Annotated in this window: 106 protein-coding genes (2 of these 106 running past the window's edge); 68 read left to right on the top strand and 38 right to left on the bottom strand. The window is 64.9% G+C overall.

Translation table 11 applies throughout. The annotated features are described in order from the left end of the window. A protein-coding gene (locus IB274_RS07375) for a type VI secretion protein (RefSeq protein ID WP_138214554.1) crosses the window boundary here: on the bottom strand, positions 1-285 show its 5' portion. It extends 171 nt beyond the left edge of the window; only the first 285 of its 456 coding nucleotides appear in the window; its start codon is at positions 283-285; its stop codon lies beyond the left edge, outside the window. A gap of 226 nt (positions 286-511) precedes the next feature. On the opposite strand from IB274_RS07375, the gene tssB reads away from it, so the two are divergent. The 11 genes from tssB (at position 512) to IB274_RS07320 (ending at position 13,276) form a co-directional block, all read left to right on the top strand. Beyond that, positions 512-1,084 (top strand): type VI secretion system contractile sheath small subunit, encoded by a 573-nt coding sequence (tssB, locus tag IB274_RS07370; RefSeq protein WP_026079019.1) that lies wholly within the window; start codon positions 512-514, stop codon positions 1,082-1,084. A gap of 24 nt (positions 1,085-1,108) precedes the next feature. Then, positions 1,109-2,596 (top strand): type VI secretion system contractile sheath large subunit, encoded by a 1,488-nt coding sequence (tssC, locus tag IB274_RS07365; RefSeq protein WP_192431360.1) that lies wholly within the window; start codon positions 1,109-1,111, stop codon positions 2,594-2,596. 70 nt (positions 2,597-2,666) lie between these two features. Next, complete coding sequence (locus IB274_RS07360) at positions 2,667-3,164, top strand: Hcp family type VI secretion system effector (protein ID WP_017518799.1); 498 nt, start codon at positions 2,667-2,669, stop codon at positions 3,162-3,164. 12 nt (positions 3,165-3,176) lie between these two features. After that, positions 3,177-3,605, top strand: a complete 429-nt coding sequence (tssE, locus tag IB274_RS07355; protein ID WP_192431359.1) for a type VI secretion system baseplate subunit TssE — start codon at positions 3,177-3,179, stop codon at positions 3,603-3,605. Next, positions 3,589-5,415 (top strand): type VI secretion system baseplate subunit TssF, encoded by a 1,827-nt coding sequence (tssF, locus tag IB274_RS07350; RefSeq protein WP_192431358.1) that lies wholly within the window; start codon positions 3,589-3,591, stop codon positions 5,413-5,415. The genes tssE and tssF overlap by 17 nt, the downstream gene beginning before the upstream one ends. Then, on the top strand, positions 5,379-6,392 hold the full coding sequence (gene tssG, locus IB274_RS07345) for a type VI secretion system baseplate subunit TssG (RefSeq protein ID WP_192431357.1): 1,014 nt from the start codon (positions 5,379-5,381) through the stop codon (positions 6,390-6,392). The genes tssF and tssG overlap by 37 nt, the downstream gene beginning before the upstream one ends. Beyond that, positions 6,392-8,941, top strand: coding sequence for a type VI secretion system ATPase TssH (gene tssH, locus IB274_RS07340; protein ID WP_192431356.1), 2,550 nt, complete (start codon positions 6,392-6,394; stop codon positions 8,939-8,941). Before tssG ends, tssH begins: the two co-directional genes overlap by 1 nt. A 56-nt stretch (positions 8,942-8,997) precedes the next feature. Further along, entirely contained in the window at positions 8,998-9,984 is a 987-nt protein-coding gene (locus IB274_RS07335; protein WP_192431355.1) for a LirA/MavJ family T4SS effector, read from the top strand. Between the two features lie 43 nt (positions 9,985-10,027). After that, the gene (locus tag IB274_RS07330) at positions 10,028-10,585 is read left to right on the top strand and encodes a hypothetical protein (RefSeq protein WP_192431354.1); all 558 of its coding nucleotides are present in this window, start codon (positions 10,028-10,030) and stop codon (positions 10,583-10,585) included. A 128-nt stretch (positions 10,586-10,713) separates the two neighbouring features. Further along, on the top strand, positions 10,714-12,720 hold the full coding sequence (gene tssI, locus IB274_RS07325; protein WP_192431353.1) for a type VI secretion system tip protein TssI/VgrG: 2,007 nt from the start codon (positions 10,714-10,716) through the stop codon (positions 12,718-12,720). Between the two features lie 10 nt (positions 12,721-12,730). Then, the gene (locus IB274_RS07320) at positions 12,731-13,276 is read left to right on the top strand and encodes a toxin-antitoxin system YwqK family antitoxin (RefSeq protein ID WP_192431352.1); all 546 of its coding nucleotides are present in this window, start codon (positions 12,731-12,733) and stop codon (positions 13,274-13,276) included. Between the two features lie 6 nt (positions 13,277-13,282). Here the strand turns inward: IB274_RS07320 and IB274_RS07315 are convergent, their stop codons facing one another. Next, positions 13,283-13,678, bottom strand: a complete 396-nt coding sequence (locus IB274_RS07315; protein ID WP_192431351.1) for a DUF4280 domain-containing protein — start codon at positions 13,676-13,678, stop codon at positions 13,283-13,285. Between the two features lie 337 nt (positions 13,679-14,015). After that, on the bottom strand, positions 14,016-15,386 hold the full coding sequence (locus IB274_RS07310) for a transposase (protein ID WP_192431350.1): 1,371 nt from the start codon (positions 15,384-15,386) through the stop codon (positions 14,016-14,018). Positions 15,387-15,464: 78 nt separating this feature from the next. On the opposite strand from IB274_RS07310, the gene arnT reads away from it, so the two are divergent. Further along, positions 15,465-16,904: a lipid IV(A) 4-amino-4-deoxy-L-arabinosyltransferase gene (arnT, locus tag IB274_RS07305; protein WP_192431482.1), complete on the top strand. Its 1,440-nt coding sequence runs from the start codon at positions 15,465-15,467 to the stop codon at positions 16,902-16,904. Between the two features lie 141 nt (positions 16,905-17,045). On the opposite strand, the gene dapA is transcribed toward arnT, so the two are convergent. Together dapA and epsC are read right to left on the bottom strand one after the other, a co-directional pair. Continuing rightward, positions 17,046-17,912: a 4-hydroxy-tetrahydrodipicolinate synthase gene (gene dapA, locus IB274_RS07300; protein ID WP_192431349.1), complete on the bottom strand. Its 867-nt coding sequence runs from the start codon at positions 17,910-17,912 to the stop codon at positions 17,046-17,048. Between the two features lie 341 nt (positions 17,913-18,253). Continuing rightward, a complete protein-coding gene (epsC, locus tag IB274_RS07295; RefSeq protein ID WP_192431348.1) occupies positions 18,254-19,207 on the bottom strand; it encodes a serine O-acetyltransferase EpsC in 954 nt (317 codons plus the stop codon). A gap of 379 nt (positions 19,208-19,586) precedes the next feature. Between epsC and ssuD the strand changes: the two genes are divergently transcribed. Next, the gene (gene ssuD, locus IB274_RS07290) at positions 19,587-20,729 is read left to right on the top strand and encodes an FMNH2-dependent alkanesulfonate monooxygenase (RefSeq protein ID WP_192431347.1); all 1,143 of its coding nucleotides are present in this window, start codon (positions 19,587-19,589) and stop codon (positions 20,727-20,729) included. Positions 20,730-20,840: 111 nt separating this feature from the next. Next, positions 20,841-21,059, top strand: a complete 219-nt coding sequence (locus tag IB274_RS07285; RefSeq protein ID WP_192431346.1) for a hypothetical protein — start codon at positions 20,841-20,843, stop codon at positions 21,057-21,059. Positions 21,060-21,068: 9 nt separating this feature from the next. On the opposite strand, the gene IB274_RS07280 is transcribed toward IB274_RS07285, so the two are convergent. Continuing rightward, positions 21,069-21,314, bottom strand: coding sequence for a hypothetical protein (locus tag IB274_RS07280; RefSeq protein WP_192431345.1), 246 nt, complete (start codon positions 21,312-21,314; stop codon positions 21,069-21,071). 93 nt (positions 21,315-21,407) lie between these two features. Further along, positions 21,408-21,647 (bottom strand): hypothetical protein, encoded by a 240-nt coding sequence (locus IB274_RS07275; protein WP_192431344.1) that lies wholly within the window; start codon positions 21,645-21,647, stop codon positions 21,408-21,410. A gap of 185 nt (positions 21,648-21,832) precedes the next feature. Between IB274_RS07275 and IB274_RS07270 the strand changes: the two genes are divergently transcribed. Next, entirely contained in the window at positions 21,833-22,093 is a 261-nt protein-coding gene (locus IB274_RS07270; protein ID WP_192431491.1) for a hypothetical protein, read from the top strand. Between the two features lie 6 nt (positions 22,094-22,099). Here IB274_RS07270 and IB274_RS07265 read toward each other — a convergent pair whose 3' ends face one another. Next, on the bottom strand, positions 22,100-22,387 hold the full coding sequence (locus tag IB274_RS07265; RefSeq protein WP_192431343.1) for a hypothetical protein: 288 nt from the start codon (positions 22,385-22,387) through the stop codon (positions 22,100-22,102). Between the two features lie 285 nt (positions 22,388-22,672). On the opposite strand from IB274_RS07265, the gene IB274_RS07260 reads away from it, so the two are divergent. Next, positions 22,673-22,840, top strand: a complete 168-nt coding sequence (locus tag IB274_RS07260; protein ID WP_192431342.1) for a general stress protein — start codon at positions 22,673-22,675, stop codon at positions 22,838-22,840. A gap of 125 nt (positions 22,841-22,965) precedes the next feature. Here IB274_RS07260 and IB274_RS07255 read toward each other — a convergent pair whose 3' ends face one another. From IB274_RS07255 to IB274_RS29925, 3 genes are all read right to left on the bottom strand, one after another. Next, complete coding sequence (locus IB274_RS07255) at positions 22,966-23,139, bottom strand: hypothetical protein (protein ID WP_192431341.1); 174 nt, start codon at positions 23,137-23,139, stop codon at positions 22,966-22,968. Between the two features lie 61 nt (positions 23,140-23,200). Then, positions 23,201-23,593, bottom strand: coding sequence for a response regulator (locus IB274_RS07250; RefSeq protein WP_192431340.1), 393 nt, complete (start codon positions 23,591-23,593; stop codon positions 23,201-23,203). Positions 23,594-23,977: 384 nt separating this feature from the next. After that, positions 23,978-26,527 (bottom strand): EAL domain-containing protein, encoded by a 2,550-nt coding sequence (locus IB274_RS29925; RefSeq protein ID WP_192431339.1) that lies wholly within the window; start codon positions 26,525-26,527, stop codon positions 23,978-23,980. A gap of 160 nt (positions 26,528-26,687) precedes the next feature. Here IB274_RS29925 and IB274_RS07240 point away from each other — a divergent pair, with 160 nt between their 5' ends. The 4 genes from IB274_RS07240 to IB274_RS07225 are packed head-to-tail and all read left to right on the top strand — an operon-like array spanning position 26,688 to position 31,043. Then, positions 26,688-27,194: a (2Fe-2S)-binding protein gene (locus IB274_RS07240; protein ID WP_192431338.1), complete on the top strand. Its 507-nt coding sequence runs from the start codon at positions 26,688-26,690 to the stop codon at positions 27,192-27,194. Beyond that, the gene (locus IB274_RS07235; protein ID WP_192431337.1) at positions 27,191-28,177 is read left to right on the top strand and encodes an FAD binding domain-containing protein; all 987 of its coding nucleotides are present in this window, start codon (positions 27,191-27,193) and stop codon (positions 28,175-28,177) included. Before IB274_RS07240 ends, IB274_RS07235 begins: the two co-directional genes overlap by 4 nt. Beyond that, entirely contained in the window at positions 28,174-30,381 is a 2,208-nt protein-coding gene (locus tag IB274_RS07230) for a xanthine dehydrogenase family protein molybdopterin-binding subunit (protein WP_192431336.1), read from the top strand. The genes IB274_RS07235 and IB274_RS07230 overlap by 4 nt, the downstream gene beginning before the upstream one ends. A gap of 20 nt (positions 30,382-30,401) precedes the next feature. Next, positions 30,402-31,043, top strand: coding sequence for a phosphoribosyltransferase (locus IB274_RS07225; protein WP_192431335.1), 642 nt, complete (start codon positions 30,402-30,404; stop codon positions 31,041-31,043). 58 nt (positions 31,044-31,101) lie between these two features. Here IB274_RS07225 and IB274_RS07220 read toward each other — a convergent pair whose 3' ends face one another. Further along, the gene (locus IB274_RS07220) at positions 31,102-32,142 is read right to left on the bottom strand and encodes a LacI family DNA-binding transcriptional regulator (RefSeq protein WP_192431334.1); all 1,041 of its coding nucleotides are present in this window, start codon (positions 32,140-32,142) and stop codon (positions 31,102-31,104) included. Positions 32,143-32,374: 232 nt separating this feature from the next. On the opposite strand from IB274_RS07220, the gene IB274_RS07215 reads away from it, so the two are divergent. The 7 genes from IB274_RS07215 (at position 32,375) to IB274_RS07185 (ending at position 40,957) form a co-directional block, all read left to right on the top strand. Continuing rightward, entirely contained in the window at positions 32,375-34,633 is a 2,259-nt protein-coding gene (locus tag IB274_RS07215; RefSeq protein WP_192431333.1) for a TonB-dependent receptor, read from the top strand. A gap of 100 nt (positions 34,634-34,733) precedes the next feature. Further along, positions 34,734-36,056, top strand: a complete 1,323-nt coding sequence (locus tag IB274_RS07210; protein ID WP_192431332.1) for an LLM class flavin-dependent oxidoreductase — start codon at positions 34,734-34,736, stop codon at positions 36,054-36,056. Positions 36,057-36,103: 47 nt separating this feature from the next. Further along, entirely contained in the window at positions 36,104-37,147 is a 1,044-nt protein-coding gene (gene mgrA, locus IB274_RS07205) for an L-glyceraldehyde 3-phosphate reductase (RefSeq protein ID WP_192431331.1), read from the top strand. Next, positions 37,131-38,081, top strand: coding sequence for a sulfonate ABC transporter substrate-binding protein (locus IB274_RS07200; protein WP_225614710.1), 951 nt, complete (start codon positions 37,131-37,133; stop codon positions 38,079-38,081). Before mgrA ends, IB274_RS07200 begins: the two co-directional genes overlap by 17 nt. A 581-nt stretch (positions 38,082-38,662) precedes the next feature. Next, a complete protein-coding gene (locus tag IB274_RS07195) occupies positions 38,663-39,469 on the top strand; it encodes an ABC transporter substrate-binding protein (protein WP_192431329.1) in 807 nt (268 codons plus the stop codon). A gap of 80 nt (positions 39,470-39,549) precedes the next feature. Further along, a complete protein-coding gene (locus tag IB274_RS07190) occupies positions 39,550-40,263 on the top strand; it encodes an amino acid ABC transporter permease (protein ID WP_192431328.1) in 714 nt (237 codons plus the stop codon). A gap of 1 nt (position 40,264) precedes the next feature. Then, on the top strand, positions 40,265-40,957 hold the full coding sequence (locus IB274_RS07185) for an amino acid ABC transporter permease (RefSeq protein ID WP_192431327.1): 693 nt from the start codon (positions 40,265-40,267) through the stop codon (positions 40,955-40,957). Positions 40,958-40,960: 3 nt separating this feature from the next. Here IB274_RS07185 and IB274_RS07180 read toward each other — a convergent pair whose 3' ends face one another. Beyond that, positions 40,961-41,710 carry a DUF899 domain-containing protein gene (locus IB274_RS07180; RefSeq protein ID WP_192431326.1) on the bottom strand — a complete coding sequence of 250 codons (750 nt, stop codon included), beginning with the start codon at positions 41,708-41,710 and terminating at the stop codon, positions 40,961-40,963. Positions 41,711-41,805: 95 nt separating this feature from the next. On the opposite strand from IB274_RS07180, the gene IB274_RS07175 reads away from it, so the two are divergent. The 7 genes from IB274_RS07175 to IB274_RS07145 all read left to right on the top strand — a co-directional run bounded on the left by IB274_RS07175 (position 41,806) and on the right by IB274_RS07145 (position 49,597). Further along, the gene (locus IB274_RS07175; protein WP_192431325.1) at positions 41,806-43,002 is read left to right on the top strand and encodes a helix-turn-helix domain-containing protein; all 1,197 of its coding nucleotides are present in this window, start codon (positions 41,806-41,808) and stop codon (positions 43,000-43,002) included. Between the two features lie 41 nt (positions 43,003-43,043). After that, a complete protein-coding gene (locus IB274_RS07170) occupies positions 43,044-43,694 on the top strand; it encodes a PQQ-binding-like beta-propeller repeat protein (protein WP_192431324.1) in 651 nt (216 codons plus the stop codon). A gap of 65 nt (positions 43,695-43,759) precedes the next feature. Further along, entirely contained in the window at positions 43,760-44,209 is a 450-nt protein-coding gene (locus tag IB274_RS07165; RefSeq protein WP_192431323.1) for a methyltransferase family protein, read from the top strand. Positions 44,210-44,305: 96 nt separating this feature from the next. After that, positions 44,306-45,007, top strand: a complete 702-nt coding sequence (locus IB274_RS07160; protein WP_192431322.1) for a response regulator transcription factor — start codon at positions 44,306-44,308, stop codon at positions 45,005-45,007. Then, positions 45,007-46,383, top strand: coding sequence for a sensor histidine kinase (locus IB274_RS07155; RefSeq protein WP_192431321.1), 1,377 nt, complete (start codon positions 45,007-45,009; stop codon positions 46,381-46,383). Before IB274_RS07160 ends, IB274_RS07155 begins: the two co-directional genes overlap by 1 nt. A gap of 72 nt (positions 46,384-46,455) precedes the next feature. Beyond that, positions 46,456-48,690 (top strand): TonB-dependent siderophore receptor, encoded by a 2,235-nt coding sequence (locus tag IB274_RS07150; protein ID WP_192431320.1) that lies wholly within the window; start codon positions 46,456-46,458, stop codon positions 48,688-48,690. Positions 48,691-48,706: 16 nt separating this feature from the next. After that, a complete protein-coding gene (locus IB274_RS07145; RefSeq protein WP_192431319.1) occupies positions 48,707-49,597 on the top strand; it encodes an alpha/beta hydrolase in 891 nt (296 codons plus the stop codon). A 163-nt stretch (positions 49,598-49,760) separates the two neighbouring features. Here IB274_RS07145 and IB274_RS07140 read toward each other — a convergent pair whose 3' ends face one another. Beyond that, positions 49,761-50,657 carry a LysR family transcriptional regulator gene (locus IB274_RS07140; RefSeq protein WP_192431318.1) on the bottom strand — a complete coding sequence of 299 codons (897 nt, stop codon included), beginning with the start codon at positions 50,655-50,657 and terminating at the stop codon, positions 49,761-49,763. Between the two features lie 90 nt (positions 50,658-50,747). On the opposite strand from IB274_RS07140, the gene IB274_RS07135 reads away from it, so the two are divergent. Continuing rightward, positions 50,748-51,524, top strand: a complete 777-nt coding sequence (locus IB274_RS07135; RefSeq protein WP_192431317.1) for an NAD(P)H-dependent oxidoreductase — start codon at positions 50,748-50,750, stop codon at positions 51,522-51,524. Between the two features lie 85 nt (positions 51,525-51,609). Here the strand turns inward: IB274_RS07135 and IB274_RS07130 are convergent, their stop codons facing one another. Then, positions 51,610-52,425 (bottom strand): aminotransferase class IV family protein, encoded by an 816-nt coding sequence (locus IB274_RS07130; RefSeq protein ID WP_192431316.1) that lies wholly within the window; start codon positions 52,423-52,425, stop codon positions 51,610-51,612. 139 nt (positions 52,426-52,564) lie between these two features. Here IB274_RS07130 and gcvA point away from each other — a divergent pair, with 139 nt between their 5' ends. From gcvA to IB274_RS07115, 3 genes are all read left to right on the top strand, one after another. Continuing rightward, entirely contained in the window at positions 52,565-53,476 is a 912-nt protein-coding gene (gene gcvA / locus IB274_RS07125; RefSeq protein WP_192431315.1) for a transcriptional regulator GcvA, read from the top strand. A gap of 117 nt (positions 53,477-53,593) precedes the next feature. Beyond that, complete coding sequence (locus IB274_RS07120; protein ID WP_192431314.1) at positions 53,594-54,610, top strand: SLAC1 anion channel family protein; 1,017 nt, start codon at positions 53,594-53,596, stop codon at positions 54,608-54,610. Between the two features lie 87 nt (positions 54,611-54,697). Next, positions 54,698-55,039: an FKBP-type peptidyl-prolyl cis-trans isomerase gene (locus IB274_RS07115; RefSeq protein WP_192431313.1), complete on the top strand. Its 342-nt coding sequence runs from the start codon at positions 54,698-54,700 to the stop codon at positions 55,037-55,039. Between the two features lie 15 nt (positions 55,040-55,054). Here the strand turns inward: IB274_RS07115 and IB274_RS07110 are convergent, their stop codons facing one another. Further along, entirely contained in the window at positions 55,055-57,031 is a 1,977-nt protein-coding gene (locus tag IB274_RS07110; RefSeq protein WP_192431312.1) for a DEAD/DEAH box helicase, read from the bottom strand. 166 nt (positions 57,032-57,197) lie between these two features. Here IB274_RS07110 and IB274_RS07105 point away from each other — a divergent pair, with 166 nt between their 5' ends. Continuing rightward, on the top strand, positions 57,198-57,965 hold the full coding sequence (locus IB274_RS07105; RefSeq protein ID WP_192431311.1) for an ATP-binding cassette domain-containing protein: 768 nt from the start codon (positions 57,198-57,200) through the stop codon (positions 57,963-57,965). A 48-nt stretch (positions 57,966-58,013) separates the two neighbouring features. On the opposite strand, the gene fhuF is transcribed toward IB274_RS07105, so the two are convergent. The 4 genes from fhuF to IB274_RS07085 all read right to left on the bottom strand — a co-directional run bounded on the left by fhuF (position 58,014) and on the right by IB274_RS07085 (position 62,061). After that, a complete protein-coding gene (gene fhuF, locus IB274_RS07100; protein ID WP_192431310.1) occupies positions 58,014-58,769 on the bottom strand; it encodes a siderophore-iron reductase FhuF in 756 nt (251 codons plus the stop codon). A gap of 31 nt (positions 58,770-58,800) precedes the next feature. After that, complete coding sequence (locus IB274_RS07095) at positions 58,801-59,787, bottom strand: GNAT family N-acetyltransferase (protein WP_192431309.1); 987 nt, start codon at positions 59,785-59,787, stop codon at positions 58,801-58,803. Between the two features lie 98 nt (positions 59,788-59,885). Continuing rightward, positions 59,886-61,220: a lysine N(6)-hydroxylase/L-ornithine N(5)-oxygenase family protein gene (locus IB274_RS07090; RefSeq protein ID WP_192431308.1), complete on the bottom strand. Its 1,335-nt coding sequence runs from the start codon at positions 61,218-61,220 to the stop codon at positions 59,886-59,888. 334 nt (positions 61,221-61,554) lie between these two features. Next, on the bottom strand, positions 61,555-62,061 hold the full coding sequence (locus tag IB274_RS07085) for a sigma-70 family RNA polymerase sigma factor (RefSeq protein WP_192431307.1): 507 nt from the start codon (positions 62,059-62,061) through the stop codon (positions 61,555-61,557). A 126-nt stretch (positions 62,062-62,187) separates the two neighbouring features. Between IB274_RS07085 and IB274_RS07080 the strand changes: the two genes are divergently transcribed. From IB274_RS07080 to fhuB, 5 genes are all read left to right on the top strand, one after another. Further along, positions 62,188-63,222: a FecR family protein gene (locus tag IB274_RS07080; protein WP_192431306.1), complete on the top strand. Its 1,035-nt coding sequence runs from the start codon at positions 62,188-62,190 to the stop codon at positions 63,220-63,222. 362 nt (positions 63,223-63,584) lie between these two features. Then, positions 63,585-65,273 (top strand): cyclic peptide export ABC transporter, encoded by a 1,689-nt coding sequence (locus IB274_RS07075; RefSeq protein WP_192431305.1) that lies wholly within the window; start codon positions 63,585-63,587, stop codon positions 65,271-65,273. A gap of 162 nt (positions 65,274-65,435) precedes the next feature. Next, the gene (locus IB274_RS07070; RefSeq protein WP_192431304.1) at positions 65,436-67,832 is read left to right on the top strand and encodes a TonB-dependent siderophore receptor; all 2,397 of its coding nucleotides are present in this window, start codon (positions 65,436-65,438) and stop codon (positions 67,830-67,832) included. Positions 67,833-67,959: 127 nt separating this feature from the next. Further along, positions 67,960-68,865, top strand: a complete 906-nt coding sequence (locus IB274_RS07065) for an ABC transporter substrate-binding protein (RefSeq protein WP_192431303.1) — start codon at positions 67,960-67,962, stop codon at positions 68,863-68,865. Next, positions 68,858-70,867, top strand: coding sequence for a Fe(3+)-hydroxamate ABC transporter permease FhuB (fhuB, locus tag IB274_RS07060; protein ID WP_192431302.1), 2,010 nt, complete (start codon positions 68,858-68,860; stop codon positions 70,865-70,867). The genes IB274_RS07065 and fhuB overlap by 8 nt, the downstream gene beginning before the upstream one ends. Positions 70,868-71,124: 257 nt before the next feature. Here the strand turns inward: fhuB and catA are convergent, their stop codons facing one another. Further along, positions 71,125-72,057: a catechol 1,2-dioxygenase gene (catA, locus tag IB274_RS07055; protein ID WP_192431301.1), complete on the bottom strand. Its 933-nt coding sequence runs from the start codon at positions 72,055-72,057 to the stop codon at positions 71,125-71,127. A gap of 33 nt (positions 72,058-72,090) precedes the next feature. Beyond that, positions 72,091-72,612, bottom strand: coding sequence for a 4-hydroxyphenylacetate 3-monooxygenase, reductase component (gene hpaC / locus IB274_RS07050; protein ID WP_192431300.1), 522 nt, complete (start codon positions 72,610-72,612; stop codon positions 72,091-72,093). Between the two features lie 282 nt (positions 72,613-72,894). Between hpaC and IB274_RS07045 the strand changes: the two genes are divergently transcribed. Further along, positions 72,895-73,521, top strand: coding sequence for a response regulator transcription factor (locus tag IB274_RS07045; protein WP_192431299.1), 627 nt, complete (start codon positions 72,895-72,897; stop codon positions 73,519-73,521). A gap of 37 nt (positions 73,522-73,558) precedes the next feature. Here the strand turns inward: IB274_RS07045 and IB274_RS07040 are convergent, their stop codons facing one another. Both IB274_RS07040 and IB274_RS07035 read right to left on the bottom strand, forming a co-directional pair. Further along, positions 73,559-74,548 carry an asparaginase gene (locus tag IB274_RS07040; protein WP_192431298.1) on the bottom strand — a complete coding sequence of 330 codons (990 nt, stop codon included), beginning with the start codon at positions 74,546-74,548 and terminating at the stop codon, positions 73,559-73,561. Between the two features lie 116 nt (positions 74,549-74,664). Further along, complete coding sequence (locus IB274_RS07035; RefSeq protein ID WP_192296110.1) at positions 74,665-76,107, bottom strand: alanine/glycine:cation symporter family protein; 1,443 nt, start codon at positions 76,105-76,107, stop codon at positions 74,665-74,667. A 168-nt stretch (positions 76,108-76,275) separates the two neighbouring features. Between IB274_RS07035 and IB274_RS07030 the strand changes: the two genes are divergently transcribed. After that, positions 76,276-77,094, top strand: coding sequence for a helix-turn-helix domain-containing protein (locus IB274_RS07030; RefSeq protein ID WP_192431297.1), 819 nt, complete (start codon positions 76,276-76,278; stop codon positions 77,092-77,094). 22 nt (positions 77,095-77,116) lie between these two features. Here the strand turns inward: IB274_RS07030 and IB274_RS07025 are convergent, their stop codons facing one another. Further along, positions 77,117-78,001: a DMT family transporter gene (locus tag IB274_RS07025; protein WP_192431296.1), complete on the bottom strand. Its 885-nt coding sequence runs from the start codon at positions 77,999-78,001 to the stop codon at positions 77,117-77,119. A gap of 517 nt (positions 78,002-78,518) precedes the next feature. Between IB274_RS07025 and IB274_RS07020 the strand changes: the two genes are divergently transcribed. Continuing rightward, positions 78,519-79,769 carry an OprD family porin gene (locus tag IB274_RS07020; protein WP_192431295.1) on the top strand — a complete coding sequence of 417 codons (1,251 nt, stop codon included), beginning with the start codon at positions 78,519-78,521 and terminating at the stop codon, positions 79,767-79,769. Positions 79,770-79,903: 134 nt separating this feature from the next. Here the strand turns inward: IB274_RS07020 and IB274_RS07015 are convergent, their stop codons facing one another. Then, complete coding sequence (locus IB274_RS07015) at positions 79,904-81,130, bottom strand: PilT/PilU family type 4a pilus ATPase (protein WP_192431294.1); 1,227 nt, start codon at positions 81,128-81,130, stop codon at positions 79,904-79,906. A gap of 187 nt (positions 81,131-81,317) precedes the next feature. On the opposite strand from IB274_RS07015, the gene IB274_RS07010 reads away from it, so the two are divergent. From IB274_RS07010 to IB274_RS06990, 5 genes are all read left to right on the top strand, one after another. Further along, positions 81,318-81,596 carry a peptidylprolyl isomerase gene (locus IB274_RS07010; RefSeq protein ID WP_192431293.1) on the top strand — a complete coding sequence of 93 codons (279 nt, stop codon included), beginning with the start codon at positions 81,318-81,320 and terminating at the stop codon, positions 81,594-81,596. Between the two features lie 33 nt (positions 81,597-81,629). After that, positions 81,630-81,992 carry an MmcQ/YjbR family DNA-binding protein gene (locus IB274_RS07005; protein ID WP_192431292.1) on the top strand — a complete coding sequence of 121 codons (363 nt, stop codon included), beginning with the start codon at positions 81,630-81,632 and terminating at the stop codon, positions 81,990-81,992. Then, a complete protein-coding gene (locus IB274_RS07000) occupies positions 81,992-82,543 on the top strand; it encodes a putative glycolipid-binding domain-containing protein (protein WP_192431291.1) in 552 nt (183 codons plus the stop codon). The genes IB274_RS07005 and IB274_RS07000 overlap by 1 nt, the downstream gene beginning before the upstream one ends. A 260-nt stretch (positions 82,544-82,803) precedes the next feature. After that, on the top strand, positions 82,804-83,988 hold the full coding sequence (locus IB274_RS06995) for an MFS transporter (RefSeq protein WP_192431290.1): 1,185 nt from the start codon (positions 82,804-82,806) through the stop codon (positions 83,986-83,988). A gap of 283 nt (positions 83,989-84,271) precedes the next feature. Next, positions 84,272-85,549: an OprD family porin gene (locus IB274_RS06990; RefSeq protein WP_192431289.1), complete on the top strand. Its 1,278-nt coding sequence runs from the start codon at positions 84,272-84,274 to the stop codon at positions 85,547-85,549. A 73-nt stretch (positions 85,550-85,622) separates the two neighbouring features. On the opposite strand, the gene IB274_RS06985 is transcribed toward IB274_RS06990, so the two are convergent. Together IB274_RS06985 and IB274_RS06980 are read right to left on the bottom strand one after the other, a co-directional pair. Next, complete coding sequence (locus IB274_RS06985) at positions 85,623-85,904, bottom strand: hypothetical protein (protein WP_192431288.1); 282 nt, start codon at positions 85,902-85,904, stop codon at positions 85,623-85,625. A 154-nt stretch (positions 85,905-86,058) separates the two neighbouring features. Beyond that, positions 86,059-87,009 (bottom strand): phospholipase D family protein, encoded by a 951-nt coding sequence (locus tag IB274_RS06980; RefSeq protein WP_192431287.1) that lies wholly within the window; start codon positions 87,007-87,009, stop codon positions 86,059-86,061. A gap of 247 nt (positions 87,010-87,256) precedes the next feature. On the opposite strand from IB274_RS06980, the gene IB274_RS06975 reads away from it, so the two are divergent. Next, positions 87,257-88,846 (top strand): ABC-F family ATPase, encoded by a 1,590-nt coding sequence (locus tag IB274_RS06975; protein ID WP_192431481.1) that lies wholly within the window; start codon positions 87,257-87,259, stop codon positions 88,844-88,846. A gap of 76 nt (positions 88,847-88,922) precedes the next feature. Here IB274_RS06975 and IB274_RS06970 read toward each other — a convergent pair whose 3' ends face one another. Both IB274_RS06970 and IB274_RS06965 read right to left on the bottom strand, forming a co-directional pair. Beyond that, complete coding sequence (locus IB274_RS06970; protein ID WP_192431286.1) at positions 88,923-89,936, bottom strand: alpha/beta hydrolase family protein; 1,014 nt, start codon at positions 89,934-89,936, stop codon at positions 88,923-88,925. A 199-nt stretch (positions 89,937-90,135) separates the two neighbouring features. Continuing rightward, positions 90,136-90,744, bottom strand: a complete 609-nt coding sequence (locus IB274_RS06965; protein WP_192431285.1) for an FMN-dependent NADH-azoreductase — start codon at positions 90,742-90,744, stop codon at positions 90,136-90,138. 131 nt (positions 90,745-90,875) lie between these two features. Here IB274_RS06965 and IB274_RS06960 point away from each other — a divergent pair, with 131 nt between their 5' ends. Next, the gene (locus IB274_RS06960) at positions 90,876-91,781 is read left to right on the top strand and encodes a LysR substrate-binding domain-containing protein (protein WP_192431284.1); all 906 of its coding nucleotides are present in this window, start codon (positions 90,876-90,878) and stop codon (positions 91,779-91,781) included. A 7-nt stretch (positions 91,782-91,788) separates the two neighbouring features. Here the strand turns inward: IB274_RS06960 and IB274_RS06955 are convergent, their stop codons facing one another. Continuing rightward, entirely contained in the window at positions 91,789-92,499 is a 711-nt protein-coding gene (locus IB274_RS06955; protein WP_192431283.1) for a DUF1294 domain-containing protein, read from the bottom strand. 17 nt (positions 92,500-92,516) lie between these two features. After that, the gene (locus IB274_RS06950) at positions 92,517-93,347 is read right to left on the bottom strand and encodes an undecaprenyl-diphosphate phosphatase (protein WP_192431282.1); all 831 of its coding nucleotides are present in this window, start codon (positions 93,345-93,347) and stop codon (positions 92,517-92,519) included. Between the two features lie 626 nt (positions 93,348-93,973). On the opposite strand from IB274_RS06950, the gene IB274_RS06945 reads away from it, so the two are divergent. From IB274_RS06945 to IB274_RS06920, 6 genes are all read left to right on the top strand, one after another. Next, positions 93,974-94,426 (top strand): hypothetical protein, encoded by a 453-nt coding sequence (locus IB274_RS06945; RefSeq protein ID WP_192431281.1) that lies wholly within the window; start codon positions 93,974-93,976, stop codon positions 94,424-94,426. Between the two features lies 1 nt (position 94,427). Further along, a complete protein-coding gene (locus IB274_RS06940; protein ID WP_192431280.1) occupies positions 94,428-95,006 on the top strand; it encodes an adhesin in 579 nt (192 codons plus the stop codon). Between the two features lie 55 nt (positions 95,007-95,061). Continuing rightward, positions 95,062-96,066: a heme utilization protein gene (locus IB274_RS06935; RefSeq protein WP_192431279.1), complete on the top strand. Its 1,005-nt coding sequence runs from the start codon at positions 95,062-95,064 to the stop codon at positions 96,064-96,066. 75 nt (positions 96,067-96,141) lie between these two features. Continuing rightward, positions 96,142-96,822 (top strand): C39 family peptidase, encoded by a 681-nt coding sequence (locus IB274_RS06930; RefSeq protein WP_045217496.1) that lies wholly within the window; start codon positions 96,142-96,144, stop codon positions 96,820-96,822. Between the two features lie 46 nt (positions 96,823-96,868). Further along, positions 96,869-97,606 (top strand): hypothetical protein, encoded by a 738-nt coding sequence (locus IB274_RS06925; RefSeq protein ID WP_192431278.1) that lies wholly within the window; start codon positions 96,869-96,871, stop codon positions 97,604-97,606. Between the two features lie 52 nt (positions 97,607-97,658). Next, positions 97,659-98,933, top strand: coding sequence for a hypothetical protein (locus IB274_RS06920; protein WP_192431277.1), 1,275 nt, complete (start codon positions 97,659-97,661; stop codon positions 98,931-98,933). Between the two features lie 228 nt (positions 98,934-99,161). Here IB274_RS06920 and IB274_RS06915 read toward each other — a convergent pair whose 3' ends face one another. Continuing rightward, positions 99,162-100,496, bottom strand: coding sequence for a sigma-54 dependent transcriptional regulator (locus tag IB274_RS06915; protein WP_192431276.1), 1,335 nt, complete (start codon positions 100,494-100,496; stop codon positions 99,162-99,164). A 131-nt stretch (positions 100,497-100,627) separates the two neighbouring features. Beyond that, positions 100,628-102,118 (bottom strand): RimK family protein, encoded by a 1,491-nt coding sequence (locus tag IB274_RS06910; RefSeq protein ID WP_192431275.1) that lies wholly within the window; start codon positions 102,116-102,118, stop codon positions 100,628-100,630. Between the two features lie 54 nt (positions 102,119-102,172). Between IB274_RS06910 and IB274_RS06905 the strand changes: the two genes are divergently transcribed. Then, positions 102,173-103,354, top strand: coding sequence for a GNAT family N-acetyltransferase/peptidase C39 family protein (locus tag IB274_RS06905; protein ID WP_318652854.1), 1,182 nt, complete (start codon positions 102,173-102,175; stop codon positions 103,352-103,354). Positions 103,355-103,356: 2 nt separating this feature from the next. Here the strand turns inward: IB274_RS06905 and IB274_RS06900 are convergent, their stop codons facing one another. The 3 genes from IB274_RS06900 to IB274_RS06890 are packed head-to-tail and all read right to left on the bottom strand — an operon-like array spanning position 103,357 to position 105,437. Beyond that, positions 103,357-104,013 carry a response regulator gene (locus IB274_RS06900; RefSeq protein WP_192431273.1) on the bottom strand — a complete coding sequence of 219 codons (657 nt, stop codon included), beginning with the start codon at positions 104,011-104,013 and terminating at the stop codon, positions 103,357-103,359. Then, complete coding sequence (locus IB274_RS06895; protein ID WP_192431272.1) at positions 104,010-105,278, bottom strand: histidine kinase; 1,269 nt, start codon at positions 105,276-105,278, stop codon at positions 104,010-104,012. The genes IB274_RS06900 and IB274_RS06895 overlap by 4 nt, the downstream gene beginning before the upstream one ends. Next, entirely contained in the window at positions 105,279-105,437 is a 159-nt protein-coding gene (locus IB274_RS06890) for a hypothetical protein (protein ID WP_192431271.1), read from the bottom strand. A 171-nt stretch (positions 105,438-105,608) separates the two neighbouring features. Here IB274_RS06890 and IB274_RS06885 point away from each other — a divergent pair, with 171 nt between their 5' ends. The 7 genes from IB274_RS06885 (at position 105,609) to IB274_RS06855 (ending at position 111,682) form a co-directional block, all read left to right on the top strand. Next, positions 105,609-106,811 (top strand): ABC transporter substrate-binding protein, encoded by a 1,203-nt coding sequence (locus IB274_RS06885; protein WP_192431270.1) that lies wholly within the window; start codon positions 105,609-105,611, stop codon positions 106,809-106,811. Positions 106,812-106,838: 27 nt separating this feature from the next. After that, a complete protein-coding gene (locus IB274_RS06880) occupies positions 106,839-107,807 on the top strand; it encodes a YVTN family beta-propeller repeat protein (RefSeq protein WP_192431269.1) in 969 nt (322 codons plus the stop codon). Then, on the top strand, positions 107,804-108,535 hold the full coding sequence (locus tag IB274_RS06875; RefSeq protein WP_192431268.1) for an ABC transporter ATP-binding protein: 732 nt from the start codon (positions 107,804-107,806) through the stop codon (positions 108,533-108,535). Before IB274_RS06880 ends, IB274_RS06875 begins: the two co-directional genes overlap by 4 nt. Next, on the top strand, positions 108,532-109,350 hold the full coding sequence (locus IB274_RS06870) for an ABC transporter permease (protein ID WP_192431267.1): 819 nt from the start codon (positions 108,532-108,534) through the stop codon (positions 109,348-109,350). Before IB274_RS06875 ends, IB274_RS06870 begins: the two co-directional genes overlap by 4 nt. Before the next feature lie 105 nt (positions 109,351-109,455). Beyond that, the gene (locus IB274_RS06865; protein ID WP_192431266.1) at positions 109,456-110,019 is read left to right on the top strand and encodes a PQQ-dependent catabolism-associated CXXCW motif protein; all 564 of its coding nucleotides are present in this window, start codon (positions 109,456-109,458) and stop codon (positions 110,017-110,019) included. A gap of 80 nt (positions 110,020-110,099) precedes the next feature. Then, positions 110,100-110,765 carry a response regulator AgmR gene (agmR, locus tag IB274_RS06860; RefSeq protein ID WP_192431265.1) on the top strand — a complete coding sequence of 222 codons (666 nt, stop codon included), beginning with the start codon at positions 110,100-110,102 and terminating at the stop codon, positions 110,763-110,765. A gap of 56 nt (positions 110,766-110,821) precedes the next feature. Further along, entirely contained in the window at positions 110,822-111,682 is an 861-nt protein-coding gene (locus tag IB274_RS06855) for a DMT family transporter (protein WP_192431264.1), read from the top strand. Positions 111,683-111,839: 157 nt separating this feature from the next. Here IB274_RS06855 and nahK read toward each other — a convergent pair whose 3' ends face one another. Beyond that, a protein-coding gene (nahK, locus tag IB274_RS06850; protein ID WP_192431263.1) for a hybrid sensor histidine kinase/response regulator NahK/ErcS' crosses the window boundary here: on the bottom strand, positions 111,840-113,839 show its 3' portion. It continues 628 nt past the right edge of the window; the window shows 2,000 of its 2,628 coding nt (coding positions 629-2,628); its start codon lies off the right edge, out of view — the gene reads right to left on this strand; its stop codon occupies positions 111,840-111,842.

Here is a 113,839-nt window from a genome sequence, read left to right as displayed (position 1 = left end):
CTGCCCGGGCACCAGCTCGAGGCTCCACACCGAGAGCTGCTTCTGGTAGTCGCGGCGGTATTGTTCGCGGTCGCTGAACCACTGTTTGGCGCTCATCGCCGAGAGCAGCTTGAGCAGGTCCGCATCCTGTACCGCGACGAAGTCCACGGCGATGGGCGAATCGCCATTGGCCTTGCTCGCGACATCGAGGGTCAGACGGTCGACATCGACCTTCGGGCCGAACCAGGAACAGCCTCCGAGAACTGCCAGGAGCACAGCACAGAGGCAGGCTTTCGTCGACTTCATGAAACGTCCTTGTGGGATGACTGTCAGAGATTAGTTTCGGATTTGCGTTTTCACCAACCTGATCTAGCGTGCTTGGTTAGCTCGTCGATAAACGAGTTCAGATGGGATCGCCAAGGACAGGCCTGTATCGCATTTCCCCTTCCTGTCGTGTGGTCCAGCCAAGGAGCGCGACGACAGCGAGCCCCGCTGCGGCGTGCCCGTCTCCTACGCAGTGGAGTTCGCCAGCATGGCAGAAAGCACGCAGCACAAACTGGACCGAGTGCGTCCGCCTCGGGTCCAGATCACCTACGACGTGGAAATCGGCAACGCCATCGAGAAGAAGGAGCTGCCGCTGGTCGTAGGCATCCTCGCCGACCTCTCCGGCAAGCCCGTCACTCCCCTTCCAAAGCTCGGCGAGCGCCGCTTCACCGAGATTGACCGCGATAACTTCAACGCCGTGCTCTCGTCCATCGGACCGCGCGTGGCGCTTCAGGTCGACAACACGCTGAGCAACGACGGAAGCCGGCTCAATGTCGAGCTGAACTTCAAGCACATCGACGACTTCGACCCGGTCAGCATCGTCAATCAGGTCGTGCCCCTTCGCCGTCTGTTCGAAGCTCGCCAGCGCCTGCGCGACCTGCTCACCAAGCTCGATGGAAATGATGAGTTGGACCAGCTGCTGCAGGACGTGGTGAGCAACACCGAAGGCCTGCAGGAAATCCGCGCAACCCATCCGGTGACCGCCGATGCCGGTGCCGCCAACGACACCGCCCAGGCCGCCGCCGACGAAGGCGAAGCGCCTGCCGAACCGCAAGCCTGATCCCGCCGCCAGGAGAGCACAGCAATGGCCAAACCCAGCTCCGCCGCGGCGCAAGGCGCCGAAGGCAACACCCAGACCCTCGACCTGCTTGACCGCATCATTGCCGACGGCCGCATGGCCCACGACGACAGCCAGCAGGAATACGCCCGCGACATGCTCGCGGAGTTCGCCACCCAGGTCCTCGACGAAGGCATGGCCGTCAGCAAGGACACCGTGGCCATGATCAACGAGCGCATCGGCCGAATCGATGAGCTGATCAGCGCCCAGCTCAACCAGATCCTCCACCATCCGGAGCTGCAGCAACTTGAATCCTCCTGGCGCGGCCTGCACCAGCTGGTGCAGAACAGCGAGACCGGCTCGCGCCTCAAGCTGCGCCTGCTCAACGTCAGCCAGCAGGACCTGCAGAACGACCTGGAGAAGGCCGTCGAGTTCGACCAGAGCGCGCTGTTCAAGAAGATCTACGAAGAGGAATACGGCACCTTCGGCGGGCACCCGTTCAGCCTGCTGGTAGGCGACTACTCCTTCGGCCGCCATCCGCAGGACATCGCCCTGCTGGAAAAACTCTCCAACGTCGCCGCCGCGGCCCACGCGCCCTTCATCGCTGCGGCCAGCCCTCGCCTGTTCGACATGGGCAGCTTCACCGAGCTGGCGGTGCCGCGTGACCTGAGCAAGGTCTTCGAGAGCCTGGAGCTGATCAAGTGGCGCTCGTTCCGCGAGAGCGAGGATTCGCGCTACGTCTCCCTGGCCCTGCCGCGCTTCCTGGTGCGCCTGCCCTACGGCCCGGAAACCCTGCCGGTGGAAGGCATGAACTTCGTCGAGGACGTGGACGGCACCGACCACGCCAAGTACCTCTGGGGCAACGCGGCGTGGGTCCTGGCCCAGCGCATCACTGAAGCCTTCAGCAAATACGGCTGGTGCGCGGCGATCCGCGGCAGCGAAGGCGGCGGCGCCGTCGAAGGCCTGCCGGCTCATACCTTCCGCACCCAGGCGGGCGACCTGTCGCTCAAGTGCCCGACCGAAGTGGCGATCACCGACCGCCGCGAGAAGGAACTCAACGACCTGGGCTTCATCGCCCTGTGCCACAAGAAGAACACCGACCTCGCCGTGTTCTTCGGCGGCCAGTCGACCAACAAGCCGCGCCAGTACAACACCAACGAGGCCAACGCCAACGCTCGGCTCTCGGCGATGCTGCCGTATGTGCTGGCGGCCTCGCGCTTCGCCCACTACCTGAAGGTGATCATGCGCGACAAAGTGGGCAGCTTCATGACCCGCGACAACGTGCAGACCTACCTCAACAACTGGATCGCCGACTACGTGCTGATCAACGACAACGCCCCGCAGGAGATCAAGGCGCAGTACCCGCTGCGCGAGGCGCGCGTGGATGTCAGCGAGGTCGCCGGCAAGCCCGGGGTCTACCGTGCCACGGTGTTCCTGCGCCCGCACTTCCAGCTCGAGGAACTGACCGCCTCGATCCGCCTGGTCGCCAGCCTGCCGCCGCCGGTCGCCGCCTGAGCCAGGGGGCCGCCCTTTCGGGCGGCCCCTTCACCTGATCCCCCTCTTTCAAGCTGCGGAGTTTTCCAACATGGACGCGATACTTCTCGACCTGGGCGACGACATCAAGGGCGACAGCCTGCTGGCCGGCTTCGAAAACAAGATCGAAATCATGTCGTACAGCCACAACGTCGCCATGCAGGTGACCAACGATGTCAGCAACTCGGAGCGCACCTCCGGCAAGCCGCACATCGGCGAATTCACCCTGACCAAGTTCGTCGACACCTCGACCCCGACGCTCAACGAATACTGCTGCTCCGGCAAGGCCATCCCCTCCGCCACCCTGACCATCGGCCGCAACGCCGCCGAGGGCGACGGCAAGATCATGCCGTTCATTACCTACACCCTGGACAACGTCGTGCTGTCGAACGTCAGCGTCAGCGGTGGCGCCGGTGGGAAGCCGGTGGAAACCCTGTCGCTGAACTTCACCAAGATCAAATGGGAGCTCACCGCGCAAAAGGACGACGGCAGCAAGGAAGGCACCGCCGCGTCGACCTGGGACCTGGCCGCCAACAAGCTGGCCAGCTAAGGCAGCCCGGCCTTGCACGGCATCGCACGGCCACCGTTGCTGGACCGCCTCTCCGAAGCCGGAGAGGCGGAACCGGCCTTCGACCAGCGCGCCCTGGCGGCTTCGGTCGCGCAGGAACTGTCGCGCCTGCTCAACAGCCGCAGCCCTGCCGGCAACGGTGTTGGCATCCTGGCCTACGGCATTGCCGACTGGACGGCCCTGCAGGCCCGCCGCGAGGCTGACCGCCTGCACCTGGCACGGGAAATCCGCCGGGCGGTTGCTCGCTTCGAGCCGCGCCTGGGGCTGAGCGAAGTGGTGGTCGACGCCGATCCGCAGCATCCGCAGCGCCTACGCGTGCGCCTGCTCGGCAACCTGCGCCAGGGCGCCGACCGCGCGCCATTGCTGTTCGAACTCATCCCCGTTGGCGGAACACTGGAAGTACGCCATGAGCGACTCGATTGATGCCGAACTGCTGGACTACTACCAGCGCGAACTGACCTGGTTGCGCCACGCCGGCGCCGGTTTCGCGGCGCGCTACCCCAAGGTGGCACGGCGGTTGGAACTGGGCCCCGGTGAGTGCGGCGACCCCCACGTCGAGCGTCTGCTGGAAGGCTTCGCCCTGCTTGCCGCACGGCTGCAGAGACGCCTGGACGACGACTACGCGCAGTTCAGCGACGCCCTGCTGGAGCAACTCTATCCCCTTGCCCTGCGACCCCTGCCCTCCTGCGCCGTGGTGCGCTTCGAGCCGGACCCGGCCAAGGGCAAGCTGAGCGCCGGCTTCCACCTGCCGCGCGGCACCCCGTTGTTCGTCAGTGTGCCGGGCCAGGAGCGCATCGAACTGCCTGAAGAACTTCGCGGCCAGACCCTGCACTGGCGCACCACCGACGAAGTCACCCTGTGGCCATTGCGCATCGAGGAAGCGGTGCTGCTCGGCGCCGAGGAAGCCCAGGCCGCCACCGGCAGCGCCGGCGTGCGTGGCGCCCTGCGACTGGACCTGCGCTGCCTCGACAAGGACGGCTGGGCTGCACTGGACATCGATAGCCTGCGTATCCACCTGGCCGCCAACCCCATCGCCAAGGCCGCCCTCTACGACCTGCTCGGCGCCCATGCCTGCGGCCTCATCGCCGAGGCCGAGGGCGCCGAACCGCAACGCCTCCCCGGCCTGCCGCAACGGGTCGGCTTCGTCGCCGAACAGGCCCTGCTGCCGGAGGATGAGCGCGTGCATCCCGGCTTGCGCCTGCTCGCCGAATACTTCGCCTTCCCCGACAAGTTCGCCTTCTTCGACCTGCCGCTCCAGGGCCTGCGTGCCAGCGGCGAGCAGCTCTACCTCTACATCCTTTTCGACCGCCCCGCGCCCGCCCGCCTGACCCTGCAAGCCAGCGACCTGGCGTTGGGCTGCGTACCGGCGATCAACCTGTTCCCACGCACCTCCGAGCCGCTACGGCCGGACGGCACGCGCAGCGAGTACCGCCTGATCGCCGACGCCCACCGCGAGAACTCGGTGGAGATCCACAGCATCCGTTCCCTGCGCGCCAGCACCCCCCTTGGCGTGGTCGAGGTCGCGCCCTACCACGGCACCCAGCACCGCCCCGGCGCGCTCGGCCTCTACTGGCACGCACGGCGGGTCGAGGGCATGACTCCCAACCGACGTGGCAGCGACCTGTTGCTGACCCTGGTAGACGCCGGCCTGCAACCCCTTGAAGAAACGCCCCAGTACAGCCTCAGCGCGGAGCTGCTGTGCACCAACCGCGGCCTGGCCGAGTACCTGCCGGCCGGCACCGAGCTGGCCTTCGAGCGCCCCGGCCCGGTGGCCCGCGCCAGCCTGCTGCGCGCACCGAGCCGGCAATGCCAGCCAGCTCTGGATGGCCCTTCACGCTGGCAGCTGGTCTCGCAGCTCACGCTCAATCACCTGTCGCTGGTGGAAGGCCCGCAAGCCCTCGATGCCCTGCGGGAAATCCTCGCGTTGCACGAATTCAGCGAAGACAAGCTGGCCGCCCGGCAGATCGAAGGGCTGGTCCGGCTGGACTGCGCGCGCGTGGTCGACCACGTCGGCAGCGATGCCTGGCGCGGTTGGCGCAACGGCTTGGAAGTTCGCGTGCACCTCGAACGCCAGGCCTTCGTCGGTGCCAGTGCGGTGCTGTTCGGCACCGTGCTCGCGCAGTTCTTTTCGCTCTACGCCAATGCCAACCGCTTCGTGCGTACGGTGCTGGTGCAATCGGACCAGGAGATTTGCCGATGGCAACCCCAGGCCGGCCAGCCCATCACTCTCTGAGCCGGCGCCTGCGCGCCGAGCCGCACCGCTTCGAGTGGCTGCAGGCCCTGCTGCTGCTCGAGCATGAGCGGCCCCAGGCCACGCCGCTGGGCCACGGCAGCCGCCCGGACGCCGAAGCGCTGCGCCTGCGCGGCCCGCTGACGCCAGTATTCGCCCCCAGCCAGATCGACGCACTGGAAGACGAGGACGGCCGGCCGCTGCTGAGCACCTCCATCTTCGGCCTGGGCGGAGCCGACGGCGCCCTGCCCTACGCCTACCAGGAATGGCTGCAGCAACGCGCCCGGCAGAAGGATCACGCGCCCGCCGAATTCCTCGACCTGTTCCAGCACCGCCTGCTCAGCCTGCTCTACCGGGTATTGCGCAAGCACCGGCTGGCCGTGGGCTTCCAGCCCCCCGCCGCCGCGCCCCTGCGCCGCCCGTTGCGTGCCCTGGTGGGCCTGCTGCCAGCAGGCCTGCATGAGCGCGGTGCGCTGCCCGATGCCAGCGTGCTCGCCCGCAGCGCGCACTTCTCCGGCAGTCGGCGCTCGCTGGCCGGCTTCGCCGCCATGCTCCGCGAGCAATTCGGCCTCCCCGCCGAGTGCGAAGCCTATGCCGGCGCCTGGCGCGAGATTCCCCTGGCCCGCCGCAGCGTGCTGCAACGCGGCGGCGCCAACCTGGGCCTTGGCCGTAACGCCATCGCCGGCACCCGTGTGTGGGACGAACACGCCGGTTTCCATCTGCGCCTCGGCCCGCTGGACGAAGCCGCGGCTCGGCACTTCTTCCCGGACGGCATCGCCTATCCGCTGCTGGCCCACCTCTGCGCATTGTACTTCGGCCCCGACCTGGACTGCCGGCTACGTCTGCTGGTGCGCGCCAGCGGGCCGCTGGCCCTGGGACGTGGCAATGGCCCGAGACTGAACTGGAACACCGGCCTGCGTCGCAGCGGCGGCGCCGTACAACCCATCGACCTGACCCTGCGCCACGCGGAGATGCCCTGATGGACCTCGCCAGCCTGATCGGCCGCCTCAATCCCGAATCCCGCCGCGCCCTGGAGCGCGCCGCACAGCGCTGCCTGCAACGCACCCACCACTACGTCGAGATCGAACATCTGCTGCTGGAACTGCTGGACATCGACGGTGGCGATCTCTCCCGGCTGCTGCCACGCTTCGGCCTCGAGCGCGACCAACTGGTGGGCGAGATCAACACCGCGCTGGAGCTGTTCCGCATCGGCAGCACGCGTACCCCGGCGCTGTCGCCGCAGACCATCGGCCTGCTGGAAGACGCAGTGGTGCAGGCCAGCGTGCTCGGCCAGCCGGCGATCCGCTCCGGGCTGCTGCTGCTCGCCCTGCTCGACCGCGAGGAGCGCCGCGCCCTGCTGCTCAACAGCGCCTCGTCGCTGCTGCGCATTCCCCACGAGACGCTGCGGGAGAAACTCCTAGAGTGGACCGAAGGCTCCCGCGAGCAGCCCCCCGGCGCACGCACCCCGGCCAAGGCCGCACCCAACAGCGCACCAGTCCAGGACAGTGTGCTCGACCAGTACACCCTGGACATCACCGCCGACGCCCACGCCGGGCGCATCGACCCCATAGTCGGGCGCGACGGCGAGATCCGCCAATGCGTGGACATCCTCCTGCGTCGCCGGCAGAACAACCCGATCCTGGTCGGCGCACCCGGTGTCGGCAAGACCGCCGTGGTGGAAGGCCTGGCCCTGCGCATCGCCGCCGGCGAGGTGCCGCCGCCCCTGCAAGGCGTGGTGCTGCGCGTCCTCGACCTCGGTCTGCTGCAGGCCGGCGCCGGGGTCAAGGGCGAATTCGAACAGCGTCTGAAAGGTGTGATCGACGCGGTGCGCAGCAGCGAGCAGCCGATCATCCTGTTCATCGACGAGGCCCACACCCTGATCGGCGCCGGCGGCTCGGAAGGCGGCAGCGACGCCGCCAACCTGCTGAAGCCGGCGCTGGCCCGTGGCGAGCTGCGTACCCTGGCCGCCACCACCTGGCTCGAATACAAGAAGTATTTCGAGAAGGACCCGGCACTGGCCCGGCGCTTCCAGCTGGTGCAGGTCGAGGAGCCCGACGAGGCCACCGCCGTTGACATGCTGCGCGGCGTCGCCGCCAAACTCGAACAGCACCACGGCGTGCAGGTACTGGACGTGGCCATCCAGGACGCGGTGAAGCTCTCGCACCGCTACATCTCCGGCCGCCAGTTGCCGGACAAGGCCATCAGCGTGCTGGACACCGCCTGCGCCCGCGTCGCCCTGGCCCAGCACGACGTGCCGCCGGCCCTGGAGAACCTGCGCCACCGTGAATTGGCAGTGGAGGAAGAGCTGCAACGCCTGCGCCGCGAACAGGCCACCGGCCTGGACCACAGCGCGCGCATCACCGGCCTGGAGCAGGAGTCAGTGGGCAACCTTTCGGCCATCCGCGCCCTGGAAAAACGCTGGGGCGAGGAGCGCGAAGCCGTGCGCGAGCTGCTGCAATCACGCCGCGAACTGCTGACCCTGAGCGAGAGCGCCGACGCCGCCAAACCCGACGAGGAACTCGACGGCCGCATCGACCACCTGGCCGCCGAACTGGCGCGCCTGGAAGCCGGCCTCGATGCCATCCGCGAGGACGATCCGCTGGTGCCCGAGCAGGTCGACTCGAAGACCGTCGCCGCAGTAATCGCCGGCTGGACCGGCATCCCGGTGGGCAAGATGCTCGCCGACGAAGCCCACGCCATCCGCACCCTGGCGCAGCGCATGGGCCAGCGGGTGATGGGCCAGGAAGCCGCGCTGGGCACCATCGCCCAACGCATCCAGGCCTACCGCGCCGGGCTCACCGATCCGGCCAAGCCGGTCGGCGTGTTCCTCCTGCTCGGCCCCACCGGCGTGGGCAAGACCGAGACCGCCTACGCCCTGGCCGACGCCCTCTACGGCGGCGAGCGCAACCTCATCAGCATCAACCTTTCCGAGTACCAGGAAGCCCACACCGTCAGCCAGCTCAAGGGCGCCCCGCCAGGCTACGTCGGCTACGGCACCGGCGGCGTGCTCACCGAAGCCGTGCGCCGCCGCCCCTACTCGGTGGTGCTGCTGGACGAAATCGAAAAGGCCCACCCGGACGTGCTGGAAGCCTTCTACAACGTCTTCGACAAGGGCGTGATGGAAGACGGCACCGGCCTGGTGGTGGATTTCAAGAACACCGTGATCCTCGCCACCAGCAACGTCGGCGCCGAGCTGCTGCAGGACACCCCACCCGAACAGATCGCCACGCCCACCTTCGACGAACGTCTGCGCAAGGTGCTCCTGCAAGCCTTCCGCGCCGCCTTCCTCGCGCGCATGACCGTGGTGCCCTACCGGCCGCTGGAGGAAACGACGCTGGAAGGCATCGTGGTCGCCAAGCTGGAGAAACTGCGCGAGCGCTACAAGGCGGCGACTGGCAAGCAATTCGATTTCGACCAGGCAATCGTCAAGGCAGTGCTCGCAAAGTGCAGTTCAGCGGGAGCGCGGGATATCGAGAATGTGTTGATGGCGGAAGTGACAGGGAAGTTGGCGGAGTGGGTGTTGGAGTAGATCAAAATAGCCAATAACGCGGCGCGAAAAAGAACATTCAAGACAGGAGAATAGACATGCCTGGCTACGACATCATCAAGGAACTAAATTTCCTTCTCACCGAGAAGAAAAAGGATCAGCCACGCGAAATATTGGTCAACAAGCAACAACTGGAAAATGACCGACATGACTACGGCATCATCTATGATCTACTCGAAAATCGAGATGCCTTTATCACTGCCATCAACGAACTTTCAAAAGAGCTCTGGACCAATTATCGGATCATCACAAATCAGGTCACTCGATTCTATCAGCCCATCAACTGCCCTCCAGGAAATCTATTTACCAGGGCACTGGGAATGACCGCCCGAGCCTGCAACTTCACTTTTCAGCAAGGATTATCGGCGGATACCGACTTTAACTCGGTCCCCATCGGCGTGAAGTTGACCGGCGGCGACCCTTATATTGGCTATCTGATTCGACGGAAGCTATTCTGGAAAGACAGTATATCGGCGGATCATGGCGAGCACAGCCACAGCATACAGTGGCTAGCTATAGCAAGGCGACTCAACGGACAAACAATCTCTCCTATCGACGACCTCTACTCCAGGGTTGTCGATTACTGGACAATGAAAAAGACGGACAATATCAATCTTTGGCAATTTCTTGTGGACTGCTTCCCCCTTGATGGAGGTGGCGCACGCGACCCGGACACGCGACTCGTCACAAACAGCTTTAGATCACCGAATAACATTACGCGACACCTGATAAGCTACCCTCGCTTTCAGCCAAGGGAAAACCACTTCATTTCAAATTACCTATGCATGCGCTATGCAAATCGAAATTGGGCAACAGCAGTAAATCAAAACACCCCTACTGCAAAAGTAAAATTTGCAAATATCAAGGTAGACGACTCAACCCAGACAGACTGGAAACGAAGTGAATTCGCCACGGCCAGGCTCATTCGGAAAAAAATAAGCGACGACAACCGCTTTTCAGATCGAACACTTCATGAAGTGGTTTTTCACGACACGCCTGGATATCTTTACATGACATCACCCTAATACCACACGCACAAGAGCAACAACACACTGACAAAGGCATGCCATGACAGTAAAACAGGTGATATTCGACAAATCGCAAACTTTTGACGTCATGATCAACGACAACTGTTTCACTTACGCGTGTGCACTTTTCGGCTTTCTACCCGGCGACTATGAAAGCCAAGCACACACGGTCAGACGAGAGTGCATATCTACAGCCATGCTAATAAACTGCAGCTACCAGTGCCAACGCCCGGCCAATGCGAACGCCGCCTACGACTTGGTCATTGGCAACGCTCTGGGCAGCACACCCAATCGCTACATAGATTTAAAAACTGAATATGTAGGGAAATACTTGCTTTCCGAAGATGAGAATAATGACATCGACATACTTAGCGAATCATCCGAAGGCCAACTCGAATACTCTATAACAACCGCCATTTCCAAAGAGGAAAGAGACAACATAATCTGTTTATTTGACATCTCCTACCTATTCGAATCGCACAAATCATTTGCCAAAGAAATCATCGCCAATCGTGCAATGGTCCTCAACTACGACCTGATCGGAGAAACCATAAGGCTCTGCGATTTTGGCACCTATTTGAAGATTAAAAAATCATAAAACCGTGCAATTCATAACTTTCCCTCCAAGAGCACAATATGAGCAAGAAACTTACAATGGAACACAGCGACTCGTTCAGACTCTCGACGCTCGGCCTTTCCGAATTCAGCAACTGATCGAGATACGCCATGCCTAGTCCCATTGATGCCACCACCAGCCTTCTATTCAAGGCGTCGGTGCTGTCGGACCTCTATCCGCAAATGGTCACAGGACGGGAAGCGTTGAATGAATTTTTCCACTTACAACTAATGGGCATCAGCAGCACCTCACTCAGCCTATTCGGCGCCGTAACCTCCCACATCACCACCAGCCTGCGCCACGACGACCAGCAGCGCCCCCTCGACGCCCTCGTCGCCGCAATCCACCAACTCCCCGCCGACGCCACCGCCGAGCGCTACCAGCTCGTCCTCCGCCCCTGGCTCTGGTGGCTGACCCTGGCCAGCAACAACCGCGTATTCCAGAACCTCGCCACCAGCGACATCGTCACCACGATATTCAAGGCCCATGGCTTCACCGACTTCAAGCTGTCGCTGACCGGCAGCTATGAGCCCCACGAGTACTGCGTGCAGTACGCCGAGAGTGATTTCGCCTTCGTCTCGCGGCTGCTGGAGGAGGAAGGCATCTTCTGGTTCTTCACCCACGAAGAGGGCAAGCACACGCTGGTGCTGGCGGACAGCAACGACGCCTTCCCGCCCATCCCCAACGGGCCGAAGGTGGCGTACGTGGGCCAGGAGATCGGCGTACGCGAACTGCATGGCATTCGCTCGGCACAGTACTGCCTGCAGGCGGTGGCCGGGACCTACAGCGCTACTGACTATGAGTTCACCACACCCGCTACTTCGCTCTATTCCCAGGCCCAGGCGGAAGCAGGGCCACGCGCGCAATACGAACACCCCGGGGGCTATACCGCCAAGGCGCGGGGCGATGCGCTGACCAAGCAGCGCGTGGACGGCCTGCGCAGCCAGGAGAAGCGGCTGATCGGCGAGAGCGACTGCCGCTGGCTGGTGCCGGGGCACTGGTTCACCCTGACCGGACATGACGACGCCAGCCTGAACATCGACTGGGTGCTGACCTCGGTGACCCACGAGGCCGACCACGAGCATTACCGCAATCGCTTCGAGGCCATCCCCAAGTCCACTGCCTACCGTCCTCCCCGCACCACGCCCAAGCCGCGCATGCACACCCAGACCGCCAAGGTGGTGGGCAAGGCCGGCGAGGAAATCTGGACCGACCAGTACGGCCGCATCAAGATTCAGTTCCCCTGGGACCTCGACGGCAAGAACGACGAGGCCTCGTCCTGCTGGGTGCGCGTGGTGCTGCCCTGGAGCGGCAAGGGCTTCGGCATGCAGTTCATCCCGCGCATTGGCCAGGAGGTTATCGTCACCTTCATCGATGGCGACCCGGACCGTCCGCTGGTCACCGGTTGCGTCTACAACGGCGACAACGCCCTGCCCTATGCGTTGCCGGACAACCAGACCCAGTCCGGCATCAAGACCAATTCCTCCAAGGGTGGCGGCGGCTTCAACGAGCTGCGCTTCGAGGACAAGAAGGACGCCGAGGAAGTCTTCCTGCAGGCGCAGAAGGACATGAAGGTGAACGTGCTCAACGACAGCACCGCCACCATCGGCCACGACGAGACGCTCACGGTGCAGAACGCCCGCACCCGTACGGTGAAGGAAGGCGACGAAACCATCACCCTGGAAAAGGGCAAGCGCAGCGTGACCATCCAGACCGGAAGCGACACGCTGGACGTGAAGGACACGCGCACCGTGAAGGTCGGCGCCGACCAGACCCACAGCACTGGCGGTAACTACAGCCACCAGGTGAGCGGCAACTTCGAGCTGACGGTGGACGGCAACCTGACCATCAAGGTCAGCGGCACCCTGACCCTGCAGAGCGGCGGCAGCCTGACGCTGAAGACCGACGCCGATCTCGCCGCCCAGGCCGGCACTTCTGTGACCAGCAAGGCAGGCACGACCCTGACCAACCAGGCAGGCACCTCGCTCACCAACAAGGCCGGCACCACCCTGACCAACGATGCTGGCGTCAGCCTTACCAACAAAGCCGCCGCCGAGCAGACGGTGGACGGCGGCGGCATGCTGACCCTCAAGGGCGGCCTGGTGAAGGTCAACTGAGGACAACGACATGGCCAACAGCGGAACCCTCGACCTCAAGCGCGGCGACAGCACCCTGCAGGGCCGCCTGCAGGACGGCGGGCTGGAAGGCCCGCTGCGCATCAGCGAGCGTGGGCGCCCGCAGGCCAGCCTGGACTACCGCGACGGCGAACTGCACGGCACCAGCACGCTCTACTACCCCAACGGCCAGGTCAGTGCGCAGTTGCCCTACGTACGCGGGCGCCTGCAGGGCGAGGCGCGCTTCTTTGCGGCCGAAGGCTGGCTGCAGCGCAAGGTGGGTTACCACGACGGGCTGATGCACGGCGAGGCCTGTAGCTATCTCGCCGACGGCACGCTTGCCGAGCAGGCCTTCTACCGCGAGGGTGTACAGGAGGGCCCGTTCCGCCGCTTCCACGGCAACGGCCAACTGGCGCAGGAGGCACGCTACGTGAAAGGTGCGCCACTGGATCAGCCACGCGCCTATGCCGAGGACGGTCGCCCGCTGGACGAAAACGGCAAACCCATTTCGCGACTGCGCTGGTGGCTGGGCAACCGCGGCGAGGCCAGCGAGGCCTGATCCGAATCAGGGAATCAGCATCTGCACCTGGCCGGGAAACACCACCTTGATCGCCCCGCCCCAGGTGCACATTAGCGTTCCGTTGGCGTCCAGCGCAGGCATGCCGCCCAGCAGCATCGTAGGCGGACCGCCAGGTATCCACGGCGCTGCGGTGGCCGGTATGCAGGGCATTGGCGTCAGTACCCCGAGGGCGGCTGCAGTAGCGGCGGCCACCGTCGGGTTGGCTGGGCTGGAGCACATATCGAAGGGCAAGATATTCAGCAGAGGGATGTGATCCTGCAGGTTGGCTGCCGGCATGCCGCCGGTCAGGGTGCGATTGACCGGCAGTACGTTGAGCACCGACGGAGCAACACCGAAACTGCATTGCAGCGTCGCGCCGCTGCAGACCTGGGGACAGCCCATGGAGTCACCTCGCCTGCCTTCGCCTGGCAAGCCTTCCTTCGTGTCGCAGTTGAGGATGAGTGGGTCAAATATAGCCCTTCCAAGCGCCAACGCTTGCGACAGATAGATTAGCTGGCGCTATTGCATGACGGCAGATGTGGGTCGGTAGCGGCTTCTCGCCAGGGGCAGCAATCGGCCGATTCTGTTGAAAAAGGCGGTTCTGCGGCAGCCAGCCGGGCAACTGAGCCCGCTTTCGAAGTGGCTGCAAGCCACTTCAAGTTGCCTTTCGGCGTTGCACTGAGCGTTCGGGCTCAGGTTTGAGGGTTAATTCGAGGGTTTCTGCTCGCAGCAGGCGTAACTAGCCTGTGAGCGGTGGCCCTTGAGGCAAAAGCTTGGCCATGCGGCGCAGATTCTGCACTGTCGCGGCCAAGGTGAATTCGTCAGTCGCTCCCGTCAGGCCACGCAGTCGTAAACGGTCGAGTTTCATGATCCGTTTGAGGTGGGCGAAAAGCATCTCCACCTTCTTTCGTTCGCAGCGAGAGACGAGGTATTCCGGTGTCTTGGCGATGCGTCGAGCTACGTCACGGGCGGCCTCATGGATGCTGCGAACGATCTTCCGATTCGGTGTGTTGGGGCAGCACTTTTCTTTCAACGGACAGGTGGCGCAGTCGGTTTGGCTGGAGCGGTAGATGATGGTGTTGGCCTTGGTCACGCGCGACCTTTGCTGAGTGAAGGCGCGCCACTGACTGCGTAGCGGTTTGCCGGCTGGGCAGCGGTATTCATTGGCCTCCGGATTCCAGAGGAAGTCGTTACTGGAGAGGCTGTCGTCCTTGCGCTCGGTCTTGTCCCACACCGGCACATGCGGCTCGATGTTCTTTTCTTCGACCAGCCAGGCCAGCATCGGGGCAGTGCCGTAGGCGGTGTCCCCGATGAGGCGTTCCGGCGTGAGGTCGAACTGCGCTGCGACACGCTCGACCATCATCCTGGTCGAATCGACTTCGGCGGTACGGTGCGCCGGAGTCGCCTCCACATCCATGATCACGCCGTACTCAGTATCGATCAGGTAATTCGTGGAGTAGGCAAAGAAGGCTGGGCCGCCTGGTGCAGCAGTCCAACGGGACTGAGGATCGGTGAGAGAGATTTTCTTGGGAAGAGCTTCAGCCAGCGCCTCGTGATCAAGGGCTTCGAGGTACTCACGCACGGCGCGGCTGCTGAGCTTTGGATCGCTCCAATCGACCTCATCACCCGCCACCCCACGTTGCCGGCTGGCATCAGCCTTGATGATGCTGGCGTCGACAGCGAAGCCTTCGCCTTTGATCAGGCCGGCCGCCATGCAGCGCCGAAGCACCTCATTGAACAACCAGCGGAATAGGCCACTGTCACGAAAACGGCCATGGCGATTCTTCGAGAAAGTCGAGTGATTGGGTACTTCGTCTTCCAGACCCAGCCGGCAGAACCAGCGATAGGCCAGGTTTAAATGCACCTCTTCGCACAGCCGTCGCTCGGAACGGATGCCGTAGCAGTAGCCAACGACCAGCATGCGCACCATCAACTCCGGATCGATCGAGGGGCGTCCGATGGGGCTGTAGAAGTCGGCCAGGTGGGCACGCAGATCGCTGAGATCCAGGCACTGGTCGATGCTGCGCAAGAGGTGTTGGGACGGAACGTGGTCTTCCAGATTGAACGAGTAGAACAGGCGCTGCTGTCCACTCGGTAGCTGTCCCATCATGCTGTTCGCCCCCGCGCTCGCTGACAGAGCAATTCTGCCGGCGACGTAGGTGGGCAGCTACTTTTTCAACAGAATCGGCTGATAGCCATCGGCCAGGCGATCTTCGGCGACAACCTGTTCGGTGCTCGCATCGCCTCCGCCGCGACAACCGCCGCTACCCTGGGCTTGATATCCCTGCTGGCCCGCCGCTTGTGGAACGACCCCTGGAAAACCTGGACGGCGTGCCTGCTCTATATGAGTTACGGCCTGGCCGCCGGACAGGCGGGTTACGCCAACATCGATCCCCAGCTCACTCTCTGGATCACGCTCAGCCTGGCCTCGGCCTGGTATGCGCTGGAGGGCGAAAATCCGCGCGAGCGCTGGACGGGCTGGTGCCTGCTGGGCGTGGCCTGCGCCATGGGCTTCATGACCAAGGGTTTCCTGGCCTGGCTGCTGCCGGTAATCGTGGTGATGCCCTACGCGATCCTGCAACAGCGCTGGCGCGAACTGCTCAAGGGCGGACCGCTGGCAATTCTGCTGGCCGTCTTGCTCAGCCTGCCCTGGGCGCTTGCGGTGCATCAGCGCGAAGCGGATTTCTGGCAGTTCTTCTTCTGGAACGAACACATCCGCCGCTTCGCCGGCACCAAGGCGCAGCACGCCGCGCCCTTCTGGTTCTTCGTGCCGATGCTGTTCGCTGGTGCCCTGCCCTGGACCCTGCTCGTGGCGCCCAGCCTACGGCGCGCCTGGCGCGAGAAAAAGGAGCGGCGCAGTGCCTTCCTCTCCCTCTGGTTTGCCATGCCTTTCCTGTTCTTCAGCCTCAGCAAGGGCAAGCTGCCGACCTACATACTGCCGTGCTTCGTGCCGTTGGCCCTGTTGATGGCCAACACCCTGGTCGACAAGCTGCGGCAAAGGGATGTGTTCGCACTCAGCGGCAACGGGTTGTTCAACCTGGTCACGGGCTGCCTGGCCTTGCTCTGCCTGCTGATCGTGCAGGTCGTGCATCCGATTTATATCGGCCAACCTCTGCAGCTGACGCTGGCAGTGCTGGTCTGCACAGCATGGGCCGCCTGTGGCTTCGCCCAATGGATGCGCCCGACGCGGCACTGGTTCGCGCCGGCCCTGGGGTTGTGGGTGCTGATCGCCCTGCTGCCGGCGGCGATGCCGTTGTCCGTGGTCGATAACAAGATGCCCGACCAGTTCATCGCCCGGCATCTGAGCGAACTGAAGGGCTCGAAGAGTCTCCTGAGCAATGAACTGGTGGCCGCGTCGGCACTGGCGTGGCGACTCGATCGCAGCGACGTGACGCTGCTCGATGTGCAGGGTGAGCTGCAGTACGGCCTGTCCTATGCCGACGCCGAGGATCGCAAGGTCACTTCGGAGGCTGTCGGACGCTGGCTGGCCGAGCGCTCACAGAAAGGCCCGGTCGGGATAGTCCTGGATCTGTCCGGCAAGTCCGGGGGCGCGGCACCCTCCTGGATTCCGCCGGGTGCCGACGTGTTCCGAGAAAACAACCTGCTGATCGTCATTACCCGGCCCTGACGGCTCAAAGCACCCATGGCACGGGGCTTTCAGACGTATATCGGCATGAAATCATGGAAGTCAGCGTAACGCGTTACCATTTCTCGACATCATTTAAGGTAACGCGTTATGGGACGTTTCCGCGCTGGAGCCCCGCAGCGCCTAGTCGGCCAGATCCGCCAGAACGACCTTCAGGCGCTCCAGGATTGCCGGCGTGCACGCCTGCATCGGCTCTCGTACTTCATTGGCGATCAAACCCTGCAGGGCCAGCGCGCCTTTCACCGCCGCAGGATTCGGCTCGGCAAAAGCAGCCTGCATCCACGGCAGGAGTCGGTAGAAAGTGCGGCGCGCGGCGGTCACATCTCCCTGCCCCATCTCCCGGTGCATCTGCACATAGAGATCGGCGCGAACGTGGGATGACGCCGAAATTGCCCCGGCACCGCCCAGGCAGAGGTTAGTGAATATCTGCAGGTCTTCCCCGGTGAGTACCGCGACCTGGCCGTCGGCGATCAGCGCCAGGGTCGTTTCCACATCCCCCGCGCAATCCTTGATCGCTACGATGTTCGGGTGGCGCACGATGCGGCGCAGCGTCTCGCGCTCGATGCGCACGCCAGTGCGGTACGGGATGTCGTAGAGCACGACCGGGACACTGGCGGCGTCGGCAACGGTGCGGAAAAAGGCTTCCAGCCCAGCCTGGGACGGTCGGATGTAGTACGGCGCCGGCACCAGCACGCCCGCCAGCGGACGGCGCTGGATGTCCTGCAGGAAGGCAAGCAGTTCACGCTGATTGTTGCCCGCCAGCCCCATGATCACCTGCTGCGCGGGCACCCACTGCAAAACGGCGTCGAGCACTTCGAGCTGCTCTTCATGGCTCAGCGCGGCAGCCTCGCCCGTGGTGCCGCAAACCACGAAGCCCGCGACGCCCTGTTCCAGCAGCTGCGCCACCACCCCCTGCAGCGCCGGGTAATCGACTGCGCCATCACGAAAGGGTGTGACCAGCGCCACCCAGATCCCACGAAAATTCGACATGCAAAAACTCCTGTTGGCTGACCGTCGGGTCGCCGTCAGGGAGGGTGCGGGAATCAAGCGGGAGGGAGGTTCGACCTTGCGCCTTGTGTCCTGTCAGCCCATCTGACGGGACAGCGCCCCGGTCAAATGAGCGACTGTTTCTTCGATTTCTTCGCAACGACAACGCACGCGCAGGCCCGGGCAAGGAAGCCCGAAGCGAAAAGCGAGTGGTTGAAGATGGAAAACATGAAAGCTCTCTTATCCAAGATAAGGTTGCGTGAAATGTCTGACCGATACTGCTGAAGGAACGGGAGAGCTGTCAACTCCCCCGCTTCGCTTTGCGTGTCCGCAGGCGTTGCTGATCAATCCTTTCCGCAGCGGCTCTCATCGTGCTGCAGGCTGGCCTGGCTCACCTGACTGCCCGGTGGAACACTGCGGGTCAGCCAGACATTGCCGCCAATGGTCGAGCCCTTGCCGATGGTCACGCGGCCAAGAATGGTGGCACCAGCGTAGATCACCACGTCGTCTTCGACGATCGGGTGACGCGGCTCGCCCTTGTGCAGTTGGCCCGTTTCGTCGGAGGTAAAGCGCTTCGCGCCCAGGGTCACCGCCTGATAGATGCGTACCTGTTTACCGATGATCGCGGTTTCTCCGATCACCACGCCGGTGCCATGGTCGATGAAGAAACTGCTGCCGATCTGCGCGCCTGGGTGGATGTCGATGCCAGTCGCCGAGTGCGCGAGCTCCGAGATGATCCGCGCCAGCAGCGGCAGACCGGCGTTGTAAAGGTGATGCGCAAGACGGTGGTGAATGATCGCCACCACGCCCGGATAGCACAGCAGGACCTCGTCCACGCTGCGCGCAGCCGGGTCGCCCTGGTACGCCGCAAGCACGTCGGCATCGAGCAGCCTGCGCATCTCCGGCAGCGCGCGTGCGAAATCGCGAACCAGCACCACCGCGTGTTCATCGATTCGGCTGTCCACCACATCACCGCGCTGCCGCGCGCTATAGCGCAACTCCAGGCGGGCCTGTACCAGCAGTGCATTGAGCGCGGCGTCCAGGGTGTGGCCGACGAAGAAGTCCTCGCTCTCTTCACGCAGATCGTTGGGACCTAGACGCATAGGGAACAGCGCGCTGGCCAGGCGTTCCACCACTTCCTCGACGGACTGCCGCGAAGGCAGCTCGCGACCGCCCTGCTCCGGGTGCCGGCCCGTTCGGCTGCGCCATTCACTGCGTGCGCCACGCAGGTCCTCGACGATCTGCGCCAGTTGCCAGTTCACTGGGCCATTCTCGTTCAGTCGGTTGGCGTCGTTCATCGCTTGCTGTGTTCCTTGATCCACGGGGGCTTTCAATCACGATTGCCTATCCTGATCGGTCGCGCCGCGCAGGACAAATCGCCGGAAGGCATAACCTAATGCCTTTTTCGTAGCACGACATGTTTGCCGAGCAACAGCGAATCAACAGTGCTGTTGCCGCGCAAATACTTTCTTGCCTTCAGATGCCCGAAAACTGCTGTCTCCCGCTCTGGCACAGGCCTTGCTGCAGAGCAGTGCCCGCCATGATGCCGCCCTCTGCTTGCTGCCTGACCAAGCGCACCGACAAAGACGGCTGCCGGGCCCGAATTCCAATGAAGACTTGCCACGCGTGCACCGACGGGGCAGCGCCCCATTTCGACGATGGCAACGAGGACACTCCATGAGTCTCGATATTTTCTGGTTCCTGCCAACCTCCGGCGACACGCGCTATCTGGGGCATTCCAGCAGCGGTCGCCCGGCCACCAACGAGTACATGCGGCAGATCGCAGTCGCCGCCGACCAACTCGGCTATGACGGCCTGTTGATCCCAACCGGCAGCAGTTGCCTCGATCCGTGGGTGACCGCCGCCAGCCTGGTGCCGGTGACCCAACGCATCAAGCTGCTGGTGGCTCTGCGCACTTCGCTGGGCAACCCGACCGCCTCGGCGCGCCAGGCGGCGACCCTCGACCAGGCCAGTGGTGGCCGCCTGCTGCTGAATGTCGTCCCAGGTGGCGACAGTACCGAACTGGAGGCTGACGGCGTTTTCCTCAGTCATGACGAGCGCTACGCCGCTTCCGACGAATTCCTGACCATTTGGCGACGCCTGCTGACAGGTGAAACCGTGGACTTCGCAGGCGCACATCTGAAGGTCAACGGCGCGCAGAACTTCTTCCCGCCCGTACAGAAGCCCTATCCGCCGCTGTACTTCGGCGGTTCTTCCCCCGCAGCCCACGACCTGGCCGCCAAGCACGTGGACGCCTACCTGACCTGGGGCGAGCCGCCCGCCGCCGTGGCCGAGAAGATTGCCGACGTGCGCGAACGCGCTGCGCGCCTGGGACGTACGGTGCGTTTTGGCGTGCGCCTGCATGTCATCGTCCGCGAGACCAACGAGAAAGCCTGGGCCGCCGCGGACGAACTGATCAGCCATCTGGACGACGCCACCATCAGCGCCGCGCAGTCCAACTACGCGAAGATGGATTCTGTCGGCCAACAGCGTATGGCCGCGCTGCATGGCGGTGATCGCAACAAGCTGGAAGTGGCGCCGAACCTCTGGGCCGGTGTCGGCCTGGTGCGCGGTGGCGCCGGCACCGCACTGGTGGGCGACCCGCAGACCGTTGCCGAGCGGCTGCTGGAGTACGCCGCGCTGGGCGTCGACAGCTTCGTGCTGTCGGGTTATCCGCACCTGGAAGAGGCTTATCGTTTCGCTGAGCTGGTGTTCCCGCTGCTGCCCGGCAAGGGGCGCGTGACGGTCGACGGCGTGCTCACCGGCGGTGCCTTCGACGGGCGCGCCGGGCGCGAGAAATCGAGCGAAGCCGCCGCTTGAGGCCCAACCCAGAGCGGGCGGCCGATGGCCAGCATTGCCCCTGAATAATCTGGGGCTATTATTCTTACAGCCCATACTGCAGGTCGGCTCTGCCAAGGAAGCAGAACGACCATGCAGTGGCTGATCGAGTATCGATTCAATGGCGAGGACCGCCATCTGCTCATGCGAGCGCGAACCATCCCTCACATCAAGGCCATCGCCTTCTCCGTCTATGTTCGTGAATTCCCCGACCAGCCGCGACCGTTGCACGCCAACACCGAGGTTGAATCGTGGCTGTGCGCCTGCGGCATCACCATCACTGACGTACGTCTCGCCTGCGCGCAGGCCTGAGGCAGCTTCCTAGTCGCCAGCGCCCATGGCGCGAAAGGAAACGTCCTGTACGTTGTGCGCTTCCACGTGGCGCCGGATGGTGTGGTAACGCTTCTGAAACCCGCGCAGGTCGTGGGTCGGGATGTGCAGGTGGCGCGCCACATGGCTCCACGCCCGCGCCTCGCTCATGGCGTCGTCCTCGGCTTCGAATTCGAACTCCCGCCCCTCTCTCACAAAGCTGACGTGGTAACGCTTTGTCAGGGATTCGTCCTGCATGGCGCCTCCGGGTTCTAGCTGTATTTCAAGCACTGACCGGGCGCCGGCGCCGGTGGTTCAAAGAGACTGCTGGCCAGGCTATCGGCAAGCAGCTCAGTCCATTACGACCAGGGTGATCGTGCCGCTTTCGGCAGGGGCATGGTGCAGGACAAGGTCGATTCGGTGGGCAGCGTGAAGCAGGGTTTCGGCGTCGTGTTCCAGCAACAGCGCGGCCGCCATCAGCGCGGTTGCCGTATCGGCAGTGCTGGCCTTGAGTGCAGCCTCACGCAGCACCTGAACGACGCAGGTCTCGTTGAAAGCCGAGGCCATCAGTACCTTTCGCAGTCGTTCCACGTCAGCCTCCCGTCCTTGTGAATGCGTGCCTGTGGGTGTGCATTGCAGGAATAGCCCGGTTTTGCCTTGCTCATCGCGCCAGCCGACGATTGGCGAGGCTTGCAGCGGTAGCTATGATAAGTAACGCGTTACCACAAGGCCGCATGAATAACAGTAACGCGTTACTCTACTACCAAGGAACCCCGATGAAAGACGCCAAGGACAGAGCCACCCGCGACGCCTTCGAAGCACCGCGCAAAGGACGGCCTCGCAAGGAAGGCGCCATGACCAACGCCGAGAAACAGGCCGCATATCGCAAACGCCGGGCGGAGTCCGGTGGTGGCGCGGTGATGCTCAACAACGAGGAAATCTGGCTGATCTGCCATGCCCTGGACGGCAAGGTCTGGGAAGCCGACGCTGAGCAGCGGCAGAAGCTTATCGCCCGGTTGCGCAAAAGGGTCGTCTGAAAAGCCTTACATCAGACCGCAGATCAGTTCCATGCCAAGGTCCCTCACCTGTCGATCCGTGCGCAGCTCACGTCCGTGAATACCGATCACGTTGGTTCGTGGCGTGGAGGTGTAGCGACTCTGGAGACTGATCAGATAACGGCCGTCTTCCTGGCGGTCGCAGGTGAAGTCGAACAGTGGGTAGCTCCTGTGAAGGAGGTCGGCGACGTCGTGACAGCTTGGCGGGTTCATCAGCTTCTCCTGCATTTCTGCGCCCATCTTGCGCCGCTGCGCCAGGAATGAAACCGCAGCCATTGGCCACTACCGCCGGCGCCGCGTTCGTTGCTGAACCTGCAAAGGTCAAGGATTTGAGCGGCTTGAACCAAGTGCAACAGCAATTCTCCGGCATCGCCAATAAACCACCCCGGACCGACGGCAAGACTTTACATATAACGGCTTTTCGTCGGAGCCATGACGGATCGTTCTGAAAAAGGGTCGAACCCGCCTGCGCAATATGTCTCGGATGAAGGGAGTGCACGACATTCGCCTGTCCAATTCTTACGGACATTTCCCACGCACATTGCCCACGGAGTAGTTCTCATGGCCGAACATAGAGGCGGTAAAGGCAACTTTGCAGAAGACCCCCAGCGTGCTTCCGAAGCCGGCAGAAAAGGCGGTCAACACAGTGGCGGCAACTTCAAGAATGATCCGGCTCGCGCATCCGACGCGGGCCGCAAGGGAGGTCAGCGCAGCCAAGGCGGCCACTGATCGCCGAGTTGGCGAGGCGCATCGGCACTCGCCGGCTCACCGCACATCGTTGATTCTCCGCAATAACGAAAACGGCGCCGAAGGATCGGCGCCGTTTTTCATGAAGTGCCATGCCGACAGTCTGGTCACTGGGTGCAGAGCACCTCGCTCACCTGGATATCCGAGCGCGAATCGCGCCCGACCGGGCCATGCAGCGCACGGACGAACTTCTGTGCCTGCTCGCGACTCAGGCTTTCCTGTCGCAGCACAGTGCTCATGGGTTGGCCGTTGCGGCTATAGCGGATCAGGTATGCATGCATGGTGCTTCCTCCCCGGTTAAGACGGCCATTCCGCTGATCGGACGGCCTTTGGCGCAAGAGTCTAGTTCAGCATCCACGGTTGTACGGGCGGGCTGAGCAACGTGCGCTGAATGGCGCCTTGCAGTTCGTCAAGGTCCGCCGACTTTGGCAGCACGGGGTACGGTGCGCCCTCCTCGCCTTTCTCCGCCCAGGGCGAGAGCACCAGCACGCGCATGCGCGGCCGTAGCGGAAGGCAGGCTTCGATCAGCGCGGCTCCGGACAACGGCCCGGTGAGTTGTTCGTCGATCAGGAACAGATCGATGACCGAGGACGACACCAGGTGTTCGATGGCTTCTTCTTCACTGAGGGCGCTGAGCACCGCATGCCCCTGGCCGAGCAGATGATCTTCCAGTCGCTGGAGTTGCTCGGGCCTTTCCTCGAGGACCAGCACCATCTTGCTGTCGAGTGTTTGCATATCGTGCTCTCCCTTTTCGAGTGCGGGCTTTCGGAGTCGATCATGCAGCAAGTTCCGCGCCTGTCTGGCATTGATGGCCAGAGGCCTGGCGCAGAGCCGTTCGTGGGCAGGGTGATCGCACGGTGCTAGCAGCAGAAAGCCCGAATGAGGGGTTTGGCTCGATGCAGAATGCCCGGTCGGAGCGGGCTGATTTCCGGGCAAGGCATTGCCAAGCTTGACGGAACATATGCCCTCAACTGAAACGGTCTATCGCCACGAGTTGCTTGGCGCGACAGCGCAGGCTGTCAGGGTAAAGGCACTTTCCAGATTTTCCCCTGGTCCCTTTTCGACGGGGCCTTTTTTATCCTGCCGATACAATCTTCCGTGCCTTCCACACTGTGCGCCCTAACCCGCCGCTGGCGGCGTTTTCACCAGCAGGCGAGCCAGGCTTTTCCGGTCAACCGCTTCGCTGAACAGGAATCCTTGCACTTCGCCGCATTGCTCGTCTTCGAGGATGCGCAGCTGATCTTGGGTTTCCACCCCTTCGGCGGTGACGGCGAGGTTCAGCGCCCTGCCCAGCCCGATGATGGCCTGGACGATGGAGCGGTCTCGGCCGGTGGTATCGAGGGTGGCGACGAAGCGGCGGTCGATCTTGATGCTGTCGAACGGGTAGGCGCGAAGGTAGCCCAGGGACGAGTAACCCGTGCCGAAGTCGTCCATGTTCAGCTTCACCCCTAGTTCCTTGAGCGCCTGCATGGTCAGCAACGCGCCTTCCACGTCGCCCAGCATGGTGTTCTCGGTGACCTCCAACTCCAGCCGTTCGGCAGCCAGCCCGGAATCCACCAGCGCCCCCTTCACCTGGCTGACGATGTCCGCGTGGGTGAACTGACTGGGCGAGATGTTCACCGACACCAGCATCGATTCGGGCCAGCCGGCGGCTTCGCGACAAGCCTCGCGCAAGACCCACTCGCCGATATCGACGATCAGGTCACTCTCTTCCGCCAGCTTGATGAACTCATCCGGCCCCACCAGCCCGCGCGCAGGGTGATTCCAGCGCAGCAGCGCTTCGGCGGAGACGATCGCGAGGTCGCCAACCCGGTAGCGCGGCTGGTAGTAAAGCTCCAACTGCCCCTCGCGAAGGGCTTCGCGCAGTTCGGTCTCGCTGCGTTTGCGCGCCTTCAGTTGCAGGTCCATGTGCTCGGAATAGAAGCGCCAGGCGTTGCGTCCGGCGGTCTTGGCCTCGTACATCGCCACGTCCGCACAGCGCAGCAGGTTCTGGGCATCGCCATGGGCGTCGCCCGAAAGCACGATGCCGATGCTGGTGCCGATGTGCAGGAGGTTGCCGTTGTATTCGATGGGCTGATTGATGATGTCCACCAGGCGCCGGCAGAAAGCCTCGGCGTCAGCGCGCCCCTGGGACTGACTGTCGACGATGACGAATTCGTCGCCACCCAGGCGCGCCACCAGGTCCTCGCCGCGAATCGAGTCGCGCAGGCGCTCGGCAACTATCTGCAGCACGGCATCGCCCGCCGGGTGGCCGAGCGTGTCGTTGATGGGTTTGAAGCGATCCAGGTCTAGCATCAGCACCGCCAGCTGTTCCTCGCGACCGCTGCCCAGCAGGTCATCCATGAAGCTGGCGAGCTTGGCGCGGTTGGGCAGCCCGGTCAGGGCATCGTGAAGCGACAGGTGCTGGATGCGCGCGTGGGCCTCGACCTCATGGGTGATGTCCGCGCTGGTACCGCGATAACCGAGCCCGCCCGCCCCGGAGGCGGTGAACTTGCAGATGCGCCGCAGCCCGTGGGCGTCTCGGAACCCGCAGGTCAGGGTGGTGGAATGGCCTTGCTGGGGGACTTTCTCCAGCCAGGCGACCAGGCTCGTCGTGTCGCAGGTGATCAGATCGTCAATGCGTCGGCCCAGCCAGTCGTTGATGCGGTAGCCGGTGAGAGTTTCGAAGCGCGCGGAAAGATAGCTAAGGCGGAAGTTCTCGTCGATTTCCCAGATCCAGTCGGAACTCGCCTCGGCGATTGCCTTGAAGCGCTGCTCGCTGGTCTCCAGCGCCTGGTTGCTGGCCTTCAGGCTGCGCTGGTAATGATCCACCACCCGGGCATTGGCCATGGAGGCGCGAACCAGCCAGACCAGGAAAACCAACAGCAGCAGTACCACCACCGCCCAGCTGCCGGCCAGGCGCTGCAGCATGTCGCTGCCGGGCGTGGGTGTGTGCCAGCTCAGTTCGAAGCCCGAATTACCCAGGCTGACGGCACTGCCGTCGCTGATCCGCGCGTCGTCGGCGCGTACCTCCAGTACGGCCAGGCCGAAATCCCGCGCCACTTTCTGAAGTTTGGCGGGGGTGAGCCGGTCGACGAAGATCATCAACGGACCGTCCAGAGGCGGGTCGGCTCGGGTCGGTCGGACCAGCGCAGCGGTGGCAATGGCTGGCTGACCGCCCAGGGTCACGTAACGCGTTACCACCGCATCATGCCGCGCGGCCTCCGTGGCGGCTTCGCGCAGTTCATCGAGGTTCACCGGCATCTCGCCGGCGCAGTGACTGCGAGTCGGCTGGCCGTCGAGCATCACGTACTCCTCGCCCGCCTGGTTGAGTACGCAGACCAGTTCGTACTCGTTGGCGGTGTACAGCAGCGGGCCGACGTTGTCCTCGCGGTAGGCCCAGTCGGTGTTGAGCGGCGGATTGAGGTAGCGGTAGGCATCGTTCCAGAAGGCGTAGGTGCGGATCAGCGATTCAGATGCGGCGATGCGGTTCTGCAATGCCTTGCCAGCGTAGAAGCGCGTTTGCTCGCGAGCCATCTGGTCCTGCAGCGAGGCAATGCGCCCCATCACCGCGCCGCTTACTCCCAGCGCCCCGATCAGTATCAGGATGAACAGCGTCAGGTGCCAGGTGACGGTGCGCTGGGCGGATATCTCGCGTGGCGCGGCGTGCCGGGTGACGTGGGTATTCATCGGCGTCTCTTCTGGGAGGACTTACCACTAGGAGTAACGGGGCGGGCCGATGTTCAAACCGAAGGAGCGACGGCGCGCCGACCGTTCGCGCGGAATTTCCGAACCATCGGCCATCCCCTCACTCACAGCCCAGGCAAGCCACCCATCCTTTGGAGGCTCCATGACTGGGAATCGCGCACCGTCCATGGCGGCACAGAGTATTCGCCTGATCCTCAACGGCGAGGAACGGCAGCTTCAGGTGCTGCCCTGGACCACCACCCTCGACCTGCTGCGCGAGCAGCTGCAACTCACCGGCAGCAAGAAAGGCTGCGATCACGGCCAGTGCGGCGCCTGCACGGTGCTGCTGGACGGCCGCCGGGTTAACGCCTGCCTGTTGTTGGCCGTGATGCTCGGCGGCCACCGGCTGACCACCATCGAGGGCCTGGCTCGCGATGACGAACTGCATCCGATGCAAGCCGCATTCATCCGCCACGACGCCTTCCAGTGCGGTTACTGCACGCCAGGGCAGATCTGCTCGGCGGTCGCCCTGGCCAGGGAACCGGTGCCCCACGACCGCGACGACCTGCGCGAGCGCATGAGCGGCAATCTCTGCCGTTGCGGTGCCTACCCGAACATCCTCGACGCCATCGAGGATGCCCTGCCCGCCAGCCGCCTGGAGGACCTATGACTCCCTTCGCCTACAGCCGCCCCGCCGGTATCGACGAGGCCGTGGCACTGGCCGGCCCGCGCAGCCGCTTCATCGCCGGCGGCACCAACCTCGTGGACCTGATGAAGGAAGGGGTGGAACGCCCCGAGCGGCTGATCGACATCAACGCCCTGCCCCTGCGCGAACTGCGTGACACGGAGGCCGGCGGCCTCTACGTCGGCGCCTTGGTGGACAACGCCACGCTCGCTGCCAGCCCGCAGGTGGTCGAGCGCTACCCGCTGATCAGCCGCGCCATTCTCGCCGGCGCCTCGCCGCAGCTGCGCAACATGGCCAGCACCGGCGGCAACCTGCTGCAGCGCACCCGCTGCCACTACTTCTACGACCGCGCCGTTCCCTGCAACAAGCGCGAGCCCGGCAGCGGCTGCCCGGCGAAGGACGGCCTGAATCGCCAGCACGCCATCCTCGGCGCCAGCGAGCAGTGCGTGGCGGTGCATCCGTCCGACCTGTGCGTGGCACTGGCCGCGCTGAATGCCGTGGTCCACGTGCGCGGCCCGCAGGCGCAGCGCTGCCTGTCCTTCGAGCAGTTCCACCGTCTGCCCGGCAGCCGCCCGCAGGAGGACAACATCCTCGCCGACGACGAGCTGGTGCTGGGCATCGAACTGCCCGGCGAAGGCTTTGCGCAGCACTGCGCCTACCTCAAGGTGCGTGATCGCGCCTCCTATGCATTCGCGCTGGTGTCGGTGGCGGTTGGCCTGCTGCTCGACGGCGACGGGCGCATCGCCCAGGTCAACATCGCCCTGGGCGGCGTGGCGCACAAACCCTGGCGCGATGCCGAGGCGGAGGACCTGTTGCTGGGCAACCCTCCCGAGACGACGCACTTCCAGCGCTGCGCCGAGCACTTTCTGCGCAAGGCCAAACCGCTGAGCGACAACGCCTTCAAGGTGGAACTGGCGCGGCGCAGCATCGTCCGCACGCTGCAGCAGGCAGCCGGAGGTGCGCAATGAACAGCCCACTGCCCCGCCCCATCGGCATGCCGCTGGATCGCGTCGACGGCCCGCTGAAAGTCACCGGCGCCGCGCGCTACGCCGCCGAGTACCTCGCAGATGGCCTGCTGCATGGCGCGGTGGTCAGCAGCAGCATCACCCGTGGCCGCATCCTCGCCATCGACAGCCAGGCCGCCAGCGCCGTGCCCGGCGTGCAGCTGGTGATGACGCACCTGAACCGGCCGCCGCTGGCCGCCGATGACGACAGCTATGAAGACCAGGATTCCGCCGACGGCTCCTCCTTCCGCCCGCTGTTCAACGACCGCGTGCTGTACAACGGCCAGCCGGTGGCGCTGGTCGTGGCGGACAACCTGGAGGCCGCCCGGCATGCCGCCGCGCTGGTGCAGGTCGAGTACGAGTCGCAGCCTCACTCCACCGATCTGCGCAAGAACCAGGCAGAAGCCATTCCCGCACCTGCCGAGCTGCCGGGGCCGCGCGGTGATGCCGATGGTGTGCTGTGTAGCGCGCCGGTACGCATCGAGGCCGAATACGAGCTGCCGGTGGAGCACCACAATCCCATGGAGCCGCACGCTTCCACGGTGATCGTCCAGAGCGACGGCAGCCTGCTGGTGCACGACAAGACCCAGGGCGCGCAGAACAGCCAGAGCTATCTGTGCCACGTGCTAAAGCTTGCGCCCTCGCAGGTACGGGTGCAGGCGGCCTTCGTCGGTGGGGCCTTCGGTTCCGGTCTGCGCCCTCAGTACCAGTTGCCGCTGGCGGCCATGGCAGCGCTCAAGCTGAAACGCTCGGTACGTGTCGTGCTGACCCGCCAGCAACAGTTCACCTTCGGTTACCGCCCGCGCACCGTCCAGCGCCTGACGCTAGGCGCGGATGAAACAGGACGGCTGCTGGGCCTGGTGCACCAGGTGACGGGGCAGACCTCGCGCTTCGAGCAGTTCACCGCGCATGTCGCGGAGTGGTCGGGGATGCTCTATCGCTGCGACAACGTTCGTCTCACTTATCGACTGGTGCCACTGGACGTCTACACACCGCTGGATATGCGCGCTCCCGGTGCTGCAGAGGGGGTCCATGCGCTGGAATGCGCGATGGACGAACTGGCCTGGGCCGCCGGGATCAATCCGCTGCACCTGCGCCTGATCAACTTTACCGACACCAACCAGAACCTCGGCAAGCCCTATTCCAGCAAGGCGCTGCGCGACTGTTACAGCGAGGGTGCTCGGCAGTTCGGCTGGCCGGCGCAAATGCCCGCACCCGGCACCTTGCGCGAAGGCGACCAGCGCATCGGCTTCGGCATGGCCACTGGCGTTTGGGAGGCGTTGCAGATGCCCGCCAGCGCCAGCGCCGCCCTGACAGCCAACGGCGGCGTGGTGGTCGCCAGCGCCACCACCGACATTGGCACCGGCACCTACACCGCCATGACCCAGATCGCCGCCGAAACCCTCGGCCTGCCGCCGGAGAAGGTGCGCTTCGTGCTGGGTGATTCCTCATTGCCGCAGGCACCGCTGCAGGGCGGCTCATTCACCGTGTCGTCGGTGGGCAGCGCGGTGCTCGACGCCTGCCTGGCGCTGCGGCAGAACCTGTTGGATGCGGCGCGACAGCTGCCCTGCGGCCCCTTCCAGCATTTCTCCGACGGCCAGGTGCAGTGCCGCGACGGCCAATTGCAGGCGAAGACCGCCGAGCACCGTGTCAGCTTCACCGAACTGTTCCAGCGCTACGGCAGCTTGCAGGCCAGCGCTACTGCGCACCCGTCGCCCCTGCGCCAACGCTACACCACGGCAACCCACTCGGCGGTGTTCGTCGAGGTCGCGGTAGACGAAGCGCTGGGCACGGTGCGCGTGCGCCGCGTGGTCAGTGCCATCGCGGCGGGCCGGGTGGTCAACCCGAAAACCGCGCGCAGCCAGATCCTCGGCGGTGTGGTCTGGGGTGTGAGCATGGCGCTGCACGAGGCCAGCCTGATGGATCATCGCCTGGGGCGCTTCATGAACCACAATCTCGCCGAATACCACCTTCCAGTGCAGGCGGATATCGGCGATATCCGGGTGCTGTTCGTCGACGAGCCGGATGCCGTGGTCAACCCGCTGGGCTCCAAGGGCGTGGGCGAAATCGGCATTGTCGGCGTGGCGGCAGCGGTCGCCAACGCCGTCTACCATGCAACCGGTAAACGCATCCGCGAGCTGCCCATCACCCTGGACAAGTTGCTGTGACTCGCGAAAGGAGGGGTCAGATGCCCAGTCCGCGCTATACCAACCGTCGCCACGCCGGAATCGCCCTGGCGATGGTCCTGCGCGACATGCCCCTGGTCGCCCCGCTGATCCTTGCCCTGCCCCGTGGCGGCGTACCCGTTGCCAAGGAGATCGCCCGCATCCTCGGTGCCCCGCTGGACGTGCTGCTGGTGCGCAAGATCGGCGCGCCGGGCAACGAGGAGTTCGCCCTTGGCGCCATCGTTGACGGCCCCGAACCGAACTGGGTGGTGGACGAGCAGATGATCGAGCGCTTCGACCCGCCGCCGGAATGGTTCGAGCAGCAGGTGCTGGAGCAGATCCGCGAGCTGGAGCGCCGCCGCGTCCTCTACCGCGGCGTGAAGGCCCCGGCGCAGCTGGAGGACCGCGACCTGATCGTGGTCGACGACGGGCTGGCCACCGGTAGCAGCATGCGCGCCGCGCTCAAGTGCCTGCGTGCACAGCATCCGCACAAGGTGGTGCTCGCCGTGCCGGTGGGGCCGGCGGAAACGGTGCAGAAGCTACGCGATGAGGTGGATGCGCTGGTCTGCCTGGACACCCCATCGCCGTTTCGCGCGGTGGGCGACCATTACCGCGATTTCCATCAGCTCAGCGACCAGGAAGTGATCGACCTGCTGACGAAGTAACCCAGCCCGTGTGGCTTTTTTGTAGGAGCGAGCTTGCTCCTACAGGGGCATCAGGTTATCAGCCGCTCTCGCGCTCCAGCACCCGGCAGCCGAGCAGGTTCAAGCGCTCCACCGCGCCCTCCAGCGGCAACACGCCGATCGACTGCAGCACGCGCAGCGCGGCGATCTCACCGATCTCGCGGGCCGGTGGCTTGATGGTCGATAGGCTCGGCAGCAGCATCGGGGCAAAGGGATAGTCGCCAAAGCCCAACACCGCGCAATCCTCGGGAATCTTCAGCCCGGCGCGCTGGCCGGCAAGCAGGCCGCCGGCGGCGAGGTTGTCGTTGGCGAAGATGATTGCCTCCGGCCGCTGCACTCCTCGCGCCATCAACGCCTCCATGGCCTGCCGACCGGCGTCGAAGGGCGCGCTTTCGGTAGGCACGAACATCCAAGGGGCGCCGCCCAGCTCGCGCAGGGTATCGGCGTAACCATCGCGGCGATCCAGCGCGCTGAAGTCGCCGGGCGCGCTGTTCTGCACGAAGGCGATTCGCCGGTAGCCCTTGCCGTGCAGGTAGCGCACTGCGTCCACGCCAACCTGGTGGTGGGAAAACCCGACCTGGATCGGCGCGCGCCCGGGCTGGTAGTCCCAGACCTCCACCACCGGCATGTCCGCGCCGGCAATCAGCTTCTCGGTTGCGGCACTGTGAAAGTGGCTGGTGAGCACCAGCGCCGCCGGGTTCCAGCCGAGGAAGGCGCGCACGGCGTTTTCTTCCTTGTCCTCGGAAAAGTAGCTGGAAGCCAGCAGCAACTGGTAGCCGTGGGCGGCCAGGGTGTCGCTGAAGGCCTGGATGGTGTCGGCGAAGATCGGCCCGGAAATATTCGGCACCACCATTCCCACTATCCTGCCCCTCGCCGAAGCCAGGCCTCCAGCCACCTGGTTGGGCACGTAGCCCAGCTCCTTCACCGCTGCACCGATGCGCTCGCGCAGGTCGTCCGATAATTGTGCCGGCTGGTTGAAGTAGCGCGACACGCTGATGGCGGAAACGCCTGCGAGTTCGGCGACCGCTGTCAGCGTCACGCGTCCTGCGCCACGGCGTTTGCGGGGTGTCTGGTTGGCCAACGCGGCTCTCCTGCTGCTCGGTGCTGGAATTCTACTTAAGGAATATAAACGTAATTTTTAATTATTTGACGATCTATCTGGCGATTCAGGATACTCGCCGATGTTAGCGCTAACAACACAAACTGTCCGCAACGAATCCAGCCACTCGCACGAGCGAGCGCTCGTGACAGTCCCGCAGATAAAGAGCGCCCCGGCACGAACCGAGGGCGGACCAGGGCACGAAGGAGTGGCTATGCAATCGCAACATCGGGGGACGCTCGGCCGTCCGCATTACACTGGTCGGCGCAGCGCGCTGGCCCTGGGCATCGCCAGCGTGATCGGCGCACTGGCCTGCAGCGTGCAGGCAGCCGAAACCGCCAATGGCGACGGCCAATCCGCCGACTCTGCGCCGACATTGAAAGCGGTGACCGTTACCGCCACGCGCCGTGAGGAGTCGCTGCAGAAGGTCCCGGTGGCCGTCTCGGTGATCGATGGCGAGCAGTTGGAGCGCGACAACCGCAATAACGTGTCGAGCATCGTCCAGCAGGTGCCGACCCTGAACTTCCGCACCGGCGCCTCGAACAAGGACACCTCGCTGTTCGTCCGGGGCGTGGGCACCATCTCCACTTCCCCGGGCGTCGAGCCGAGCGTCTCCACAGTGATCGACGGCGTGGTGCTCGGCCGTCCCGGCCAGGCGACCCTGGACCTGCTCGACGTCGAGCGCATCGAAGTGCTGCGCGGCCCGCAGGGCACGCTGTTCGGCAAGAACGCCTCGGCCGGCGTGCTCAACGTGGTCACCCGCGAGGTGCCGGACGAAACCAGCGGCTACATCGACTATTCGCATTTTGGCGGCGGCAACGAGAACCGCACCCGCTTCGGCATCGGCGGCACGCTGATCCCTGGCAAGCTCAAGGCCAGCGTCACCACCCTGCTGGGCAGCTACGACGGCAATGTGAACAACGTCTACAACGGTCATGAGGTGAACGGCTACAACCGCGCCGGCGCGCGCACGAAGTTCGAGCTCACCCCCAGCGACGACCTCAAGGTCACCCTGATCGCCGACTACATGCACGGCAACGACGACAGCCCCAGCGGCGTCATCACCAGCACCACCAGCCCGGCCTTCGCCAACGCGCTGCGGCCGGTGACGCCAGACAGCGACAACCGCAAGATCAACAGCGACTACCGCACCCACGTCGACGACACCAACAAGGGCCTGTCGGCGCAGCTGGACTGGAACCTGGGCGACTACACCCTGACCTCCATCAGCGCCTGGCGCGGCTGGGACAACACCCAGTGGCAGGATGGCGATCGTCTGTCCCAGGTCACCGCGAGCATCCCCAGCTCCCACGACAAGGGCGAGCTGAACTACGACCAGTACTCCCAGGAGCTGCGCCTGGCCTCACCCAAGGGCGAGTTCCTCGAATACGTCGGTGGCCTGTACTACATGCACGCCGTGGACGACGAGACCTACCGCCGCGTCGTGACCTCCACCACCGCGCAGAACACCGGCGTGGCCGACTACGGCACGCGCAGCGACACCTACGCGATCTTCGGCGAGAGCACGCTGAACTTCACCGACGACTTCCGCGGCATCGCCGGCCTGCGCTATACCCACGACGAGCTGGAGTACGACCACCGCCGCCGCTCCACCTCGGCCACGGCGGTAACCGGCATCCAGCCGTCCACCTCCAGTTCCGGCTCCACCGACGAGGACGGCTGGTCCGGCCGCCTGGGCCTGCAGTACGACCTCAGCGAGCAGCTCACCAGCTACCTCACTTACTCGCGCGGCTACAAGGGCCCGGCCTACAACGTGTTCTTCAACATGCAGCCGCGCGACACCGAGGCGCTCAAGCCGGAGACGTCCAACTCCTGGGAAGCGGGCCTGAAGGCCACCGCGCTGGACAATCGCCTGACCGCCAACCTCGCGGTATTCCACACCGTCTACGACAACTACCAGGCGAACTTCTACGACACCGTCGCCGGGCAGGTGGTGACGCGCCTGATCAACGCCGGCAAGGTGAAGACCGAGGGCGCCGAGCTGGACTTCAGCTACCAGGCCACCCGCCAGCTGAAGCTCTCCGGCGCCGTCGCCTACACCAAGGCGCGCATCGACAGCTTCGCCTGCCCGGCCGGCGCGGCGGCGGCATGCAACGTCAATGGCAAGCCGCTGCCCTTCTCGCCGGACTGGAAGAGCTACGTGCGCGCCGACTACAGCATCCCGCTAGACAACGGTCTGGATGTGGAACTGGGCACCGACTACAGCTGGCAGGACAAGGTGCAGTACGACCTCAGCCAGAACCCCGATACCATCCAGGGCGCCTACGGCCTGTGGGGCGCCAGCATCGCCCTGGCCGACTACAACGACGGCTGGCGCGTCGCCCTGCTGGGCAAGAACCTCACCGATAAGTCCTATTCGCCCCTGCTGGCCACCGGCGGCAGCTACGTCTATCGCATGGTGCCGCGCGACGACGGCCGCTACTTCGGCGTCGAGCTGCGCAAGGATTTCTGATCGTTTGCAGCAAGCGGCGCCGGCTCGCCCCGGCGCCGCCGACAACAACACCCACGCCGCCTTGCGTCCAACAACCCGACGGACACACAGGAAAACCGACATGACACGCACCCTTTCCCTTGGCGCCTTCCTCATGGCCACCGGGCACCACGTCTCAGCGTGGCGTCACCCGGACGTGCCGGCCAACGGCGGCCTCGACTTCCGCCTCTACAAGCGCCTGGCGCAGGTGGCCGAAGCGGCGAAGTTTGACGCCGTCTTCGTCGCCGACAGCGTTGCCGCGCCCACCGGCGACATCGCCAGTCGCATGGCACGCTCTGATCACTTCGAGCCGCTGACCCTGCTCTCGGCACTGGCGGCCGTGACCGAGCGCATCGGCCTGATCGGCACCGTGACCACCAGCTACAACGAGCCGTACCACGTGGCGCGCAAGTTCGCCTCGCTCGACCACATCTCCGAAGGGCGTGCGGGCTGGAACCTGGTGACCTCCGACGCCGCCGCCGAGGCGTTGAACTTCAACCGCCAGGAACACTTCGGCCACGCCGAGCGCTATGCCCGCGCGCGGGAATTCCACGAAGTGGTCACCGGCCTGTGGGACAGCTGGGGAGACGACGCCTTCACTCGCGACAAGGCCAGCGGGCAGTACTACGACCCGGCCAAGCTGCATGTACTGAACCACGAGGGCGAACACTTCCGCGTGCAGGGCCCGCTGAACGTCGCGCGCTCGCCACAGGGCCGCCCAGTGATCGTCCAGGCTGGCAGTTCCGAGGCCGGCCGCGAGCTGGCCGCGCAGACTGCCGAAGTGGTATTCACCGCGCAGACCTCGCTGGCCGCCGCCCGCGACTTCTACAACGACCTGAAAGGCCGCCTGCCGCGCTTCGGCCGCAGCGCGGATGAGCTGCGCATCATGCCCGGTGTGTTCGTGGTGGTCGGCCAGAGCCAGGCCGAGGCGCAGGAGAAGTTCGAGGAGTTTCAGGAGCTGGTGGAACCGCAGGTCGGCGTCGCGCTGCTGTCGCGCATGCTCGGCAACTTCGACCTCTCCGCCTACCCCCTGGATGGCCCGTTGCCCGAGCTACCGCTTACTGACAGCGGACAGCGCAGCCGCCAACTGCTGCTCACCGAACTGGCCGGGCGCGAGAACCTCACCCTTGCCCAGTTGGGCCGGCGCATCGCTGGCGGTCGCGGGCACTACAGCCTGATCGGCACGCCGGCGCAGATCGCCGACGAGCTCCAGGCCTGGTTCGAAGGCGGCGCCGCCGACGGCTTCAACGTGCTGGTGCCGCACCTGCCCGGGGGCCTGGAAGACGTTGCCAACTACGTCGTGCCTGAGCTGCAGCGACGCGGACTGTTCCGCCTCGAGTACAGCGGAAGCACCCTGCGCGACCACCTCGGGCTCAAACGCCCAGCCAACCGCTACAGCATCTGACGATTCACCGGCCGCCCCCTCTGCGGCCCGTTTACCAAGGAGTTTGCATGACCTACCTCGCGCACCCCGACCGCTACCAGCGTGTCCCCTACCGCCGCGTCGGCCGTAGCGGGCTGGTGCTGCCCGCCCTCTCCCTGGGCCTGTGGCACAACTTCGGCGACAGCGTACCGCTGGACCGCCAGCGCGCCCTGCTGCGCACCGCCTTCGACCTGGGCATCAACCACTTCGACCTGGCGAACAACTACGGCCCGCCCTATGGCAGCGCCGAGATCAACTTCGGCCGCCTGCTGCGTGAAGACTTCGCCGCTTACCGCGACGAGCTGGTGATTTCCACCAAGGCCGGCTGGGACATGTGGCCCGGCCCCTACGGCCAGGGCGGCAGCTCCCGCAAGTACCTGCTCTCCAGTCTCGACCAGAGCCTTAAGCGGCTGGGCGTGGATTACGTGGACATCTTCTACTCGCACCGCTTCGACCCGGACACGCCGCTGGAAGAAACCGCCGGCGCGCTGGCCAGCACGGTGCAGCAGGGCAAGGCGCTGTACGTGGGCATCTCATCCTATTCCGCCGGCAAGACCGCCGAACTCGCCGCGCTGCTGAAGGAATGGAAGGTGCCGCTGCTGATCCACCAGCCGGCCTACAACCTGTTTAATCGCTGGGTAGAAAAGGACCTGCTGGCTACCACCGACGAACTGGGCGCGGGCGTCATCGCCTTCACCCCACTGGCCCAGGGGCTGCTCACCGACCGTTACCTACACGGCGTACCGGCCGATGCGCGGGTCAACCAGCCGGGCGGCGCTTCGCTGCGGCCGGAGCACCTGTCCGAGGACAATCTGCGCCGTGCCCGCGCACTGAACGAAATCGCCCAGCGCCGCGGCCAGAGCCTGGCGCAACTGGCGCTGGCCTGGGTGCTGCGCGATGCCCGTGTGACCTCCGCGCTGATCGGCGCCAGCCGGCCGGAACAGATCGTCGAGAATGTTGCCGCGCTGGACAACCTCGTGTTCAGCGCCGAGGAGCTTGCGGAGATCGATCGTTACGCCGTGGAAGGCGGGATCAACCTCTGGGAGAAACCTTCCCATGACTGGAAGGATTGAGCCTGTGAGACTGTTCAATCGACTGCTCGCCGCTCTGCTGCTGATTGCGACCGGCACGGCCCAGGCGCAGGACCAGACGCAACTGCGCATCGGCTACCAGAAGGCCTCGGTCAGCCTGGTGCTGGCCAAAGAGCGCGGCCTGCTGGAGAAGCGCTTCCCGCAGACGCAGATCCAGTGGATCGAATTCCCCGCCGGGCCACAAATGCTCGAAGCATTGAACGTCGGTAGCCTGGATATCGGCTCCACCGGCGACATCCCGCCGATCTTCGCCCAGGCCGCCGGTGCCGACCTGCTCTACGTCGGCGTCGAACCGCCCAAGCCGCAGGCGGAAACCGTGGTGGTGCCCAAGGACAGCCCGATCCGCAGCGTCGCCGATCTCAAGGGCAAGCGCGTGGCATTCCAGAAGGGCTCCAGCTCGCACAACCTGCTGCTGCGCCTGCTGCAGAAGGAAGGTCTGAGCTTGAAGGACATCCAGCCGCTGTACCTGACGCCCGCCGATGCCCGCGCCGCGTTCGAGAGCGGGCGGGTGGATGCCTGGGCGATCTGGGACCCTTGGTATTCGGCGCTGTTGCTGGACGGCCATGCGCGCTTGCTGGCGGACGGCTCGGCAGTCGGCCTGAGCGGGCCGTTCTACCTGTCCAGCCGCGAGTACGCGGGCGCCAACCCGACGTTCATTCACAAGGTACTGGACGCTCTCAACGAAGCCGAGGCGCTGACCCGCAGCGACGAAGCCGGCAGCGTGGCGATCATGGCGCGCGTGACCGGGCTGGCGCCGGCGGTGATCGAGGAAACCTTCAAGCACCGCCCGCCCTCGCCCATTCAGCCGGTGGGTGATGCGGATATCGCCGCGCAGCAGCGCACGGCCGACCTGTTCCTAGCAGAGCGCATCCTGCCGCGCGCGGTGGATATCAGCGCTGCGCGCTGGAAACCCTGAACCAAGGGTATCGGTCACGTAGGAGCAACTGTCTTTCCCCGGAAATTTCGTGCTGTGCTTTCCCCTCCCTCCAGCCCTCTCCCTCAGGGAGAGGGGGCAGATCGTGACGTCTGACGCTGCGGTCTCATCCTGCACCCAACGGTACCCCTCTCCCCTTGGGAGAGGGCTGATCCGAGCGCAGGACTAGACCGTAGGGCGCATAACCCGGAACGGGTTATCCGCCGATTGACTCGTTCCTCGCGGCGGATCGCGCTGGCGCGCTATGCACTCTACGAATCTGGCTCGCGAACAAATCCCGAGCCATGCGGTTCGCGAGCAAGCTCGCTCCTAGAGGGTTGCTCCGGTCAGTGGCGGTGCAATCACTGCAAAACGGTTATCTAAACTCTTCCTTTATATTTCTTCAGGTTATTAGCTAGACGAATTCATTCCTTCTCCCCGCCACCGCTGCGCTGCCACACTCGGCACCGCCGGTGGGCCATCCCCGCCGCTCTGGAACGGGCCTTTGACACCCTCGAAGGCGCGTAATCGATCATCACGGGAACCCGTCGCACGAACGGGGCCCGAGAAGGAGCTGGATGTTCATGAAGAAACTCACTGCCGTTACCGCCCTCGCCCTGGCCGTCCTCTCCGGACTGGCCCATGCCGACCGTCTGGAAGACATCAGGAAAGCCGGCGTGCTGCGCGTCGCCGCGTTCGACAGCAACCCGCCGTTCGGCTTCGTGGACGGCAAGAGCAAGCAGATCGAAGGCCTCGACGTGGATTACGCCAAGGCCCTGGCCGACAAGCTCGGCGTCAAGCTGCAAGTCCTGCCGACCAACCCTGCCAACCGCATCCCGCTGCTGACCGCAAACAAGGTCGACCTGGTGCTGGCCAACTTCACCATCACCCCCGAGCGCGCCGAGCAGGTGGATTTCAGCATCCCCTACTTCTCATCCGGGCAGCAGTTCATCGTGCGCAAGGGCAGCCTGAAGTCGCCGGAAGACCTGAACAAATGGCGCGTGGGCGTCGACAAGGGCACGGTCAATGAAGGCGTGCTGCGCGAGAAATTCCCCGGCGCCAAGGTCATCGCCTACGACGACACGCCCTTCGCCTTTACCGCCCTGCGCAACGGCCAGGTCCAGGCCATCACCCAGGACGGTCCGAAGCTGATCGGCCTGCTGGCCAACGTGCCGGACAAGGACAAGTACGAGGTGCCGCCCTTCACCATTTCCAATGATCTGATCGGCGTCGGCATTCCCAAGGGTGAAAAAGCCCTGGGCGAGTTCGTCAACCAGAGCCTCACCGAGCTGGAAGCCAACGGGCAGGCGCAGAAGATTTACGACACCTGGTTCGGCCCGACCACCAAGACGCCCCTGGCGCGCCTGTACAAGATCGGCGACAAGAGCTGATCCCCGCCCCGCGCAGCGCACCACCGCACGCCCCACACCCGTGGGGCGTTGCCTTTCCTGCCCTCTGATGGACTTTCACGATGTTCGGCGAACTGCTCGCCCCGACCTACCTGAGCTGGCTGCTCGACGGCTTCCTGCTCACCCTCGGTATTTCCCTGTTCTGCTGCGTGGTCGCCACCCTGCTCGGCGCGCCGCTGGCGATTGCCCGGCAGGCGAAGTCGCGCTGGCTGTCGTGGCCGGCGCGGGCCTATCTCGCGCTGTTTCGCAATACGCCGCTGCTGGTACAGCTGTTCTTCTGGTACTTCGGCGTGCCGGCGCTGCTCCCGGAGGACTTCGTGTTCTGGCTGAATACGCCCCATGAGCTGGGCGCTCTGGCGTGGCCGTCGTTCGAATTCCTCGCCGCCGCCTGGGGCCTGACGCTCTACACCACAGCGTTCATCGCCGAGGAATTCCGCGCCGGCATCGCCTCGGTAAGCGAGCAGCAGCGCGACGCTGGCATGGCGCTGGGCCTGCGCCCAATCCAGGTGTGGCGCTGGGTAATCCTGCCGCAGGCGCTGCGCACCGCGTTGCCACCGCTGATGGGGCAATACATGAACGCGCTGAAGAACTCCTCGCTGGCGATGGCCATCGGGCTGGCGGAGCTGTCCTACGCATCGCGCCAGGTGGAGACGCAGACCTTCAAGACCTTCCAGGCGTTCGGTGTCGCCACCCTGCTCTACATCGGCGCCATCGCGCTGATCGAGGCGCTGGGCCAGGCGCTGCAGCAGACCCGCCGCTACCGCCAGGGAGCCTGACATGGACTTCTCCGTCATCCACGACAACCTCTCCTATTTCCTCGTCGGCGCCTACCCCGACGGCCCGCTGGGCGGCGCCGCGCTGACCATCCTGCTAGCGCTGGCCTCCGGCATCGTCTCTGCGGTCATCGGCCTTGCGCTGGGCATTGCCTTGTCAGTGTTGCGCGGCAAACCGCGCCTGCTGCTGGTGGGCTTCCTTGGCTTCTTCCGCGCGATCCCGGTGCTGATGCTGATCTTCTGGACCTACTTCCTACTGCCCATCGTCTTCCACTTCGACGTGCCGGCGCTGGGTACGGTGGTCTGCGCGCTCTCGCTGATCGGCGGGGCCTATCTGGCGCACTCGGTGCACGCCGGCATCGAAAGCCTGCCCAAGGGCCAGTGGGACGCCGCCCGCGCGCTGGGCCTGCGCCCGTGGCAGGTGCTCACCCTGGTGATCCTGCCGCAGGCGCTGCCGATCATGCTGCCGTCCTTCTTGAATCAATGGGTCTCGCTGATCAAGGACACCTCGCTGGCCTACGTGATCGGCGTCGGCGAGCTCTCCTTCGTCGCCACCCAGGTGAGCAACCGGGTAATGGTCCATCCCACGGAAATATTCCTGTTCGTCGCCCTACTCTACTTCCTGCTGTGCTCGGCGCTGGACCTGGCCGCAGCACTGCTGGCAAGGCTGCGACCGGATTACCGCAAGGCGGTGTGAGACTTAATACTCGTCGTGCCGGCGCCACCAGATGCCCTGCTCGTTGCGCCCCAAAGGCGCACGGTCGAGCCACTGGAACAGCCCCCAGAGCGCGTCCAGCCCGCGTGCGTATGTGGAGTAGCAGTGATAGATGTTGTCGCCTTCACGCACGAAGCTGCTCATCCCCGGCAGGTCGCGGGTGAAGGTCGCCACGTCGGTGCCGCAGCAGGCGGCGATTTCCACCACAGGCGCCGGCGCAGGACCTGCAGCGGGGCCTGCGCGGCGGAAGTTGTAGTCGACCTCCCCACCGCGCTGCTGCGCCTCGGTGAAAGACACATTGAAGTCATAGTTGAACCCGCTGCCGTGGGATGACGCCCACGGGAAGCTCCAGCCCATGCGCCGACGGTAGACCAGCAATGTCTCCAGCGGTGCTCGGGAGACGGCCAGCAGGCTCACATCATGGTTCGCCAGGTGAGTTGCGTAGCCATCGAAGCCATCGGCGATGTTCGAGCAGGACGGGCAGCCGGCACGGTAGTCCGGGCCGAACATGAAGTGATAGACCAGCAGCTGCGAACGGCCGGCGAACAGGTCGGCAAGGCTCGCCGGGCCCTGCTCGGTGTCGAAGCGGTAGTCCTTGTCGACCAGCACCCAGGGCAGCGCCTGGCGCTTGAGCGCCAGTTCGTCGCTGCGCCGGGTCAGAGCCTTTTCCTCGACCAGCAGCTCCAGGCGCGCGGCCAGCCATTCTTCGCGGGTAGCGGTGGGATGGGCAGTCATGACAGTTCTCCTCCGCCAGCGGCGGCTCGGTGGGCATGGCTTAGACTAAGCAGCGTGCCGTGCTCGACGGGAGTGACAAAGTTGGCAGGATTTCCATGGATTCGCTGATCACGGCAGCAGCTCGTGCCCTGGCCACGGGCGACCCGCTGGGCGCGCTGAACCGCGTGGCGCTGCGCGAAGACCCGCCGGCGCTGGCCCTGCGCGGCATCGCCATGGCCCAGCTGGGCGATTTCCCGCGTGCGCGCGCCCTGCTTCGCCGCGCCGCCCGCACCTTTGGCGCCCACGAACCGAGGGAGCGCGCCCGCTGCCTCGTGGCCGAAGCGGAAGTGGCGCTGGCCAGCCGCGAACTGAACTGGCCGACGGTGCCGCTGGAGCAGGCGGCGCGGGTGCTGCAGTTCCATGGCGACAGGGTCAACGCTGCCCATGCCCATTACCTGCTGATCCGCCGCGCGCTGCTCATCGGCCAGCTCGATCAAGCCCATGCCGCCCTCACCGAGCTGGAGCCCGAATCACTACCCGCGCCGCTACGTGCTGTGCATTGGCTGATTTCGGCCGGCATCGCCGTTCGCCGGCTGCACGCGCATGAGGCTCGGAGCGCTTTGCGCAAAGCCGCCGAGGCTGCTGCCGCTTCGGGTATTCCTGCCCTGCGTGCGGAGGTCGACCAGGCGGCGCGCATCCTCGATGCGCCGGCGGCCCGGCAGATCAGTCCCCCGCACACGCGCCTGCTGTCGCTGGATGAAGTGGAAAACCTGCTGCGCTCCGATGCCCTGGTGGTGGACGCCTGTCGCAACCGCGTGGGCAGCCTCGCACTGGGCAGCCGCCCGGTGCTCTTTGCCCTTGCCCGCGCACTGGCCGAGGCCTGGCCCCATGACATGGCGCGTTCCGAGCTGATCGGCCGGGTGTTCCGCACCCGTCACCCGGACGAAACCCACCGGGCACGCCTGCGCGTGGAAATCGGCCGCCTGCGGCGCCTGCTGCAACCCCTGGCCGGTATCGAGTCGACGCCTCGCGGTTATCGGCTGGTCGCCGCCAATCCGGTGGTCCTTGCGCCTCCGCTGGAGGAAGCCAACGCTGAAGTGCTGGCGCTGCTCAGTGACGGCCAGGCCTGGTCCAGTTCGGCCCTGGCATTGGCGCTGGATACCAGCCAGCGCAGCGTGCAGCGCGCCCTCGAAACGCTGTCCGAAGCCGGCTTGGTGCAGGCCCTCGGGCAAGGGCGCGCCCGACGCTGGATGCTGCCGCCAGCGCCGGGATTCGCGACGACCTTGTTACTCCCCGCTCCCTTCGGTGTCTGAATAGGCTGAAGGCTCCCACCCTTAACGTGCAGGGCAACACCATGACTACCCACTACAAGCAATCTCCCGCGCAGGTGCTGGAGGAGTACGGTCCGTTCCCCGGCGTCGAAACCGTCGCCGGTGTGACCTTCGACGGCCGGCACGTCTGGATCGCCACCGGCGACAGTCTGAGCCGGCTCGACCCGCAAAGCGGTCAGCTGGAAGCGTCGATCCCGGTTCCGGCCCACGCCGGCACCGCCTTTGACGGCAAGCACCTGTACCAGATCGGAGAAAGCATCATCCAGAAGATCGACCCCGCCAGCGGCAAGGTGCTCTCGACCATCCCCGCACCGGGCAATGGCGGCGATTCCGGCATGGCCTGGGCGGAAGGTTCGCTCTGGGTCGGCGAGTACCGCGCCCGGAAGATTCATCAGATCGACCCGGAAACCGGCGAAATCCTCCGTACGATTGATTCAAATCGTTTCGTCACTGGGGTGACCTGGGTCGAAGGCCAACTCTGGCATGGCACCTGGGAGCCGGAATCGACCTACAGCGAGCTACGCCGCATCGATCCGCAGTCCGGCGCGGTTCTGGAGCAACTGGACATGCCCGAAGGCGTACATGTTTCCGGCTTGGAGGCCGACGGCGGCGAGCGCTTCTACTGTGGTGGCGGCAACAGCGGCAAGGTTCGGGCGGTACGCCGGCCGCGCTGAAAACGGCAATCTGGGCTAGTGTAGGCACCTCACTGGAGAAGGCCGCACTGGCCCGGAGACCGAGCATGGATTGGCTGGAACACCGTATTCCCCCGCCCCTGGTGGCGATCATTACCGCCGTGCTGATGTGGCTCGCGGTGCGCCCGATTGATCCGCTGGGCAGCCGGCTGTGGCTGACCCTGCTGGTAATGCTGGCCGGGGTCGCGGTCTGCCTGGCCGGAGTCGCGTCGTTTCGCCGCGCGCGCACCACAGTCAACCCGCTGAAGCCGGAGTCGGCCTCCTCATTGGTGGTCGCCGGTATCTACCGGCATACGCGCAACCCCATGTACCTGGGTTTCGCGATCGTCCTGCTGGGGTGGTGCGTGTTCCTCGGTTCGGCGCTGGCGGTGCTTGGCGTCGCGGCTTTCGTGCTGTTCATCGGGCGCTTCCAGATCCGCCCGGAAGAACGTGCCCTGCGCGAGCTGTTCGGTTCCGAATTCGACGCTTACTGCGGCCGAGTGCGACGCTGGGTCTGAGGCCATTTCTGACAGGTGCACGGCAGATCGCCATTGCCTTCTGACAGAAATGGGTGAGATAGTTGCAAATAGTAAATATTCTCATCAAGGCCTGCTGTGTCCCCTTCGCTCTTGCTGGTGGAAGACGATTCCCGTCTTCGCCTGGACCTCGAACGTCATTTCTGTGAGCGCGGCTTTGCCGTCACTACTTGCGCGAACGGTGACCAGGGGCTGGTGGCCGTCCACCAGAACGATTTCGATTTGGTCCTGCTGGACATCATGCTGCCCGGCGTCGATGGCCTTTCCTTGCTGGATACGCTGCGCAACGCGCGCACTACACCGGTGATGCTGATGTCCGCCCTGGGCGCGGAACAGGACCGCATCACCGGCTTCACCCGCGGCGCCGACGACTACCTGCCCAAACCGTTCAGCCTGGCGGAACTGGATGCGCGAATCGATGCGCTGCTGCGTCGGGCCAACCTGGATCGAGCCCGCACCGCGCAGAGCGAGCCTCAACGGCAAAGCTCTTTGCAGTTCGACGATGAACTGCAGGACGTTTCCCGCAACGGTGAACACGCCGGCCTGACGAATTCCGAGTACCGCCTTTTGGCGACGCTGAGCGCCCATGCCGGCGAAGCGCTGAGCAAGAGCTTTCTCTACCAGAGCGTCCTGCACCGCACTTACACGCGCCTCGACCGGGGGCTGGATGTGCACGTCTGCAACCTGCGCCGCAAGCTTGCCGCCATCGGTGCGCAGCAGGTGCAGATCCAGGCCGTGCGCGGCCAGGGTTACATCCTGGTGGATGCGGAACGTCACTGATGCGCCGTCACCCGCTGCTGTGGAAGATTGCCGCGCTGCAGGTCGGCTTCTGCCTGCTGCTGACCTGGCTGATCTGGACCTGGGGCCTGTCGCTGGAGCGCAGCACCTATTTCCTCGGCACCGAGGACCGCGACTACCTGGCACGCTACGCAGAACAAGCGGAAACGGTCTGGGAGCACCAGGGCGCCGAGGGCGTGGAACGCTTCCGCCAGCAGCTGTCCGCCGCCGAAGACACCTGGGTCGCGGTGATCGGTTCACACCTGCAGAGCCTGGGAAGCACGGCGCTGACGGCGGAGGAATCCAGCCACCTCACCTTCATGCGCAAGCTTGACTGGCCGATGAGCCGGCGCCTGCAGGACGAGTTGCCCTACGTCAGCATCGAATTCCCCCGACATCCCGAGCGCGGCCGGCTGGTCATGCAGTTGCCCGAGCGCCTGCTTCCGGGCGGCCTGACGCCCTGGACGCACCTGTTCAGCCACGGCGTAGTGCCGACCCTGCTGGCCGCCCTCCTCGGCTTGCTGATCTATCGCCACCTGGTGCTGCCGCTCAATCGCCTGCGCGCCCGCGCCGATGCCCTGCGCGCGGACGATCTCGACCGCGAGGGCCCCGGCACCCCGCTGGCCCATCGCCGCGACGAGCTGGGCGAACTGGCGCTGGCCTTCGACCACATGGCTGACCGCCTGCGGCACAGCCTGGCGCAGCAACGCCTGCTGCTGCGCACGCTGTCCCATGAGTTGCGTACTCCGCTGGCGCGCCTGCGTATTGCCCACGACAGCGACCTGCCGGCGGACCAGCTGCGGCAGCGCCTGGACCACGAGATCCAGGACATGCAGCGCCTGCTGGAAGACACCCTCGACCTCGCCTGGATGGACACCGAGCGCCCGCAACTGGAACGCGAGCCGGTACTGGTGCTGTCGGTCTGGGAAGCGCTGCGCGAGGACGCCTGCTTCGAAAGTGGCTGGGAGCCCGAGCGGCTGCCCTGCTCGCTGGGCACCGACTGCGTGGTGCAGGTACACCTGGACAGCTTCGCCCAGGCCATCGAAAACCTGCTGCGCAATGGCATCCGCCACTCCCCGCGCGGTGGCAGCGTGCGCCTGGGCGGTTGGCGCGAGGGCACATTCTGGCACCTGTGCGTCAGCGACGACGGTCCCGGCGTCGCCGAAGCAGACCTCGAACGCATCTTCCAGCCCTACCAGCGGCTGCAGCCGTCGGAGTCCAGCGGATTCGGCCTTGGCCTGGCCATCGCCCGGCGCGGCGTCGAGCTGGCGGACGGGCGCTTGTGGGCCGAGAACGGCTGCGACGATGGTAAGGCCGGTCTCTGCCTGCACCTGTTGCTACCGGCCGTTACGGCCCAACAAAACGGCGCAAGTGTTTAGAAAGTTAATGCGCTTTACTTGCAAATAGCAGTAATTATCATTTGGCGATCTTTCAGTTGCCGGAGATCACCGATGCCGTCCCGTCCGACGCAGTTCCTTCCACCCTTCCTGCTGCTGTCCAGCTGCTTGCTGTCCTTTGCCGTACAGGCCGCCAGCGCCGATTCCGATGTCGTCGAGTTCGACAGCGAGACCATCGTCGCCACCGCCGCCGAGGAAGCCAAGCAGATGCCGGGCGTGTCGATCATCACCGCCGAAGACATCAAGAAGCGCCCGCCGGCCAGCGACCTGTCGCAGATCATCCGCACCATGCCGGGCGTCAACCTGACCGGTAACTCCACCAGCGGCCAGCGCGGCAACAACCGCCAGATCGATATCCGCGGCATGGGCCCGGAAAACACCATGATCCTGGTGGACGGCAAGCCGGTCTCCAGCCGTAACGCCGTGCGCTACGGCTGGCGTGGCGAGCGCGACTCGCGCGGCGACACCAACTGGGTGCCGGCCGACCAGGTGGAACGCATCGAAGTCCTGCGCGGCCCGGCGGCGGCGCGTTATGGCAACGGCGCGGCGGGCGGCGTGGTGAACATCATCACCAAACAGGCGGGCAAGGAAACCCACGGCGACGTCACCGTCTACAGCAACTTCCCGCAGCACAGCGACGAAGGCGCCACTCAGCGCATGACGTTTGGCCTTAATGGCCCGCTGACCGATACCCTCAGCTACCGCGTGTACGGAAACGTCGCCAAGACCGACTCGGACGACTGGGACATCAACGCCGGCCACGAATCCAACCGCACCGGCAACCAGGCCGGCACCCTCCCCGCCGGACGTGAAGGCGTGCGCAACAAGGACGTCAACGGCCTGCTCAGCTGGCACCTGACGCCCGAGCAGACGTTGGATTTCGAGGCCGGCTTCAGCCGCCAGGGCAACATCTACACCGGCGATACGCAGAACACCAACAGCAACGCCAACGTGAAGTCCATGCTCGGTCACGAGACCAACCGCATGTACCGCGAGAACTACTCGATCACCCATCGCGGTGAGTGGGACTTCGGCAGCTCCATGGCCTACCTGCAGTACGAGAAGACCCGCAACAGCCGCATCAACGAAGGCCTGGCCGGCGGCACCGAGGGCATCTTCAGCAACACCGATTTCTACACCGCCACCCTGCGTGACCTCACCGCCCACGGCGAAGTGAACCTGCCGCTGCACGCCTGGCGCGACCAGACCCTGACCCTGGGCAGCGAATGGGTGCAGCAGAAACTCGACGACCCCAGCGCCAACACCCAGACCACCAGCGAAGGCGGCTCGGTGCCGGGTCTGACCAGCAGCAACCGTGACACCACCTCGCAGGCGCAGATCTTCTCGCTGTTCGCCGAAGATAACATCGAGCTGATGCCCGGCACCATGCTCACTCCCGGCCTGCGCTGGGACCACCACAGCATGGTCGGCGACAACTTCAGCCCGTCGTTGAACCTGTCCCACGCGCTGACCGATACCGTCACCCTGAAGGCCGGCATCGCCCGCGCCTACAAGGCGCCGAACCTCTACCAGCTCAACCCCGACTACCTGCTCTACAGCCGTGGCCAGGGCTGCTACGGCCAGAGCACCAGCTGCTACCTGCAGGGCAATGAGGACCTCAAGGCGGAAACCAGCGTCAACAAGGAGCTGGGCATCGAGTTCCAGAAGGACGGCCTGATCGCCGGCCTGACCTACTTCCGCAATGACTACAAGAACAAGATCGAGTCGGGCCTGTCGCCCATCGATCAGGCCAGCGGCGGCAACGGCAGCTACGCCAACGCGGCGATCTACCAGTGGGAGAACGTGCCCAAGGCGCTGGTCGAGGGCCTGGAAGGCACCCTGACCATCCCGCTGATGGAGCAGCTGAAGTGGAGCAACAACTTCACCTACATGCTGCAGTCGAAAAACAAGGAAACCGGCGACGTACTCTCAGTGACGCCCAAGTACACCCTGAACTCCATGCTCGACTGGCAGGCCACCGACGCCCTGTCGCTGCAAGCCAGCGTCGCCTGGTACGGCAAGCAGACGCCGAAGAAGTACGACTACCACGGCGACCGCGTCACCGGCAGCGCCAACAACCAGCTCTCGCCCTACGCCATCGCCGGGCTGAGCGGCACCTATGTGTTCACGAAGAACCTGAGCTTCACCGCCGGGGTGGACAACGTCTTCGACAAGCGCCTGTTCCGCGAGGGCAACGCCCAGGGCGTGAACGGCATCGAGGGCGCCGGCGCCGCCACCTACAACGAACCGGGCCGCACGCTGTACACCAGCCTCACCGCGTCGTTCTGATTAGAGAAAAAACCTGATGAGACTTCGCCTCCTCCTGGCACTGGCGTTCGCCGTGCCGGGGCTGGCAGCGCACGCCGCGCCTGCCCCCGACCAGAAAATGGACACCCATCTGCTGCAACGCAACGACCTGGCGTACCGCTTCAGCGAGCTGAAGCTGGATTCCGCCGACGGCCAGCGTCACTACCAGCTGTGGATCGCCCGCCCGAACCACCCTTCCCCCGCCGCCGGCTACCCGGTGGTGTGGATGCTCGATGGCAACGCCGCCATCGGCGCGCTGGACGAGAAACTGCTGAGCGAACTGAACGACGGCAAGGCCCCCCTGCTGATTGCCGTCGGCTACCAGACGCCCCTGCGCATCGATCGCAGCGGCCGCACCCGCGACTACACCCCGCGTCGCCCGCAGCTTGCCGAGCAGAAAGACCCGCTCACTGGTGATCCCAGCGGCGGCGCCGACGCCTTCCTCGATCTGATGCGCGACCGGATGCTCCCGACGGTAGCCGCCCAGGCGCCCATCGACCGCTCGCAACAGACGCTCTGGGGCCATTCCTACGGCGGCCTGCTGACGCTCCACGCGCTGCTCACCCGGCCGCAGCAGTTCAGCTTCTACGCTCCGGCGAGCCCTTCACTGTGGTGGGGCGACGGCGCGATCCTTAAGGAGCAGGACGGCTTCGCCCAGCGGCTGGCCGGCCACTCTGCGCAACTGTTGCTGATGCGCGGCGGCGAGGAACCCTTCCGGCCGCGTGAAGGCATTACTCCCAGCGCGCCCCGCGCCGCCCAGCAACTGGTGGAAGATGTCGCCAAGGTGCCCGGCATGCAGGCGCGGTTCCATGCCTTCGACGGCCTGAGCCATGGGCAGACGCTGGCCGCTTCGCTGAAGTACCTGTTGCGGACAAAGTTCGCGGACTGACTGGATATTCCACCGCAGGCTGAATCCCCTCACCCCAGCCCCCCAAAGGGAGAGGGCTAGGGTGATGGCTTGCCCAGGACCAGTTCCCCTCCCGTAGGAGCGAGCTTGCTCACGAGCCGCCCAGGGCAGAAGCCAACCTGTCGGATCGCGCGTGAATACTTCCTCAAGTCACCGCGCTGGCAATCTGCTCCCGCAACCAGCGATGTGCCGGGTCGCGGTGCGAACGCTCGTCCCAGAGCATCGACATCTCGTACCCCGGTACCGCCACCGGCGCCTCCACCACCCGCAACGCCGGGTTATCCCGCACCAGCCGCGCCGGCACCATGGCCACTAGGTCACTTCTGGCGAGCACCGAGATGACGACGAGGAAGTGCGGCACCGATAGCGCTACCCGCCGGCTCAGGCCGACCGCCGCCAGCGCCTCGTCGGTCACGCCGCTGAAGCCGCCTCCGTCGGGGGAGACCATCACATGCTCCAGCTGGCAGAACTGCGCCAGGCTCGGCTTGCGCTTCAGTTTCGGGTGCCCGGCGCGCCCGGCCAGTACATAGCGCTCGCTGAACAATGTCCGTCGACGCATGCCTGGTGGGCTGCCCTCGGTGGTGTGGAAAGCCAGGTCGATCTCGCCCTGCTCCGCCTGTCGAGCGATGCGCTGCGGTGATAGCTCCAGCAGCGCCAGACGGGCGCCCGGCGCACTGCCGCGAATGGCGCTCAACGCCGGCAGCAGAATGGTGGATTCGCCGTAGTCGGTGGCAGCGATGCGCCACGTGTTGTCCGCTTGCGCCGGGTCGAAGGGCGCTGACGGCGCCACCGCCTGCTCCAGCGCTTCCAGGGCGATGCGCAACGGTTCGCGCAGGGATTCGGCCCGCGCCGTCGGGCGCATGCCGCGCGGGCCGGGCAGCAGCAGCGGGTCGTCGAAGATGTCGCGCAGCTTCGCCAGGTGCACGCTCACCGAGGGCTGCGAGAAATTCAGCCGCTCCGCAGCGCGCGTCACGTTGTGCTCGGAAAGCAACACATCCAGGGTCACCAGCAGGTTGAGGTCGAGCCTGCGCAGATTATTCATTCATATACCTGGGATACCGGATATTCATTTCCACTATACCTGTGGCAATCGCATCCTGCGCACACCCCCTCTCATATGGAAACCGCCTCCATGAACGTACTGATCGTCTACGCCCACCCCGAACCGCGCTCGCTCAATGGTTCGCTGAAGGACTTCGCCGTGCGCCGCCTGCAGGCCGCCGGCCACGAGGTACAAGTTTCCGACCTCTATGCGATGAACTGGAAAGCCACGCTGGACGCCTCCGACAGCCTCGACCGCGATCCCGAGGCGCGCTTCGATCCGTCCCAGGATTCCAAACGTGCCTACGCCGCCGGCCGGCAGAGCAGCGACATCGCCGCCGAGCAGGAAAAACTGCGCTGGGCCGACACGGTGATTCTGCAGTTCCCGCTCTGGTGGTTCACCATGCCGGCGATCCTCAAGGGCTGGTTCGAGCGGGTCTACGCCTATGGATTTGCCTATGGCGTCGGCGAGCACTCTGATGCCCGCTGGGGCGACCGCTACGGTGAAGGCAACCTGGCCGGCAAGCGCGCCATGCTGATGGTCACCACTGGCGGCTGGGAGTCGCACTACAGCGCTCGCGGCATCAACGGGCCGATCGAGGATCTGCTGTTCCCGATCCACCACGGCGTGCTGCACTACCCCGGCTTCGACGTACTGCCGCCCTACCTGGTCTACCGCACCAGCCGGGTGGATGCGCTGCGCTACGCGCAGATCGAGCAGGAGCTGGGCGAGCGCCTGGACAACCTCCAGACCACCGCGCCCATCCCCTTCCGCCGGCAGAACGGCGGTGATTACGACATCCCTGCGCTGACCCTGCGCGAGGAGATCGATCCGCAGGCCAGTGGATTTGCGGCGCATCTGGAGTGAATGCGGTTCGCGAGCAAGCTCGCTCCTACAAGCAGCGCTGCTCTTCGTAGGGGCGAGCTTGCTCGCGAACCGCCCAACAGCGGACTCAGGGACGAACCCGCGGCTCCGCTTCGAAGGCACTGCGCAGCAACTCGACGAACTCCGGCGCAGGGGGAAGTTCCACCTCGCCGATGCGGCTCACCGGCACCGCCGGCGTCCAGGAGTTCATCACCACCGCGCCGGCCAGGCGCGGCAGGTCCTGCTGATCGATGCTCAGCGATGACTGGCGCGCGCCGAGCCTGTCCAACTGGCGCTGGAGGATGCCCATGGTGGTGCCGGCGAGCATCCTCGCCCGCGGCCAGATCACCGTTTCGCCGTCCCAGAACGCCAGGTTCCAGATGGTCGCCTCGCTGAAGCGACCACGGTGGTCGGTGAACACCGCATCATCGAAACCGGCAGCCACCGCCTCGCGCAGGTACCAGGTCTTGGCGATCTCGCCGACGTGCTTGATCTCCGGCAGCACCCGCTCGTGCCCGGCGATGGCCAGCGACAACGGGCCCTGCGGACCATCCGACGGCGGCGCGGTGCGCACCAGCAGCTCGGGCCGGTGCTCGGGCCCTGCGACAGTGAACTCCCCGGCGGGCGAGTACACCGTCGCCATCAGCGAAGTCTCCGCAGGCGCCTGTTCCAGCGCAGCACGCAAGGCAGCGCGGATTTCCTCGTCGGCGTGGCTCCGGCCGAACAGCCGCAGCGAGGCATTGCGCAGTCGCTCGAGGTGCAGGTCCAGACCACGGATGCCGCCGCCGCGCACCTGCATGGCAGTGAAATGGGCATAGCCGGCGAAGGCCAGCGGTGCGAGATCGTCGGCACTGGCGGGACGGGCGTTGCGTTGGGTGATGTAGGCATGAATGGCGACTGACATGGCTTTGGCTTCCTCTGCTCGGTGTTTCACTGCCTGGACATCTGCATATCCCGCATCAAGTGGAATCACTATCGGCCTTTGACGAAGCCAGGAGAAACGAGTATTTCTCGATGGATCATCAAACAGGATTTGAAGATCGATGAGCCGTTCCTTTCCCGGTATCCGCTCGCTGCGCACCTTCGAGGCTGCCGGCCGTCACCTGAACTTCACCCGCGCCGCAGAAGAGGTCGGCCTCACGCCAGCGGCGGTCAGTCACCAGATCAAGGAGCTGGAAGACCAGCTCGGCCTCGGCCTGTTCGTGCGCACCAGCCGCAGCATCCAGCTGACCCCGGCGGGCGCCTTGCTGCTGGAAGCGGCGGCGGAATCCCTCGGCCTGCTGCATCGCGCCACCGTGCGGGCGCGGCGGCTGGCGCGCACTTCGGAGCAACTGCGGGTCTCGCTCACCGCGCGCTTCGCCACCCACTGGCTGCTGCCGCGCCTGCCGAAATTCCGCGCGCTGCATCCGGGGCTGAAGCTCAGCTTCGACGTCAGCGACGAGCTGCGCGACTTCGCCGTCGACGACATCGACCTCGCCATCCGATTCGGCAGCGGGCGCTATCCCGGACTGCTGGCGGAGCGGCTGTTCGACACGCAGATCGTCCCGGTGTGCTGCCCAAGCCTGCTGGAAGACGGCCCGCCGCTGCGCGAGCCGCGTGACCTGCAGGCCCACACGCTGTGCCACGTGGTTTGCGAAACCGAAGGCGCGCCCTGGCCGGACTGGTCGCGCTGGATGGCGGCAGCCGGCGTGGAGAACTTCGACGCCAGCGGCTGCGTTACCTTCGAAGACACCAGCCACGTGGTGCAGGCGGTGCTCGAAGGCGGCGCGGTCGGGCTGGCCGACCACGCCATGGTCGCCCGCGAGCTGGAACAGGGACTGCTGGTGCAGCCGTTCGAGCTGGGCGTGCGGGTCGCCGAGGACTATGCCTACAACCTGGTCTACCCGCAGGCCAGCGCGGACGAGCCGCGCGTCAAGGCCTTCCGTGAATGGATTCTCGGCGAGATGGCGGTCTAGGCCCGCCGCGCCATTCACCCACGGAGGTATTGCCGCAGGATCTTTCCCGTCTACGCTGTGCGGCGACGGAGTCCACGGACTCGGATTGTTCAGCGTACCGATAGGGAAGATTCGCCTATGACAGATAACATCGATACTGCTGCTGCCTTTGGTGCTCCCAAGGAAACCGCCCGCGAAGGCCGGCTCGGCTACCTGCCGGTCGCCCTGTTCGGCTCGGTGATGGGGCTCGCGGGCCTGTCGTCGGCCTGGAGGCTGGCCACGCTGATCTACGGCGCACCACAGTGGGTGTCGCAAACCATCGGCCTGCTGGCGCTGCTGGCTTTCTTCGCCGTTGGCATCGGCTACGCAATCAAGGCCGTCACCGGCCCCCATTCAGTGAAGACGGAATTCCTCCACCCTATCGCCGGCAACCTGTTCGGCACGCTGTTCATCAGCCTGTTGCTGCTGCCCATTCCCCTGGTCGACTACAGCCTGTTCCTGGCGCGCGCCTGCTGGCTGATCGGCACGGCCGGCATGCTGCCGTTCGCCTGGCTGATCATTTCCCGCTGGCTCGGCCAACGCCAGCAGGCAGCCCACGCCACGCCGGCGTGGATTGTCCCGGTGGTGGGCCTGGCGGATATCCCGCTGGCGGTGCCGCTGCTGCAATGGCCGGGCGCGGCCGACGTCGCCTTCTTTTCCCTGGCAGTGGCGCTGTTCTTTGCCGTGCCGCTGTTCACCCTGATCCTCTCGCGGCTGCTGTTCGAAGAGCCGCTGGGCGTCGGCCTGCAACCTTCCCTGCTGATCCTGCTGGCGCCCTTTGCGGTGGGCTTCTCCGCCTATGTCAGCATCGTCGGCGAGATCGACCGCTTCGCTAGCGCGCTGTACATGCTCACCCTGTTCATGCTGGCGGTGCTCACCGGGCGCCTGCGCCACCTGGCGCGCAACTGCCCGTTCCGGCTGGCCTGGTGGTCGGTCGGTTTCCCGCTGGCCGCCGCAGCCGGTTGCGCGCTGCGCTACGCGGGTCATGCGCCCGGCCCCTTCACTAACGGTGTGGCGCTGCTCCTGCTGGCAGCCGCAACGGTCGTCATCCTCGGCATGGGCCTGCGCACGCTGATCGGCGTGGCGACGGGCCAGCTGCGTAACCTCGCCACCTGAGTCGCACGGCTTGCCATTGCCGACGAATCCTGCGAAAACGCACGCCCTCGCGGCGCTCGTGCCGCACCCGCATCATCGGAGAACGCCATGAGCAGCGAACTGCAGATTGAAGATATCGTCGTTGGCGACGGCAAGACCGTGGTCAAGGGCGCCCTGATCACCACCCAGTACAAGGGCACCCTGGAGGACGGCACCGTCTTCGATTCGTCCTGGGATAAGGGCCGCCCGTTCCAGTGCGTGATCGGCACCGGCCGGGTAATCAAGGGCTGGGATATCGGCCTGATGGGCATGAAGGTCGGCGGCAAGCGCAAGCTCTTCGTGCCCGCGCACCTGGCCTACGGCGAGCGCCAGGTCGGCGCGCACATCCAGCCCAACTCCAACCTGCTGTTCGAGATCGAGCTGCTGGAAGTCCTCACCCGCGACGAGTGATCGGCCTCTTCGGACTCAGGCCGGCGCGGTTTCCACGTTGCGCCGCAGCGCCAGGATCGCCGTGGGCCCCCGGGCCTTGCGGGTGAACCAGAAGACCCGGCTCACGCCACGGGTGATCGCCACATAGGCCAGGCGCAGCTGCTCGTCCTGCTGGGCCTGGTCGTAGCTGCTGGCGAAAAACCCGCAGGCCGCGTACAGCGCGCTGCGCAGCGGGTGTTTCTCCGGCGGCGCGCAGTCGTCGACGATGATCGCCACTTCCGCCTGCAGGCCCTTGGCGCGGTGGATGGTCATACCCTTCACCGGCAGCTTGCGGTCCAGCTCGCCGAGGATGGTCTGCAACGTTTCATTGCGCCGGCTGAGCAGCAGCACGGCGGTTTTCTCCCGCGAGCCGCGCGCGGCGACGTGTTCGCACTGCTTGCGGATCTCCTCCAGCAGGAGTGGCAGGCTGTTGCGCGCGTCGAAGCGCTGCACCAGTTTCACCCCGTGGTCGCCCGCCTCTGCCGACTTGAAGGCGCGGCAGGTCTTGGCCTGCTTGTTGGTCACTCCCACCAGCACCCGCTCGCCGTCGCGGATCACCGGGTCGATGCTGCGGTAGTTGGTCTCCAGCAGCAGCACGCGGCTCCTGAGCCGGCCCTTGCTGGGGAAATGCCGGTCGAAGTCCATGAACAGCTCCGGCGAGCTGCCGCGCCAGGCGTAGATGGACTGCCAGTCATCACCGATGGCCATCAGGCTGACGGCCTCGCCGCGCTTGGCGAGGTCGCGGTGCAGCGCCTGCAGCCATTGCACAATCTGCGGCGAGACGTCCTGGAACTCGTCGATCAGCAAATGCTGGAACGGCGCAAGCGCTTCGGCCGGCAGCTTGCCGTCACCGAGCTGGTCGGTCAGACGCTGGAAGGCCAGGTTGAAGGTCAGCAGGCCCTGCTCCTGCAAGGCGGCATCGAAGGCCGCCCAGAACATCTGCAGTGCCTCGATGAACTGGCGCTCACGCGGAGGGCAGGCGAGTTTCTGAGGCTGTAACTGGTCGATGCGCAGGCCGATGCTCTCGATGAAGCCGGACTGGGCGTAGAACGCCTCGAACAGCGGCAACGCGGTGAATTCGCCCGGCAGCTTGAAGGCATCCAGCGGCGCCTTGCCGATACGTGGCGGCTTGCCGTCTTCGCCCGCTTCCGGCGGTGGCGGCAGCTCCAGCAACTGGTGCACCAGCGTGCGGAACGCCGGCTGCTCGGCGTAGCACTGCTGGTAGACCTGTTTGAGCAGGCGCTGCTGCGCCGGGCGCAGGCGGCCGGCGAGCAAGGGGTTGTCCAGTTCGCTGGCGGGGTCGCGTTCGTCCAGTTGCTCGAACCAGCGCGGGTTCTTCAGCGCGACTTTCGCCAGGGTACCCATGGCCGAGTGGAAGGTGCGCACACACTGCCGCGCCTGCGCCGCATCGAACGGATGTCCCCAGTAGCCAAGCACCTTCACCAGCTGCTCGCGCAGCTGTGCGCAGGAAGCGTTGGTGAAGGAAATCACCGTCACCTTCTCGGCATCTATCCCCAAGTGGCAGAGCATGTAGACCACCCGCAACACCAGCGTGGTGGACTTTCCGGAACCGGCGCCGGCGAAGATGCGGGTCAGCGGTTCCGGCGCTAGGATCATCGCCCACTGCTCTTCCGATGGCAGGCTGAGAATTCCGTGGGCAGCGGCCTGGGCCACGCGCTGGCGCATGTCCATGGCGTGCTGTTCATCCGGGGCGCTGGCGGTGCCGTAGATACCGGCAGCCGCCTGAGCGCGCGGGCGTTTGGGCGCAGGCGCGTCGCCGTCTTTCCTCGCCTTGGGGCTGCGTTTGGCCGGCGCCTTGCTCGCACCTTTTGCCTTGCCCTTCGCCTTGCCGCGCGCGCCGGCCTTGGGTTGCGCCGCCTCGCGCTCGGCGCGCAGGTATTCGGTGGTACGGGGGAAATAACGCGCAAGGGCTTCGGCAACCAGCCGCTTGTAGCGTTCGACAGCAGACTCCATGGGCCCTACCAGATCAGTTACAGCGTTGAATCATAAGCGGTTTGCGACAGTGACAGGCAATCAATCCGACGGTTCCGCAGCGCCCTGGAAAATTGATAACCATTAGCAATTGGATTAGAGTCGGGCTCCCGCTTTTTCCGGCCACGCCGCCACTACGGATGACCCCATGTTCGAACTGGAAAATGTCAGTTTCAGCGTCCCCGGTCGCACGCTTCTGCAACCGCTGAGCCTGCAGCTGGCCGACGGCAACATGATCGGCCTGATCGGTCACAACGGTTCGGGCAAGTCCACCCTGCTCAAGCTGCTGGCACGCCAGCAGCAGGCCAGCGGCGGCAGCATCCGCCTGGACGGCAAGCTGCTGCAGGACTGGGGCAACCGCGGTTTCGCGCGGCAGGTGGCTTACCTGCCGCAGCAACTGCCGCAGACCGACGGCTTGACCGTGCGCGAGCTGGTCGCCTTCGGCCGCTATCCGTGGCACGGCGCGCTGGGCCGCTTTACCGGCGAGGACCGCCAGCAGATCGACCGCGCGCTGGACCTCACCGACACCCTGGCCTTTGCCGATCGCCCGGTGGACCTGCTCTCCGGCGGCGAACGCCAGCGCGTCTGGCTGGCCATGCTGTTGGCGCAGAACAGCCGCTACCTGCTGCTGGACGAGCCGACTTCGGCGCTGGACATCGCCCACCAGGTCGAGGTGCTCTCCCGCGTCCACGAACTCAGCCGCGAACTGGGCCTGGGCGTACTGGTAGTGCTGCACGACATCAACATGGCGGCGCGCTACTGCGACCACCTGATCGCCCTGCACGGCGGCCGCCTGTTGGCCCAGGGCTCGCCAGCGGAACTGATGCGCGGGGAGACGCTGGAAGGCATCTATGGGATTCCCATGGGCGTGCTGAACAACCCGGTGGATGGGTCGCCGATCAGTTATCTGCGCTGATATCGGCGTTCCTACAGGTAAACGCGTGCGACGCCGACGCAGGGTGCGTTACAGATCGCTCACTTCCGGCGGCGGCTCGTCGATCAGCGGGCAGTTGTCGCAATGGCCGATGGTACCCAGCCGATAGCGAATGCAGCAGGTCCGCCGCTGCCGCCAAAGCCCGTTGGCCCGCTGCTCGCACGAAACCTCGACATACTGGATCGGCTTGAACAGCGGGTTGCGCATGCCGTCCGGACGGCGCTCGGTCTCCAATAGCTCGCGGCCGTGGCCGAGCATCGAGGCCAGGGGCGGCCGCTTGGCCATCTCGCCGATGAACCATTCGAAGTAGTTGCCAGCGTTGCTCCAGAGCACTCTGGGCGAGAGCCGCGCCTCCGTTGCCAGTGTATGGATGAAAGGCTGCAGGTGCCCTTCCAGCAGATGGGCAAAGCGCTGGAACGGATCGCCTGGCGGCGCGGCAAAAGGCCCGCCCTCGTCCGGCAACTTGAATGCCTCAGGAATGCCCTGGGCATCCAGTACCACTTCCACCTCATCGAACCCCAGCGGCAGTGTGCGACCGAGCACCAGCGCGGCAGCCACCACCGGTGGAATGAGGCGCACCAGGTACCACTTGGACCACTGCGAAGCCAGCGCGCGGCGGTCGCCATCGGCGTGGGGTGGGTCGAAACGGCGCAGCACGCTGTCGAGCATCTCCCGTTCCAGCAAGGCACACGCCGGGATCGATGGCCGGGGATCGTCGCGAGTCACCAGCACCTCGCGGTAGCTGGCGAACTCACCGAAATACAGGGGAGCGAGTGCTGCGATCACCGGGAGCCCTCAGGCACGCAACGAACCGCTGTCAGCACAGGCCGCAACGCTCGAAGAAGGTTTCCCGGCTCTGCACCATCAACGCGGCGCGCTTGTGCGGGAAGTTGAATTCCTTCTCGCACCAGAAGCCCAGGCGCTGCATGTGGCCGATCATCTTCGCGTTGTCGGCGCGCGGCTCAGCGACGATGCGCTGGGTGCGCGGTTCGTCCAGCAGCAGGTAGTGCACCAACGCAGTCATCCAGCTTTCCACCTTGTGCGGACCACGGTGGCTTTCCTCGCCCACCAGCATATGGATGCCGCGGTCGTAGTCGCCCACGTCGTAGAACGGCGCGATGCGGTCTTCCTTGGCCCAGTAGGCTTCGTAGTAGGCGAACGGCTCGTCGTCGATGCAGCCGATGAGGGTGGTGGTGTGCGGGTCGGCGGCAGCTTTTTCCAGGTAGGCGCGGTGCTGCTCCAGGGGGCCGCCCTCCTGCCAGAACTCCAGCACGCGCGGGCTGTTCTGCCAGCGATTGAAGCGTTCCAGGTCCAGTTCGATGTCGAGGGTGCGCAGGGAAATCCACTGGCCCAGCTTGGCGTCGAAGCGGCGATAGACCTCACCCTGCGGCTTGGGTGCGCGCAGCGGATGGCGGCGGCCGCCGCTCATGCGATAGACCTGCGGATAGTTGGCGCTGGCCAAGCCCCTGTGCCAGGCGGCGGGCAGTTGCCAGAACGCGGAACGCTCGATCTGCAGGCGCCCGCCAACGTCGTCGAGGCTCACCAGGCCTTGCTCGAAAGCTTCGACCGGGACATTGGCGGCAGCGAATTGCACGCGATCGCTCTGTGCATCGCCAGCGAAGGTCCAGTAGGCCAGCACCCACAGCGCCTCCGTGGTTGGTGCTGAACTCAGCTGCCAACACTCACCTTCGCGTTGCGCGCTCAACAACGGCTGGCCGTCCAGCAGCAGGGTCAGGCCATGGGTTCCGAGATCGGCGGAGAGCTTGCGGCCATCGGGCAGCGGCAGGGAAAAACTGGGCGTCATAGTGGGTTCCCTTTCGTGAATGCAACGACCCCGCTCGTATGACGAGCAGGGTCGGCAGAAATTTACTCGACCCGGACATCGATTCCGGGCCTTGCGGGTCAGGCGCTTTCCGCAGTCAGCGGGCGCGTCGGCTTGTGCGCGGTCTCGTGCGGCGGCAGGTGCTCGAACATCGACGCGGCGATTTCCTGCGCGCGCATCGGCAGCACCGACAGCAGCGTATCGCTCAGGCCGTGGCTGTCCTGGGTGAAGCCCTGCAGGTAGATGCCGGCGTGCAGGCGCTTGTCAGCCAACACGCGGTAGTCGCGGCCCACTTCGAAGTCACCCAGGTACTCCTGCAGCGGCGCAAGCAGTTCGCGGTGCGACTTGCGCTCGTAGCCGGTGGCGAGGATCACCGCGTCGTAGCGATGGGTTTCCACCGCCCCGGTGGCGCTGTCGCGCAGGGTCAGTTCGATACCGTCGGCGTCAGCCTTGGCCGCCTCCACATTGCGGCGGCAGAGGAAGGCGTGGCGATCCACGCCGGCCACTTTCTGCCGGTAGAAGATGCCGTAGATGCGCTCGATCAGGTCCAGGTCCACCACCGAGTAGTTGGTGTTGTGGAATTCCTGGATCAGCTTCTCGCGCTCGGCCTTGGGCTCGTTGAACACCAGGTCGGTGTAGCGCGGGGCGAAGATTTCGTTGACGAAGGGGCTGTCGTCGGCCGGCTTGAGCACCGCAGCGCGCAGGACCATGTCGACCTTCACCGAGGGGAAGCTGTCGTTCAGGTCGATGAAGGCTTCGGCCGCGCTCTGGCCGCCGCCAATCACCGCGATGCGCATCGGCTCGTTCTGGTTGCAGCGCTGCTCGGCCATGCATTCCAGGTAGCGGGCGTGGTGGAACACCCGCGGGTCGTCGCGCAGGTGATTGAAGGCGGACGGGAAGCGCGGCGTGCCGCCCGTGCTCACCACCACGCTACGCGCCAGACGGAAACGTTCATGGCCACGGGCATCAGTGGACAGCACCTTGACCAACTCGATGCCGTCCGGGCCCTGCACCGGCTCGACGCGGCTGACGGTTTCGCCGCAGACGCGCTGCTCGGCGAACTGCTCACTGACCCAGCGCAGGTAGTCGTTGTACTCCATGCGGCACGGATAGAAGGTGCCCAGGTTGGTGAAGTCGATCAGCCGGCCCATCGCATGCAGGTAGTTGACGAAGCTGTACGGGCTGGTGGGATTGCGCAGGGTCACCAGGTCCTTGAGGAAGGAGATCTGCAGTTCGCTCTGCGCCACCAGGGTGTTGCCGTGCCAGCGGTAGTCGGCCTGCTTGTCGAGGAACAGTGCGTGGTAGTGGCGACCCTCGCGTCGCGCCTGCTCCTGCAGGGCGATCGCCAGCGCCAGGTTGGAGGGGCCGAAACCGATGCCGAGCACGTCGTAGGTCGGGGTGATCATCTGGGTCATGGTGCCAATGTCCTGTATCGCGATGGCCGTGGGGCATGACCACGCAGGAGTCGGCGGCTTACTGCTCTGCCTGGAGCGCTCCGCCAGCCGACGGTCAGCGCTCACTCCTGCGTGTCGCCCATGATTTGCGCTGTCGTTAGCGCGTTATCTGGAGAGACGAGACAGGCCTGGCGAAATTTAGAATGATTCTCACTAAGTCATGAAAATTTCAGAGTGACGAGCGGGCGAAAACGGCAGGGATCCGTGCGCAGGCCGCATGGGACTAAATCCTGGTGCATGCCATGCGTCTGTGTATGTAAATGCGGTTCGCAGTCGCCGGCGAACAACAACGCTGTCAGCCCTGCCCGCTCCAGGCTTTCAGGCGCAGCCGGCAATGCCTCATCGCATTGACGATGTGCTTCTCCACCATATCGCGGGAAATACCCATGGCCTGCGCGATCTCGACATGGCTGCAGCCCTCGACCTTGCGCAGCACGAAGGCGCGGCGACAAGCCTCGGGCATTTCGCCAAGGGCGCGCTGGAGCAATTGCAGTTGCTGCTGATGGCTGGCTTCTTCCTGCGGGCAGCGCTCGTCGATGCAGCCTTCGCGGTCGAGGGTTTCCAGCTCTTCGGCGCGGCGCACGCGGCCTCGCCGATGCAGGTCGATGCTGAGGTTGACCGCCGTGCGGTAGAGAAATGCGCGGAGTTGTTCGATATGCTCGTCACCCTTGCGGTCGAGCAGGCGCAGGAAGGCCTCCTGCGTCACATCGGCAGCCGTCTGGCGGTCGCCAAGGCTGCGATTGAGGTACAGGACCAGCTCCTTGTAATACCGGATGAACGCGCTTTCCACCCCGTCGGGCATCCTATGAAAAACAGTCGAGGCTGTAGGCGCCTACTGACAGTCCGAGTCAGGCTTATTTATAATCACTCGCATCAACGCGAAAAGAAAGTGTGATATCGGCCGCAAATGGCCTTACCGAGATTCCCGATGACCAGCTCCCCTTCCCCGTTCGACGATGACCGCATCAGCGCCGAAGCTGCGCACTGGTGCGCGCGTCTGCACGACGAAGAGTGCAGCGAGGCCGAGCGCGCCGGGTTCGCGCAATGGCTCGCGCTCGACGCACGGCACGAGGTCGAATACCAGGCGATGCTGGAAATCTGGCAGCTCTCGGAACTGCTGACGCCAACTCCGCGAATCGCACCCGCCCCCATGGCAACGCCAGCACCAGCGCCACTGAGCGGCCGCCGCAGCAGCACCGCTCGCCGCCCTCGCAGCGGCAAGCGCATCGCCGCTGTGGCCGCTGGAGTGCTGGTGGCCATAGGCGCCGTGTGGTCGGCAGGTTGGTCAGCCGGCTGGCTGCCTTCGAAGGTTGGCTATTACGCCGCGCAGCCCGGCGCACGCGAGGTGGAATTGGCCGATGGCTCGAAAGTCGAGCTCAACAGCAACTCGCAACTGTACTTCGCCGACTTCCGCGATCGCCGCAGCGCCTGGTTGAAAAGCGGCGGCGAGGCGTACTTCCGGGTGACCCACGACACCCTGCAACCCTTCTCGGTCTACACCGACAACGGCAGCGTGCGGGTCACCGGTACGCGCTTCAACGTCTGGACCGACCCGCACCAGATGCTGGTTACCCTGCTCGAAGGCTCGGTGGTGGTCAGCCCACCGGACAGCGTAGACGGCAACAGCGCCCAGCTCACGCCGGGCATGCAGGCGCGCTACAGCCAGGGCAGCCAGCGCATCGAACTGGCCCAGGTCGCGCCCGCCGGCGCCATTGCCTGGATCGAGGGCAAGCTGGTGATCGATGACCTCACCCTGCAGACCGCCCTGCCGCTGATCAACCGCTACCTCCGGCAGCCGGTATTCGTCGGCGACACCACCGCAGCGGCGATGCGCATCGGCGGCATCTACCGCACCGACGACCTGCAGGCGCTGGTGGACTCGCTGCCCAAGGTGCTGCCGGTGGAGCTGAACACGGACAGCCAGGGCCGCATCGTGCTGGCCAGTCGGTACGTTCCGCTCTAGCCGGGCTGGCGGATAACCTGTTCCGGGTTATCCGCCCTACGTCCCTGGCGTGCCGTGCGGGTTCGCGAGCAAGCTCGCTCCTACAGCTCACCCTGACCTCGGAATGCTCTTCGTAGGACCGAGGGGGACGCCCAGTCCTTGCTCGCAAATTCCTATGCGGCGGAGTTCGAGATCACCGGCGAGCAGCCCTCGCCTGCCAGCCATTTCTTATTTGCGAGAAATTCGCAAATTCTCTTCAGTTTTTTCCAGCTTCATTCGTCTTGATAGGAACGATTCGGATTTGCCGATGATTTCCTGATTCGCGCACCGTCTCGCCCCGTTGTGCGGCCTGCCCCCTGGCAGGCCGGGTCCAGGAAAAGACGATGCAAACTCCCGCTCCAAGCGCCTTTCGCGAGATGCTCAAACTGCTGCGGCCACACTGGCTGCCGCTGACCGCCGCCACCCTGCTGGGAATTCTCGGTGGCTCTGCTATCACCGCGCTGCTCGCCACCATCAACTACAGCCTGCATTCGCCAGGCGGCATGCCGGCCGGCCTGCTGCTGGGGTTCGCCGGGCTCTGCACCTTGGCGCTGCTGGGCTCGATCATTTCCGACATGGGCACCAACTATGTCGGCCAGCATGTGATCGCGCGGCTGCGCAAGGACCTGGGCAGCAAGATCATCTCCGCGCCCATCGAGCAGATCGAGCGCTACCGCAGCCACCGGCTGATCCCGGTGCTGACCCACGACATCGACACCATCAGCGACTTCGCCTTCGCCTTCGCGCCGCTGGCGGTCGCGCTGACCACCACGCTCGGCTGCCTGGGCTACCTGGCGTGGCTGTCGCCGCCGATGTTCCTCGCGACCGCCATCGCCATCGTCGTCGGCAGCGCCGTGCAGTACGTCGCGCGGGCCAAGGGCATCAAGGGCTTCTTCGAGGCGCGGGACAAGGAAGACGAGCTGCAGAAGCACTACCGCGCCATCGCCGAGGGCGCCAAGGAACTGCGCATCAGCCGCCCGCGCCGCTTCCAGCACTATAGCGAGCGCCTGCAGGGCACCGCCGACGAAATCTGTGACATCCAGCTGCGCTCGATCAACCTGTTCAATGTCGCCAAGGGCTTCGGCTCGACGCTGTTCTTCATCGTCATCGGCGTGGCACTGGCCTACCAGTCGCTGTGGCCGAGCACCGACCAGGCCACCCTGTCCGGTTTCATCCTGGTGCTGCTGTATATGAAGGGGCCACTGGAAGGCCTGATCGGCCAACTGCCAGTGGTGACCCGCGCACAGGTCGCGTTCCGCCGCATTGCCGAGCTGTCGGTGCGTTTCTCCTCACCGGAGCCGAACCTTCTATTGGCCGATGACGGTCGCCAGCCGCTGGACTTCCAGTCCATCGAACTGCGCGACCTGGCCTATCACTACCCCACCGACGACGGTTCCCCTGGCTTCGCCGTCGGCCCGCTGAACCTCACGGTCAGCCGTGGCGAAATCCTTTTTATTGCCGGCGAGAACGGCTGCGGCAAGACCACCATGATCAAGCTGCTGCTCGGCCTCTATGCCCCGCGTGGCGGCGAGCTGCTGCTCAACGGCGAGGTGGTGACCGACTCCAGCCGCGACGACTACCGACAGCTGTTCACCACCATCTTCGCCGACTACTTCCTCTTTGAGGACCTGCTCAAGGGCAGCCAGGACATCCCGGTCGAGGCCGGCCGCTACCTCGAACGCCTGGAGATCGCCCACAAGGTCAGCCTTGAAGGCCAGGAGTTCTCCACCACCGACCTCTCGACCGGACAGCGCAAGCGCCTGGCGCTGGTACAGGCCTGGCTGGAGAAGCGCCCGGTGCTGGTGTTCGACGAGTGGGCGGCAGACCAGGACCCGGAATTCCGCCGGATTTTCTACACCGAGCTGCTGCCCGAGCTTCGTGCCCAGGGCAAGACACTGATCGTGATCTCTCACGACGACCGCTATTTCGACGTCGCGGATCGCCTGCTGCGCATGCGCGCCGGGCAGATCGTCGAGATCGAGGACCACCGCACTGCAGCGTCACGAGGTGGTTCCGGTATAGCCATGCACTGACGGCCCGGTGGCCGACCTTTCACCCGGTCGTCGCTCAGCAACAAAAAAAGATCGAACGGATTTTTCCGGTTTTTTCCAACCGGCGCGTCACATAAAGCTGAATCATTCTTATTAGAAACTGCATTACAAGATCATACCTTCAAGGTTAAAGGAGCTAAACAAGTGAGTCGCACCCGTACTGCGCTGCAAACCCGGCACAAGGTAAAACCCCTGGCCCGTCTGGTCCGCGCCACCGCCCTGGGGATGGTCCTGGCGGCTTCCGCCGTCGAGGCTGCCCCGGTCCGCATCGACATCCCGGCCCAGTCCCTGGCTTCCGCGCTCACCAGCCTGGGCGCGCAGTCGAACCTGCAGATTGTCTTCAACCAGAGCCAGGTGCAGAACCTGCGCGCCCCCGGCGTGCGCGGCGAGATGGAGCCCGCCCAGGCGCTGGAGCGCCTGCTGCAGGGGACCGGCATCAAGTACCAGCTCGAAGGCAGCCGCGTGACCCTGCTGGGCGCCGACTCCGCCAGTGGCGACACCCTGAACATGTCCGCCCAGGTCATCACCGGCGCCGTCGAAGGCGAAGACAGCTATGTGCCGCGCACCTCCAACAGTGGTAGCAAGACCGACACGCCGCTGTTGGAAATCCCCCAGTCGATCTCGGTGATCACCCGCAAGCAGATGGATGCCCAGGGCGCGCAGACCGTGACCGAAGCACTGCGCTACGTGCCCGGCGTCAAGGTGGAAGCCTATGGCCTGGACCCGAAAGGCTTCGACTGGCTGTACATCCGCGGCTTCAACGCCCAGGCCACCAGCGACTACCTCAACGGCCTGCGCCAGCAGAACAACAGCTACGCCTTCTTTCGCAGCGAGCCCTATGCCTTCGAGCGCATCGACGTGGTCCGTGGCCCGTCCTCCAGCCTGTTCGGCATGGGTGACGCCGGCGGCATCGTCAATCGTGTGAGCAAGAAGCCCACCGCCAACCACATCAACGAAGTCGAACTGACTGGCGGCAACCATGACCGCAAGCAGGGCCAGTTCGACCTCGGCGGCGCGCTGGACGACCAGAACCAGTTCCTCTACCGCGTGGTGGGCCTGGCCCGCGACGCCAACACCCAGGCCGAATACGACGACGGCCATGAGGTCGAGGACGACCGCTACTACATCGCCCCGTCCTTCACCTGGGCGCCGGACGAAGACACCAGTCTGACCGTGCTCACCGACTTCCTGCGCGACCGCAACTCCGGCTCGATCTTCGACTACAGCGTCAACGGCCACCCCACCGGCACTCTGCTCGGCGACCACAATTACAACCACTTCGACCAGGACCAGTACACCCTGGGCTACGAGTTTCGCCATCGCCTCAACGACATCTGGGAATTCCGCCAGAACGCGCGTTACGGCCAGGTCGACCTGACCTTCGCCAACCTGCTGCCGCAGCTGCAGGTCGGCAGGAACATCATCCGCACCGCGGACCGCTTCGACCAGCACATGGACACCTTCAACCTGGACAACCAGTTGCAGGCCAACTTCGATACCGGCGCAATCAAGCACACCCTGCTGATGGGCGCAGACTACAGCTGGCAGGACGCCAATATCGCCCGCTGGCGTACCCTCGGCCCGTCGCTGAACCTGGATAACCCGGTTTACGGCCAGAGCGTTCCGCGGCCGACCAAGGACACCACCCTCGCCGGTCAGGCCATCGACTACGACCAGAACATCGAGCAGATCGGCGCCTACCTGCAGGACCAGATCAAGTTCGACGACCACTGGATCCTCACCGCCGGCGGCCGCTACGACTACGTGCGCAATGACCTGGACAACCACGTGGGCGCCCACACCATGCAGAAGGACAACGCTTTCACCGGCCGTGTCGGCCTGACCTACCTGACCGACTTCGGCCTGGCGCCTTACGTCAGCTACTCCGAGTCGTTCGTGCCTAACACCGGCATCACCTCCGACGGCGGCGCCTTCAAGGCCAGCGAGGCCCACCAGTACGAAGCGGGCGTGAAGTTTCAGCCGGACGAAACCCTGCTGATCACCCTGGCCGCCTACGAGCTGACCAAGGAAAACATCCTCACCAACCAGCTGAACGCCAACGGCGTGCCCACTGGCTTCAGCGAGGCCACCGGCGAGCAGCGCTCGCGCGGCATCGAGGCCGAATTCAAAGCCAAGCTGGACCAGAACTGGGACCTGCTGGCCTCGTACACCTACACCAAGGCCAAGATCACCAAGAGCAACGACGCCAACGAGGGCAACCGCCCGGCCAACGTGCCCGAGCACATGGCCAACGGCTGGCTGAATTACACCTTCCACGAAGGTGCGGTCGACGGCCTCTCCATCGGCGGCGGCGTGCGCTACACCGGCTCGCTCTACGGCAACAACGCCAACACCTACCACGTCGACAACTACACCCTGTTCGACGCTGGCGTGAGCTACCCGCTGAACAAGAACGTGACCCTCTCGGTGAACGCCCAGAACCTGCTGGACGAGGAGTATGCCGCGACCTGCGACAGCCCGATCTCCTGCTACCCAGGCCTGCGCCGCACCGTCATGACCAGCGTGAAGTACAGCTGGTAAGCCGCTGGCGGAGGCGGCCGTGCGCTACTTCCGCCTGCTGTTTCCGGGCTCCCTGTTCGCAGGGAGCCCTTTTGCCGTTTCAAAGGCGTGTTGTTTCAAGAGCCCCGATTCACGCGAGGAGTAGTGCATGTCCCTCACCCGTCGCCACCTGCTGCAAGGCCTCGCCATCGGCGGGCTGGCCTGCGCCTCCGGCCTGCCGGTGTTCGCTGGCGAGCGCCTGACGCGGATCATCGCGCTCAACTGGGTGGCCGCCGAGACGCTGCTGACCCTGGGCATACCGCCCCTGGCGATCTCCGACGACCGCTACTACCGGGTGCGCATGCCTACTCAGCCGCTGCCCGAGAGCGTGCGTGACGTGGGTCCCTACTGGGAACCGAACCTCGAACTGATCCAGCAGCTGCAACCGCAACTGATCCTCAGCGACCCCATGACTCCAACCCTGGAGCGCCGCCTGAACGGCATCGCGCCCACCGAGCGCGTGGCCATCTACCCGGCCGCCAACGGTGCCTGGCGCGCCACCACCGAGTTCATGAGCAATCTCGCCCGCCGGCTCGGCGTCGAACAGGTTGCCGCCGACTACATCGCCGCCGGCGAGCAGCGCCTCGCTGAACTGCGCGCGAAACTGGCGGGCCACGCGCTGCCGCCGGTGTGCGTTGCGGTGCTCAACCAGGATGGCCGTCACGCGGCGGTCTACGGCAAGAACAGCATGGTGCAGGACGTGCTCGACCGCCTCGGCGTCGAGAATGCCTGGCAAGGCCCGGTGGGCCCGGTGGGACTGGCCATGGTCAGCATCGAGCGCCTGGCCGAGCGCCCCGATGCACACCTGGTCTACGTTGACATCCCCACCACCTCGGCGCGCCTGCAGAGCCTGCGGCAGCCCAACGACCTGTGGGCCAATCTGCCCGCCGTGCGCCGGGGTCACACGCTGACGCTGCAGCGCTTCTATCCCTACGCTGGCGCCGCCTCGGTGCTCGACCTCGCCGAACGCATCGCGACCTACCTGGACAGCGCCACGGAGCTCGCCCATGTCTGAATCGACGCTCGGCCTCGTCGCCCCTCGCCGTGGCTTGGGCCTTGGCCCCGCGATCTGCACCTTGGCGCTGGCGATTCTCGCTGGCCTGCTGGTGTTCCATGGCCTGCAAGGCGCCCTTCCCCGCGACCTCTGGTGGCAGGCACTGTGGTCGCCGGACCTGGACGACGTGCGCCAGGTGCTGCTGCACTTCAGCTTCTTCCCGCGCCTGGCGGTGAGCCTGATGGCCGGCGCCGCCCTGGCCCTGGCTGGCACGTTGTTCCAGCAGATCCTGCGCAACCCACTGGCAGAACCGGTGACCCTCGGCGTGTCCGCCGGCGCCAACCTCGCGCTGTCGGCCGCCACCATCTTCGCCCCGACCCTGCTGGTGCACGGCCTGGAAGCCGTCACCCTGGCCGGCGCGACCCTGGCGGCCTGCCTGCTGTTCGCCTTCGCCTGGGGCCGCACCCTGTCGCCGCTGCGCTTCATCCTCGCCGGCATGGTCATCAGCCTTTACTGCGTTTCGCTCAACGCGCTGCTGGTGCTGTTCAACCACGACTACCTGATCGACCTGCTGCTCTGGCAGGCCGGCTCGCTGAACCAGAGTGGCTGGGACGGCGCGTTTTACCTCGCCCCGCGCCTCGCGGTGGCCATGGTCATCGCGCTGCTGATGGTGCGGCCGCTGGCCGCGCTGGGGCTGGAAGACGAAGGGGCCGCGGCGGTGGGCGTGAACCTGCTGCGCACCCGCGTAATGGGTCTGGCCGTGGCTGTGGCGCTGAGTGCGTTCGTCACCAGCGCCGTGGGCATGCTGGCTTTCGTCGGCCTTGCCGCACCGGCCATTGCGCGGCTGTGCGGTGCGCGCACGCTCAAGCAACGCCTGATCTGGGCGCCACTGCTGGGCGCCGCGCTGCTCTGTGTGGTGGACCAGATCGCCCGCGAACTGTCGCGTTTCGCCGGGGAAATTCCCGCCGGCATCCTCACCGGCATCTTCAGCGTACCGCTGCTACTGTGGCTGCTCAGCCGCCAGCGCAGCGGCGGCATCGTCCCGCGTCCGACGCCGGCCAGGCCGCAGCGCGAACACCCGTGGCGGCTGATCGTCGGCGCGGCGATCCTGCTTGGCCTGCTGACGTTGCCGGCGGTCTTCTTCGCAGTGGACGCCAATGGCTGGCACTGGGGCGACGCCGGCCTGAACGATGCCATCGCGCAATGGCGCCTGCCGCGTGTACTCGGCTCGCTGGCTGCCGGCGCCATGCTCGCCGTGGCCGGCCTGCTGGTGCAGCGCCTGACCGGCAACCCCATGGCCAGCCCGGAAGTCCTGGGGGCCACGTCCGGTTCGGCGATTGCCGTGCTGGTGCTATTCCTGGTGATGCCGCAGCCGCAGGCCTACATGGTCCCGGCTGCCAGCGTCGGCGCGCTGCTGACCCTAGGCCTGCTGCTGTGGTTCGCCTGGCGCAAGACCTTCAATGCCGAGCGCCTGCTGCTGACCGGCGTGTGCCTGACCACCTTGCTGCACTCGCTGAGCACTTTGCTGCTGGCCAGCGGTGACCCGCGCATGACGGCGATGATGAGCTGGATGACCGGCTCGACCTATCAGGTGGACGTGGTCTCGGCGAGCACCGGGCTACTGGTCGGCGCAGTGATGATTGGCGTCAGCCTGCTGCTGACGCGCCCGCTGGACCTGCTGACGCTGGGCAATGACACGGCGACAGCGCTGGGGCTGCGGCTGCGGCTGAGCCACCTGGCGATCCTGCTCACTGCCGCGGTGCTCACCGCCACCGCGACCATCATCGTCGGCCCGCTGAGCTTCGTCGGCCTGATCGGCCCCCACATCGCCCGCCACCTCGGCGTGCGCCGCGCCGCGCCGCAAGTGCTGCTGAGCGCGGTGGCCGGGGCGCTGATCATGGTGGTGGCGGATTGGCTGGGACGGAACATCGCCTATCCCTGGCCGGTGTCGGCGGGATTGCTGGCAGCGTTCATCGGTTGCCCGTACTTCCTCTGGCTGATGCATCGGGAGCGGCGGGGCTGAGCGGAGTGTTTCCGAATGCAGCGGACTTTGTCCGCTGTTCGCGGGCATGGCTCGCTCCTGCAAGGAGCGCGCCATGCCCATCCTTACAGGAGCTGGCCATGCCTGCGACAGCCCCAGCGCGCAGCCCGTTTAGGGGTTCTCGTAGGAGCGAGCTTGCTCACGAACCCACCCAGCACCGGAACGGCCGGATAGCTTGGTTCGCGAGCAATAACGATGGCGTCCCCCCGCGCGCCTGCAGGGTCACCACCGCGTGAGAATCAGGCTTCCTGCAGTGCGCGAGGACGGTTGCTGCGGTCTTCGGCATCGGCGGAAACCGCCTGCTGCAACTGGAAGTCGAACTCGATCTCGGCGAAGCGCCCTTCCACACCGCGCGCCTTGGCGGCAGCAGCATCCTCGACAAAACGCACCTCGCCGATCAGTCCGTCACGGGTGGCATAGGCGAAGTCGTCCCACAGGTATTGGTCGCCGGCGAGGTTGATCTGCGTGGTCAGGTGGCGATGCCCCGGCGCGGAGATGAAGAAGTGGATGTGCGCCGGGCGCTGGCCGTGGCGGCCAAGCTGATCGAGCAGCTCCTGGGTCGGGCCGTCCGGCGGGCAGCCGTAGCCGCTGGGTACGATGCTGCGGGCTTTGTAGCGACCTTCCGCATCGGTGACGATGCGACGGCGCAGGTTGAACTCGGACTGGGTGCTGTCGAAGTACGAGTAGGTGCCCTTCGTGTTGGCGTGCCAGAGGTCGACTACGGCGCCGGCCAGCGGCTTGCCCTGCGGGTCGAACACCCGGCCGGAGAGGAACATCACGGTGCCCGCGTCCCTGCCGTCGTCCATCCGCGCTTCGCCTTCGGACAGCGGCGCGCCGGCCACGTACAGCGGGCCTTCGATGGTGCGCGGGGTACCGCCGCCGATACCGGCCGCTTCATCCTGGGCGTCCAGCAACAGGTCGAGGTAATGCTCGATGCCCAGGCCGGCAACGACCAGGCCGGCTTCCTGGCGGGCGCCGAGGCGGTTGAGGTAGTCCACCGCCTTCCAGAATTCGTCGGGGGTGACGTTCATGTCTTCGATCAGTTTCGCGGTGTCCTGCAACACCCGAAGGATCAACTGCTTCATGCGCGGGTTGCCGGCGTCATTGAGCGCGCCGCTGGCTTCCTGGAAGAACTTCTGGATATCGGCAGTCTGGGAAATCTTCAGGGTCACGGTGATTACCTCGTTCTTGTTGTTAGATAGGGATCAACTGGCGCAGCGCACGGCCGCGCGGTCGACGCGGTGGAACACGCGGTTGAAGTACACCAGGCTGTCCTGGCGCTCGCGCACCGCGACGTTTTCCAGCTCGACGAACATCACGGTGTGCGAACCGACTTCCTTGCAGTCGCTGATCCGCCCCTCCAGGCTGACCAACGCCTGGCGCAGCACCGGCAGGCCGGCGTAGCCGTCGTCCCAGAGGTCCCAGGTGAAGCGTTCTTCCATGGAGACCTTGGTCATCCCCGCGAAGTGCTTGGCCAGCTCTTCCTGCTCGCCGCACAGCACGTTGACGCACAGGTGGCCGTTGCTGCGGAACACATCGTGGGTAGCGCTGCCGCGGTTGACGCAGACCAGCACGGTGGGCGGCGAATCGGTGACCGAGCAGACCGCGCTGGCAGTGATGCCGCAGCGGCCTTCCGGGCCATTGGTGGTGATGATGTTCACCGCCGCGGGCAGCTGTGCCATGGCGTTGCGGAAGTCGATCTGGGTCTGGCTGAGGGTGTTGGCCATTTCTTCGCTCCTATTTGCCGGAGTGGCATGTGCTGGAGTGGCCGGCACGCCCGGCCTTTCTTGTATGGGGCCAGCGTAGGGCAGCGCGGCGGCGCGCCATATTCAGACGATCACCACGCGTTGAGGGGCAGGCCGCTAGTCATCTAGGTGGTTTCTTTATCGTCAGCACCGGCGACTATGGGTATGCTCCGGGTCATGCCATTCCGACGACCGCGGCAAAAGCCCGGCGTACGCGGCCTACGTGCAGCTTCACAACGATAAGAAAGAAAGTGGCAACGCCTGATGGAAGCTAGAAAACCCGTGGTCTACATCGTCGACGACGACAAGGACCTGCGCACCTCCCTCGCCTGGCTGCTCGAATCGGTCAGCATCGAATCGCTTTGCTTTGGCGGCGCCGAGGAGTTCCTGCGCGAATACGACCCCAGACTCCCCGCCTGCTTGGTGCTCGACGTGCGCATGCCCGAGACCAGCGGCTTCCAGCTGCAGGAGATGCTCAACGACAAGGGCATCAACCTGCCGACCATCTTCGTCACCGCCCACGGCGATATCCCGATGTCGGTGAAGGCGATGAAGAACGGCGCGCTGGATTTCGTCGAGAAGCCCTATAACCCGCAGCAGATGCTGGACCGCATCCAGGCCGCGCTAAAGAGCGCCGTGCAGGTGCATGCGGGCCAGGAGCAGAAGCAGAACCTGCAGCACAAGCTCGACCTGCTCACCGGGAGGGAGCGGGAAATCCTGATGATGGTGGTGGACGGCAAGGCCAGCAAGGTCATCGCCCGCGAGCTGAACATCAGCGTCAAGACGGTCGATGTACACCGCACCAAGATCAAGGAAAAGATGGGCGTGAGCAGCATCGCCATGCTGGTGCGCGAGGTGCTCAACGTGCCGGTGGAAGAAGCGCGCCCCTGAGCGGGGCGCGTTGTTTTTCAGCCAGTCAATCAGTCGATCAATCGACGCGCTCGCCGCACAGGTCGAGGACGAATAGCCGCTCCACTTCCGTAGCCGGCAGGCCGCAACCCAGCAAGCTGAACAGCTTGCCGAGCGCCGCCTCGCGGGTCATGCCACCACCGGATACCAACCCGGCATCGCGCAGGCGGCTGCCGGCGGCATAAACGTCGAAGGCCACGTGGCCCTGGGGGCACTGGCTGATCGCAGCCAGCACCACGCCGCGGGCGTGGGCTTCGCGCAGCGCAGCCAGCAGGTCTTCGTTGTCCGAAGGGCCGGTGCCACTACCGAAACACTCCAGCAGCAGCGCCTGAACGCCGCTACCCAGCAACGCGCGCAGGTGTTCGGCGCGTAGACCGGGGAACAGCGGCAGAACCGCGAGGTTCACCGCCTGGCGTGGCTGTCGGTAGCTCAGTTCGGCTGGCAGTGACTCGGCGCGCACACCCTGGCGCTCACGCGGCAGCACGGCGAAAGCATCGAAGGCATCGCTGCGCAGCTTGGTCACGCGGGCGCCATGCATCAGCTCGCCATTGAAATACAGCCAGACACCCGGCTCGATGCCGGTTTCCAGCGCCTTCAGTGCGCCCAGCAGGTTGCCCAATGCATCGCTGCCCGGCGCGCCCATTGGCTGCATGGAGCCAGTCAGGATCACCGGAACGTCCAGCCCCAGCAGCAGGAACGATAACGCCGCGGCGCTGTAGGCCAGCGTGTCGGTGCCGTGCAGCACCAGCACGCCGTAATGGCCGCCCTGCTCCACCGCATGGACGATGGCGTCGCGCATGGCCAGCCAGTTGGCCTGGGTCATGTTGGCGCTGTCGAGCAGCGGTTGCAGCTCGGCGAAGGACCAGTCGAGGCGAATCTCGCCATGGCCTTGCAGTTGTTCGCGCATGCGCGCTTCGAAACCGCCAGCCGGCGCCAGGCCCTCGGCGGTCTGCAGCATGCCGATGGTGCCGCCGGTATAGAGGACGAAGAGGTTCTTCACGCGACGCATGCCAGTGCTCTTGCAGGAAAGTTCACAGGATAAACCGCAAGGCCGGGAGAAGTCCCGGCCTTGCGTGTCAGACCTTGATCCTGGGATCAGGCCCCGAGGATCGGGTCAGCGGAGTGTCAGCCCTGAGCCGGCAGGCTGCCGTGGGCCGGAGCGGTCGAGTTGATCTTGTGCGCGTCGCGCCAGGCGTCGTGGTCGATGTCCAGGTCGGCGAACTTGCTGGCGTCGAACACTGGCCGCTCGATGCCGGCGGCGCGCTGCTCGTCGTAGTCGCGCATCACGCGCAGGCCGGTCTTGATCAGCATCGCCAGGGCCACCAGGTTGACGAAGGCCAGGCAGGTCATGGTGATGTCGGCGAAGGCGAACACGGTGCCCAGGTTCTGCATCGAGCCCCAGAGGATCAGGCCCAGCACCAGAACGCGGAAGGCGATCAGCGCGGAGCGGCTGCGGCCAACGATGAACTGCAGGGCGTTCTCTCCGAGGTAGTAGTTGTAGGTGATGCAGGTGAACACGAACAGCGACAGCGCGACGCTGACGAAGATGCGGCCCCAGTCACCGACCACCGCGGCCAGCGAGTTCTGGGTCAGGGTGATACCGTCGCCTTCGAAGCCGGGGGTGTAGAAGCCCGAGAGCAGGATCAGCAGCGCAGTGCAGGTGCAGATGACGAAGGTGTCGAGGAACACGCTGAACGCCTGGACCACGCCCTGGGACGCCGGGTGACGCACGGCGGCAACGGCAGCCACGTTCGGCGCACTGCCCAGGCCGGCTTCGTTGGCGAACACGCCACGCTTCACGCCCATCACGATGGCCGCGCCCAGCAGTCCGGCGAAGGCCGGTTCCAGGCCGAAGGCACTCTTCACGATGGTGGTCAGCATGCCCGGCACCAGTTCGATCTGGGTGACGATCACGTACAGGGTCACGGCGATGTAGGCCAAGGTCTTGACCGGTACCAGCAGGTCGGACACGGCGGCGATGCGCTGGATGCCGCCGAAGAACACCACGGCCAGCAGCACGGCCAGGGCGATGCCCGAGTACAGGACCGGGATGTCGAAGGCGTTCTGCAGCGAGTGGGTCACGGTAAAGGCTTGCAGGCCGTTGAAGGCGAAGCCGTAGGTGACCAGCAGCAGGACAGCGAAAGTCATGGCCATCCAGCGCAGCTTCAGACCGTGCTGGATGTAGTAGGCCGGGCCGCCACGGTACAGGCCGTCGCCGTCGCTGCGCTTGTAGACCTGGGCCAGGGTGCACTCGAAGAAGCTGCTGGACATGCCCACCAGTGCGGTGACCCACATCCAGAACACGGCACCGGGACCACCCAAGGTCACGGCGATGCCGACACCGGCGATGTTACCAGCGCCCACGCGGCCGGCGAGGCTCAGCATCAAGGCCTGGAACGAGCTCAGCTGGCCGGATTGGCCGCGGATCGACTCCTTGAACACGCCGAACATATGGCCGAAATGGCGGAACTGGACGAAGCGGGAGCGGATGGTGAAGTACGCACCGAGTCCTACGATGAGGACGATGAGGACTTTCCCGGAGAGGAAATCGTTGATCGCGTCGAGCATGTGCTGGGGCCTCGATTGTTATTGTGGGAGCACGGACCTGGGGCTGGCCCGCTCACTGGGGGCGCATGGTTGCGCCCGAAGCGTCTCGAAACAATTTCGCGGCTTGTTACGAATTGATGCTAGTTGACGCTATAATGGCGCCACTCGCATCACCTGGACCTGGCACGAATGTCCGAAAATCTCGGCCCAAACCTCAAGCTGCTATGCGCTCACTACCGCTCTATCTCGGAGGTTTGCCGCAAGCTCTCGATCAATCGCGCGCAGTTCAACAAGTACCTTGGCGGGCAGAGCCAGCCCACGGCTTACAACCTCAAGCGCATCGGCGACTTCTTCGGCGTCGAGGACTACGAGCTGCAATTGCCGCCGGATCAGTTCACCCGCCTGATCGGCGCACGGGGGACCTCGACGGCCAACGTGCAGCGCGACGACCCGCTGATGGAAATGCTCCGCCCGCTGCGCGACCACGCGGGAAACTTGTCGCGTTACTGCGGCTACTACTTCGAATATTCCAACTGCATGTCGGTGCCCGGCTCGATCCTGCTGTCGCTGGTGCATCTGTACGAGCAGGACGGCAACTTCCTCTTCGAGCGCCAGGAGCGCCAGGAACGCTCCAGCAGCACCGACGTGCAGGCTGAGGACTGGGTGCGCTGCCGCTACCTGGGCGCGGCCTTCCAACTGCAGGATCGAGTGTTCCTGTTGGACTACGAGTCGCTCACCATCAACGAAATGAGCCAGACCATCCTCATCCCCAGCTTCAAGAGCCGCATCACCCGCCTCAACGGGCTGAAGACCGGCGTCTCCAGCGGCGACCGGCGCACTCCGGCCTGCACCCGGGTGGTCTGGGAATACCTGGGCCCGGAGATCAACCGCATCAGCGCCTATCGCCAGGTGAAGCTTTACCAGCCGGACGATCCACGCATCGACGATGACGTGCGCCAGCGTCTACAGGTCGGGCCGATCCGCCATGGTCTGTTCGAAATCGAGTAGCAACGGCTCGCTACTGCAGGGTTTACCTTTTGCGGCTCTGCAACCACGCCGCCGCCAGCCCGCTACCGCAGATCACCGCGATACCCAGCAACGCCGACGGCTCCGGCGTATGGCCGAAGATCACCAAGCCCAGCAGTCCCGCGAAGACAATCTGGCAATAGCTGAACGGCGCCAGCAGCGCCGGCGCGGCATGCTTGAAGGCCTGGGTCAGGAACAGGTGCGCGGTCATCCCGCAGGTACCCAGGGCCAGCATCATCAGGCCATGCACCAACCCCGGCCATTGCCAGAAGAACGGCACCAGCGCGCTGACGATCAGGGTGTTGCACAGCCCAGCGAAGAAGTTGCTGGTGGTCGGGCTGTCCACCTGGCTGAGCTTGCGCGTCAGCAACTGGTAGAAGCTGAAGCACAGCGCCGAGCCGAACGGCAGCAGCACCGCCGGGGTGAAGAGATCGCCGCCGGGGTGAACGATGATCAGCACGCCGACAAATCCCACCAGCACCGCAGCCCACTGGCCAGCGCTGACACGTTCGCCCAGCAGCGGCACTGAAAGCGCCGTCACCAGCAGCGGCGCGAGGAAGTTCACCGAGGTCGCCTCGGCCAGCGGGATGTACTGCAGGCCGGTGGTGAACAGGAAGCTGGTGCCGAGCAGGCACAGCGCGCGGGCCGTCTGCAGGAATGGATGGCGCGTACGCAGCACAGCGAGGCCGGCGCGCGGCAGGAAGATGCCCGCCATCAGCAGCGTGTGCACCACATAGCGCGCCCACACCACCATGACGATGGGATAGATGCTCGCCAGGTACTTGGACAGCGCGTCGTGGCTGGAGAACAGGAAGGTCGCCAGGACGATGAGCAGGATGCCCTTGAAGGGCTGGTGGACGCCGGACAACGGCGATTGGCTGGTACTCATCGACTCACGGATTCAATCGGCAGATGCGGCTGGCGCGGGGAGTTCGAAAGCCTAGCAGGACGCACCGGAGAAAGAATCCGCCACGCCGCGCCGGGAACACCTCGCGGGTCCGCTGGAAGGCCGGGCAATAAGAGTCCCGCACGGCGTTGTTGCAGGCATCCTAACCGCAATGCTGGCGGAGAAATGTTCCGTTTGGTTAATTCATGTTCGAACAGCGAACAATTAAGCCTTGGGTGAATTGCGGCGAGCCGTCACGGACCACCACTATGGTCCAAGCCGCCGCCTCGATGCGGCGCCAACAACTATAAGAAAGGACCGTTCACATGCTCATGCTCTCCCTGGCACGCCTGCGCGCGTGCATCCCCCATACCGACCCTCCCCCCATTCCCGTCGCGCCTGGCTGATCGCCTGATCCACGCCAGCTGATCACCATCGTTCAGCATCCGCCGCTCCCGACAGAGCCGCGCGGAGGACCCCGTTCGCCTAGAACAACGACAAGAATGCCGAGGGAACACCCATGCTCCGCCACCTGCCCCACTTCACCATCAGCGCCTGCCTTCTACCCACCCTGCCCGCCCTGGCCCACGCCGAGGAAGGCGGGTTTCTCGAAGACGCCAAGACCAGCCTGCTGCTGCGCAACTTCTACATGAACCGCGACTACGTCGGCACAGCCCGGCAGAACAAGGCTGAGGAGTGGACCCAGAACTTCATCCTCGACGCCCGCTCTGGCTACACCCAGGGTACGGTCGGGCTGGGCCTGGACGTGCTTGGGCTGTACAGCCTGAAGCTCGACGGCGGCAAGGGCACCGCCGGCACCCAGTTGCTACCAACCCACGGCGACGGTAGCCCCGCCGACGACTTCGGTCGCCTGGCGGTCGCCGGCAAGGCCAAGGTCTCGAAGACCGAATTCAAGGCTGGTGAATGGATGGTGGTACTGCCGATCCTGCGCTCGGACGACGGCCGCTCGCTGCCGCAGACCTTCCAGGGCGCGCAGGTCACCTCGAAGGAAATCAACGGCCTGACCCTCTACGGAGGCCAGTTCCGCCAGAACAGCCCGCGCAACGACGCGAGCATGGAAGACATGGCACTCTTCAACCGCCCGGCCTTCACCTCGGATCGCTTCAACTTCGCCGGCGGCGAGTACCGCTTCAACGGCGACCGCACCCTGGTCGGCCTGTGGAACGCGCAACTAAAGGACATCTACCAGCAGCAATACCTGCAACTGCAGCACAGCCAGCCGCTGGGCAATTGGGTGCTCGGTGCGAATATCGGCTACTTCTGGGGCAAGGAGGATGGCAGCGCCCGCGCCGGCGACCTGGACAACCGCACCTTCTCCGGAATGTTCTCGGCCAAATACGGCGCGAGCACCTTCTATCTCGGCTTGCAGAGGGTCATGGGCGAGGACGAGTGGTTCCGCGTCAACGGCACCAGCGGCGGCACCCTGGCCAACGACAGCTATACCGCCAGCTACGAGAGCGCGAAGGAGCGCTCCTGGCAGTTGCGCCATGACTACGACTTCGCCGCGTTCGGCGTTCCAGGCCTGACCCTGATGAACCGCTACATCCAGGGCCGGGATGTGCACAACGCCAGCACCGACGACGGCTGTGAGTGGGGGCGCGAGAGCGAGCTGGCCTACACCGTGCAGAGCGGCACCTTCAAGACGTTGAACGTCAAATGGCGCAACTCCACGATGCGCCGCAACTGGGGCAGCACCAACAGCTTCGACGAGAACCGGCTGATTATCAGTTATCCGCTGTCGCTGCTGTAGTCACCGCCGATTGCCGTCCGTAGGGCGGATAACGCTGGCGCGTTATGCGCCCTACGAACCTGTCCTACAGGTAAATCCGTGCCCATGAAAAAGCCCCGGCATGCCGAGGCTTTTTCCGTTCAGTTGGCGGCTTATCAGCCGGCCGGCTTTTCCGCGTCTTCCGCCTCGATCTCTTCCAGCGCCAGTTCCAGCCCCCAGCTGGAGGCCTCCACCGGCTGGGCGGCCATGGGAGGTGCAACCGGAGCCGGCGCGGCTGGCTTGGCTGCTGCGGGAGTGACAGCACTACCGACGCTCCCCGGGTTGTCCTTGTACAGCTTGAGCTTCAGACGCAGGTTGTTCGCCGAGTCTGCGTTCTTCACCGCTTCTTCCTCGGTGATCGCCCCTTCCACCGCCAGGTCGAACAGCGCCTGGTCGAAGGTCTGCATACCGAGGGCACGGGACTTGTCCATGATCTCCTTGATCGAGCTGAAGTCGCCACGCTTGATGATGTCGCTGATGGTCGCCGTGCCCAGCAGCACCTCTACCGCAGCGCGGCGCTTACCGTCCTGGGTGCGCACCAGGCGCTGGGAAACGAAGGCCTTGAGGTTGTTGCCCAGGTCGTTGAGCAGTTGCGGCCGGCGCTCTTCGGGGAAGAAGTTGATGATGCGATCCAGCGCCTGGTTGGCGTTGTTTGCGTGCAGCGTGGAGATCGCCAGGTGCCCGGTATCGGCGAAGGCCAGGGCGTGCTCCATGGTTTCGCGGTCACGGATCTCTCCAATCAGGATCACATCCGGCGCCTGGCGCAAGGTGTTCTTCAGCGCGGCGTGGAAGCTGCGGGTGTCCACGCCTACTTCGCGCTGGTTGATGATCGACTTGCGGTGCCGGTGCACGTACTCGATGGGGTCTTCGATGGTGATGATGTGGCCGCCGCTGTTGCGGTTACGGTGGTCGATCAGCGCCGCCAGGGACGTGGACTTGCCCGAGCCGGTGCCGCCGACGAAGAGGACCAGGCCGCGCTTCTCCATCACCACCTTGAGCAGTACTTCCGGCAAGTTCAGGTCGGCGAACAGGGGGATGTCCAGCTTGATGTTCCGCGCGACGATGGACACTTCATTGCGCTGTTTGAACAGGTTGATACGGAAACGACCAACGCCGGGGACGGAAATCGCCAGGTTCATTTCCAGTTCACGGTCGAATTCCGCGCGTTGTTCCTCATCCATCAGCCCATAACCGATGCGGGCCACATCGCCAGCCTTCATCGGCTCGTTGGTCAGGGGCTTGAGTACCCCGTTGAACTTGGCGCAAGGCGGCGCACCGGTGGAGAGGTAAAGATCCGAACCATCCTGGGTGGCCAGGATCTTGAGCATCGCTTGGATATCCATTGAACTGCATCCGTACGCAAGGTGGCGGCGGACGCCGTCTATCAGCAGCGCCCTGTAATTAAGAATTGACTTATTGACTCTATGGAGCGCCCCTGCGCCAGACAATGCAACCCATTGCGAAATGCGACCTGCATCACTGCTGCCGTACAATGCCGCCCCAGACGCTTTCATTTAAGGACACGAACCAATGCCCGTCGCCATGGCACGCCACATTCTGGTCAGGACCGCTGCCGAAGCCGAGCAGATCAAGCAGCGCCTGGCCAAGGGCGAGGACTTTGCCGCCCTGGCGCGCAAGCACTCCACCTGCGCTTCCGGCAAGCGCGGTGGTGACCTGGGCGAGGTACGGCCCGGCCAGATGGTCCGCAGCATCGACCAGGTGATCTTCAAGAAGCCGGTCGGCGTGATTCACGGGCCGGTAAAAAGCCAGTTCGGCTACCATCTGGTCGAGGTTTATTTCCGCGATTAGCCAACGGCACGACTGACCGAAGGAACGTACGCCATGACGCCGCAACAGATCGCCGGCTTCTGCCTGGACCTGCCCGGCACCCGCGAAGACATCAAGTGGGGCAGCAATCGGGTGTTTTCGGTCGCCGGCAACAAGATGTTCGCCATCCTCGACTTTCTCGACAGCGGCAACGGCGGCCTGGCTTTTAAGGTCGGCCCGGAGCTGTTCCTGGGCTACGTCGACCGCCCTGGCATCCGCCCGGCGCCCTATCTGGCGCGGGCCTTCTGGATTTCCATGCAGCGCCCCTACCCCATGGGCGACGCCGAGTTGCGCGAAGCGCTGACCCGCTCGCACCAACTGGTGGTCGCCCGCCTGCCCAAGCGCCAACGCCTGGGCCTCGTGCTGGAGACTTCCTGATGCGCACGCTCGACTGGGAAGGCATCTGGCACGCGCCGACGGCCAGCTGGGAATCGCTGCAACTGGGTGAGCGGCGCGCCGAGAGCCAGTTGCGCGCCATTGATGAGGCGGGAGGCCCTTCCTATCAACTTGATTACCGGTTGGACTGGGACGAGCAGTGGCGCCTGCGCGAAGCGCGCTTCAAGGTGGAAAGCGCCCGCGGCACGCATGAACTGCACTTGCTGACCGACGGCGAAGGGAATTGGCGCGACTCCGACGGTGCCTTGCCGGAGCTGGAAGGCTGCCTGGATATCGACATCTGGCCTTCGCCCTTCACCAATACCTTCCCGATACGCCGCCTGGGACTGACCGAAGGCGAGCGCCGCGAGCTGGCGGTGGTCTACCTGGAAGCTCCCACGCTCAAGCCTGTTCGGATGCGCCAGGGCTATACACGGGTCGATTCCCATCACTATCTGTACGAGAACCTCGAAGGCACCGATTTCAGGGCGCTGCTTAGCGTGGATGATGATGGCCTGGTGATCGATTACCCCACCCTGTTCCGCCGAGTCTGACCCCATTGTTTCCTGTAGGAGCGCGCCATGCGCGTGATCGCGGGCATGACCCGCTCCGCCAATAAGTCGGCAACTGAAGGTGCCTGCGTAGGGCGCATAACCTGGAACAGGTTATGCGCCGCCCCAAACAACGGCGGATAACGCTGACGCACTATTCGCCCTACGGACGGAGGATATTTCAGGTAGTTCGTTAGCTAGCTTTCCTACACGCCACACCCGGTCCATCATGTAGGACCACTCGCCGTACCGAACCGCAGCAGATGTCCGCCGATTCCCGTTCGTCCTCGTCCACCACCCTGCAGGTGGTGTCCGTCGTCCTTTTCACCTTCATCGCCTACCTGACCATCGGCATCCCGCTGGCCGTGCTGCCCGGCTACGTGCACAGCGACCTGGGCTTCGGCTCGGTGATGGCCGGCCTGGTCATCAGCATCCAGTACCTGGCCACCCTCCTCACCCGCCCGTACGCCGGCAAGGTCATTGATACCCTCGGCCCCAAACGCGCCGTGCTCTACGGCATGGTCGGCTGCGCCGGCAGTGGCGCGCTGATGCTCGGCTCATGGGCAATGCAGGGCCTCCCATTGCTCAGCCTCGGCCTGCTGATGGTCGCGCGCCTGGTGCTGGGTACGTCGGAAAGCCTGGTCGGCAGCGCGTCGATCGCCTGGGGCATCGACCGCGTCGGCGCGGCAAACACCGCAAAAGTCATCTCCTGGAACGGCATCGCCAGTTATGGCGCCCTGGCCATCGGCGCGCCGCTGGGTGTGCTGATGGTCGGCCAACTCGGGCTGGCCAGCCTGGGCGGCAGCGTGGTCCTCCTGGCAGCACTCGGCTTCGCCCTGGCCTGGCCCAAGCGTGCTGCCGCCCTGGTGCATGGCGAGCGAATGCCCTTCCACCACGTGCTCGGCCGGGTATTCCCCCACGGCATGGGCCTGGCGCTGGGCGGCATCGGCTTCGGCACCATCGCCACCTTCATCACCCTCTATTACGCCAGCCTTGGCTGGAAGGACGCGGTCTACTGCCTGACTGCATTCGGTGGCTGCTTCATCGGCGCACGTCTGCTGTTCGCCAATGCGATCAACCGGCATGGTGGCTTCCGAGTCGCTATTGCCTGCCTGTCGGTGGAAAGTCTCGGCCTGCTCCTGCTGTGGAGCGCCCCGACGCCCTGGATCGCCTTGGCCGGCGCGGCACTGACGGGCTTCGGATTCTCCCTGGTGTTTCCTGCACTCGGCGTGGAAGCCGTGGGTCTGGTGCCCGCGTCCAACCGCGGCGCGGCGCTGGGCGCCTACTCGCTGTTCATCGACGTATCCCTGGGTGTCACCGGGCCGCTGATGGGCGCGGTCGCCAATGGCTTCGGCTTCGGCTCGATCTTCCTCTGCGCAGCGCTCGCGGCATTCACCGGCCTGATTCTAAGCCTGTGGCTCTATCAGCGTTCCTTCACTCTCGCGTGATCGCCCTTGCGCGGCAAACAGCCGCGATTGCGTCCATTTGCCGTCGAGCCGCCGCGATCCAGCGCCCATCACCGTTGATCAGATCGACATGACAGCAGCGTGACAGAGGCTGGACGAAAAAGTTCGAACCTCTGCTATCATCCCGCGGCGCCGGGGCGACCACGCCCCGAATACAACCAAAAGAATAGGCCAGCACAGGACTCCACCTACCCCGATCACGCACTTCGGGGCGGAGAGCTTTTTTCTTTCTGTTCGCTGGCGCTGCACCATTAAGGAAATCAAGATGCTGAACCACCGGATCAGTCTGCTCGCACTGGGGATCCTCGCGTCGACCGCTGCCATGGCCGATGACCAGTCCGCCGCTAAGGGCTTCACCGAAGACAGCCACCTGGACCTGTTCTTCCGCAACGCCTACATGAACCGCGACTACAAGCATGGTCGTGACGACAAGGCCGAATGGGGCCAGGCCGCCACCGCGACCTTCACCTCCGGATTCACCCAGGGCACCGTAGGCTTCGGCGTTGACGCGTTCGGCATGTACGCCCTGCGCCTCGACGGTGGCCAGGGCAAGAGCGGCGCCGCCGGCATCGACTTCTTCAAGCAGGGCGACAGCGGCGAAGCCGCCAACGACCTGGCCCGCGCCGGTGGTGCTGTGAAGGCTCGCTTCTCCAACACCGTGATCAAATACGGTGACCAGATGCCGGCCCTTCCGATCCTGAGCTACGACAATTCCCGCCTGCTGCCGGAAAGCTTCACCGGCACCCTGATCACCTCCAAGGAGATCGAAGGCCTGGAACTGAACGTCGGCCGCTTCACTTCGGAAACCCGCAAGAGCGCCGAAGGGCGTGACAGCGGCGGCCTGAAGCGCATCGACGTGTTCGGCGGCAGCTACAAGTTCACCGACAACTTCAGCGGCTCCCTGTACGGCTACGAGAGCGAAGACGTCGCCCGCAAGCAGTACATGAACCTGAACTACGTCATCCCGGTGGCCGACAAGCAGTCCCTGACCCTGGACTTCAACGGCTACCGCACCCGCGTGAACGAAGACTTCGCTGCCGACCACGACATCAACGGCACCAAGAACACCATCTGGAGCCTGTCGGCCGCCTACAACATCGGCGCCCACACCTTCATGGTCGCGCACCAGCGCAACAACGGCGATTCCGGCTACAACTACGGCTGGTACCAGAACGAAGGCGGCCTGGGCGACGGCGGCACCACCATCTGGCTGGCCAACTCCTACTGGTCGGACTTCAACGGTGAGGACGAGCGCTCCTGGCAGGGCAGCTACAGCCTGGACTTCTCCGAATACGGCGTCCCGGGCCTGAGCTACACCGTGGCCTACGTCTACGGCGACAACATCAAGACCGCCGAGACCAGCAACGGCAAAGAGCGCGAAATCTTCAACCAGCTCAAGTACGTCGTACCGAGCGGCCCGGCCAAGGACCTGTCGGTCAAGCTGCGCGGTTCCTGGCTGCGCGTGTCCAACGACGCCCGCTCCTACAACGACGACGGCAACGAAGTGCGCGTCTTCGTCGAGTACCCGGTCAACATCTTCTGATGACCTGATCAGGCTCGAAAGAAAACGCCCCGCGGCAGCGATGCCACGGGGCGTTTTCATTCCAGCGTCTTTTCTATTCCAGGCTGCGCCGACTGGCGAGCCACGGCATCGGCGGCAGCGCCATGCGCAGGATGTGGAAGCACAGCAACAGGATCAGCGCACCGGCCACGAAGGAGCCCAATCGCTGGGCCGGTTCGAGCGTGTCATTGAGCACATTGAACAGCAACATCGCGCTGCCGCCCAGCATGCAGGCCAGCAGGAACACAGAGAGGATGTAGATCTTCAGCGTCAACAACCGCCAATGCCAGCGCATACGGCGGCGGACGGGGACTTCATCGGGGGGAAGTTGCGGCATGGTCCATTGCCTCCTGACAGGTTTCTGACGGGCTCACGCAATTGCAGCATGCGACGTCGAGATACTGGCAGGATGCTAGCCATCACGGTGCAGAATGCCAAGCTGCGCAGCGTGCGACCGTCGGGTCACAGGCTACGCGCCGATGAATGGCTGCTCAGCGCACCACGCTATTGATGTCATGGCGGTTGAGCGAAGTGCGCATTTCCTCATACCACTCCGGAATCACGTCCTTCAGGCGCTCACGTGCGTCTTCCAGCTTGAACGGCTGGGTATAGCGCTTCTTGCGGTAGGAGTAGATGTAGTAGGTGCCATCGCGGTAGAGAATGCGGTCGAAGGTGTAGAAGCCGATGTGCGTGCCGTTGCAGCGTGCGGTCAGCACCATGTCGCCCTCTTCGTAGGGCAGCACGCCCTCCGCGCATTCATAGGTGAAGAACTCGCGCACGTCATCCCAGGCCACGCCGTCGCTGCTGGCGCGCAGGAAGGCCTCGGCCTTTTCCTCTGAATCGTCGGAGTGGTCGCTGTACCAGATGAACAGCGGGATGCTCTGGTTGGTCTCGTCCCCCAGCCAGCTCTCGCCGTCCAGGTACTGCGCACTGCGCGCCAGGCTCGCCTGCACGCGGCGATGGCTCTGGCGGTACTCTTCCAACTGCTCATCGAAGGCCGGCGAGTCCTCGCCCAGCACCACGCCTGGCATGCCCTTGATCTCGGCCACGCGCGCCAGATACTCGGCGTAGAGTGCCGCATCCTGGATCACGGTGCAGGTGTCACGGGTGAGGCTCAGGCCGATCTCGGTGAAGTTGGCGCTGCCCAGCACGACCACGTCCGGCTCGATCAGGATCAGCTTCCAGTGCACGCTGTTCTGCGCGCGGAAGTCGACGTGCAGGGTGACGCTGGCGCCTGCATCGCGGATGCAGAAATCGATGAAGTCCGGCGAGGTGAAGGAGTTGATGGTACCCACCAGCAGGTCCAGGCGATTGCCCTTCTCCACCAGGGTTTCGATCAGTGACTCGGTTTCACTGGCGGAGGCCGAGACCACGGTGATCAGCTTGCCGCTGAGCTGCTCCAGGTACTGCTTGAGCGTTTTTTGAGCGTTAAGGATTTGCATACAGCCCCCACCAGAATTCTGAACACCGAATTCTGATGCAGGACCATGAGGGGTTTCAACTGTCTGATATCGCCATAAGCCCGCATCACGGGCGCTGCAGCGGCAAAGCATGCAGCTCGGGCCGGGCTGTGGCATAATGAGCGGCTTTGCCAGGCGCCTGTCGGCCATCTTCGACAGCGCCAGCCTTCCCTGCCCGCCCGCGCCGCTCGCGCCCGGCGCGCACCATGTCCAGCCAAGGGTCAGTCAGTTGATTTCCACCGCCAATATCACCATGCAGTTTGGCGCCAAGCCGCTGTTCGAAAACGTTTCCGTCAAATTCGGTAACGGCAACCGCTACGGCCTGATCGGCGCCAACGGTTGCGGCAAGTCCACCTTCATGAAGATCCTCGGCGGTGAGCTGGAGCCTTCCGGCGGCCAGGTAATGCTGGAAAACGGCGTGCGCCTGGGCAAGCTGCGCCAGGACCAGTTCGCCTACGAAGACTTCAGCGTGATCGACACCGTGATCATGGGCCACGAGGAACTGTGGAAGGTCAAGGCCGAGCGCGATCGCATCTACTCCCTGCCGGAGATGAGCGAGGAAGACGGCATGGCCGTGGCCGAGCTGGAAGTCCAGTTCGCCGAGTTCGACGGCTACACCGCCGAATCCCGCGCCGGCGAACTGCTGCTGGGCCTGGGCATTCCGCTGGACCAGCACTTCGGCCCGATGAGCGCCGTCGCTCCCGGCTGGAAGCTGCGCGTGCTGCTCGCGCAGGCGCTGTTCTCCGATCCGGACCTGCTTCTGCTCGACGAGCCGACCAACCACCTGGACATCAATACCATCCGCTGGCTGGAAAACATCATCACGGCGCGTAACAGCACCATGATCATCATTTCCCACGACCGTCACTTCCTGAACAGCGTCTGCACCCACATGGCCGACCTGGACTACGGCGAACTGCGCCTGTTCCCGGGCAACTACGACGAGTACATGACCGCGGCCGAACAGGCCCGTGAGCGCCTGCTGTCGGACAACGCCAAGAAGAAAGCCCAGATCGCCGAGCTGCAGACCTTCGTCAGCCGCTTCTCGGCCAACGCCTCCAAGGCCAAGCAGGCCACCAGCCGTGCGCGCCAGATCGACAAGATCCAGCTGGAAGAGGTCAAGCCGTCCAGCCGCGTCAGCCCGTTCATCCGTTTCGAGCAGCACAAGAAGCTGCACCGTCAGGCGGTGACCCTGGAGAAGGTCAGCCAGGGCTTCGATGGCACCTCGCTGTTCAAGAACCTGAGCCTGCAGGTGGAGGCTGGCGAGCGCATCGCCATCATCGGCCCGAACGGCATCGGCAAGACCACCCTGCTGCGCACCCTGGTCGGCGAGATGGCGCCCACCGCCGGTGAAGTGAAGTGGACCGATAGCGCGGACGTGGGCTACTTTGCCCAGGACCACGCCGAGGACTTCGAGGACGACTATAACCTGTTCGACTGGATGGCCCAGTGGACCCAGGGCGGCGAGCAGCTGGTGCGCGGCACCCTCGGCCGCATGCTGTTTTCCAACGACGACATCAAGAAGTCGGTGAAGGTGATCTCCGGTGGTGAACAGGGTCGCATGCTGTTCGGCAAGCTGATCCTCAAGCGCCCCAACGTGCTGGTGATGGACGAGCCGACCAACCACCTGGACATGGAGTCCATCGAATCGCTCAACCTGGCGCTGGAAAACTATCCGGGCACCCTGATCTTCGTCAGCCATGACCGCGAGTTCGTGTCCTCCCTGGCCACCCGCATCATCGAGCTGTCGGAAAACGGCATAACCGACTTCAGCGGCACCTACGATGACTACCTGCGCAGCCAGGGCGTGATCGTCTGATCACCGCCACGCTGCGACGAAAAAGCCCCGCCAAGTGCGGGGCTTTTTCTTGGGCTCTTGATCTTCTCCGTAGCAATCAGCGCGCAGATGTCTGCATCGTCGCGCCGCCCAGGCTGACGTCGAAGAACTCCGCCGCCGAAGCGGCCAGATCACGGTGAATGGCCTTGCGATCCACACCCTGGGTGTCAGTACACAGGTCAGGGGTGGCTTCCACCTCTTCCTCCGAACAGGGCGACATGAAGACGAAGTGCCCTGCCCCATCCAGCACCCGCAGGTCCGCCTGCTGTGGCAGTTTGCGAGCCAGCGCGCCGGCGTTCTTCTTCCAGTCAAGGATCTGGTCCTCGTTGCCGGTGTAGAGCAGCACTGGCACCTGCACGTCTTCCAGTTCATGGACGCCATACATCAGGCTCAGCGGCGCCAGCAGCAGCAAAGCGCCGATGCGCGGATCGGCCATGGGCACGAGGTCATTTCGATCAGCGCGCACCTGGCCCTTCTCGCTGCAGGCGTCGGCGTCGCCCGGGCGCTCCTGGCAATACTTGATCAGCCGCTCCAGGCGCGGCTGGGCGCCGGCCAGGATCAGCGCGGTTTCACCACCGGCCGAATAGCCGATCACCCCGACCTTGCGCGGATCGGCAATAGCCGCGACTTTGGGATCGAGCAGCGCCGCACTGATGGTTTCCGATACCTGTAGCGGCCGTCCGTAGAGGTTGCTCTTGGCGCCGAGGCGGCTGTGGTCATGCAGGTTGTCACCGGGGTGCAGCAGGGTCACGACCACGAAGCCCTTGCGCACCAGCGCCTCGATCAGGTCGCGATGGGCCAGCGGGGTGCCGTAGTTGCCGTGGGACATCACCAGCAGCGGGAAGCGACCGCTGGCGGTTTGCCCCTCGTAGGCGACGTCAAGGATGAAGTTACCCAGATGAAGAGGCTGTTCGGGCGCGCGCGTGGGGTAGAAGGCGATGGCCTTCATCGGCTGCTGGTCCAGCGGGTCGCTCACCTGCAGGCGGTGAAAACCCACATTCCAGCCCTGAGCCGCCCAACTCGCGGTACTGAAGGTAACGAGCAGCAGAAACCAGAACAGGCGCCTCGCCATGGTGCAATTCGCTCCGATTTGTCTCCAGATCAGGCGCCACAAGGCTTGTTGGTGAATGCAGAGGCCACCGGGCGCCGCCTGGAGGGAACCCTTGCATACTACGCGCCAGTGCGACGCGCTCCGTGCCCGCAGACAGGCGGTACCGCCCAGGCACAAAAAAGCCCCGCATGAGCGGGGCTTTTTCTTTTCAGTGCAACGATCAGGCAGCGGCGAACTGGCTGGCGATGCTCGCCTTGGCGCCGGCGATGGCGTTGCGGCGCGGTTCGTCGCCGTAAGCCAGACCTTCAGCGCGAACGACCTCGATGTCGGTGATACCGAGGAAGTTCAGCACCAGCTCGAGGTAGTTCTCATGGGCGATGCCACTCGGCTGGCCGGCGTGGATGCCGCCCGCGGTGGACACGATGATCACTTTCTTGCCACCTGCCAGTCCTTCCGGGCCGTTCTCGGTGTAGCGGAAGGTCTTGCCGGCGACGGCGATGCGGTCGATCCAGGCCTTCAGCTGGCTGGGGATCGAGAAGTTGTACATCGGCGCGCCGATGACAATGGCGTCGGCGCCGAGAAACTCCTCGATGCTCTTCTCGCCCAGGTCGGCTTCGTGCTTCTGAGCAGCGTCGCGCAGTTCGGCCGGAGTACCGGCAGCAACCAGGCTGGCGGAGGACAGGTGGCTGATAGCGTCGGCGGCCAGGTCACGGTAGGTGACTTCGACGCCCGGCTCGGCGGCGACCCAGGCGGCGACCAGTTCGGCGCTCAGTTGGCGGGAAGCGGAGTTGTCGCCAAGGATGCTCGAGTCGATGTGCAGCAATTTCATGTGTGTTCTCCAGGGAAGGTGCCAAGTGGTTTGGCGGAGGAATTCGTCGTTGGAGGCAAGACTACGCATGTAGCCAATCTTCGATAAGTCAGCAAAAATGCAATGATTCGTCTCACCGGCAGGACAATCCCATGCAGGACCTCAATGACCTCTTCTATTTCGCCAAGGTGGTGGAAGCCGGTGGATTCGCCGCCGCTGGGCGCCTGTTAGGCCTCCCGAAGTCGCGCCTGTCTCGACGTGTAGCGGAACTGGAAGCACGCCTGGATGTGCGCCTGCTGCAACGCACGACCCGAAAACTGGCGCTCACCGACCTGGGCGAACGCTATTACCGGCATTGCCAGGCGATGCTCGTGGAAGCTGAGATGGCGGACGAAGTCGCCGCGCAATTGAGCGCCGAACCGCGGGGCCGGGTGCGCCTGTCATGCCCGGTGGCGATGGCGGAAACCTCGCTGAACGAGATGCTGCCGGGCTTCCTGGCGGCCTATCCGCAGGTGAACCTGGAGTTGCTGCTGACCAACCGCCGCGTCGACCTGCTCAATGAAGGCGTCGATGTCGCGTTGCGCGTGCGGGCCCCCGGGGATGAGGACCTGTCGCTGATCTCGCGGCGCCTGCGCCGGGCCAAGACCGCGTTGGTGGCTGCGCCCTCGCTGCTGCAAGGCGTCGATCTGCGCCTGCCGGAGGACCTCGCCGCCCTGCCCGTTCTGGGGGCCATCGACAACGACCGCCGCGTACACATGAAGCTCATCGGCCCGCAAGGCGAAGTGAAGGAGATGGCCTTCGAGGCGCGGTTGGCCGTGGAAGATTTCAACCTTCGCAAGAACGTAGCGCTGGCGGGGTTGGGCGTAACGTCACTGCCACTGCATTACTGCACCCAGGAGCTGGAGGAAGGTCGTCTGGTGCGCGTGCTGCCCGCCTGGAGCGAACCGGAAGCGTACCTACAGGCGGTATATCCGCACCGGCGCGGAATCCTGCCGGCGGTGCGGGCGCTGCTCGACTACCTGGAGGAAGGCTTCTCGAAAGACGATTGGCCGGTCTGATCGGCACTTAGGCCGAAGCGGTGACCAGCCCCATCATGGTGCCGATCCAGCTCAGCAGACGGCCGCCGCTGAGCCAGTCGACCCAGAACAGCTGGTGCAGCACCACGATGGCCCAGAAAACCAACTGGAAGGACAGCTTGCGGGTCTTGTGGCGGAACACCTGCTGGGCGAGGAAAGCGCCCGGCCAGCCACCGAGCAGTTCCAGCAGGTGCAGGCTCTGTTCGGGAGTACGCCAGTCGTTGCGCTCGGCGCTGCGTTTATCACGCCAATAGGCGAAGAAAGCCAGCACGCTGAAGACCGGATAGAGCAGCAGGAACCAGACGAAGTAAGCATCCTTTAGCCAAAGCACCGAACCGATGACGGGCAGCGCCAGCAGCACAGCGAGGACCACCAGCGCCTTGCCCAGCGAGCGTTTCGGCGCACTGGGGAAGGCGACTTCGCGGCCGCTGCGAACCCGCTCGCGGGTGGCAGCGGTGACGGGCTTACGGCGGATTGCCGGGGTATCGATGGCCAATCCGGCGAGGCGGGCATGCTCGGCGCGCGGACGACCGTCCTTGCCAGTGCCTTCGACGTAACGGACCTGGTCGCCCTCTTCCGGGCGGCGGTCGCCACGGAAGTCGGAGATGTGCAGGAAGACTTCCTTGCCGCCGGCCTGGGGGCGGATGAAGCCGAAGCCCTTGTCATCGTCCCAGCGGCTGATGGTGCCGTTCTTTTCCACGTTCACTCGCTATCGGATCAGGGTTTGACGCTGCTCCAGTCGATCAGGGCGAACTGCCAGGTCGCCAGGATCAGCAGGCCGAAGACGATACGGTACCAGGCGAAAGCCGCATAGCTGTGATTGGCGATGAACTTGAGCAGGCCGCGTACGGCGATCATCGCGAAGATGAACGAGGTGACGAAACCGATAGCGAATACCGGGAGGTCCGCCGGCTGGAAGATATCCCGGTACTTGTAGCCCGAGTAGACCGCGGCGCCGACCATGGTCGGCATGGCGAGGAAGAACGAGAACTCCGTGGCCGCCTTGCGCGACAGGCCGAACAGCAGGCCGCCGATGATGGTGGCACCGGAGCGCGAGGTGCCCGGGATCAACGCCAGGCACTGGCAGCAGCCAACCTTCAGCGCTTCCTTCCAGGTCATGTCGTCGACGGTCTCGGCGTGGACCACGTGCTGGCGTTTCTCCGCCCAGAGCATGATCACGCCGCCCACCACCAGCGCCACGGCCACAGTGATCGGGTTGAACAGGTAGTGGTGGATGTAGTCGGCGAAGGCCACGCCCAGGACCACCGCCGGGAAGAAAGCGATCAGTAGGTTGATGGTGAAGCGCTGAGCCTTGCGCTGGGTGGGCAGGCCGACGACGATCTCGAGGATTTTGCGGCGGAACTCCCAGACCACGGCCAGGATGGCGGCCAGTTGGATGATGATGTTGAAGGCTTCGGCTCGCTCGCCGCCAAAGCCGATGAGATCCGCCACGATGATCTGGTGGCCGGTACTGGAGATCGGCAGGAATTCGGTAAGCCCCTCGACCACGCCAAGAATGAAGGCCTGAAAGGCACTCCACAGATCCATACTACTTCCCCCGCGAGGCACGCTGGCTCGCACGCTTCTAATGATTTTGTCCCGCTGCCTGCTCCTGGCGCGCTAGCGCCGCAACGGCGTCGGCATGCTAATGCATTGCCTGCGATTCGCTACGAAATTCACAAAAATTTCTCTTCCAAGGCGCGAGCAGAGGAAGCGTTGGCAGTTCAGCAATAGGAGCTGCCTTTCATCGCCAGGAAGATGCAGACAATCGCGATCCGCACGGGTTCGCGCCATCATGCAAAATGCCTAATTCATTGAAAATCCTGCAGTACTTCCGTGCCAGAAAGTCTACAAACCACCCGATTCTGTAAACAGGGCGAAACACTCGAAACGCTGCAAACGCTGACGGGCCATGGCTCGCGCCCTCCCACCCAAAGTTGTGTATCAGGGGCGCAACAGAATTCGCTTCTACCGTGAGACGCGCCCCGTTCTAGGGGCCGCGCGGGGCTTTCGTACGCTCGTTCTGTATCAACGCCGAGACATCTGCTCCGTGATGGCTCACGTGGCCTTACGCCATGTCATTGATTCTCAATAGCTGATTAAAAGCGGCACGCCCCCTGCTCCACCCTGGTACCGCTGGTTAGGGCTCAGCGCACCAAGAAGGAACCGCCATCATGGGGACCATCGACTCACGGATAGTCGGCATTCTCGTCACGCTCGCTTGCGGCGCGGCCAGTGTTCCGCTGTGCCCGGTCGCACTGGCCGGCGACGGCACCATCGTCCTGCAACGCCAGGTGCAGCCACGCGTCGCCACCCGGCCGACCGATATTCCCGATCCGAACCCGATCACCGTCAACCCGAACATCTCCGAGCAGGTCGTGCGTCAGACCGGCAACGCCGAGCTGAGCGACAGCGACTTCGCCGGAGTCACCAGTGGCTCGAGCCTGCAGCGGCATATCCTGCCCGGCGGCCAACTGGTCGGCATGGACAATGGCGCCAATCAGACCCTCAACGGCAATGGCATGGGTGCTGGCGCGGCCGGCGGCGGCGCCGGTATCTCCAACTCGGTGAACCGCACCGTCCAGCAAGGGCTCTCGCCCCTGCGCATGCTGACGGGGGATCGCTGAGATGGACGCCCGCCTGCTCGCTCTCCCGCTCCTGATCTGCAGTGCCACGGCTCTCGCCGCTGATCCTTCGACGGTCAACAACGCCAGCATCGACAGCGCCGTGCGCAACTACCGCGGCGTGGCCAGCGTGAACCAGGCCGCCGGCGACTCCCAGCAACAAGCCAACGGCCGCGCTATCGCCATCGGCAGCAATGCCCAGGCTACCACCCAGTTCCGCCAGACGGTCAACGCCAGCGTCGATCTCAACCAGGCCGCGTCCGCCAGCATCACCGGCAATGCCTTCACCAACGGCAACGGCGCACTGGGCGTGAACCAGGCCGCCGGGGCTGCCAACCAGCAAGTGAACGCCATGCGGATCAGCGTCAGCGCCGTTCCGCAGAGCGTCGATGACAGCGTGCTTTCCCAGCAGAACGTCGCGCTGCCAGTGAACTCAGGCTCGAAGGACTCCACCACGGGTAGCCGGCAGGTCGTCACCAGCGACCAGGCCTTTGCCGGCAGCCGGGGTGTCGTGCAGATGAGCCAGAGCGCCGGGGTCGGCAATCGCATTGCCAACACCCTGAGCATCCGGGTCGCGGATTGACCCAAGCCAACTCCAATAACACTAGACACGCCAAACAAAGCAAAGGAGATACACCATGAAACCAAGAATGGCTCTGAAGCCTCTGGTTTTCGCTGTTGCAGCGGTCATGGCTGTAGCAGTGCACGCGGATAACCGTAACAACAACGGGCATGGTCACGGCCACGACAATGGCCACGGTCATGAGCAACATCAACCCAAGACCCCGTACGATCCCTATAAGGACCCGCGGATCGAGGCCGGCGCCAGCGCAACGGTGGAAGACACCCAGGAAAGCAGCGACAACACCGTGGTAAACATGGGCACCAAGAACACCGCGACAGTCGACGGATCGTTGGGGAACGCATCCGGGAACGTGGGCGTCAACGTCGCCGCCGGCGATATGAACCAACAGGCCAATGCCGCCGCCCTGGCGACTGCCGATGAGAAATTCATCTTCGGTACCGCATATGCATCGACTGAAGTGACCCAGAACAACACGGACAACCAGGCCTGGAACTTCTCCACCACCAACAAGGCGTCGCTGAACAACTCCGGCAGCAACTCCTCGGGGAACATCGGCATCAACATCACCTCGGGCAACTACAACCAACAGAAAAACGACATGGCAGCCGCCGTGTCCGGTGGTCGTAGTGCCGACTCCCACAGCGGTGCCACCCAGACCTCCACTGGCAACACCGTGGGCAACGTGGCCTTCCTGACTTACGAGAAGGAAACCTTGCGGTCCACCTTCAGCGCCCATGGCACCTACAAGGGCGCAGGCGCGGGCTACGTGGTGGACGAGTCGGGTCGTGACGGTCATGACAGCCGTAACAGCGGTGGCAGCAAAACCGACAAGGATCCGCTGTTCTTCGTCGAGGCTGGCACTGTTGACCTCAGAGGCCAGGCCACCTATCAGGTGCTGATCCCCACCGGCTGGAAAGACCCGGTGCGCAACGATGCCTCCATCAACAACTCGCTCAACAACGTCTCGGGCAACCTGGGCGCGAACGTTGCGGCTGGCGTAGGCAACCAGCAGAGCAACTCGCTGTCCATCGCCGCAGGCTGCAAATCCTGCCTGTAAGCGAAACGGCGTAGCACCAGGAGGCTCCGGCAACGGAGCCTCCTTCTCCGCAAGCCACCCCAAGGCGTCACGATCATGCGTACGTCCGCTCTGCTTTTGCTCGCCCTTTTCAGCCTCACGACGCAGGCCGCGCAACTCCCCTTCGCCATCCTTCCCGGCGGGTCGATGGCCTACAAACACGTCGAGAGCATCCGCGAGCGCAAGTTCAGCAATCTGGTCCAGCAAAAGACCGACTTCAGCTGCGGCGCCGCCGCGCTGGCGACGATCCTCCGCCAGGCCTACGCGCTGGACGTGGACGAGGAATTCGTGATCAAGGGGATGCTGGTCCGGGCCGACCCGGACCTGGTGCGCACGCAGGGTTTTTCGATGCTCGACATGAAGACGTATCTCGAAGGCATCGGCATGCGCGCACGCGGGTACCGAATCCCGCCGGCGTCTCTGGAGAAGCTGACAATCCCGGTGATAGTGCTGATGGATATCCGTGGCTACAAACACTTCGTCGTGATGCAGCGTGCCTATAAAGGCTACGTCTATATCGGCGATCCAGTGCTGGGCCACAAGCGCTTCACCCAGGAAGATTTTCTCAAAGGCTGGAACGGCATCATCTTCGCCGTCATCGGTCCGGGCTATGAACAGGCCAACGCCCTGATGAACCCGCCCGACCCACTGACGGCCAGGGACCGAATCAATGCGTTCAGCCCGGTCAAGGATGCAGAGCTCATGGAATTCGGTTTCATCCAGAGCGACTTCCTCTAAGACCGCACAAGAATGGAAGGCAGGAATCCTTCCGGGGAGAACCCTAATGAAAGTGATCCCACTGCTTGCCGCCACCTGCATAGTGGCCTGCCTGCCGGTCCAGGCGGAAAGCGTCTTCAAGCCGATCGAACTGAAGGATCAGGAGTTGGCCCAGCTTCGCGGCAAATACGTGATGCCGGGCCGGGTCATCAGCTTCGGCATCGTCATGAGCAGTACCTGGAAGAACGCCGTGGGCGACAACATCGGCGCCAGGGTCAGCATGCAGATCCAGGAATCCACCATCAAGCCGCAGTTCTATGTCACCACCATCGACGAGAAAGGCACCGGCGCGGCACCGGCCGCAGGCACCGGCACCGTCACCGGAGGAGCCGGCCTTAATCAAACACAGGGCGTTACCCAGAGCGTCCGGGCTGCCGGTGACTACAACACGGCGTCGAACAACGTCAGCATCGACGTGAAGGAAGCTAACCAGGCTCCCGTCTTGACCCAGGAGGGCACTCCGCTGAACGGCTCGCCTGTCAGCGCCAGCAACGGCGCAGGAACCGTCAGCGTGACGCCGGGAAATGGCGGCATACAGCTGGCCATCAACGCCAACGGCCAGGGTGTCGCCATGCAGCAACTCGCCGCCGGCGGACTGCTCCAGGCCGCGCAGATGGTGGGTGGAAATAATGCCGTCAACAACCTGGCACAGCTCAGCGTAGTGCTCAAAAACAACCTTCCGTCGACTGGAGCGCTGGACTGCAATCTTGACCAACTCAAAGGGCTTCGCACCATGGGTATGTGATCTACGCTCCAGTGCGACTGTGAGGTCCAACCTATAAGAAGGACAGCGCGCCATGCACCGATCGCTATCGCTAGGAACTGCAATCTGTGTATCCGCTTTACTCCCCTCGACCTACGCCGCTGCGGCGACGGAAGCCGAGGTGGAGGCGTTGAAGCAGGAGCTGCTGGAACTCAAGCAGCGTTATGAATCCCAACAGAAAGCCCTGATGGTGCTCGAGCAACGCGTCAGACAGGTTGAGGAAGCACCGGCCGCGCCCGCGCAGCCCAAGCGCCTGGTCACCTCCACTGGCAAGCCGACACCGCCCGGAACCGGCAACACCGTTGCCTCCAGCGGCAGCTCCTACGGCGAGTCGCTCAAGGACGACGCCAGTCCGCCCAAGAGCGTGGAGAACCTCTACGACGAAGCCAGCGGTTTCTTCGGCAACGGCGCCTTCAGCTTCGAGACAGGCATCACCTACACCCATTACGACACCAAGCAACTGATCCTCAACGGCTTCCTGGCGCTGGACACGATTTTCCTGGGCAACATCGGCGTGGACAACATCAACGCCGACAACTGGACCCTGGACCTCACTGGCCGCTACAACTGGAACAACCGCTGGCAGTTCGACATAAACGCCCCTGTGGTTTACCGCGAGAGCACCTTCGAATCGGCCGGCGCCGGCAACTCCACGGCGCAGTCCACCGACGAGAAGGTCACCCGCGACCCGACCCTGGGCGACGTCAACGTAGGCATCGCCTACAAGTTCATGGACGAAACCGAATCGCGCCCCGACGCGGTGGTCAGCCTGCGGATCAAGGCCCCCACCGGCAAGGAACCCTACGGCATCAAGCTCAAGCGCGCTTCGGACAACGACAACCTCAACGTGCCCGAGTCCCTGCCCACCGGCAACGGCGTCTGGTCGGTCACCCCCGGCATCTCGCTGGTCAAGACCGTCGACCCCGCCGTTCTGTTCGGCAGCTTCTCCTACACCTACAACCTCAAGGAGTCCTTCGACGATATCAGCCCTACCCAGGGCGTGAAGCAAAAGGGCGAGGTCGACCTCGGCGACTGGTTCCAGATCGGTGCGGGCGTAGCCTTCGCCCTCAACGAGAAGACCAGCATGTCGTTCTCCTTCTCCGACCTGATCGCCCAGAAGAGCAAGATCAAGGCCGACGGCGGTGACTGGACCACCGTCACCGGCAGCGACGCCAACGCGGCGTACTTCAACTGGGGCCTGACCTACGCGTGGAGCCCCAACCTGACCATCGTGCCGAACCTGTCTATCGGCATCTCGCCGGATGCGCCGGATTTCAGCTTCAGCGTGAAGTTCCCGTATTACTTCTGACGGCTCGGCTGTCCTAACGCAAAGGCCCCTTTTCGGGGCCTTTGTCATTCCTGCTAATGCGGCTTCGGTAGAGACGGCGGAGCCAACCTGTAGGAGCGCGCCATGCGCGCGAATGCGGGCATGTACCAGGTGCCCCGCCCGTCCAACAAGGGGAATTCGAAACGCGGAGGAAATGCGGTAGGCAGGCGGGACGAATCCGCGTCCGCCCGCCGTGCCGACCACCCTGCCCTAGCGCAACTGATGCTTGTGCAACAAGCGATAGAAAGTCGGCCGCGAGATGCCCAGCATCCGCGCCGCCACGCTGAGGTTGTCACCGTGCCGGGCCAGCGCATCGCACATGGCCTGGCGCTCGGCGCCGAGCTTGTATTCCTCCAGGGTCACCAGCGGCAGATGCGCCGAACGCCCCTTCTCCCGCTCCAGGCCCAGATCACGGGCCTCGATCTGTCGCCCTTCAGCCAGCACCAGGCCACGACGCACCCGGTTGGCCAGCTCACGAACGTTGCCCGGCCAGCTATGCTCGGCCATCGCCGCCAACGCATCGTCCGAGAAACGCCGCGGGCGGCGTCCGGTCTCGACGCTATAAAGGTGGGCGAAGTGATTGGCCAGCAGCGCCAGGTCGCCATTGCGCTCGCGCAGCGGCGAAGTGGAAACCTGCAGGACGTTCAGCCGGTAGTAGAGATCCTCGCGGAACGATCCGGCGCGAATCGCCTGTTCCAGGTCGACATGGGTCGCTGCCAGCACCCGTACATCGACATCAATGGGCTGGCTGCCGCCGACACGCTCGATCTGCTTCTCCTGAAGCACCCGCAGCAGGTTGGCCTGCAACTCCAGCGGCAGGTCGCCCACCTCGTCGAGGAACAGCGTGCCGCCGTTGGCCTGTTCGAAGCGACCGATCTTGCGCTGGTGCGCCCCGGTGAACGCACCCTTTTCGTGGCCGAACAGCTCCGATTGGATCAGCGCCTCGGGCATCGCCCCGCAGTTGATCGCCACGAACGGCCGGACCGCCCGCCGCGACTGGCGGTGCAGCGTACGCGCCACCAGCTCCTTGCCGGTGCCGCTCTCACCGCGGATCAGCACAGGCGACTCGGTCGGCGCGAACTTCGCCAGCAGCTTGCGCAGCTCGCGCACATCGCGGCTCTCACCCAGCAGCTCGTGCTCATGCTCATCGCTGTGCACGCTGCCACGCCCGCGCAGGCGCGCCATGCCGAACGCGCGGCCGAGGGTGACCTGCACCCGCGCCACATCGAAGGGCAAGGTATGGAAATCGAAGAACCACTCACTGACGAAATCGCCGACTTCATTGAGCGGCAAAGTGTCCAGGCTAAGGACGGCTATCCACTCCGTACCGCTGCGGCTGATGAGTTCCTTGACGGACTCCCGGCGTTCGAGATGCCGGGGTTGAAGGCGCAGCAGGCCGACGTCACAACCGCGATTGCTGGCATTATCCAGCTCGCAGCTGTCTACGTCCCACCCTGCTGCCCGTAGTCCGGGTAATAGCCTGCGGCAGTCGTCGCACGGATCGACCACCAGCAGGCGACGAAGATTCGTGGCTGCCTCAAGCATGCTCCCTTCCTTGGCGCCATTATTTTGAAAAACTTTAAAAAACAGTTGGTTGGCGCTCCAATTTGTAACGCTAGCAATATCTTGACGCAGCCCATCGACCGTTTTCCTATAAGGTCAATGCCGAATCGTTCTCACCACCCGCGACCACGCCGCTTGACTTCCAACCTCCGCACGAATTCCTCGAGCACCAGCTTGTAGAGATCGTCTCCCAGGTAGACGTCCTCCACCCCACAGTCGATGTTCGGGTTGTCGTTCACCTCGATGACGACCACGCGGTCCCCGGCCTGCTTCAAATCCACGCCGTAGAGCCCGTCGCCGATCAGGTTGGCGGTTTTCACCGCCAGTTCCACGACCTTGCGCGGCGCCTCATGGACCGCCATCGTGCGGAAATCTCCGCTCACTTCCGCTGCGTCCGGGCTGTGGTCGTAGATCTGCCAGTGGCCCTTGGACATGAAGTACTGGCAGGCGAATATGGGTTTCTGGTTCAACACGCCGATCCGCCAGTCGTATTCGGTATAGAAGAACTCCTGGGCGAGCAGGAGCACCGAGCGCTCGAATAGTTCGGCACTGGCCTTGAGCAGCTCCTTCTGGTTGGCCACCTTGATCACGCCGCGGGAGAAACTGCCGTCGGGGATCTTCAGCACCAGCGGGAAGCCCAGGCGCTCGCCGACCTTCTCCAGCTCCTGCGGGTTGTCCTTGTAGAGGATTTCGGTGGCCGGCATGCCCAGCTTGTGGCTGCGCAGCAGGTCGGCGAGGTAGACCTTGTTGGTGCAGCGCAGGATCGACACCGGATCGTCCATCACCACCATGCCCTCGCTCTCGGCTTTCTTGGCGAAGCGATAGGTGTGGTCGCTGACGCTGGTGGTCTCGCGGATCAGCAGCGCGTCGTACTCGGCCAGGCGCGAGTAGTCCTTCTTTTCGATCAGCTCGACGTCGATGCCAAGGCTGCGGCCGATGCGGATGAAGTTCTTCAGCGCCTTGCGGTCAGACGGCGGGAAGGCTTCTTCCGGGTCGTGCAGGATCGCCAGGTCATAGCGATATTGCTTGCGCGAACGCGGCTTGCGCCAGATCTGTCGGCTGAAGCCATCCAGGGCATTGGCAAACTGTTCTTCCTGGTCCTCGCGCAGCTTGTGGATGTTCCCAGGCCTCACGCCTTCGATGTGCCAGCCGCGGTTCTTGCGGAACTCCACCAGCAGCATCGGACACGGCAGCGCCTCGAACAGCTGGCGCGCCAGGTCCTGCAGCGGCTCGATGTCGGTGCGGCCGAAATACAACGTCAGGGTGAAGCCATCGGTACTGCCGTAAGGGTGATCCGCCAGCGCCTTATCGAGGGTCTTCTCCAGGTCTTCCAGCGCTAGGCTGTAGAGCGACTTCTTCGCCAGCTCGCTGATGCTGCGCACCGACGGGATCACCTTGTGCCCGCGCGCTTCGGCCAGCAGCGAGCAGTAATAGCCGTGGCCCAGGTACTTGTAGTTGCGGCACAGGTTGATCACCTGCACGCGCTTGCCGTTGTCGTCGTCGATGGGCATCTCCAGGTATTCCTGGGCGGTGACCACGTCGTCGCTGGGATAGTACGAGGCCCAGTCTTCCTTGCGTTCCACGATGATGAACAACTTGCTCACGACACCTCCGAAGCTGGCTGGCGCGCTTGCCGCGCCCTGCCCCTGGGACAATACTTGTTGAGCTTCGACCGCACGACGCAACGCCCGTTCGCAGCCAGCACCGGACAAGGTGCGCCCCGCAGATTAACGAATGCTTACTCTATGAAACTCCAGTTCCGCGCCGCTTCAGCCGATGACCTGCATGCACTGGTCGAGATGGAAAACCGCTGTTTCGAACACGACCGCCTGTCCCGCCGCAACTTCCAGTGGATGATCAGCCGCGCCCACGCCAGCCTGACCGTCGCCGAGTCCGACGGCCAGTTACTGGGTTACGCGCTGGTGCTGTTCCACCGGGGCACCTCCCTGGCGCGCCTCTACTCCATTGCCGTGGACGAACGCGCCCGCGGCATCGGCCTGGGCCAGAAGCTGCTGGACCGCGCCGAGGCCGAGGCGCTGGAGAACGACTGCGCCTACCTGCGCCTGGAGGTGCGCCCGGACAACCGTGGCGCCATCGCCCTCTACAAGCGCAACGGCTACCGCCCGTTCGCCACGGTGCGCGACTACTACGAAGACCATAGCGAGGCCCTGCGCTTCGAGAAGCGCATCCGCCACATCAACGAGCGCACTCACCGCCACGTCCCGTACTACCGACAGACCACCGAGTTCACCTGCGGCCCCTCGGCGCTGCTGATGGCCATGGGCGCACTGGAGCCCAAGCGCCGCCTGGAGCGCCGCGAGGAGCTGCGTCTGTGGCGCGAGGCGACCACCATCTACATGACCGCCGGCCACGGCGGCTGCAGTCCGCAAGGCCTGGCGCTGGCGGCAATGCGCCGCGGCTTCCGCGTGCGCCTGTTGCTGTCAGAAGACGGCCCGCTGTTCCTCGACGGCGTACGCAGCGAGGAAAAACGCGAGGTGATGCGCCTGGTTCACGAGGATTTCAGCGCCGAACTGGCGCAGAGCGACGTCGAGCAATTGCTGGTCAGCCAGCTGGATATCGAGGGCGCGCTGGAAGCCGGCGGCCAGCCGCTGGTGCTGATCAGCAGCTACCGGCTGACCCACTCCAAGGCGCCGCACTGGGTGGTGGTCACCGACTGCGACGAGGACTTCGTCTACCTGCACGACCCCGACGTCGACCACAGCCAGCACCGCGAACCGCTGGATTGCCAGCACATCCCGGTGAGCCACACGGAATTCGAGCAGATGAGCCGCTTCGGCCGCAGCAAGCTGCGCGCGGCGGTGATCCTCTACAAGCGCTGATGCTAGCCGGCCAGCGCCTCACCGCCGACCCGCAGCACGCCGGCGTCAATCGCCAGGTGTACCAACTCGGCGTGGGACACCACCTGCAGCTTCTGCTTGAGCAGGGTGACGTGGTTCGACACCGTCTTCGCGCTGATGCACAGGTGCTCCGCGACCTGCCGCACCGGCAGGCCGCGGGCGAGCATCACGAAGATTTCGAACTCGCGCTGAGTCATGCCTTGCAGCCGTGGATCCTGGCCATTGGCGCCCTGGGGCCTGCGCGCCAGCTGGGTGGCCAGCGGCTGCTCAATGTAAGCATGGCCGGCAAGGATGCGCCGCACCGCCTCCACCAGCACCGCCGGTGACGCGCTCTTGGTGATGTAGCCCGCTGCGCCGGCATCCAGCGCCTGACGTACCAGCGGCAACTCGTCGTGCATGCTGAAGAACAGCACCCGCAGCTGCGGCAGGCGCTGGCGCAGCCGGCGGGTGACTTCCAGACCGCTGATGCCAGGCAGACCGATATCCAGGATCACCAGGCTGGGCACGCTGCGCTGCACCGCCTCCAGCGCAGCTTCGCCATCAGCGGCCTCGCTCACTTCCACTTCCGGGATCAGCCCGCGCAGCAGCGAGGCGATGCCATCACGCACCACGAAGTGATCGTCCACCAGCAGAATCTTCACGCCCTCTCTCCTTTCATCAGGCTTTCCGCCAAAGGCATCCACAAGCGCAATGCCAGGCCGCCACCGGGGCGGCGACGCAGGTGCAGTTCGCCACCCAGGCAGCGCGCGCGCTCATGCATGGAGCGCATGCCGATACCGGCGCGCGGCAACCCATGGCAGCCCCGGCCGTCGTCACGCACCCAGAGGAACAGGCGCCCCTCGCGTCGCCGCAGGACCACCCGCACCTGGCGAGCGCCAGCGTGCCGGGCGACGTTGGTCAGCGCCTCCTGCAACAGACGGTACAGGTGGGCCTTGGCGGACGTCGGCAGAGCCGGCAGTTCGTCCAGCCGCAGCCGGCAGGCCACGCCCTGACTGGCCTGCCATTGTTCGATATGCAGGCGTAGCGCCTCCTGCAGGCTTACCCGTTCCAGCACCACCGGATAGAGGTCACGCACCAGCGCGCGGAAGCTTTCGTTGAGGCCCTGGCAATGCTGTTCAAGACGATCGAGCGTGGCGAAGGCGACGCCGTCCTGGCGCTCCAGGCTGCGCAGCAGGAACACCTGCGCGCGGATACCCGCGAGGTACTGGCCGATGTCGTCGTGCAGCGCCTGCGCGAGTTGCTGGCGTTCACGCTCCTGCACCGCGAGCAGCGCGCGGGTCAGCTCGGCGTTCTCCGAGCAGGCATGCTCCAGCGTCGCGGCCATGTCATTGAAACCGCTAGCCAGGCGCTGCGCCTCGGGCAGCGAGTGATCCGGCAGGCGCGCCTGGAAACGGCCACGGGAAACGTCTCCCAGCGCGTCATGCAACTGCTCCACCACTCGCAAGCCGCCGCGCACCGCCCAGCGGATCGCCAGCAGGCTGGCCAGCAGCGACACGCCGAACAGCACCAGCAGTTGCACCAGCGAATCGCGCACCTCATCGATCTCGTCGCGCGGATCGAGGCTCAGTTGCACGCGTCGGCCATCGGCTAGGGTCAGCAGGGTCGGCGCTGGCAGGTTGGGGTACAAGCGCGTCGCCAGCCAGTCATCCAGCCCCGAGCGCGGCGCGGGCGCGGGACTGTCCAGCCAGTGCACGCGTACATGGCGCAGGCCGGCGGTGAGGTCCGGATCGAGGCTGGCGGGATCGCGCTGCGCGGCCTCGCGCAGGTAATCGAGCACGCCACGGGCAGCATCCATCTCGCGGCGCACGTCGTCGTTGCCCTGGTGCAGCAGCACGGCAAGGCACACGGCAGCGAGCAAGCCGAAGAACAGCCCGACCAGCAGGTTTATCCGCCAGAGCGCCGACATCTACGGCGCGCTGCGACAGGTCGTGAGGCACCCTGCCGGGGCCACCGGCACGCGCAGTTCCGCCGCCGGCAGGTAGCCGTTGCGGGTATAGAGGAAATCGAAGCCGAACAGGCTGAGCATCAGCAGAATCGGCAGGGCGAGAGTGACGGCGATACGCATGGCGACGCTCCTCTTCTGGTTCTTGTAGCGCCATCCTAGGACGTGGGCGCGGCGCGCAACCTACTACCTTGGTACTGCCCCAACCGGTACTTTCTGCATATTTGCCGCACCCCAGGCGCTTCCTATGCTGGCCGCACAAGAACCAGCCGGCCCGAAAAAGGAGTCGCCCCCATGCGCCAGTTCGTCCTGCACGGCGTCGCCTACCTGCTCGCGGTTGCGTCCGCCGCTGCCTTCAGCCTCGACGTGCGCGCAGAGGAAGCCCCCGCACTGGCAGTCCGCATCGGCTACCTGGGCTATACACCCGATCCCGGCCCGCTACTGTCCAACGTCATCCCCGAACCCACCGACGCAGGCCTGCGCGGCGCGGAGCTGGCGATCACCGATAGCAACAGCACCGGGCGCTTCCTCAAGCACCGCTATAGCCTGGAAGCTGCCAGCACCGACAGCCCTGAAAAGCTGCTGGCCGAAGCCCACCGCCTGCACGATGCCGGCCTGCGCCTGTTCGTGATCAACGCCCCGGCCGACACATTGCGCCAGGTAGCAGCCGAGCTACCGGACAGCCTGCTGTTCAACGCCGGCGCCGCCGATGACGAGCTGCGCGCCAGCCAGTGCGCGATCAACGTGCTGCATACCCTGCCCAGCCGGCTGATGCTGACCGACGCTCTCACCCAGTTCCTGGTGCTGCGCAAGTGGACGCGCTGGTTGCTGATCGTCGGCCAGCGCCCGGAAGACGCCCTCTACGCCAACGCCCTGCGGCGCTCGGCCAAGCGCTTCGGCGCGAAGATCGTCGAGGAAAAGCCCTTCACCTTCGACAACGACCAGCGCCGCAGCGCCCAGGCCGACATGGCTCTATTCACCCAGTCCAGCGAGGACTACGACGCCGTGCTGGTGGCCGACGAACACGGCGACTTCGGCGAATACGTGCCCTACAACACCTGGCTGCCGCGCCTCGTCGCCGGCACCCAGGGGCTGGTCGCCACGGGCTGGCACAAGACCGTGGAAACCTATGGCGCCGCGCAGTTGCAGAAGCGCTTCGAGGAGCACGCCGGGCGCTGGATGAACGACCGCGACTTCGCCGCCTGGATCGCCGTGCGCAGCATCGCCAGCGCCGTCACCCGCCTGCGCGACGCTGACCCGATGGCGATCCGTACGTTGTCGCTGTCCCCCGACCTGCCGCTGGACGGCTTCAAGGGCTACAAGCTCGGTTTCCGTCCCTGGGACGGTCAACTGCGCCAGCCGATCCCGCTGGTACAGCCGCGCGCCCTGGTCAGCACGTCGCCGCAGGAGGGTTTCCTGCACCCCGCCAGCGAACTCGACAGCCTCGGCCTCGACGCACCGGAAAGCCAGTGCCACCTCGCCGACGCAACGCCATAAGAAGAACTATCCATGAGGACTCTGCCCATGCCCCGCCTGCTTGCCCTCTCCTGCCTCAGCCTCGCGCTCGGCCTGGTGCCCACGGCCTTCGCGGCCACCGCCTACGTCTCCAACGAGAAGGACAACAACCTCAGCGTCATCGACCTGGACACCCTGACCGTCACCGGCACCATCGACACCGGCAAGCGCCCGCGCGGGCTGGCGCTATCCCATGACAACAAGCTGCTGTACATCTGCGCGAGCGACTCGGACACCGTGCAGGTGCTTGACCTCGCCACCCGGAAGATCATCAGGCAATTGCCTTCGGGCGCAGACCCCGAGCAGTTTGCCCTGCATCCCAATGACCGCTGGCTGTACGTCTCCAATGAGGACGATGCGCTGGTCACTGTGGTCGACACGCAAACCGCCCAGGTGCTCGGGCAGATCGACGTCGGCGTCGAGCCCGAAGGCATGGCGGTGAGCCCGGATGGCAAATGGGCAGTGAACACCAGCGAGACCACCAATATGTTGCATTGGATCGATACCTCGACCCAGAAGCTGGTGGACAGCACCCTGGTGGACCAGCGCCCGCGCCACGCCGAGTTCACCCACGACGGCTCGCAGGTCTGGGTCTCGGCGGAGATCGGCGGCACCGTCAGCGTGGTCGACACCGCCAGCCGCAAGATCCTCAAGACCTTGCGTTTTGCTATCCAGGGAGTACACCCCGACAAGGTGCAGCCGGTGGGCGTGCAACTGACCAGCGACGGCAAGCTGGCCTTCGTCGCCCTCGGCCCGGCCAACCATGTGGCGGTGGTGGATGCCGAGACCTTCGAGGTACTCGACTACCTGCTGGTGGGCCGTCGCGTCTGGCACCTGGCGTTCACCCCGGACGAGAAGACCCTGCTGGCCACCAATGGCGTCAGCGGCGACGTGTCGGTCATCGATGTGGCCTCGCGCAAGGTCACCAAGTCGATCAAGGTCGGCCGCTATCCCTGGGGCGTGGTGGTGACGCCATGAACGCGCTCACCGTCCGCGACCTGAGATTTGCCTACGGCCCACGGCGCGCGCTGGACGGCCTGGCCTTCGAGCTGCCGGCAGGGCGCTTCACCGCCCTGCTGGGCCCCAACGGCGCCGGCAAGTCCACACTGGTGGCCCTGCTGACGCGCCTCTACGACCTGCAGCAGGGCGAGATCGACGTGCTCGGCTGCAGCCTGCGCCGCCAGCCGCGCCTGGCCCTGCGCAAGCTGGGCGTGGTGTTCCAGCAGAGCACCCTGGACCTGGACCTGAGCGTGGAGCAGAACCTGCGCTACCACGCCGCCCTGCACGGCCTGCCACGCAGCGTGGCCAACGAGCGGATCGACGCTGAACTGGCCCGTCAGCAATTGCAAGAGCGCCGCCGCGACAAGGTTCGTGCGCTCAATGGCGGGCACCGCCGCCGGGTGGAGATCGCCCGTGCGCTGCTGCATCGCCCTCGCCTGCTGCTGCTTGACGAAGCTAGCGTCGGCCTCGACCCGGCAGCGCGCCAGGCACTCAATGAGCACGTACGCCGGCTGTGCCGCGAGGACGGGCTGGCTGTGCTCTGGACCACTCACCTGCTGGACGAGGTGCGCAGCGAGGATGCGCTGCTGGTGCTCGATCGCGGCCGGCTGGTGGCCCGTGGCGAGGCGCGGGACATCTGCGCGCCCGACGCCGGCAACCTGGAGCGCACCTTCGACCGACTGACCCGCCTGGAGGTCTGCGCATGAGCGCCCTGGAAAGTCCGCGCTTCGGCCCCGCCGCCTACTGGCAGTGCCTGCGCGGCATCGTCGTGCGCGAGTGGCTGCGCTTCGTCCTGCAGCGCTCACGCTTCTTCAGCGCGCTGGTACGGCCGCTGCTCTGGCTGCTGGTGTTCGCCGCCGGCTTTCGCGCCGCGCTGGGCATCTCGATCATCGAGCCGTACGACACCTACGTCACCTACGAAACCTACATAGTGCCGGGGCTGTGCTGCATGATCCTGCTGTTCAACGGCATGCAGGGCTCGCTGTCGATGGTCTACGACCGCGAGATGGGCAGCATGCGCGTGCTGCTGACCAGTCCGCTGCCGCGTGCCTTCCTGCTCGCCAGCAAGCTGCTGGCCACCGCGCTGGTGTCGCTGCTGCAGGTCTACGCCTTCCTGCTGATCGCCTGGCTGTATGGCGTGCAGCCGCCGCCCATAGGGCTGGTGGCGGCGCTGCCGGCGTTGCTGCTGGCCGCTCTGCTGCTGGGCGCGCTGGGGCTGCTGCTGTCCAACGGCATCCGCCAGTTGGAGAACTTCGCCGGGGTGATGAATTTCGTCATCTTCCCGCTGTTCTTCCTTTCCTCCGCGCTCTATCCGCTGTGGAAGATGCGCGAGGCCAGCCAGTGGCTGTACTGGCTGTGTGCGCTGAACCCGTTCAGCCATGCAGTGGAACTGGTGCGCTTCGCCCTCTACGAGCGTTTCAACCCGCTGGCGGCGAGCGTCTGCCTGGGGCTGACGCTGCTCTTCTCCGGCGTGGCCGTGCTGACCTTCAACCCGCAGCAAGCCGCCCTGCGCAAGGGGTGAAACCTACTACTTTGGTACTGCTTCATCCCTCCTGACGTCGAATTTCCAAAGCCGCACAGCCGGCATCTAATGGCCACTACAAGAAGAACCAACAGAGATACCGCCATGCCTCGCCTTGCGATTGTTGTGCCCGGCTGCCTGGCCGCCTGCCTGCTCAGCCTGTCCCTCACTCTGCCGACCGCCCTGGCCGAGGATGCGCCGCTGTTTTCCGCCGACGGCTACCGCCAAGCCCAGTACCGCAGCCCGACGCCATCTTCCGCCGACCACGCCACCACCCTCGACACCCCTGCCTTACAGGCGCTGCTCCAGCGCGAACCGCAGACCCGGCTGGTGGACGTCTACCGCCGCACCTTCCTCAACGGCCAGTTCGTCGAGGACGAAAAGCACCGCAACCTGCCTGGCAGCCTTTGGCTGGCCAACGTCGGCACCGGCTCCCTGGAGCCGCGGTGGCAGGCCTACCTGGAGCAGAATCTCGCTCACCTCACCGACGGCGATCCCAAGCGCCCGCTGGTGTTCTACTGCCGCTCCGACTGCTGGATGAGCTGGAATGCCATCCGCCGCGCACATGCGCTGGGCTATGCCAGCCTCTACTGGTACCGTGATGGAATTGACGCTTGGGAGCAGGCAGGACTGCCCCTGCAGGATGCCCAACCGCAACCCCTTCCGTGACACCTGCTTTCGTGACACATGCAGTAGCCTGCGACCGCAAGCCGCTCGCCACCCATAACGACAACAACGAGGTGTAGGCCATGTACAAGATCCTGATCGCCGACGATCACCCGCTGTTCCGCGAAGCCATCCACAACGTCATCGCCGACGGCTTCCCCGGCAGCGAAGTGATGGAGACCGCCGACCTCGACAGCGCCCTGGGCCTGACCCAGGAGCACGATGATCTCGACCTCATCCTGCTCGACCTGAACATGCCCGGCATGCATGGCCTGAACGGACTGATGAGCCTGCGCAACGAAGCCCCGACCATCCCGGTAGTGATCGTCTCCGCCGAACAAGACAAGCAAGTCGTCCTGCAGGCCATCACCTACGGCGCCGTGGGCTTCATCACCAAGTCGTCGCCGCGCCTGCAGATGACCGAGGCGATCGAGCAGATCCTCAACGGCAACGTCTATCTGCCGTCGGACATCATCCGCACGCAGAAATCCTCGCCGCGCCGCAGCGGCCAGGAAGACCACAGCATTCCGCCGGAACTGCTGCAGGCCCTGACCCGCAAGCAACTGCTGGTGCTGGAGCGGATGACCAAGGGCGAATCCAACAAGCAGATCGCCTACAACCTGGAAATCGCCGAAACCACAGTGAAGGCCCACGTCTCCGCCATCCTGCGCAAGCTGAAGGTGCACAACCGCGTGCAGGCCATCCTCTGCGCGGGCGATATCGACTTCGCCGCCTATCTGCGTCGTTGAGACGAGGCGTCATTGATCCATAAAGTGCCGTTGCGACCGCTACCGGGAACCACTCGATGCCCTCCGCCCGCACCCTGAGCCTCACCGGCCTGGCGATGGTCGCCTTCGCCGGCAATTCCATCCTCTGCCGCCTGGCCCTCAAGGCCACCGGCATCGACGCGGTGAGCTTTACCGGCATCCGCATCTTCTCGGGCGCGCTGATGCTCGCGCTGCTACTGCAACTGCGCCGCCGCGTGGCCGGCGAGGGCGGCAACTGGCGTGCGGCAGCGGCGTTGTTCGTCTATGCCGCGGCCTTCTCCTACGCCTATGTACAACTGGATGCCGGCACCGGCGCGCTGCTGCTGTTCGGCGCGGTGCAGGTGACCATGATCCTGGTCGGCTTGCTGCGCGGCGAAAGCCTGCGGGGGCAGGCGTTGGTGGGCTTCCTGCTGGCCCTGGGCGGACTGCTGGTGCAGTTGCTGCCCAGCGCCAGCGCGCCGCCTCTGGCGGGGGCGCTGCTGATGCTGCTGTCAGGCGTGGCCTGGGGGCTGTACTCGCTGCTCGGGCGCAAGGGCAGCGATCCGCTGGCGATCTCGACGGGCAACTTCATGCGCGCCATTGCGTTTGCGGCCCTGCTGGCAGTGATCTTCCATGCCGATCTGCGGGTGGACATGTCGGGCATCGCCTATGCCGTGCTGTCCGGCGCGGTAGCCTCGGGAATCGGCTATGCGATCTGGTACAGCGCGCTGTCGGGGCTGTCGGCCATCCAGGGCGCTTCGGTGCAGCTGAGCGTGCCGATTCTCGCCGCTCTGTCCGGCGCGGTGCTCCTGGGCGAGACGATCAGCCTGCGCCTGGCGCTGGTATCGCTGGCGGTGCTGGGCGGGATTGCTCTGATTCTGCTAGCCAAAGTCCGCTCCCCCGCCGCCCAGCAAGCCTGACCTCGTCTTGCTTTTCGTAGGAGCGAGCTTGCTCGCGAACCTGACCCCCCAGCGGAGTCTGTTCGCGAGCAAGCTCGCTCCTACAGGTTCTTCTGCATTCCCGGATGACGGAGTAACCCTGCAGGAGCGGACCTTGTCCGCGAATCCTTCTTCGCGATCAACGTGCGCTATCGATCAGATGGCACAGCGCCGTCTTCAGCTTCATCGGCCGCACCGGCTTGTGCATCAGCGTGTGCCCCAGCTCGCGGACCTGCTGCTTCAGCTCGTTGCTGTAGTTGGCAGTGATCATCAGCGCCGGTAGCGGCGTGCCGCGGCGGGCATTGATCGAGGCAACCGCGTCGACGCCGTTGAGCCCGTCGTCGAGGTGGTAATCGACGATCAGAAGATCCGACTCGGCGTGGAAGTTGTCCACCTGCCGCGCCAGGTCCTCCTCCGACAGCGCCGTCACCACCCGGCAGCCCCAGGTTTCCAGCAGCGTGCGCATGCCGGCGCAGATCGAGGCGTCGTTATCCAGCACCCACACGCGGGAGCCGCGCAGGCGCTCCACCAGATCGTCGGCGGTGCGTTCGGGCTCCGGTGCGCTGCGAGCCACGCGGCGCGCGAGCGGTACTTCGATGGCGAAACGCGAACCCTTGCCCGGCACCGATTCCACGTGGATACGGTGACCGAGCATGCGCGCGATCTTCTCGACGATGGCCAGGCCCAGTCCCAGCCCGCGGTCCTGATGGAAGCGCTGCACATCCCCGCGCTTGAACTCCTGGAATATCTCGCCGAGCTTGTCGGCGGCGATGCCCACACCGGTGTCCCAGACCTCGATCCACAGGCTGTGCCGGCGTCGTCGGCAACCCAGCAGTACGCGGCCGGAGGGCGTGTAGCGAATGGCGTTAGTCAGCAGGTTGCGGAGGATTCGTGCCAGCAGTTGGATATCACTGCGCACCTGGGCACCGCAGGGCACGAAGTCCAGCGCCAGACCTTCGCTGGCCGCCACCTGGCTGTACTCGGCAGCGAGGTTGCCGAGCAGCTCGCTGACATCGAACGAGGCGATGTCCGGCTTGATCACCCCTGCATCCAGCTTTGAGATGTCCACCAGGGTGCCGAGCAGCGTCTCCACGTCTTCCAGCGACTGGCTGATATTGCGCACCAGCGCTTCGCCGCTGCGCTCCTGCAACGCACTGGTGAACAGCCGCGCGGCGTTCAGCGGTTGCAGCAGGTCATGGCTGACGGCGGCGAGGAACTTGGTCTTCGACAGGTTGGCCTGCTCCGCCTCGCGCTTGGCTTCGCGCAGGCGCCCCTCGACCTGGCTGCGCTCGTCGATCTCGCGCTTGAGCTGGTCATTAAGGCTGGTCAGCTCGGCAGTGCGTTCGCGCACCCGTTGTTCCAGGTTCTGGTAGGCCTGGTGCAGCGCCTCGGCGGTGCGGCGGCGCTCGGTGATGTCGCGGATCAGCACGAACAGCCCGCTCACCGTGCCATCGGACTGGCGATTAGGTACGTAAGAGCGCTGCATGTAGCGCTCCTGCCCGGCGAGGTTGGTCTCGGCGATCTCGAAGGTGACGCTCTCCCCCGACAGCGCGCGCTCGAAATAAGGCTCCAGACGCTGGCAATGCTCGGCGCTGTGGACCTCGCGCAGGTTGCGCCCGAGCATCGAGCCGCTGGGCCAGCGGTACCACTCCTCGTAGACCTTGTTGGTGAAGTCGTAGTCGAGGTCGGCGGTCAGGTAGGCGATCAGCGCCGGCACCTGGTCGGTGATCAGGCGAATCCAGCGCTCGCTTTCACGCAGCGCCTCGGCATGCCGGTAGCGCTCGGTGATGTCGGTGAAGGTATTGACGAAGCCGCCGGTGGGTAACGCGTGGGTGCGGATTTCCAGCATGCGCCCGTCGAACAGGCGCTGCTCGATCACCCCTTCCGCTTCGCCCTTGCGCGGCCGGCTGCGTGGCGTCAGCAGCGGCAGCTCGCTGTCGGCCATGACTTCGGCGAAGGGCCGATGCGCCTCGATTGGCGCCAACCCGCAAAGCTCCAGGAAGCGGCGGTTCCACAACTCCAGCGCGCCATCGGCACCGACCATCGCCACGCCCTGGGACAGGTTGTCCACGGCGCGCTGCAGCAGGTGCGACTTCTGCGCCACCGCCTGTTCGCGGCGGGCCATTTCGCTCTGTTTGA

The organism is Pseudomonas sp. PDM18 (assembly GCF_014852585.1).
Lineage (GTDB): Bacteria > Pseudomonadota > Gammaproteobacteria > Pseudomonadales > Pseudomonadaceae > Pseudomonas.
The sequence above is the reverse complement of the archived record's forward strand: the minus strand, read 5'-3'. Positions and strand labels throughout refer to the sequence as shown.

What these genes read in the sequence shown, in the direction of transcription:
- tssB (WP_026079019.1), top strand. Translation starts at nt 512, where the DNA reads ATGGCAGAAAGCACGCAGCACAAACTGGACCGAGTGCGTCCGCCTCGG.
- tssC (WP_192431360.1), top strand. Translation starts at nt 1,109, where the DNA reads ATGGCCAAACCCAGCTCCGCCGCGGCGCAAGGCGCCGAAGGCAACACC.
- IB274_RS07360 (WP_017518799.1), top strand. Translation starts at nt 2,667, where the DNA reads ATGGACGCGATACTTCTCGACCTGGGCGACGACATCAAGGGCGACAGC.
- tssF (WP_192431358.1), top strand. Translation starts at nt 3,589, where the DNA reads ATGAGCGACTCGATTGATGCCGAACTGCTGGACTACTACCAGCGCGAA.
- tssG (WP_192431357.1), top strand. Translation starts at nt 5,379, where the DNA reads ATGGCAACCCCAGGCCGGCCAGCCCATCACTCTCTGAGCCGGCGCCTG.
- tssH (WP_192431356.1), top strand. Translation starts at nt 6,392, where the DNA reads ATGGACCTCGCCAGCCTGATCGGCCGCCTCAATCCCGAATCCCGCCGC.
- IB274_RS07335 (WP_192431355.1), top strand. Translation starts at nt 8,998, where the DNA reads ATGCCTGGCTACGACATCATCAAGGAACTAAATTTCCTTCTCACCGAG.
- IB274_RS07330 (WP_192431354.1), top strand. Translation starts at nt 10,028, where the DNA reads ATGACAGTAAAACAGGTGATATTCGACAAATCGCAAACTTTTGACGTC.
- tssI (WP_192431353.1), top strand. Translation starts at nt 10,714, where the DNA reads ATGCCTAGTCCCATTGATGCCACCACCAGCCTTCTATTCAAGGCGTCG.
- IB274_RS07320 (WP_192431352.1), top strand. Translation starts at nt 12,731, where the DNA reads ATGGCCAACAGCGGAACCCTCGACCTCAAGCGCGGCGACAGCACCCTG.
- IB274_RS07315 (WP_192431351.1), bottom strand. Translation starts at nt 13,678, where the DNA reads ATGGGCTGTCCCCAGGTCTGCAGCGGCGCGACGCTGCAATGCAGTTTC.
- IB274_RS07310 (WP_192431350.1), bottom strand. Translation starts at nt 15,386, where the DNA reads ATGATGGGACAGCTACCGAGTGGACAGCAGCGCCTGTTCTACTCGTTC.
- dapA (WP_192431349.1), bottom strand. Translation starts at nt 17,912, where the DNA reads ATGTCGAATTTTCGTGGGATCTGGGTGGCGCTGGTCACACCCTTTCGT.
- epsC (WP_192431348.1), bottom strand. Translation starts at nt 19,207, where the DNA reads ATGAACGACGCCAACCGACTGAACGAGAATGGCCCAGTGAACTGGCAA.
- ssuD (WP_192431347.1), top strand. Translation starts at nt 19,587, where the DNA reads ATGAGTCTCGATATTTTCTGGTTCCTGCCAACCTCCGGCGACACGCGC.
- IB274_RS07285 (WP_192431346.1), top strand. Translation starts at nt 20,841, where the DNA reads ATGCAGTGGCTGATCGAGTATCGATTCAATGGCGAGGACCGCCATCTG.
- IB274_RS07280 (WP_192431345.1), bottom strand. Translation starts at nt 21,314, where the DNA reads ATGCAGGACGAATCCCTGACAAAGCGTTACCACGTCAGCTTTGTGAGA.
- IB274_RS07270 (WP_192431491.1), top strand. Translation starts at nt 21,833, where the DNA reads ATGAAAGACGCCAAGGACAGAGCCACCCGCGACGCCTTCGAAGCACCG.
- IB274_RS07265 (WP_192431343.1), bottom strand. Translation starts at nt 22,387, where the DNA reads ATGGCTGCGGTTTCATTCCTGGCGCAGCGGCGCAAGATGGGCGCAGAA.
- IB274_RS07260 (WP_192431342.1), top strand. Translation starts at nt 22,673, where the DNA reads ATGGCCGAACATAGAGGCGGTAAAGGCAACTTTGCAGAAGACCCCCAG.
- IB274_RS07255 (WP_192431341.1), bottom strand. Translation starts at nt 23,139, where the DNA reads ATGCATGCATACCTGATCCGCTATAGCCGCAACGGCCAACCCATGAGC.
- IB274_RS07250 (WP_192431340.1), bottom strand. Translation starts at nt 23,593, where the DNA reads ATGCAAACACTCGACAGCAAGATGGTGCTGGTCCTCGAGGAAAGGCCC.
- IB274_RS29925 (WP_192431339.1), bottom strand. Translation starts at nt 26,527, where the DNA reads ATGAATACCCACGTCACCCGGCACGCCGCGCCACGCGAGATATCCGCC.
- IB274_RS07240 (WP_192431338.1), top strand. Translation starts at nt 26,688, where the DNA reads ATGACTGGGAATCGCGCACCGTCCATGGCGGCACAGAGTATTCGCCTG.
- IB274_RS07235 (WP_192431337.1), top strand. Translation starts at nt 27,191, where the DNA reads ATGACTCCCTTCGCCTACAGCCGCCCCGCCGGTATCGACGAGGCCGTG.
- IB274_RS07230 (WP_192431336.1), top strand. Translation starts at nt 28,174, where the DNA reads ATGAACAGCCCACTGCCCCGCCCCATCGGCATGCCGCTGGATCGCGTC.
- IB274_RS07225 (WP_192431335.1), top strand. Translation starts at nt 30,402, where the DNA reads ATGCCCAGTCCGCGCTATACCAACCGTCGCCACGCCGGAATCGCCCTG.
- IB274_RS07215 (WP_192431333.1), top strand. Translation starts at nt 32,375, where the DNA reads ATGCAATCGCAACATCGGGGGACGCTCGGCCGTCCGCATTACACTGGT.
- IB274_RS07210 (WP_192431332.1), top strand. Translation starts at nt 34,734, where the DNA reads ATGACACGCACCCTTTCCCTTGGCGCCTTCCTCATGGCCACCGGGCAC.
- mgrA (WP_192431331.1), top strand. Translation starts at nt 36,104, where the DNA reads ATGACCTACCTCGCGCACCCCGACCGCTACCAGCGTGTCCCCTACCGC.
- IB274_RS07200 (WP_225614710.1), top strand. Translation starts at nt 37,131, where the DNA reads ATGACTGGAAGGATTGAGCCTGTGAGACTGTTCAATCGACTGCTCGCC.
- IB274_RS07195 (WP_192431329.1), top strand. Translation starts at nt 38,663, where the DNA reads ATGAAGAAACTCACTGCCGTTACCGCCCTCGCCCTGGCCGTCCTCTCC.
- IB274_RS07190 (WP_192431328.1), top strand. Translation starts at nt 39,550, where the DNA reads ATGTTCGGCGAACTGCTCGCCCCGACCTACCTGAGCTGGCTGCTCGAC.
- IB274_RS07185 (WP_192431327.1), top strand. Translation starts at nt 40,265, where the DNA reads ATGGACTTCTCCGTCATCCACGACAACCTCTCCTATTTCCTCGTCGGC.
- IB274_RS07180 (WP_192431326.1), bottom strand. Translation starts at nt 41,710, where the DNA reads ATGACTGCCCATCCCACCGCTACCCGCGAAGAATGGCTGGCCGCGCGC.
- IB274_RS07175 (WP_192431325.1), top strand. Translation starts at nt 41,806, where the DNA reads ATGGATTCGCTGATCACGGCAGCAGCTCGTGCCCTGGCCACGGGCGAC.
- IB274_RS07170 (WP_192431324.1), top strand. Translation starts at nt 43,044, where the DNA reads ATGACTACCCACTACAAGCAATCTCCCGCGCAGGTGCTGGAGGAGTAC.
- IB274_RS07165 (WP_192431323.1), top strand. Translation starts at nt 43,760, where the DNA reads ATGGATTGGCTGGAACACCGTATTCCCCCGCCCCTGGTGGCGATCATT.
- IB274_RS07155 (WP_192431321.1), top strand. Translation starts at nt 45,007, where the DNA reads ATGCGCCGTCACCCGCTGCTGTGGAAGATTGCCGCGCTGCAGGTCGGC.
- IB274_RS07150 (WP_192431320.1), top strand. Translation starts at nt 46,456, where the DNA reads ATGCCGTCCCGTCCGACGCAGTTCCTTCCACCCTTCCTGCTGCTGTCC.
- IB274_RS07145 (WP_192431319.1), top strand. Translation starts at nt 48,707, where the DNA reads ATGAGACTTCGCCTCCTCCTGGCACTGGCGTTCGCCGTGCCGGGGCTG.
- IB274_RS07140 (WP_192431318.1), bottom strand. Translation starts at nt 50,657, where the DNA reads ATGAATAATCTGCGCAGGCTCGACCTCAACCTGCTGGTGACCCTGGAT.
- IB274_RS07135 (WP_192431317.1), top strand. Translation starts at nt 50,748, where the DNA reads ATGAACGTACTGATCGTCTACGCCCACCCCGAACCGCGCTCGCTCAAT.
- IB274_RS07130 (WP_192431316.1), bottom strand. Translation starts at nt 52,425, where the DNA reads ATGTCAGTCGCCATTCATGCCTACATCACCCAACGCAACGCCCGTCCC.
- gcvA (WP_192431315.1), top strand. Translation starts at nt 52,565, where the DNA reads ATGAGCCGTTCCTTTCCCGGTATCCGCTCGCTGCGCACCTTCGAGGCT.
- IB274_RS07120 (WP_192431314.1), top strand. Translation starts at nt 53,594, where the DNA reads ATGACAGATAACATCGATACTGCTGCTGCCTTTGGTGCTCCCAAGGAA.
- IB274_RS07115 (WP_192431313.1), top strand. Translation starts at nt 54,698, where the DNA reads ATGAGCAGCGAACTGCAGATTGAAGATATCGTCGTTGGCGACGGCAAG.
- IB274_RS07110 (WP_192431312.1), bottom strand. Translation starts at nt 57,031, where the DNA reads ATGGAGTCTGCTGTCGAACGCTACAAGCGGCTGGTTGCCGAAGCCCTT.
- IB274_RS07105 (WP_192431311.1), top strand. Translation starts at nt 57,198, where the DNA reads ATGTTCGAACTGGAAAATGTCAGTTTCAGCGTCCCCGGTCGCACGCTT.
- IB274_RS07095 (WP_192431309.1), bottom strand. Translation starts at nt 59,787, where the DNA reads ATGACGCCCAGTTTTTCCCTGCCGCTGCCCGATGGCCGCAAGCTCTCC.
- IB274_RS07090 (WP_192431308.1), bottom strand. Translation starts at nt 61,220, where the DNA reads ATGACCCAGATGATCACCCCGACCTACGACGTGCTCGGCATCGGTTTC.
- IB274_RS07085 (WP_192431307.1), bottom strand. Translation starts at nt 62,061, where the DNA reads ATGCCCGACGGGGTGGAAAGCGCGTTCATCCGGTATTACAAGGAGCTG.
- IB274_RS07080 (WP_192431306.1), top strand. Translation starts at nt 62,188, where the DNA reads ATGACCAGCTCCCCTTCCCCGTTCGACGATGACCGCATCAGCGCCGAA.
- IB274_RS07075 (WP_192431305.1), top strand. Translation starts at nt 63,585, where the DNA reads ATGCAAACTCCCGCTCCAAGCGCCTTTCGCGAGATGCTCAAACTGCTG.
- IB274_RS07065 (WP_192431303.1), top strand. Translation starts at nt 67,960, where the DNA reads ATGTCCCTCACCCGTCGCCACCTGCTGCAAGGCCTCGCCATCGGCGGG.
- fhuB (WP_192431302.1), top strand. Translation starts at nt 68,858, where the DNA reads ATGTCTGAATCGACGCTCGGCCTCGTCGCCCCTCGCCGTGGCTTGGGC.
- hpaC (WP_192431300.1), bottom strand. Translation starts at nt 72,612, where the DNA reads ATGGCCAACACCCTCAGCCAGACCCAGATCGACTTCCGCAACGCCATG.
- IB274_RS07045 (WP_192431299.1), top strand. Translation starts at nt 72,895, where the DNA reads ATGGAAGCTAGAAAACCCGTGGTCTACATCGTCGACGACGACAAGGAC.
- IB274_RS07040 (WP_192431298.1), bottom strand. Translation starts at nt 74,548, where the DNA reads ATGCGTCGCGTGAAGAACCTCTTCGTCCTCTATACCGGCGGCACCATC.
- IB274_RS07035 (WP_192296110.1), bottom strand. Translation starts at nt 76,107, where the DNA reads ATGCTCGACGCGATCAACGATTTCCTCTCCGGGAAAGTCCTCATCGTC.
- IB274_RS07030 (WP_192431297.1), top strand. Translation starts at nt 76,276, where the DNA reads ATGTCCGAAAATCTCGGCCCAAACCTCAAGCTGCTATGCGCTCACTAC.
- IB274_RS07025 (WP_192431296.1), bottom strand. Translation starts at nt 78,001, where the DNA reads ATGAGTACCAGCCAATCGCCGTTGTCCGGCGTCCACCAGCCCTTCAAG.
- IB274_RS07020 (WP_192431295.1), top strand. Translation starts at nt 78,519, where the DNA reads ATGCTCCGCCACCTGCCCCACTTCACCATCAGCGCCTGCCTTCTACCC.
- IB274_RS07015 (WP_192431294.1), bottom strand. Translation starts at nt 81,130, where the DNA reads ATGGATATCCAAGCGATGCTCAAGATCCTGGCCACCCAGGATGGTTCG.
- IB274_RS07010 (WP_192431293.1), top strand. Translation starts at nt 81,318, where the DNA reads ATGCCCGTCGCCATGGCACGCCACATTCTGGTCAGGACCGCTGCCGAA.
- IB274_RS07005 (WP_192431292.1), top strand. Translation starts at nt 81,630, where the DNA reads ATGACGCCGCAACAGATCGCCGGCTTCTGCCTGGACCTGCCCGGCACC.
- IB274_RS07000 (WP_192431291.1), top strand. Translation starts at nt 81,992, where the DNA reads ATGCGCACGCTCGACTGGGAAGGCATCTGGCACGCGCCGACGGCCAGC.
- IB274_RS06995 (WP_192431290.1), top strand. Translation starts at nt 82,804, where the DNA reads ATGTCCGCCGATTCCCGTTCGTCCTCGTCCACCACCCTGCAGGTGGTG.
- IB274_RS06990 (WP_192431289.1), top strand. Translation starts at nt 84,272, where the DNA reads ATGCTGAACCACCGGATCAGTCTGCTCGCACTGGGGATCCTCGCGTCG.
- IB274_RS06985 (WP_192431288.1), bottom strand. Translation starts at nt 85,904, where the DNA reads ATGCCGCAACTTCCCCCCGATGAAGTCCCCGTCCGCCGCCGTATGCGC.
- IB274_RS06980 (WP_192431287.1), bottom strand. Translation starts at nt 87,009, where the DNA reads ATGCAAATCCTTAACGCTCAAAAAACGCTCAAGCAGTACCTGGAGCAG.
- IB274_RS06970 (WP_192431286.1), bottom strand. Translation starts at nt 89,936, where the DNA reads ATGGCGAGGCGCCTGTTCTGGTTTCTGCTGCTCGTTACCTTCAGTACC.
- IB274_RS06965 (WP_192431285.1), bottom strand. Translation starts at nt 90,744, where the DNA reads ATGAAATTGCTGCACATCGACTCGAGCATCCTTGGCGACAACTCCGCT.
- IB274_RS06960 (WP_192431284.1), top strand. Translation starts at nt 90,876, where the DNA reads ATGCAGGACCTCAATGACCTCTTCTATTTCGCCAAGGTGGTGGAAGCC.
- IB274_RS06950 (WP_192431282.1), bottom strand. Translation starts at nt 93,347, where the DNA reads ATGGATCTGTGGAGTGCCTTTCAGGCCTTCATTCTTGGCGTGGTCGAG.
- IB274_RS06945 (WP_192431281.1), top strand. Translation starts at nt 93,974, where the DNA reads ATGGGGACCATCGACTCACGGATAGTCGGCATTCTCGTCACGCTCGCT.
- IB274_RS06940 (WP_192431280.1), top strand. Translation starts at nt 94,428, where the DNA reads ATGGACGCCCGCCTGCTCGCTCTCCCGCTCCTGATCTGCAGTGCCACG.
- IB274_RS06935 (WP_192431279.1), top strand. Translation starts at nt 95,062, where the DNA reads ATGAAACCAAGAATGGCTCTGAAGCCTCTGGTTTTCGCTGTTGCAGCG.
- IB274_RS06930 (WP_045217496.1), top strand. Translation starts at nt 96,142, where the DNA reads ATGCGTACGTCCGCTCTGCTTTTGCTCGCCCTTTTCAGCCTCACGACG.
- IB274_RS06925 (WP_192431278.1), top strand. Translation starts at nt 96,869, where the DNA reads ATGAAAGTGATCCCACTGCTTGCCGCCACCTGCATAGTGGCCTGCCTG.
- IB274_RS06920 (WP_192431277.1), top strand. Translation starts at nt 97,659, where the DNA reads ATGCACCGATCGCTATCGCTAGGAACTGCAATCTGTGTATCCGCTTTA.
- IB274_RS06915 (WP_192431276.1), bottom strand. Translation starts at nt 100,496, where the DNA reads ATGCTTGAGGCAGCCACGAATCTTCGTCGCCTGCTGGTGGTCGATCCG.
- IB274_RS06895 (WP_192431272.1), bottom strand. Translation starts at nt 105,278, where the DNA reads ATGTCGGCGCTCTGGCGGATAAACCTGCTGGTCGGGCTGTTCTTCGGC.
- IB274_RS06890 (WP_192431271.1), bottom strand. Translation starts at nt 105,437, where the DNA reads ATGCGTATCGCCGTCACTCTCGCCCTGCCGATTCTGCTGATGCTCAGC.
- IB274_RS06885 (WP_192431270.1), top strand. Translation starts at nt 105,609, where the DNA reads ATGCGCCAGTTCGTCCTGCACGGCGTCGCCTACCTGCTCGCGGTTGCG.
- IB274_RS06880 (WP_192431269.1), top strand. Translation starts at nt 106,839, where the DNA reads ATGCCCCGCCTGCTTGCCCTCTCCTGCCTCAGCCTCGCGCTCGGCCTG.
- IB274_RS06875 (WP_192431268.1), top strand. Translation starts at nt 107,804, where the DNA reads ATGAACGCGCTCACCGTCCGCGACCTGAGATTTGCCTACGGCCCACGG.
- IB274_RS06870 (WP_192431267.1), top strand. Translation starts at nt 108,532, where the DNA reads ATGAGCGCCCTGGAAAGTCCGCGCTTCGGCCCCGCCGCCTACTGGCAG.
- IB274_RS06865 (WP_192431266.1), top strand. Translation starts at nt 109,456, where the DNA reads ATGCCTCGCCTTGCGATTGTTGTGCCCGGCTGCCTGGCCGCCTGCCTG.
- agmR (WP_192431265.1), top strand. Translation starts at nt 110,100, where the DNA reads ATGTACAAGATCCTGATCGCCGACGATCACCCGCTGTTCCGCGAAGCC.
- IB274_RS06855 (WP_192431264.1), top strand. Translation starts at nt 110,822, where the DNA reads ATGCCCTCCGCCCGCACCCTGAGCCTCACCGGCCTGGCGATGGTCGCC.